Annotated in this window: 85 protein-coding genes, 1 tRNA gene and 1 pseudogene (1 of these 87 only partly in view); 34 read left to right on the forward strand and 53 right to left on the reverse strand. The window is 71.1% G+C overall.

Translation table 11 applies throughout. The features are described 5' to 3' along the window. Window positions 1–347, forward strand: the end of a protein-coding gene (locus ABZU74_RS06060) for an acetyl-CoA C-acetyltransferase (protein ID WP_355418987.1). Its footprint begins 916 nt before the window's first position; the window shows 347 of its 1,263 coding nt (coding positions 917–1,263); the start codon falls outside the window, past its left edge; its stop codon occupies window positions 345–347. A 12-nt stretch (window positions 348–359) separates the two neighbouring features. Here ABZU74_RS06060 and ABZU74_RS06065 read toward each other — a convergent pair whose 3' ends face one another. The 4 genes from ABZU74_RS06065 to ABZU74_RS06080 all read right to left on the reverse strand — a co-directional run bounded on the left by ABZU74_RS06065 (window position 360) and on the right by ABZU74_RS06080 (window position 2,624). Further along, window positions 360–680 carry a hypothetical protein gene (locus ABZU74_RS06065; protein WP_355418989.1) on the reverse strand — a complete coding sequence of 107 codons (321 nt, stop codon included), beginning with the start codon at window positions 678–680 and terminating at the stop codon, window positions 360–362. Between the two features lie 46 nt (window positions 681–726). Next, window positions 727–1,485 carry a Bax inhibitor-1/YccA family protein gene (locus ABZU74_RS06070; RefSeq protein WP_355418991.1) on the reverse strand — a complete coding sequence of 253 codons (759 nt, stop codon included), beginning with the start codon at window positions 1,483–1,485 and terminating at the stop codon, window positions 727–729. Window positions 1,486–1,621: 136 nt separating this feature from the next. Then, the gene (locus ABZU74_RS06075; RefSeq protein ID WP_355418993.1) at window positions 1,622–2,437 is read right to left on the reverse strand and encodes a Bax inhibitor-1/YccA family protein; all 816 of its coding nucleotides are present in this window, start codon (window positions 2,435–2,437) and stop codon (window positions 1,622–1,624) included. Between the two features lie 106 nt (window positions 2,438–2,543). Further along, a tRNA-Leu gene (locus tag ABZU74_RS06080) sits at window positions 2,544–2,624 on the reverse strand. A gap of 101 nt (window positions 2,625–2,725) precedes the next feature. Here ABZU74_RS06080 and ABZU74_RS06085 point away from each other — a divergent pair. After that, window positions 2,726–4,585, forward strand: coding sequence for a hypothetical protein (locus tag ABZU74_RS06085; protein WP_355418995.1), 1,860 nt, complete (start codon window positions 2,726–2,728; stop codon window positions 4,583–4,585). Between the two features lie 75 nt (window positions 4,586–4,660). Here ABZU74_RS06085 and ABZU74_RS06090 read toward each other — a convergent pair whose 3' ends face one another. From ABZU74_RS06090 to ABZU74_RS06105, 4 genes are all read right to left on the reverse strand, one after another. Then, window positions 4,661–5,992, reverse strand: a complete 1,332-nt coding sequence (locus ABZU74_RS06090) for an NAD(P)/FAD-dependent oxidoreductase (RefSeq protein WP_355418997.1) — start codon at window positions 5,990–5,992, stop codon at window positions 4,661–4,663. Between the two features lie 102 nt (window positions 5,993–6,094). Beyond that, window positions 6,095–6,655 (reverse strand): hypothetical protein, encoded by a 561-nt coding sequence (locus ABZU74_RS06095; RefSeq protein WP_355418999.1) that lies wholly within the window; start codon window positions 6,653–6,655, stop codon window positions 6,095–6,097. Window positions 6,656–6,671: 16 nt separating this feature from the next. After that, window positions 6,672–8,114 carry a DUF58 domain-containing protein gene (locus ABZU74_RS06100; protein ID WP_355419001.1) on the reverse strand — a complete coding sequence of 481 codons (1,443 nt, stop codon included), beginning with the start codon at window positions 8,112–8,114 and terminating at the stop codon, window positions 6,672–6,674. Next, window positions 8,114–9,121, reverse strand: coding sequence for a MoxR family ATPase (locus ABZU74_RS06105; RefSeq protein WP_355419003.1), 1,008 nt, complete (start codon window positions 9,119–9,121; stop codon window positions 8,114–8,116). The genes ABZU74_RS06100 and ABZU74_RS06105 overlap by 1 nt, the downstream gene beginning before the upstream one ends. A 101-nt stretch (window positions 9,122–9,222) precedes the next feature. On the opposite strand from ABZU74_RS06105, the gene ABZU74_RS06110 reads away from it, so the two are divergent. Next, window positions 9,223–10,335, forward strand: coding sequence for an RNA-guided endonuclease TnpB family protein (locus ABZU74_RS06110; protein ID WP_355419005.1), 1,113 nt, complete (start codon window positions 9,223–9,225; stop codon window positions 10,333–10,335). A gap of 119 nt (window positions 10,336–10,454) precedes the next feature. Here the strand turns inward: ABZU74_RS06110 and ABZU74_RS06115 are convergent, their stop codons facing one another. The 12 genes from ABZU74_RS06115 to eno form a co-directional block, all read right to left on the reverse strand. Further along, window positions 10,455–11,042, reverse strand: a complete 588-nt coding sequence (locus ABZU74_RS06115) for a hypothetical protein (protein ID WP_355419007.1) — start codon at window positions 11,040–11,042, stop codon at window positions 10,455–10,457. Next, window positions 11,039–11,824: a DUF4129 domain-containing protein gene (locus ABZU74_RS06120; RefSeq protein WP_355419009.1), complete on the reverse strand. Its 786-nt coding sequence runs from the start codon at window positions 11,822–11,824 to the stop codon at window positions 11,039–11,041. The genes ABZU74_RS06115 and ABZU74_RS06120 overlap by 4 nt, the downstream gene beginning before the upstream one ends. A 22-nt stretch (window positions 11,825–11,846) precedes the next feature. Then, the gene (locus ABZU74_RS06125) at window positions 11,847–12,560 is read right to left on the reverse strand and encodes a uracil-DNA glycosylase (protein ID WP_355419151.1); all 714 of its coding nucleotides are present in this window, start codon (window positions 12,558–12,560) and stop codon (window positions 11,847–11,849) included. Window positions 12,561–12,579: 19 nt separating this feature from the next. Next, a complete protein-coding gene (locus ABZU74_RS06130; protein ID WP_112671006.1) occupies window positions 12,580–13,266 on the reverse strand; it encodes a dienelactone hydrolase family protein in 687 nt (228 codons plus the stop codon). Between the two features lie 198 nt (window positions 13,267–13,464). Beyond that, window positions 13,465–14,001, reverse strand: a complete 537-nt coding sequence (locus ABZU74_RS06135; protein WP_355419011.1) for a hypothetical protein — start codon at window positions 13,999–14,001, stop codon at window positions 13,465–13,467. A gap of 130 nt (window positions 14,002–14,131) precedes the next feature. Further along, on the reverse strand, window positions 14,132–15,160 hold the full coding sequence (locus ABZU74_RS06140; protein ID WP_355419013.1) for a hypothetical protein: 1,029 nt from the start codon (window positions 15,158–15,160) through the stop codon (window positions 14,132–14,134). Continuing rightward, on the reverse strand, window positions 15,157–15,489 hold the full coding sequence (locus ABZU74_RS06145) for a PadR family transcriptional regulator (RefSeq protein ID WP_109820301.1): 333 nt from the start codon (window positions 15,487–15,489) through the stop codon (window positions 15,157–15,159). The genes ABZU74_RS06140 and ABZU74_RS06145 overlap by 4 nt, the downstream gene beginning before the upstream one ends. Before the next feature lie 177 nt (window positions 15,490–15,666). After that, window positions 15,667–16,608 (reverse strand): Ppx/GppA phosphatase family protein, encoded by a 942-nt coding sequence (locus ABZU74_RS06150; protein WP_355419153.1) that lies wholly within the window; start codon window positions 16,606–16,608, stop codon window positions 15,667–15,669. A gap of 51 nt (window positions 16,609–16,659) precedes the next feature. Beyond that, on the reverse strand, window positions 16,660–17,196 hold the full coding sequence (locus ABZU74_RS06155; protein WP_355419015.1) for an amino-acid N-acetyltransferase: 537 nt from the start codon (window positions 17,194–17,196) through the stop codon (window positions 16,660–16,662). Further along, the gene (locus ABZU74_RS06160) at window positions 17,193–17,750 is read right to left on the reverse strand and encodes a DUF501 domain-containing protein (protein WP_238660960.1); all 558 of its coding nucleotides are present in this window, start codon (window positions 17,748–17,750) and stop codon (window positions 17,193–17,195) included. Before ABZU74_RS06160 ends, ABZU74_RS06155 begins: the two co-directional genes overlap by 4 nt. Window positions 17,751–17,778: 28 nt before the next feature. Then, complete coding sequence (locus tag ABZU74_RS06165) at window positions 17,779–18,417, reverse strand: septum formation initiator family protein (RefSeq protein ID WP_355419018.1); 639 nt, start codon at window positions 18,415–18,417, stop codon at window positions 17,779–17,781. Window positions 18,418–18,449: 32 nt separating this feature from the next. Beyond that, a complete protein-coding gene (gene eno, locus ABZU74_RS06170; RefSeq protein ID WP_030328795.1) occupies window positions 18,450–19,733 on the reverse strand; it encodes a phosphopyruvate hydratase in 1,284 nt (427 codons plus the stop codon). 213 nt (window positions 19,734–19,946) lie between these two features. Here eno and ABZU74_RS06175 point away from each other — a divergent pair, with 213 nt between their 5' ends. Next, window positions 19,947–20,639: a hypothetical protein gene (locus ABZU74_RS06175; protein WP_355419020.1), complete on the forward strand. Its 693-nt coding sequence runs from the start codon at window positions 19,947–19,949 to the stop codon at window positions 20,637–20,639. Next, entirely contained in the window at window positions 20,636–21,595 is a 960-nt protein-coding gene (nudC, locus tag ABZU74_RS06180) for an NAD(+) diphosphatase (protein WP_355419022.1), read from the forward strand. The genes ABZU74_RS06175 and nudC overlap by 4 nt, the downstream gene beginning before the upstream one ends. A 21-nt stretch (window positions 21,596–21,616) precedes the next feature. Here nudC and ABZU74_RS06185 read toward each other — a convergent pair whose 3' ends face one another. The 4 genes from ABZU74_RS06185 to mfd all read right to left on the reverse strand — a co-directional run bounded on the left by ABZU74_RS06185 (window position 21,617) and on the right by mfd (window position 28,834). Beyond that, window positions 21,617–23,236: a DUF885 domain-containing protein gene (locus ABZU74_RS06185; RefSeq protein WP_355419024.1), complete on the reverse strand. Its 1,620-nt coding sequence runs from the start codon at window positions 23,234–23,236 to the stop codon at window positions 21,617–21,619. A 109-nt stretch (window positions 23,237–23,345) separates the two neighbouring features. Continuing rightward, window positions 23,346–24,332, reverse strand: coding sequence for a nucleoside triphosphate pyrophosphohydrolase (locus ABZU74_RS06190; RefSeq protein WP_355419026.1), 987 nt, complete (start codon window positions 24,330–24,332; stop codon window positions 23,346–23,348). Between the two features lie 2 nt (window positions 24,333–24,334). After that, a complete protein-coding gene (locus tag ABZU74_RS06195; protein WP_355419028.1) occupies window positions 24,335–25,141 on the reverse strand; it encodes a hypothetical protein in 807 nt (268 codons plus the stop codon). Between the two features lie 63 nt (window positions 25,142–25,204). Continuing rightward, window positions 25,205–28,834 carry a transcription-repair coupling factor gene (gene mfd, locus ABZU74_RS06200; protein ID WP_355419030.1) on the reverse strand — a complete coding sequence of 1,210 codons (3,630 nt, stop codon included), beginning with the start codon at window positions 28,832–28,834 and terminating at the stop codon, window positions 25,205–25,207. Between the two features lie 565 nt (window positions 28,835–29,399). Here mfd and ppc point away from each other — a divergent pair. Then, window positions 29,400–32,186 carry a phosphoenolpyruvate carboxylase gene (gene ppc, locus ABZU74_RS06205; RefSeq protein ID WP_355419032.1) on the forward strand — a complete coding sequence of 929 codons (2,787 nt, stop codon included), beginning with the start codon at window positions 29,400–29,402 and terminating at the stop codon, window positions 32,184–32,186. A gap of 68 nt (window positions 32,187–32,254) precedes the next feature. On the opposite strand, the gene ABZU74_RS06210 is transcribed toward ppc, so the two are convergent. Beyond that, entirely contained in the window at window positions 32,255–33,100 is an 846-nt protein-coding gene (locus ABZU74_RS06210; protein WP_355419034.1) for a hypothetical protein, read from the reverse strand. A 54-nt stretch (window positions 33,101–33,154) separates the two neighbouring features. On the opposite strand from ABZU74_RS06210, the gene ABZU74_RS06215 reads away from it, so the two are divergent. Both ABZU74_RS06215 and ABZU74_RS06220 read left to right on the forward strand, forming a co-directional pair. Beyond that, window positions 33,155–34,330: a DNA recombination protein RmuC gene (locus ABZU74_RS06215; RefSeq protein WP_355419036.1), complete on the forward strand. Its 1,176-nt coding sequence runs from the start codon at window positions 33,155–33,157 to the stop codon at window positions 34,328–34,330. 136 nt (window positions 34,331–34,466) lie between these two features. Beyond that, a complete protein-coding gene (locus tag ABZU74_RS06220) occupies window positions 34,467–37,763 on the forward strand; it encodes a S8 family serine peptidase (RefSeq protein WP_355419038.1) in 3,297 nt (1,098 codons plus the stop codon). A 71-nt stretch (window positions 37,764–37,834) separates the two neighbouring features. Here ABZU74_RS06220 and ABZU74_RS06225 read toward each other — a convergent pair whose 3' ends face one another. Continuing rightward, on the reverse strand, window positions 37,835–38,269 hold the full coding sequence (locus tag ABZU74_RS06225; protein ID WP_355419040.1) for a hypothetical protein: 435 nt from the start codon (window positions 38,267–38,269) through the stop codon (window positions 37,835–37,837). A 40-nt stretch (window positions 38,270–38,309) separates the two neighbouring features. Next, the gene (locus ABZU74_RS06230; protein ID WP_355419042.1) at window positions 38,310–39,296 is read right to left on the reverse strand and encodes a 4-hydroxy-3-methylbut-2-enyl diphosphate reductase; all 987 of its coding nucleotides are present in this window, start codon (window positions 39,294–39,296) and stop codon (window positions 38,310–38,312) included. Window positions 39,297–39,451: 155 nt separating this feature from the next. Between ABZU74_RS06230 and xseA the strand changes: the two genes are divergently transcribed. Continuing rightward, window positions 39,452–40,699, forward strand: coding sequence for an exodeoxyribonuclease VII large subunit (xseA, locus tag ABZU74_RS06235; RefSeq protein WP_355419044.1), 1,248 nt, complete (start codon window positions 39,452–39,454; stop codon window positions 40,697–40,699). A 48-nt stretch (window positions 40,700–40,747) separates the two neighbouring features. Beyond that, window positions 40,748–40,969: an exodeoxyribonuclease VII small subunit gene (locus ABZU74_RS06240; protein WP_355419046.1), complete on the forward strand. Its 222-nt coding sequence runs from the start codon at window positions 40,748–40,750 to the stop codon at window positions 40,967–40,969. Between the two features lie 39 nt (window positions 40,970–41,008). Here ABZU74_RS06240 and ABZU74_RS06245 read toward each other — a convergent pair whose 3' ends face one another. After that, window positions 41,009–41,854 carry a hypothetical protein gene (locus tag ABZU74_RS06245; protein WP_355419048.1) on the reverse strand — a complete coding sequence of 282 codons (846 nt, stop codon included), beginning with the start codon at window positions 41,852–41,854 and terminating at the stop codon, window positions 41,009–41,011. A 207-nt stretch (window positions 41,855–42,061) separates the two neighbouring features. After that, a complete protein-coding gene (locus ABZU74_RS06250; protein ID WP_355419050.1) occupies window positions 42,062–42,739 on the reverse strand; it encodes a DUF4245 domain-containing protein in 678 nt (225 codons plus the stop codon). Between the two features lie 159 nt (window positions 42,740–42,898). On the opposite strand from ABZU74_RS06250, the gene glpX reads away from it, so the two are divergent. Both glpX and ABZU74_RS06260 read left to right on the forward strand, forming a co-directional pair. Beyond that, entirely contained in the window at window positions 42,899–43,930 is a 1,032-nt protein-coding gene (glpX, locus tag ABZU74_RS06255) for a class II fructose-bisphosphatase (protein ID WP_355419052.1), read from the forward strand. A gap of 2 nt (window positions 43,931–43,932) precedes the next feature. Next, window positions 43,933–44,898: a DMT family transporter gene (locus ABZU74_RS06260; RefSeq protein ID WP_355419155.1), complete on the forward strand. Its 966-nt coding sequence runs from the start codon at window positions 43,933–43,935 to the stop codon at window positions 44,896–44,898. 181 nt (window positions 44,899–45,079) lie between these two features. Here the strand turns inward: ABZU74_RS06260 and ABZU74_RS06265 are convergent, their stop codons facing one another. From ABZU74_RS06265 to ABZU74_RS06290, 6 genes are all read right to left on the reverse strand, one after another. Further along, complete coding sequence (locus ABZU74_RS06265) at window positions 45,080–46,048, reverse strand: NAD(P)/FAD-dependent oxidoreductase (RefSeq protein WP_355419157.1); 969 nt, start codon at window positions 46,046–46,048, stop codon at window positions 45,080–45,082. 106 nt (window positions 46,049–46,154) lie between these two features. Then, window positions 46,155–46,811, reverse strand: a complete 657-nt coding sequence (locus ABZU74_RS06270) for a rhomboid family intramembrane serine protease (protein ID WP_355419054.1) — start codon at window positions 46,809–46,811, stop codon at window positions 46,155–46,157. A gap of 114 nt (window positions 46,812–46,925) precedes the next feature. Then, window positions 46,926–47,603 carry a lytic transglycosylase domain-containing protein gene (locus ABZU74_RS06275; protein WP_355419056.1) on the reverse strand — a complete coding sequence of 226 codons (678 nt, stop codon included), beginning with the start codon at window positions 47,601–47,603 and terminating at the stop codon, window positions 46,926–46,928. 278 nt (window positions 47,604–47,881) lie between these two features. Beyond that, on the reverse strand, window positions 47,882–49,297 hold the full coding sequence (locus tag ABZU74_RS06280; protein ID WP_355419058.1) for a PhoH family protein: 1,416 nt from the start codon (window positions 49,295–49,297) through the stop codon (window positions 47,882–47,884). Window positions 49,298–49,709: 412 nt separating this feature from the next. Then, entirely contained in the window at window positions 49,710–50,045 is a 336-nt protein-coding gene (locus tag ABZU74_RS06285; protein WP_355419060.1) for a hypothetical protein, read from the reverse strand. Window positions 50,046–50,076: 31 nt separating this feature from the next. Then, window positions 50,077–50,421 carry a hypothetical protein gene (locus ABZU74_RS06290; protein WP_145786311.1) on the reverse strand — a complete coding sequence of 115 codons (345 nt, stop codon included), beginning with the start codon at window positions 50,419–50,421 and terminating at the stop codon, window positions 50,077–50,079. Between the two features lie 264 nt (window positions 50,422–50,685). Here ABZU74_RS06290 and ABZU74_RS06295 point away from each other — a divergent pair, with 264 nt between their 5' ends. From ABZU74_RS06295 to otsB, 3 genes are all read left to right on the forward strand, one after another. Beyond that, window positions 50,686–51,129, forward strand: a complete 444-nt coding sequence (locus ABZU74_RS06295) for an XRE family transcriptional regulator (protein ID WP_355419062.1) — start codon at window positions 50,686–50,688, stop codon at window positions 51,127–51,129. A 162-nt stretch (window positions 51,130–51,291) separates the two neighbouring features. Further along, window positions 51,292–51,645, forward strand: coding sequence for a hypothetical protein (locus ABZU74_RS06300; protein WP_030486710.1), 354 nt, complete (start codon window positions 51,292–51,294; stop codon window positions 51,643–51,645). A gap of 67 nt (window positions 51,646–51,712) precedes the next feature. Then, on the forward strand, window positions 51,713–52,537 hold the full coding sequence (otsB, locus tag ABZU74_RS06305; RefSeq protein WP_355419064.1) for a trehalose-phosphatase: 825 nt from the start codon (window positions 51,713–51,715) through the stop codon (window positions 52,535–52,537). Window positions 52,538–52,578: 41 nt separating this feature from the next. On the opposite strand, the gene ABZU74_RS06310 is transcribed toward otsB, so the two are convergent. From ABZU74_RS06310 to ABZU74_RS06325, 4 genes are all read right to left on the reverse strand, one after another. Continuing rightward, window positions 52,579–53,349: an isoprenyl transferase gene (locus tag ABZU74_RS06310; RefSeq protein WP_355419066.1), complete on the reverse strand. Its 771-nt coding sequence runs from the start codon at window positions 53,347–53,349 to the stop codon at window positions 52,579–52,581. A gap of 31 nt (window positions 53,350–53,380) precedes the next feature. Next, the gene (locus ABZU74_RS06315; RefSeq protein ID WP_355419068.1) at window positions 53,381–54,523 is read right to left on the reverse strand and encodes a geranylgeranyl reductase family protein; all 1,143 of its coding nucleotides are present in this window, start codon (window positions 54,521–54,523) and stop codon (window positions 53,381–53,383) included. A 342-nt stretch (window positions 54,524–54,865) separates the two neighbouring features. After that, on the reverse strand, window positions 54,866–55,735 hold the full coding sequence (locus tag ABZU74_RS06320) for a hypothetical protein (RefSeq protein WP_355419070.1): 870 nt from the start codon (window positions 55,733–55,735) through the stop codon (window positions 54,866–54,868). 37 nt (window positions 55,736–55,772) lie between these two features. After that, window positions 55,773–57,617 (reverse strand): phosphoenolpyruvate carboxykinase (GTP), encoded by a 1,845-nt coding sequence (locus ABZU74_RS06325; protein WP_355419072.1) that lies wholly within the window; start codon window positions 57,615–57,617, stop codon window positions 55,773–55,775. Window positions 57,618–58,045: 428 nt separating this feature from the next. On the opposite strand from ABZU74_RS06325, the gene ABZU74_RS06330 reads away from it, so the two are divergent. The 3 genes from ABZU74_RS06330 (at window position 58,046) to ABZU74_RS06340 (ending at window position 60,033) form a co-directional block, all read left to right on the forward strand. Further along, window positions 58,046–58,594 carry a GtrA family protein gene (locus ABZU74_RS06330; protein WP_355419074.1) on the forward strand — a complete coding sequence of 183 codons (549 nt, stop codon included), beginning with the start codon at window positions 58,046–58,048 and terminating at the stop codon, window positions 58,592–58,594. Window positions 58,595–58,657: 63 nt separating this feature from the next. After that, window positions 58,658–59,365: a GtrA family protein gene (locus ABZU74_RS06335; RefSeq protein WP_355419159.1), complete on the forward strand. Its 708-nt coding sequence runs from the start codon at window positions 58,658–58,660 to the stop codon at window positions 59,363–59,365. After that, window positions 59,362–60,033 (forward strand): MaoC/PaaZ C-terminal domain-containing protein, encoded by a 672-nt coding sequence (locus ABZU74_RS06340; RefSeq protein WP_355419076.1) that lies wholly within the window; start codon window positions 59,362–59,364, stop codon window positions 60,031–60,033. Before ABZU74_RS06335 ends, ABZU74_RS06340 begins: the two co-directional genes overlap by 4 nt. Window positions 60,034–60,077: 44 nt before the next feature. Here ABZU74_RS06340 and ABZU74_RS06345 read toward each other — a convergent pair whose 3' ends face one another. Together ABZU74_RS06345 and ABZU74_RS06350 are read right to left on the reverse strand one after the other, a co-directional pair. Continuing rightward, the gene (locus ABZU74_RS06345; RefSeq protein ID WP_355419078.1) at window positions 60,078–60,650 is read right to left on the reverse strand and encodes a PH domain-containing protein; all 573 of its coding nucleotides are present in this window, start codon (window positions 60,648–60,650) and stop codon (window positions 60,078–60,080) included. Window positions 60,651–60,836: 186 nt separating this feature from the next. Continuing rightward, entirely contained in the window at window positions 60,837–61,712 is an 876-nt protein-coding gene (locus tag ABZU74_RS06350) for a biotin--[acetyl-CoA-carboxylase] ligase (RefSeq protein WP_355419080.1), read from the reverse strand. An 84-nt stretch (window positions 61,713–61,796) separates the two neighbouring features. On the opposite strand from ABZU74_RS06350, the gene ABZU74_RS06355 reads away from it, so the two are divergent. Continuing rightward, window positions 61,797–63,380: an acyl-CoA carboxylase subunit beta gene (locus ABZU74_RS06355; RefSeq protein ID WP_355419082.1), complete on the forward strand. Its 1,584-nt coding sequence runs from the start codon at window positions 61,797–61,799 to the stop codon at window positions 63,378–63,380. A 101-nt stretch (window positions 63,381–63,481) separates the two neighbouring features. Here ABZU74_RS06355 and ABZU74_RS06360 read toward each other — a convergent pair whose 3' ends face one another. The 4 genes from ABZU74_RS06360 to ABZU74_RS06375 all read right to left on the reverse strand — a co-directional run bounded on the left by ABZU74_RS06360 (window position 63,482) and on the right by ABZU74_RS06375 (window position 66,703). After that, window positions 63,482–64,339: a hypothetical protein gene (locus tag ABZU74_RS06360; RefSeq protein WP_355419084.1), complete on the reverse strand. Its 858-nt coding sequence runs from the start codon at window positions 64,337–64,339 to the stop codon at window positions 63,482–63,484. Further along, window positions 64,332–64,832 carry a SigE family RNA polymerase sigma factor gene (locus tag ABZU74_RS06365; protein ID WP_355419086.1) on the reverse strand — a complete coding sequence of 167 codons (501 nt, stop codon included), beginning with the start codon at window positions 64,830–64,832 and terminating at the stop codon, window positions 64,332–64,334. Before ABZU74_RS06365 ends, ABZU74_RS06360 begins: the two co-directional genes overlap by 8 nt. Window positions 64,833–64,894: 62 nt before the next feature. Then, window positions 64,895–65,878 (reverse strand): 2-dehydropantoate 2-reductase N-terminal domain-containing protein, encoded by a 984-nt coding sequence (locus ABZU74_RS06370; RefSeq protein WP_355419088.1) that lies wholly within the window; start codon window positions 65,876–65,878, stop codon window positions 64,895–64,897. Between the two features lie 87 nt (window positions 65,879–65,965). Further along, window positions 65,966–66,703 (reverse strand): M50 family metallopeptidase, encoded by a 738-nt coding sequence (locus ABZU74_RS06375; RefSeq protein ID WP_355419090.1) that lies wholly within the window; start codon window positions 66,701–66,703, stop codon window positions 65,966–65,968. Window positions 66,704–66,804: 101 nt separating this feature from the next. On the opposite strand from ABZU74_RS06375, the pseudogene ABZU74_RS06380 reads away from it, so the two are divergent. Further along, window positions 66,805–66,978, forward strand: a pseudogene (locus ABZU74_RS06380) (Uma2 family endonuclease); the annotation flags it as partial. Window positions 66,979–67,143: 165 nt separating this feature from the next. Next, window positions 67,144–67,896: a GH25 family lysozyme gene (locus ABZU74_RS06385; protein WP_355419092.1), complete on the forward strand. Its 753-nt coding sequence runs from the start codon at window positions 67,144–67,146 to the stop codon at window positions 67,894–67,896. An 82-nt stretch (window positions 67,897–67,978) separates the two neighbouring features. Here the strand turns inward: ABZU74_RS06385 and ABZU74_RS06390 are convergent, their stop codons facing one another. Together ABZU74_RS06390 and ABZU74_RS06395 are read right to left on the reverse strand one after the other, a co-directional pair. After that, window positions 67,979–68,206, reverse strand: a complete 228-nt coding sequence (locus tag ABZU74_RS06390) for a hypothetical protein (protein ID WP_355419094.1) — start codon at window positions 68,204–68,206, stop codon at window positions 67,979–67,981. A 65-nt stretch (window positions 68,207–68,271) separates the two neighbouring features. Then, complete coding sequence (locus ABZU74_RS06395; protein ID WP_355419096.1) at window positions 68,272–70,269, reverse strand: protein kinase; 1,998 nt, start codon at window positions 70,267–70,269, stop codon at window positions 68,272–68,274. Window positions 70,270–70,359: 90 nt separating this feature from the next. Between ABZU74_RS06395 and ABZU74_RS06400 the strand changes: the two genes are divergently transcribed. The 5 genes from ABZU74_RS06400 to ABZU74_RS06420 all read left to right on the forward strand — a co-directional run bounded on the left by ABZU74_RS06400 (window position 70,360) and on the right by ABZU74_RS06420 (window position 75,368). Then, window positions 70,360–70,554 (forward strand): acyl-CoA carboxylase epsilon subunit, encoded by a 195-nt coding sequence (locus ABZU74_RS06400; RefSeq protein WP_355419098.1) that lies wholly within the window; start codon window positions 70,360–70,362, stop codon window positions 70,552–70,554. A gap of 92 nt (window positions 70,555–70,646) precedes the next feature. Continuing rightward, the gene (locus ABZU74_RS06405) at window positions 70,647–71,105 is read left to right on the forward strand and encodes a hypothetical protein (RefSeq protein ID WP_355419100.1); all 459 of its coding nucleotides are present in this window, start codon (window positions 70,647–70,649) and stop codon (window positions 71,103–71,105) included. Between the two features lie 1,414 nt (window positions 71,106–72,519). Continuing rightward, window positions 72,520–73,653 carry a S8 family serine peptidase gene (locus ABZU74_RS06410; RefSeq protein WP_355419102.1) on the forward strand — a complete coding sequence of 378 codons (1,134 nt, stop codon included), beginning with the start codon at window positions 72,520–72,522 and terminating at the stop codon, window positions 73,651–73,653. Window positions 73,654–74,049: 396 nt separating this feature from the next. After that, window positions 74,050–74,718 carry a Maf family protein gene (locus tag ABZU74_RS06415; RefSeq protein ID WP_355419104.1) on the forward strand — a complete coding sequence of 223 codons (669 nt, stop codon included), beginning with the start codon at window positions 74,050–74,052 and terminating at the stop codon, window positions 74,716–74,718. After that, a complete protein-coding gene (locus ABZU74_RS06420) occupies window positions 74,715–75,368 on the forward strand; it encodes an O-methyltransferase (protein WP_355419105.1) in 654 nt (217 codons plus the stop codon). The genes ABZU74_RS06415 and ABZU74_RS06420 overlap by 4 nt, the downstream gene beginning before the upstream one ends. A gap of 138 nt (window positions 75,369–75,506) precedes the next feature. Here the strand turns inward: ABZU74_RS06420 and ABZU74_RS06425 are convergent, their stop codons facing one another. From ABZU74_RS06425 to ABZU74_RS06435, 3 genes are all read right to left on the reverse strand, one after another. Further along, window positions 75,507–76,262 carry an ABC transporter permease gene (locus tag ABZU74_RS06425; RefSeq protein ID WP_238657389.1) on the reverse strand — a complete coding sequence of 252 codons (756 nt, stop codon included), beginning with the start codon at window positions 76,260–76,262 and terminating at the stop codon, window positions 75,507–75,509. A gap of 18 nt (window positions 76,263–76,280) precedes the next feature. Next, entirely contained in the window at window positions 76,281–77,240 is a 960-nt protein-coding gene (locus ABZU74_RS06430; protein WP_355419107.1) for an ATP-binding cassette domain-containing protein, read from the reverse strand. Between the two features lie 121 nt (window positions 77,241–77,361). Next, complete coding sequence (locus tag ABZU74_RS06435; protein ID WP_355419161.1) at window positions 77,362–77,973, reverse strand: PadR family transcriptional regulator; 612 nt, start codon at window positions 77,971–77,973, stop codon at window positions 77,362–77,364. A gap of 150 nt (window positions 77,974–78,123) precedes the next feature. Between ABZU74_RS06435 and ABZU74_RS06440 the strand changes: the two genes are divergently transcribed. After that, a complete protein-coding gene (locus ABZU74_RS06440) occupies window positions 78,124–79,878 on the forward strand; it encodes a biotin carboxylase N-terminal domain-containing protein (RefSeq protein WP_355419109.1) in 1,755 nt (584 codons plus the stop codon). Window positions 79,879–79,894: 16 nt separating this feature from the next. On the opposite strand, the gene ABZU74_RS06445 is transcribed toward ABZU74_RS06440, so the two are convergent. Then, window positions 79,895–80,788, reverse strand: a complete 894-nt coding sequence (locus ABZU74_RS06445) for a LysR family transcriptional regulator ArgP (RefSeq protein ID WP_355419111.1) — start codon at window positions 80,786–80,788, stop codon at window positions 79,895–79,897. Between the two features lie 70 nt (window positions 80,789–80,858). Here ABZU74_RS06445 and ABZU74_RS06450 point away from each other — a divergent pair, with 70 nt between their 5' ends. Further along, the gene (locus tag ABZU74_RS06450) at window positions 80,859–81,455 is read left to right on the forward strand and encodes a LysE/ArgO family amino acid transporter (RefSeq protein WP_355419113.1); all 597 of its coding nucleotides are present in this window, start codon (window positions 80,859–80,861) and stop codon (window positions 81,453–81,455) included. A 157-nt stretch (window positions 81,456–81,612) separates the two neighbouring features. Further along, window positions 81,613–83,052: a GuaB1 family IMP dehydrogenase-related protein gene (locus ABZU74_RS06455; RefSeq protein ID WP_355419115.1), complete on the forward strand. Its 1,440-nt coding sequence runs from the start codon at window positions 81,613–81,615 to the stop codon at window positions 83,050–83,052. Between the two features lie 75 nt (window positions 83,053–83,127). Here ABZU74_RS06455 and ABZU74_RS06460 read toward each other — a convergent pair whose 3' ends face one another. Next, entirely contained in the window at window positions 83,128–83,730 is a 603-nt protein-coding gene (locus ABZU74_RS06460) for a TetR/AcrR family transcriptional regulator (protein ID WP_355419117.1), read from the reverse strand. An 84-nt stretch (window positions 83,731–83,814) separates the two neighbouring features. On the opposite strand from ABZU74_RS06460, the gene ABZU74_RS06465 reads away from it, so the two are divergent. From ABZU74_RS06465 to ABZU74_RS06480, 4 genes are all read left to right on the forward strand, one after another. Then, window positions 83,815–84,261, forward strand: coding sequence for a DoxX family membrane protein (locus tag ABZU74_RS06465; protein WP_355419119.1), 447 nt, complete (start codon window positions 83,815–83,817; stop codon window positions 84,259–84,261). A 25-nt stretch (window positions 84,262–84,286) separates the two neighbouring features. Then, complete coding sequence (locus tag ABZU74_RS06470) at window positions 84,287–84,769, forward strand: MarR family transcriptional regulator (protein ID WP_091394443.1); 483 nt, start codon at window positions 84,287–84,289, stop codon at window positions 84,767–84,769. Next, window positions 84,763–86,496: an ABC transporter ATP-binding protein gene (locus tag ABZU74_RS06475; RefSeq protein ID WP_355419121.1), complete on the forward strand. Its 1,734-nt coding sequence runs from the start codon at window positions 84,763–84,765 to the stop codon at window positions 86,494–86,496. Before ABZU74_RS06470 ends, ABZU74_RS06475 begins: the two co-directional genes overlap by 7 nt. 152 nt (window positions 86,497–86,648) lie before the next feature. Next, a complete protein-coding gene (locus ABZU74_RS06480) occupies window positions 86,649–88,574 on the forward strand; it encodes an ABC transporter ATP-binding protein (RefSeq protein WP_355419163.1) in 1,926 nt (641 codons plus the stop codon). A gap of 39 nt (window positions 88,575–88,613) precedes the next feature. Here the strand turns inward: ABZU74_RS06480 and thrS are convergent, their stop codons facing one another. Further along, window positions 88,614–89,831 carry a threonine--tRNA ligase gene (gene thrS, locus ABZU74_RS06485; protein ID WP_355419123.1) on the reverse strand — a complete coding sequence of 406 codons (1,218 nt, stop codon included), beginning with the start codon at window positions 89,829–89,831 and terminating at the stop codon, window positions 88,614–88,616. Between the two features lie 508 nt (window positions 89,832–90,339). On the opposite strand from thrS, the gene ABZU74_RS06490 reads away from it, so the two are divergent. Further along, a complete protein-coding gene (locus ABZU74_RS06490; RefSeq protein ID WP_355419125.1) occupies window positions 90,340–90,960 on the forward strand; it encodes a DedA family protein in 621 nt (206 codons plus the stop codon). Window positions 90,961–91,107 lie beyond the last annotated feature (147 nt).

The raw sequence follows: 91,107 nt of genomic DNA on the forward strand, positions 1-91,107 counted from the left end.
GTGTGACGGCCCTGTCTCCGGAGATCATGGGCCTCGGGCCGGTCGAGGCGTCCCGGCAGGCGCTGCGCCGAGCCGGCATGACAATCGACGACGTCGACCTCGTCGAGATCAACGAGGCGTTCGCCGCACAGGTCATCCCCTCCTACCGCCAGCTGGGCATCCCGGAGGAGAAGTTGAACGTGATGGGCGGGGCCATCGCCGTCGGCCACCCGTTCGGCATGACCGGCGCCCGGATCACCGGCACCCTGCTCAACGCACTCGAGTGGCACGACAAGACCATCGGTCTGGAGACCATGTGCGTGGGCGGTGGCCAGGGCATGGCCATGGTGCTCGAACGGCTCAACTGAGCCGAGCTGCCCTCAGAGCGCGCTACGGGTCGCCGTCACCTCGGCGGCGGCCCGGGCCAGCGCCTCGGCCCCCGGGTCGGCGGCCAGCAGGTCCGCCGTGACCACCCGCAGCTGGTCGGGGAGGGCCAGGTCGTTGTCGAGCCGGGGCACCACCCGGCGAGGCTCCCCCTCGGCGTCGGCGGCCAGGTTGGCCACCTCCTGCACCAGACGGTGCACCAGGTCGGCGCGGGACACGTTGCCGGCGGTCGCGACCGCCGCCCACCGGGGCTGCTGCCAGTGCGCGATCTGACGGACCAGCAACTGCACGGCCTTGTCCAACTCCGCTGCGCTCATCGCCGCCGAGTCTACGGCCGACACCGACCGGGTCGGGTCGGGCCGGTCAGCGGCGCAGGTAACTGAGCAGCCGCAGCAGTTGCCAGTAGAGGAAGACCAGCCCGGTGAGCAGGCCGAACGCGCTCAGCCAGGCGTACCGACGGGCTCGACCGTCGCGCACCGAGCGCTCGACGAGGTCGAAGTCGAGGATGAAACTGAACGCCCCGGCGATGATGGCCACCACCGAGAAGGCGTACGGCAGCCAGCCGACCTCGCCGCTGACGCTGTAGGTCGCCAGGCCCGGTCGCCCGGTGATCAGGTACGACACGAGGTTGACCACGCTGAGCACGGCGATGCCGAGCAGGGTGCCGATCACCAGGCGGGCCAGCCGGGGCGTCGCCCGGATCACCCGGGCCCGGTAGAGCGCCGCCATGCCGAGGAAGACGCCGAAGGTGCCCGCCACCGCCTGCACCACGATGCCCGGGTAGACCTGCTCGAAGGTGCGGCTCGCCACCCCCAGCAGCAGGCCCTGGAGGATGGCGTAGCCGACGATCGGCACCGGGTTGGTGATCGCTCGCAACGAGATGACCAGGACCAGCGCGATCGAGGCGAGGGCGCTGCCGGCCAGCGCGGCGCCCAGCCACACGGCGTCGGGGATCACGGCCCAGGACACCGCGGCGGCCGCGCCGGTCACGAGCAGCAACCCGACGGTACGGACCACCACGTCGTCGACGGTCATCGGCTCGACGTCACGGGCGCCGAGCACCCGGGCCTCCACCCGGCCGGCCTCGTCCAGCCGGTTGAGCACCGGGTTGTTGCTGCGCACCGCCGCCTCCTTCGCCCGCGTACCCCTCGCAGTCACTCTGCCCCGGGCGGGCCGGCGGCGGCGGGCAAACGGCGCGGACGACGGCGCCCGCCCCCACCGGAGTGGGGACGGGCGCCGGTCGGCAGTGCGGACGAGGTCAGTCGTCGCCCTGGAAGTAGCTCAGCAGGCGCAGGATCTCGATGTAGAGCCAGACCAGGCTGACCAGGATGCCGAACGCGGCCGTCCAGGAGTAGCGCTGCGGCAGGCCCATTCGGACGCCGTCCTCGATCTCCTTGAAGCTGAGCACGAAGCTCAGCGAGGCGACCACGATGCAGACCAGGCTGAAGCCGATGGCCAGTGGGCTGCCGTCACGCAGGCCGGTGTTGACGCCGAACAGCGCCAGCACCAGGTTGATCATCATGACCGCGAACAGGCCGACCATTACCGCGATCATGCCCTTGACGAAGGCCGGGGTGGCCCGGATGACCTTCGCCCTGTAGAGCATCGCCATCAGGAAGAAGATGCCGAAGCTGGCCGCGGCGGCCTGGAGCACGATGCCGTCGTAAGCCGTCTCGAACGCCTTGCTGACCATGCCGACGAAAACGCCCTCGACGACCGCGTACGCGATCACGAGCGCCGGGTTGGCCATCCGGGAGAACGAGATGATCAAGCCGAGGACCAGGCCGACCACCGCCGCGCCGATCCAGGCGGTACCGACCAACGCGTCGGGCACGAGCACCCAGGCGGCCGCGGCGGTGATGCCGAGGATGCCGAGCAGAGCGACAGTCTTGACGACAACGTCGTCGACGGTCATCGGCGCCACGGTCGGCGGCGCGGCCGGGTAACCGACCTGGGACGGGTACTGCTGGGGAATGCCGGGCTGTCCGTACGGCCCGGCCGGGGCGTACCCGGCGGAGCGCTCCCGCTCGGCCGCTTGGCCGAGCCGGGCGAGCACCGGGTTCGAGGTCTTCACTGTCTGGCCTCCCTCAGGGGGTCGTTTGCACGTGAACGTGCCCTCCAAGAGTAAACGGCGCAGCCTAGTCCTGGAGATCACGAATGAGAATGGGTGAGCCGACCGGTGCCCGGGGCGGGGGTCGAACCCGCACGCCTTTCGGCAGCCGCTTTTAAGGCGGCCGTGTCTGCCTTTCCACCACCCGGGCGAGTGGCACCGGCGCGCCGACACGCCTGGTGCAGTGTCACCGTAGCCGGTCTGCGGCGACCCGGCGTACCCCGCCGGCCTGGTCACATTAGGGTCGATGCCGTGAGCAGCGCAGCCCCCACGGCCCCCGACGCCGCCCCTGAGCAGGCATTCCGCCTCGCCGATCAGGTCAACCGCCGACCCCGGGCCACCCGGCTGCTGGCCGCCGTCCGCCGCCACCGGGCGGATCTGCTGGCCGCGTTGATCTTCGGGGTGCTGGCCGGTTGGCTCACCCACGGGCTGTGGCCCGACCCGGGAGCCCGCACCCTGGCGCTCAATCCGGAGGACCAGACCCTCTACGAGTGGTTCCTGGCGGTGGACGCCCGCGCGCTGCTCGGCGACTTCGACCTGCTCACCGACCGGCTCAACGCTCCCGACGGCGTCAACCTGATGGCCAACACCACGGTGATCGCACTCGGCGTTCTCTTCGCGCCGGTGACCCTGCTGCTGGGCGCGCCGGTCACCTTCGCGCTGCTCGCCGCCGCCAACCTCGCCGGCACCGCCCTCGCCTGGTACCTGCTGTTCCACCGGACACTGCGCGCCCGGCGGGTGGCCGCCGCGCTCGGCGGCGGACTGTGCGGATTCGGGCCGGGCATGGTCTCGCAGACCAACAGCCACCTGCACATGACCGCCCAGTGGCTGGTGCCGGTGATCGTATGGCTGGTGGTCCGGCTGCTGCGGGCGGCTGACCCGGGGCCCGGGGCGCCCGACAAGACCGGCCGTACCCGAGCCACCGGCCCGGACCGTCGGCGGCTGTTCACCTCGGCGGCGGGGCTGGCCGGCGCGGTCACCGCGCAGGTCTTCATCGGCGAGGAGGTGCTCTTTCTCGCCGCGATCACGCTGCTGGTAATGGCGATCAGCTACGCCGTGGCGGACCGCGACCTGGCCCGCAGGGCGCTCCCCGGGTTCGCCGGCGGGCTGGCGATCGCCGCCGGGCTCGCCCTGCTGGTGCTCGGCTATCCGCTGTGGTTCCAGTTCGCCGGGCCGCAGGGCGTCGCGGACGGGATGTTCACCCCGGCCTACTTCTCCGCCGACCTGAGCAGTTGGTGGATGCTCTCCCCACTGTCGGTGGCCGGCAGCGACGAATCCGCCCGGCTGACCACCGGCCCCGCCGAGTACAACACGTTCCTCGGCTGGCCACTGCTGCTGGTCGCCGCCGTCTGCGCGGTCTGGGCCGGCCGACGCCGCCTGGTCTTCGCCTGCGTCGTGGCGGGTCTGGTGATGGGGGCCCTCTCACTCGGCCCGGAGGTGGTGCTCGGCGGCACCCGGACGGCGATCCCCGGCCCGTACGCCCTGATCGGTGGGCTGCCGGTGGTGGACGGCGCGTTGCCGATGCGGTTCGCGCTGACGTTGCTGCCGATCGTCGCGACGCTGCTGGTGCTCGCGGTCGACCGGGCCCTGCGCAGCTCCGGTCGGGCGCGGCGGCTGGTGCCACTGGCCGTCGGCGTGGCGCTGCTGCCGATCTTCCCGACCCCCCTGCCGACCGCCGGGCGACCGGCAGTGCCGGAATTCGTCACCGGCGGCCACTGGCGGCAGTGCGTACCCCCGGGCGGGGTGCTGGTCCCGGTGCCGCTGCCCACCCCGAAGGAGCCCTGGCCGATGCGCTGGGCGACCGCCGCCGACGCCGGTTTCGGGCTGCCGGAAGGCTTCTTCATCGGCCCCTACGGCAGGGGCGGCACCGCGGCGATGGGCACCTTCAAGCAGCCCACCTCCGCACTACTGGCGGATGTCGCCCGCCGCGGCGACCAACCGGCCATCGGCGACGAGCAGCGCCGCCAGGCCGCCCGCGACGCGGAATTCTGGGGCGCGTCGTGCGTGGCGCTCACCGACGACGCCCCCCACGCCGAGACCCTGCGCGCCACACTGGAACAGCTCTACGGCCCACCCACCCGGATCGCCGACGCCTGGACCTGGCGGGTCTGACCAGTACAGCGGATACGACAAGGGCCCCTTCCTGCCGGGAACGGTGGGAAGGGGCCCTCGTCGTGCAGTTGGCGGTCAGACGCGGGGCGCGCCGATCGGCTGGGAGGCCTCGACGAACTCCTCGCGCGGGTCGTGCAGCTGGCCCAGGGCGACCACCTCACGCTTGAGGAAGAACGCCAACGACCAGTCCACCACCACGCGGACCTTGCGGTTGAACGACGGGATCCGGCTCATGTGGTACGTCCGGTGCATCACCCACGCCGGCCAACCGGTCATCTTGATCCCGTACACCTGGGCCACGCCCTTGTGCAGGCCAAGACTCGCCACGCTGCCCACGTGCTTGTGCTTGTAGTTCACCGGCTCGCGACCCCGGATCACGGCCGCGATGTTGTCGGCCATCCGGGCGGCCTGGCGCACCGCGTGCTGAGCGCTCGGCGAGCAGAAGTTGCCCGGCTCCTTGGTCAGGTCCGGCACGGCGGCGCAGTCGCCGGCGCTCCAGGCACCCTCGACCACCTGGTCACCGTCGACCACCTGGAGGGTGGGCAGGCAGGTGATCCGCCGACGGTCATCACGCGGGAAGTCGGTCGAGTCCAGCATCGGCGACGGCTTCACACCGGCCGTCCAGACGATCGTGTCGGAGCGGAAGCTGTCACCGTCGGAGAGCTTGACCACCCCGTCGACGCAGGACTCGAGCCGGGTGTCCAGCCGGATGTCCATGTTCCGCTTCAGCAGCTGCTGCACGGTGTAGGCACCCATGTCCCGGTCGACCTCGGGCAGCACCCGCTGGGTGGCCTCGACCAGCACCCAACGGACCTCGTCCTGCTTGAGCTCCGGGTAGTAGCGCAGGGCGTCGCGAGCCATGTCCTCCATCTCGGCGAGCGCCTCGATGCCGGCGTACCCACCGCCGACGAAGGTGAAGGTCAGCGCCGAACGGCGGACGTCCGGATCCGGCGTGGCGGCCGCCACGTCGAGCCGATCCAGCACGTGGTTGCGCAGGTAGATCGCCTCGCCGATGGTCTTGAACCCGATGCCCTGCTCGTGCAGGCCGGGGATCGGCAGGGTGCGGGAGACCGAACCCGGGGCCACGATCACGTGGTCGTAGGTGATCTCCCGGGCCGGGCCGCTGATCGGCTGCACGGTGGCCACCTTGCGGTCGTGCTCGATGCGCGTGACCGTGCCGGCCACCATCTTGCACCGGCGCAACTCCCGCCGCAGCGGCACCACGGAGTGCCGCGGGGAGATGTTGCCCGCCGCCGCCTCGGGCAGGAACGGCTGATAGGTCATGTGGGGTTGGGGGTCCACCACCATGACCTCAGCCTCACGGGAGCTGAGCTTCTTCGACAGGCGCAGGGCGGCGTACAGACCGACGTGCCCGGCACCAACCACAAGGATCCGCTTCGGATTCACGTTGTCTATCTTTCCCCGGCCGGCTCAGGTAATGCCGCTCGCGGCCCCCATCTGTGACGGAGCACAACCCATGTGACCTGCGTAACCCTCAGGTCACAGCGGTCACCGGCGCCGCAGGAGCCAGCCCAGCAACGCTGCCGTGCCCACCGCCACCAGCAGCCCCAGCACTGTGACCCACTGGTGCCCGGCGCCCCCACCCGTCCCCGCCGCCTGCAACAACAACACGCCGAGTACGGCGGCACCCAACAACACGGCGGCCGACCGCACCAACCAACGGCTGATCAACTCGGGGTCCACCACCGCGTCGTACGGCAACAGCGCGGCCAGCGCGCAGAGGGTGTGACCCAGATAGAGCAGGGCCGCGACGGCGAGCAGCCGCCAGAGGGCCACCGGACGGCCGTACCCGTCGGTGGCGAGCAGCCAGCCGCCGACAGTGACCAACGCCGTGAAGGTCGCCCAGATCCGACGCGGTCCGAACGCGGGCAACAGGGCGGCGACGGCCAGGAAGAGGATCGGCCGGCCGGAAAGCACCTCGGCGGGAAAGGCCAGGGCGAACCCGGCGAGCACGATGACGAAGATCGCGGCCCGGACCAGCAGCGGGGCCACACTGACGCGCGCTACGGCGTACCGCGCCGCCCGGACCCGCTCGGTGACGGCGTTCATCCGTGCCTGCTTCCGTTCACCGGCCACCCACCCGTGGGGCCGTCGCCAACCGGGCCACGTCCCGCAGCACCTGGTCCAGGCTGCCGGCGCCGGCCCAGCGCACCACAGGCACGCCGTGCTCCCGGAGCTGCCCGATCATGATCTCCCGATCCAGGCGCCACAGCCGGTACGCCACCTCGGCCCAACCCCGGTCCTTCGGCGACGCCAGGTCGGTCGGCAACGTGTCGACAGCCACCACGAACCGCCCGCCCCGGGCCAACCGGGCGAGCATCTGCGCCGACCGCTCGTCCAGCAACGGGGTGAGCACCACCACCAACGCGTCCGAGGAGAGCAACTGCGGGCCGAAGACCTGGTCGTACGGCTCGTGCGCGGACGCGTGGACCCGGACGTCGAGCAGCCACTCCAGGACGGTCAGGTACTGCCGCCGCCCGGCGGCCGGCCGGAGCCGGCGGGCTGCCGGCCCGTACTCCAGCAGCGAGACCCGATCACCTCGGTGCAGGTAGTGCTCCGCGATCGCGGCGGTGGCCCGGACTGTGGTGTCCAGCACCGAGGCGGCGCCGCCCACCCCACCGGAGCGACCCGCCTCGGCGAGCACGTCGAGCAGCACCACCACCTCCGCGTCCCGGTCGGAGAGCGTGGCCGCCACGTGCAGCTGCCGGGCCCGCAACGAGACCCGCCAGTCGATCCGGCGCAACCGGTCGCCGGGGGCGAAGACCCGTACGCCGGCCAACTCGCCGCCCTCACCGGGTCGGCGGGAGTGGTGCGCCCCGACCAGACCGGCGGCCCGGGGCATCGCCTCCACCGCCTCGAACGGCTCGGTACGCGGGTACACCCGCACCCGGACCGGTTCGGTGATCACCGCCCGGGAGACCAGCAGACCACCAGCCGTGGCGACCCGCGCGCCGGCGGGGCCGATCGGGTGCCGGCCCCAGCGCACTGCCTTGCCGGCCAGGTCCAGGTCCACAGCGGCACCCGTCGGCACCGAGGTCACGAACGGCCGGTCCGCTGCGGAACGGCGCCCGCCGTTGCCCGGAGCCGTCGCACCGGTCGCCGGCAGGGCGCTCGGCTCCCCGCCGTCGACGGCTCCGTCGCGGACGAAGCCGGCCCGGTCGATCCGCAGCCACGGCGACACGCGGGAACGCATCACCACCAGGTCGTAGTCGACAGTGTCCGGGTTGCCGACGCTCACCGCCGCCGCCACGTCGCCGCCCTCGACCAGCGGCCCGCCGTCCCCCTGGGTGATCCACACCTGCGGCAGCGCCGTGGGCCGTCGACGCAGCGCGTACGCGGTGCCCAGCGCGAACGGGGCGGCGAGCACGATCAGGTCCACCCGACCCAGCAGCACGCCGGCCACCAGCAGCAGACCGGCGAGCAGCACCGCACGGCCGAGCGCCGGGGTGGGCGCCCAGCCGGCAGCCGGTTCCGCTTCGGTGGCCCTCGGCACGGTCGGTCCGGTCATCAGTGCCGGGGCCCGCCGGCGGCGTAGCTGGGCAGCGCGCCACTGGCCGGGGCGGGCGTCGACTCCAGCACCTCGCCCACCACGAACGCCGGATCGACCCGGCGCAACCACATCTCCGGGCGCAGGGTGATCCGGTGCGCCAGGGCGGGCGCCGCCACCGACTTGACGTCCTCCGGCACCACGTAGTCCCGGCCGCCGAACACCGCGCGGACCCGGGCCAGCAGCAACAGCGCCAGCGAACCGCGAGGTGACGCACCGACCAGCACCGACGGGTGCTCCCGGGTGGCCGCGGTGAGCGACACGATGTAGCGGCCGATGGAGTCCTCCACCACCACGTCCTCCAGGGCGGCCTGCATGGCCCGCAGCGTCGCCGCGTCGACCACCGCCTTGATGTCCGCCTCCTCCCGGCGACGGCTCATCCGACGGCGCAGCACCTCCCACTCCTCCTCGTGCTGGGGGTAGCCGAACGACACCCGCAGCAGGAACCGGTCCAGCTGCGCCTCGGGCAGCGGGTAGGTGCCCTCGTACTCGATGGGGTTGGCGGTGGCCAGCACGTGGAACGGCTCGTCCAGCTTGTAGGTGACACCCTCCACCGACACCTGCTTCTCCTGCATCGCCTCCAGGAGCGCGGACTGGGTCTTCGGCGGCGTCCGGTTGATCTCGTCGGCGAGGAGCAGGTTCGTGAAGACCGGGCCGGCCCGGAAGGTGAAGTCGCCGTTGCGCTGGTCGTAGAGGAACGAGCCGGTGACGTCGGCGGGGAGCAGGTCGGGGGTGAACTGCAAGCGACGGAAGTCCAACCCGAGCGCCTGGGCGAACGAGCGGGCGGTAAGCGTCTTACCGAGCCCTGGCAGGTCCTCCAGGAGCACGTGTCCGCCCGCGAGGATGCCGGCGAGGACCAGCTCCAACGCGTCCCGTTTGCCGACCACGACGGTGCCGACCGCGTCCAGGACCGCCCGAGCCAGCTGCCCGACCTCGGCGGGGGCAATGCTTCGGTCCACGTCGTTCATCAGGATCGCGGCGTGGAAAGCGGACCTTTCAGGGCCAAAATTCCACGGCGCTCCCTCCCCTCGATGCTCGTCTTAACTGATGAACCGATAGAATGTGAGGAATGGGTGAGGTGGTGAAGCGGGCCTACAAGTACCGCTTTTATCCGACCCCCGAACAGGCCGAACAGCTCAACCGCACGTTCGGCTGCGTGCGTAAGGTGTACAACCTCGCCCTCGACGCGCGCACCCGCGCGTGGGCCGTTGGCCAACAGCGCAGCACCTACGTGCAATCGTCGGCATGGCTCACCGAGTGGAAACGCACCAGCGAACTGGCTTATCTCAACGAGGTGAGCTCCGTGCCCTTGCAGCAGACGCTGCGGCACCTGCAAGCCGCGTTCGCAGCCTTCTGGGGGAAGCGCTCGCGCTACCCGCGCTTCAAGTCCAAGCGAAGGTCCCGGGCATCGGCGGAATACACCCGCTCGGCGTTCTGCTGGCGCCACGGGCAACTCACCCTCGCCAAGATGGACGCACCGCTGACCATCGTGTGGTCGCGACCCCTGCCCGAAGGTGCCGAACCATCGACGGTCACCGTGTCGCGAGACGCCACTGGCCGCTGGTTCGTTTCCATACTGGTCAACGACCCAACCGTCGAGCCCTTGCCCCCGCTGCCCTTGGTGGTGGGGGCAGACGCAGGCATCACTAGTCTGCTCACCCTCTCCACCGGGGAGAAAATCACCAACCCGCGCCACGAGCGGGCTGAGCGGCGCAAGTTGGCCAAGGCGCAACGGAACCTGTCGCGTAAGGCCAAGGACTCCGCCAACCGGACCAAAGCCCGCCTTGCGGTGGCCCGGATCTATGCCCGCATCGCCGACCGGCGTCGTGACCATTTGCACAAGCTGTCGACTCGACTCGTCCGCGAGAATCAAACGGTCGTGATCGAAGACCTCAGCGTCCGCACCATGATGCGTAACCACAGCCTCGCCCGCGCGATTACGGACGCGGCGTGGACGCAACTGCGCAACATGATCGAGTACAAGGCGGCCTGGTACGGACGGACCGTGATCGCCGTCGACCGCTGGTGCCCGAGTACGAAGACCTGTTCGGCGTGCGGGCGGATCAACACCGCCATGGCTCTCGGCGTTCGCGCCTGGACGTGCCCTGGGTGCGATGCCGTACACGACCGGGATATCAATGCCGCTAGAAACATCCTCGCCGCCGGGCTGGCGGAGAGGTAAACCGCCTGTGGAGGGGCGATAAGACCCAACCCGCGTCAGCGGTGAAGGCACGGCCCGATGAAACAGGAACCCCCTCGGGTGACCAAGGGAATCCCTGCCCTTCAGGGCGGTGGAGGATGTCAACAGATGCTCTCCAGTTCGGCGACGATCACCGCGAGTTCGCGCGGCGACGGGGTGCGGCGAGGCGGGGTCTCCAGGAACGTCCACAGGCGGTCACCCAGCAGGACACGGGCGCGGGCGGGATCCGACTCACGGGTGACGCCGTGTTTCAGCCGCATCCGCTCGTCGGCCAGCTCACCGATCCGGGGCAGGACCGTGCCGCTGAACCGTTCGGGACGGGTCGAGGACCAGTCCAGGGGCCATTCCCACCGGTTGATCGCGCTCCCCAGCGCGTCCCGGGCAGCCCAGTTGTAGCTGCCGTCCTCCTCGCCCGTGCCGACCCGACCACCGCCGGGCGGGGGTGGCGGCGGCGCGAGCAGGGCGGTGACCCGGCGCACCGCCAGCACGGCGAGCACCCCGGCGATCAGTACCGGCAGCGAGACCTGGAGGCCCACCGCGCGCAGGCCGACGAGCAGGACCGCGACCAGCGCGGCGGCCCACCCGAGTAGACGCAGCACCGGACGCCACCGGGAGTCGCGCGCCTCCGGACCGACCGGCGCCGCCTCCTCCTCGAACGCGAGCAGATCGTCGATGCTGGTGCTGCTCATGAGGCCACCGCCGTGGTGAGCTCTCCGCGCAGCCGGCCAAGCGCGGCGCGGGCCTGGTCCCGGGTGCCTTCACCGACCGGGTGGGTGGCGTACCGGGCCTCCCGGTAGACGTGCGCGAACTCGGCCAGCACGTCGGTGCTGGCGATGGCCGGCACGCCCGCCGCCGGGTCACCCTGCAACAGCCGGCTGACCAGGTCGGTGGGGGTGTCCCCGGCGAGTCTCGGCACACCTGCCGCGGCGGCGGTCTCCTCCAGACGCACCCAACAGGCGATCACCGCCACCCGGGGGTCGGTGTCCCGGTCGTCGAGCTCCACCAGGCCGGCGTCGAGGGCGGCCACCACCTCACGGGCGGTGCCCTCGGCCGTACGACGGGCCCGCTGCGCCGGTAGTGCCCGGGTGGTGCGGCGCAGCGCGCCCCGGATGAGGATCCAGCTGAGGTAGCCGAGCGCGGCGAGGATGGCCAGCCCGAGCAGGACCACCGCCACCGTGCCGACCCACTGCGGGATGTGCGCCTGGGTGGCCTCGCCTGCGTCGCGTGGCTCGATCGGGATGGACGGTGACGGCTCGACGGTCGGGTACTCGGGAACCCACGGAATGTTGTCCGCCGCCGGCGGGATCCGACTGGCCCCGATCGACGAGTGGGCGGACGCCAGCGCGGCACCGGCGAGCAGGGCGGCGACCGCGCCGACCGGCCACCACCGGCGGAGCAGGCCGAGCACCGGAGGCAGCACGCCCGGCTCGGCGGATGGTACCGGCGTGGGCGGGCGTGTTCCGTCTGTCATCGCCACCACCCCACGCGTCGTCTCAGTCCACTCCGGCCAGCTGTTTAGCCTGGCCGAAGACGTCGTCCAACATCCCTGGTGTCAACCGCCCGGTGAAGGTGTTCTGCTGGCTGACGTGGTAGCAGCCGAGCAAGTCCGGAGCGTTCGTGCCGGACCAGTGTGCCCCATGACCGAACGCCGGTCGCGGGCTGGGCGGGCGCTGCCCGTACACCGCCCGGAGCACCGGCCACCACGCTGCCCAGGCGAACGCGCCCAGCGCGACCACGACCCGCAGCGTGGGCTGGATCAGCGCGACCTCGCGGTGCAGCCAGGGTGCGCAGGTGTCCCGTTCCGCCGGGGTCGGTTTGTTGTCCGGAGGCGCACACCGGACGGCCGAGAAGATCCGCAGGTCTCGCAGGGTCAGCCCGTCGTCGGCGGCGACGCTTGTCGGCTGGTTGGCCAGCCCGGCCCGGTGCAGCGCGGCGAACAGCACGTCACCCGACCGGTCACCGGTGAAGATCCGGCCGGTGCGGTTGCCGCCGTGTGCGGCGGGCGCCAGCCCGAGGATGGCGATCCGCGCGTCACCGGTGCCGAACCCCGGCACCGGCCGACCCCAGTATTCCTGGTCGCGGAAGGCGGCCCGGCGGGTGCGGGCGACCTCCTCCCGCCACTGGACCAGCCGGGGGCAGGCGAAACAGTCGCTCACCGCGGCGTCGAGGTCGGCCAGGTCGGTCGCCCGCGCTGCGCGGGCGACCACCTGTTCGGGGGTACGCGTCTCAGCCAAGCTTCGCCCGGAAGAGTTCCAGGGTGCGAGCCCAGGCGCTGGCGGCGGCGCGCTGGTCGAACGCCTCCGGTCGGTCGTCGTTGAAGAAGGCGTGCGAGGTGCCCGGGTAGTCGTAGAGGTGGCAGTCGCCGCCGGCCTCCTCGATGGCCCGACGGGCGGTCTGTACGCCCTCGTCGGCCGAGGTGCCGTCCTCTTCGGAGCAGTGGATGACGGCTGCCTTACCGGCGTAGTCGGCCCAGTCGGGGCGCATCGACTCCCAGGGCAGCACCGGGTAGAAACCGGCGGTGGCGACGATCCGCTCGGAGATGGTGGCTGACCAGAGGGCCAGGCTGCCACCGGCGCAGAAGCCCACGGCGCCGACCTTACCGGTGACCTCGGGCCGCCCGGCGAGATAGTCGGCCGCACCGGCGATGTCCTTCGCCGCCTCGTCCATCCGCATCGCCAGCAGGAGCCGCTGCGCCTCGTCCGGCTCGCTTGTCGTCTCACCGTGGTAGAAGTCCGGGGCGAGGGCCACGAAACCGGCCTCGGCGAACCGGTCCGCCACCGACCGGATGTGCGGGACCAGGCCCCACCATTCCTGGATGACGATGACGGCGGGGCTGGCCGTGCCGCTGGCGGGTATCGCGAGATACCCCTCGCTCGTGCCCCCGTTGCTGCGGTAGCTCACCATTTCGCCCATAGCCGTCCTCCTAGCGGTCAGTCATCGTTGGCTGGTCGCCCAGTGGTCCTACGTGCCGGTAGCCTGCCACGCCACGGGGCCGTCGGGAAGACGCCGGAACAGTGGCATTCACCTCCTGTTCGCCCCCCGATGACTCCGGGTACGCCGACGGCGGCGGGATCTGCTCCCGCCGCCGTCGACGCCGATCTACCGCTGTGGTCAGACCTTCTTGGTCAGGCAGAGCACATAGCCCGTCTTGCCCGGCTCGATGCTGGAGAAGACGTACCCCTCCTCGCCCTCCGTGAAGAACTGGGTGCAGGTGGTGTCGGCCTTGGCCTGAGCCTCGCTCTGGCCGTTCACCCGACCGACCACGTTGTACGCCGCGTCGGTGGAGGTGCACTCGACGACCTTGGCGCCGTCGACCTCCTCCTGCTCGGTGCCGGTGACCTCGGGCAGCTCGGCGATGCAGTCGCCGGTCTTGGCGTCCGCGGTCTCGTCCTTGTTGAAGTAGTTGCCGATGGCCGAGGCGACGCCGAACTTCAGGCCGGCGATGACGACGACGGCGAGAATCGCACCGACGATGCCGAGGGCCTTCTTCGCACCGGAATTCTCCGCCTTCGGCTCGGCCGGCTGCGGCGTCTCGGCGGCCGGCTGCGGCGTCTCGGCCGGCTGCGGCGCTGCCGCTTGCGGCGTCTCGACGGCCGGCTCAGGGGTTGCGGCGTCGGGCGCGGGGGGCGGTGCGACCTGCTCTGACACGGGGGTTCCTTCCGAGGGGTTGATGAGCAGACGACACCGTAACGATCATTGATTTCCGGTGCCGTCCCGCTCGCCTCGTCCGTTCAGCTATTTCCCAGCTTCAGTTGCATGATCCAGTTCACACAGTGGTTCAGCGCGTCGGGGTGGGGGTTGGCGTTTCGCTCGGCGTGGCGGTCGGACCCGCCGAGGGTTCGCCAGGCGTTCCACCCGGCGTCGGCGTGCCGGTCGGCTCCGACGTCGGCGTGCCGGTCGGCTCGGACGTCGGCGTGCTGATCGCGGGCGGTGCCGACGGTGGGGACACGCCCGGCCCTCGGGGCCCGAAGGGCGCCCGGCCCACGCAGTACGGGTACGGCCGCAGCAGCGGGTTGCCGTACTCGTCAACGCGGCCTTCGCAGTCCGGGTAGCCGAGCCGGATCGGGTTGCCGTCCTGGTCGAAGAGCCGGGCGTTCTCCACCAGCCGGCCCTCGCTGTCGTAGACGAAGACGTCCCGGACCTGGTCGTACGGACCGTTGATCGAGGTCGGATCGATGCCGTAGTCGCCGTAACGCATCCGGTCCTCCGCCTGAAGCAGAGCGGCGAACGCGAAGACCACCAGCACCACGCTGCCGATCTGCACTGCCGAGCGGGGCCAGCGGGTCAACCGCCCGGAGCGGCGGCCGACCCAGATGGAGGCGAGCACGAAGCCGATCAACATGATCATGCCGGCGAGCAACTCACCACCGAACCTCGGCAGCAGCCCGAAGCTGCCGCCAGTGCTGATCACCGTGACCAGCATCGCCGCCAGGTAGCCCCGGAGCACCCACCAGCCGGGGCGCAGCAACTGGAGGAAGTCGCTGGCCGTCGCGTACCCCAGGGGTGGACCGAGCCGGGTGTCGAGCGCGCGCAGCCGGACGCGGGCCCGGGCCATCGCGGTCGCCACCCGCTGGTCGAGGTTGCGCCCGCTGCCCGGTGCGGCGCCGGCCGCGGCGCGCAGCTCGGCGGCGTACGTCTCGGGCTCGCCCAACCGCTCGACGAGGGTGCCCTCGGCCTCGGCCGCGACCTCGGTGAGGTGGTCGGCGAGATCCTCGGTCAGCTCGTCGCGTTGTCCGGCCGGCAGGTCGGCCAGAGCGGCCCGGACCCGCGCCACGTAGTCGGTGATCTCCTGCTCCGTGACGGTCATGCCGCCAACCCCCGATCGTCGAGCAGACTGTCCATGGTGGTGGCGAACGAGCGCCAGAGCTTGCCGGAGCGGGTCAGCTGGTCGCGCCCCGCCGCGTTGAGTGAGTAGTACTTGCGGTGCGGCCCGGATTCGCTCGGCACGACGTAGGTGGTGAGCAGGCCGGCGGCGAAGAGGCGGCGCAGCGTCCCGTAGACCGAGGCGTCGCCGACCTCCTCAAGGCCGGCCTCACGAAGCCTGCGCAGGATGTCGTAGCCGTAACCGTCCTCCTCTCGGAGCACGGCCAGGACGGCCAGGTCGAGCACGCCCTTCAGTAACTGTGTGGTGTCCACGCATTGCACACTAGTGCGTAATGCGCAGTAGCGTCAACGAATCCGCCCCGACACGCCGGGCCGGGCCGCCCCGTCGGGCGAGGCGTTGATCGACTCGGTTTTCAGGAAGTCGGGGCATCCGAGGCGCCCGGACACCGCGACTTCAATGAAGGCGAGTTGATCTAGCCCGCTGGCCCGCTAGCGCGTGGCTGGCTGGAGGCTCCAGGCGATGCCGTCGAGGATGTCGTGCTCCGAGGCGACCACCGACGGCATCCCGGCCCGCTCCATGATCACGCGAAGCACCAGAGCGCCCGCGCCGATCACGTCGGCCCGGCCCGGGTGCATCACCGGGTTCGCCAACCGCTGCGCACGGGTCTGACCCAGCAGCTCCGCTGTCACCCGGGCGACCTCCTCGTACGACACCCGGGCGTGGTGGATGCGCTCCGGGTCGTACTCCCGCAGGCCCTGAGCGAGGGCGACCACTGTGGTGACCGACCCGGCGAGGCCGACCAGGGTGGCCGCCTCGCGACCGGGCACCACGGCGAGCGCCCGGTCCACCACCGCCGCGATGTCGGCCTGCGCCGCCGCGACCTGCGCTGGCGTCGGTGGGTCGCCGGGCAGGTGCCGCTCGGTCATCCGGACGCAGCCGATGTCCACCGAGATCGCCGTGCGCACGCCCTCAGCCCGGTCACCGACCACGAACTCGGTGGAACCCCCGCCGATGTCGACGACCAGGAACGGCTCCTTCGCGTCGCTGGGCAGCCCGCGCACCGCGCCGGTGAACGACAGCCGGGCCTCCTCGTCGCCGCTGACCACCTCGGGCGCGACACCGAGGGTGGCCTGCACCATCTCGGTGAAGTCGGCAGCGTTGGCGGCGTCGCGGGAGGCCGAGGTGGCACACATCCGCACCCGCTGGGCACCCAGCTTCTCGATGTCGGCGGCGTACGACGCCAACGCCACCCGGGTCCGTTCGATCGCCTCCGGCGCCAGTCGGCCGGTGCTGTCCACTCCCTGCCCCAGCCGGACAATCTCCATCCGCCGGGTCAGGTCGACCAGCGGCGCCTGCGGCCCGGCCGAGGCGTCGGGCACGTCGGCGACCAGCAGTCGGATCGAGTTGGTCCCGCAGTCGATGGCCGCCACACGCGTCGTCACGGCAGCAACCTTACGGCAGCCCGCCCAGCCAGATCCGAGTCACAGGCGCAGCAGCATCCGGGTGTTGCCCAGCGTGTTCGGCTTGACCCGCTCCAGGTCCAGGAACTCCGCGACACCCTCGTCGTACGAGCGCAGCAGCTGCTCGTAGACCGGCTGCGGCACCGGAGCGCCGTCGATCTCGCGGAAGCCGAACGAGCCGAAGAACCGGGTCTCGAAGGTGAGCACGAAGATCCGCGCCACGCCCAACTCCCGGGCCGCGTCGATCAGCTCGCCGACCAGCCGGTGACCGATCCGCCGGCCCCGGCAGGACGGGTCCACGGCCACAGTGCGGATCTCGGCCAGGTCCTCCCACATGACGTGCAGCGCGCCGCAGCCCACCACGACGTCGTCCTCGGCCCGGACCGCGACCCGGAACTCCTGCACGTCCTCGAAGAGGGTGACGGTGGCCTTGCTCAGCAGCCGCCGGTCGTCGGTGTAGGTGTCGACGAGTCGCCGAATGCCCCGCACATCCCCGGTGCGGGCCCGCCGGACGAGGATCTGACTCTCGGGTGCCTCCGACCCGGTCTGCGCGCTCATTCGCCCGCCGGCACATCCACGCACGGCCCCGCCGACCACCAGGGCTCGACCAGCTCCAACGTCTCGTCGCCGAACGGGTTGACACCGGGGCCGGCACCCAGCGCGTGACCCAGGTGCACGTGCAGACACTTGACCCGGCCCGGCATCCCGCCGGCCGAGATGCCGGCGATCTCCGGCACCTCGCCGATCGCCTCCCGGCGGGTGAGGTAGTCCTCGTGCGCCGCACGGTAGTGGGCGGCCAACTCCGGATCCGTCGTCAGCCGGTCCGCCATCTCCTTCATCAGCCCCGCCGACTCCAGCCGGCTGCACGCCGCGGTGGCCCGGGGGCAGGTCAGGTAGTAGAGCGTCGGGAACGGGGTGCCGTCGGCGAGGCGGGGGGTCGTCTCCACCACGTCCGGCAAACCGCACGGGCAACGGTGGGCAACCGCCCGGGTGCCGCGGGGCGTGCGGCCGAGCTGCGCGGCCACCGCGGCCAGGTCGGCCTCGGTGGCCGGCTCACGCTGCGGCAGGGGTACGGAATCCGCCGCCGGCTCCGACGGTGGTACGACAGTCACGGTCTCTCCTGGTGCGCTGATCGGTGGGTCACTTGCCCGGCTGCTGGCTGTCGGCTGCCCGCACGCTCGACCAGAGCGTGTCGTACCAGGTCGATGGCCCCGCCGGGGCGGCCGAACCGGCCGACTTCCCGGCGTCCCGGGCGGCGCCCTCCGGGTCGTGCAGCACCACCATCATCTTCTCGCCCGGCCGGCCCATGAAGAACCGCTCCCGAGCCTGCGTCTCGATGAACGCGTCGTCCTGCCACTTCGCGGCTTGCTCGGCGAGCTTGGCGATCTCCTGCTCCTGCACCGCCTGGGCAGCCTCCATCCGCTCGATGTTGGCCTGCTGGTCCAGGTAGACCCGGACCGGGTAGGTGTAGGCCAGCGCGAGCGCGATCAGGACCGCGAACAGCACTGTGGCCCGACCGGTGAAGCGACGGGGGTTGGGTGCGGCGAGTCGCTTCACGGCACCACCGGCGGCGGTACGCCGAGCGGCGGCCGGGCGATTCACGGAGCGCACGCCTTCGACGCCCCGGGCAGCACCCGGCGCGCGACCGGCGGCGCGCGGCTCGGCGCGTACTCCGGCTTCCCGGACCGATCCCCGGGTGGCGCGCCCGCCGCCCGGCCGACCGGACTGACCCGGCCGACGGGCGGGACGCTGACCACCCGGTGTGCGGCGCTGCTGCATCGTCACACCCCTCCCCCGAGGCTTCGTGCGTCTCAGGCCGAACGGTAGCGCGGGAACGCGCCAGCGCCGGCGTAGCGCGCCGCGTCGGCCAGCTCCTCCTCGATCCGGAGCAGCTGGTTGTACTTGGCGACCCGGTCCGAACGGGCCGGCGCGCCGGTCTTGATCTGGCCGCAGCCGGTGGCCACCGCCAGGTCGGCGATCGTGGTGTCCTCGGTCTCGCCGGAGCGGTGGCTCATCATGCACTTGAAGCCGGCCCGGTGGGCCAGGTCCACCGCGTCCAGGGTCTCGGTCAGCGAACCGATCTGGTTGACCTTGACGAGAACCGCGTTCGCCGCCTTCTCCGCGATGCCACGGGCGATGCGCTGCGGGTTGGTCACGAACAGGTCGTCACCGACGATCTGCACCCGGTCGCCGATCGAGGCGGTCAGCGTCTGCCAACCACTCCAGTCGTCCTCGGCCAGCGGGTCCTCGATCGACACGATCGGGTACTCGTCGGCCAGCTTCGTGTAGTAGGTGCTCATCTCCTCGGCGGACTTCGCGGCACCCTCGAACGTGTAGGTGCCGTTGTCGAAGAACTCCGTGGCCGCCACGTCGAGCGCGAACACGATGTCGGTGCCGAGCCGGTAGCCGGCCTTCTCGACCGCCTCGGCGATCAGGTCCAGGGCCGCCGCGTTGGTCGGCAGGTTCGGCGCGAAGCCACCCTCGTCGCCGAGCCCGGTGGAGAGGCCCTTCTTCTTCAGCACCGACTTCAGCGCGTGGTAGACCTCCGCGCCCGAGCGCAGCGCCTCACGGAACGTGGGCGCGCCGATCGGCGCGATCATGAATTCCTGAATGTCGACGTTCGAGTCGGCGTGCGCGCCACCGTTGAGGATGTTCATCATCGGCACGGGCAGGAGGTGCGCGTTCGGGCCGCCCAGGTAGCGGAAGAGGCTCAGCTCGGCGCTGCCGGCAGCGGCCTTCGCCACCGCCAGGGAGACCCCCAGGATGGCGTTCGCGCCCAGCTCCGACTTGCTGTCGGTGCCGTCGATGTCGAGCATCTTCTGGTCGATCAGCCGCTGCTCGCTGGCCTCGTACCCGATGATCTGGTCGACGATCTTGTCTTCGACGTTGGAGACCGCCTTCTCCACGCCCTTGCCCTGGTAGCGGTCGGCGTCACCGTCGCGCAGCTCGATCGCCTCGAAGGCGCCGGTGGAGGCGCCGGACGGCACGGCGGCGCGGGCTACCGTGCCGTCGTCCAGACCGACCTCGACCTCGACCGTCGGGTTGCCCCGCGAGTCGAGAATCTCCCGGGCGACGATTCCCTCGATGGTTGCCACTAAGTCGCTCCTCGTTGTTGTGATCCGGTCCGTGGGTGGGCCGCGACGGTGCGGCTGAGGCAGGTGTTGAACGCAGCGTATCGGGCGGCGCGAACGGGCATGGCGTCGCCCGCGCACCCGGGCCGCCCCGCGCTGACGGACATTCCCGGATTTCCGGGCGTCAACCGGCAACGGGTTTGCGCTGCGCGGACCAGATCCACCAGGCTTGTCGCCATGCCCGCCGCCTCGACCACCCTCCGCATGCTCGCCGTGTCGGTCATCGCGTCGCTCACGGTCACCGGCTGTCAGACATTCGAGGACGCCGGAGTCGCCATGGGCCGCTCGGAACTCGTCAACGACCTCGCCGCCCGGCTCGATCGGGCACTGGAGTTGACCTACTCGGCCGACTACCAGCTGCCCGGCGGCCAGAGCGCCGCGATCGTGCAGGCACAGGACCCGGCGCGATCCACGTACACCTACCCGGGCGGGCAACTCACCGTCACCCCGGAGGCCATCACCCGTTGCACGACGACCGGCGCCCGCCCGCAGTGCACGCTGATCGCCCCGCCCACCCCTGGCAGCAAGCCCACCGTGACGCTGTTCGGCGAGGCCAATCGGCAGGGCCTCGTCACGCCGCCGGTGGTGGTCGGGCTGCTCACCACCGCCGCGCTCGACCCGCAGGCGGTCATCAAGCAGAGTGACACCACAGTCGCCGGGCACCACGCCGCCTGCGTGGCGGTGGAGAGCTCGTCCGGCGACTTCACCGCCTGTGTGACCACCGAGGGCGTGCTCGGCAGCTTCACCGGGCCGGTCGACGGCAAGCCGGTGGAGCTGGCCCTGCGCGACTACTCCCCGACCGTCGACGAGGGCGCGTTCGACCCGCCCGCCGGCGCCGGCGTCGTCGACCGCCGCCCCGGCGGCTCGTGACCGACCCGGCCGAGCCCATGTCCGTCGCGCCGCCCGACCCGTCCAAAGCGCCGACCGACACGTCCGGAGCGCCGCCGGGCGGGTTGACGGCCGCCGCGCTGCCCGGCGGGTTCACGCCCTCCGCGCCGCCCGGCGGGTTCCTGCCGGGAGCCGACCGGAGCCGGCCTCCGGCGCCCGGTGACCTGGCCCTGCCGGTGACCGGCGCGAAGCTGCTGACCGGCGTCGACGGCCACCCCCTCCGCGTCGCCGACCTGCCCGCCGACACCGACTGGGTGCCGCTGGGCACGCTCGACGGTGTGCCCGCGTGGGGCACCGACCTGACCACCGCCGACGGCCTTCCCGGGCGGGCGCGCGGCTGGGCGTCGCTCGCCGCCGAGGTGCCGGAGCCACACGCCACGCTCGCCGGCCGGGCGTTGGCGGTGCTGACGTGGCGGCGTACCCACAGGTGGTGCGGCGCCTGCCGAGCGGAGCTGACCGACCAGCCCGGCGAGACCGCCCGCCGATGCCCCAGCTGCGGCCTGTACGTGCCGATGCAGCTCTCCGCCGCCGTACTGGTGGCGATCACCCGGCCCGGCCCGCCCGGGCACGCTGACGAGCTGCTGCTGGTCCGGCACGCCACCGGGCCGACCGACCTGTGGGCGCTGGTGGCCGGCTTCGTCGAGGCCGGCGAGACGCTCGAGGCGGCGGTGCACCGGGAGGTCGGCGAGGAGGTCGGGCTGTCCGTCGACCGGCTGACCTATCTCGGCAGCCAACCGTGGGCGATCTCCGGACCGGGCGTGCTGCTCGCCGGCTTCACCGCCCGTGCCGCCGACCCGCGGGCCGAGCCTGTTGTCGACGGACGGGAGCTGACCAAGGCTCAGTGGTTCGGCCTGAATGCGCTGCCGGCGCAACTGCCGCCCGCGTACTCCATCTCGCGCTGGCTCATCGACGCGACGGTGACCGCCGCGCGGCGCTGAACCCGCGCGGCCCGGCGTTTCTCAGAGACCGAGCAGGGTGCGCAGGTGGCGCGGGGGCGGGCAGTCGTGGGCGAGCATCGCGTCGTGCCAGTCGCGGATCGACACCCCGTCCGGGCGGGCGGCGGCGATGTCGGCCATCTCGCTGTACCCGACGAAGTAGGTGGAGAGCTGGGTGGAGGTGAGTTGCGCGCGCCGCCACTTGCCGGCCGCCTCACCCTCCTCCTGGAAGCCGCGCCCGGTCATCAACGCCATCGCCTCGGCCTCGGGCAGGTCCTCGGCGTGCACCAACTGGTCGAGCAGCGCGTTGATGGTCATCCGCAGTTGCATCTTGAGCTGCTGCAACCGCACCGGCAGACCGCCGAAGCCGAGCCCCGTCATCACCTCCTCCGCGTAGACCGCCCAGCCCTCGATGAACGGGCCGGACTCGGCCAGCGCACGGACCCTTGTGCCACCGACGTAGCGGCGGGCGTGGGCGAGCTGGAGGAAGTGCCCCGGCATCGCCTCGTGCACGGTCAGGTTGCGGATCATGTGGTCGTTGTATTCGCGGTAGAACGACTCGACCCGCTGCGCCGGCCAGTCCGACGGGGTGGGCGCGATGCAGTAGAAGGTCGGCACGACGGCGGTCTCCAGCGGGCCGGGCGCGTCGCAGTACGCCACCGCGACCCCCCGTGCGAACTCCGGCATCTCCTGGATCACGCACCGGTCGTCGACCAGGGTGACCAGGTCGTGGGCGCGGACGAGGTCGGTCGCCTCGTCCAGGGTCACCCCGGCCAGCTCGACGATCGTCGCGTCGTTCGGGTGCTCGGCGGCGAGCAGGTCCAGCGCCCGACGTACTGACGCGTCGTCGGCCGGACCGCCGACCAGCTCGACGGCCGCCTCGCGGATCTCCGCGGTGACCCGGTCCAGGTTGGCCCACGCGCGACGCTGGATCTCGGCGGCGCCCAGCTCGGTGTCGAGGGTGTGCCAGAGCCGGGCCTCCCAGCGACGCCGACCGAGTCGCGGGTCACGACCGGGGCCGGCATCGTCGGCCAGGCCGGCGCGCAGCCAGGCGACGAACTCGTCCAGCGCGGCGATCGCGGCGGTGGCCGCCGGCTCGACCCGGTCGAGGTGGCTCGGTGCCTGGGCGAGCAGCGCCGGCAGCTCGTCGCGGATCAGGGCGGCCGTGCCGGTGAACTGCCCGACCGCCGTCTCCGCGTGGATCCGCGGCATGTCGCGCAGCGTCGCGCGGGCGGTGGCGAGGGCGTCCGGTACGGCGGCGAGCCGGCCGGCGAGGCTTGTCAACCGGACGTCCGCGGGCGCGAACGGGCGGGCGACGAGGGCGTGCAGCAGCGGGCCGGGGTTGTGCGTCAACGGGTCCCATTCGTGGGCCCGGATCTCGGTCAGCTCGAACAGCTCCCGATCCACGAATGAGGTGAGCAGCGCGTGGTCGACCTGCTCGTCGACGTCGAGCGAGTCCGGGTCCAGTTCGGACAGCGCGTTTGCCGCGTCGGAGAGCATCGCCCGGTCGGCGGACAGCGCGTCGGCGGACAGGTCCGGCAGCCGATCGTCGAACCGGTGATCCCCGGCAGCTGTGGCAACCCCCGGCCGCGACTCCAACAGCGCTTCGACAACCCGCTCAGCCAGCACCCCAAACGCTTCCACCCGCCCCACCCTACCGACCGCCCCACCCCGGCACGGTCACGTCCGTCCGTTCCGTCGATCATGAAGTTGTTGCCATCCGCCCCGGCGTGTCAGGGCGACAACTTCATGATCAGCGCGGGTCTGCGGGTGGGGGTTCGGCGGCGCGGATGGATTGGGCGTGCGACAGGGTGGTGCGGCGGAGGGCCGCTTCGGGGTCGAGGCCCGCCTCGCGGGCCGCGGCAACCGCTGCCAGCAGACTCGCGCCCAGTTTCGCTTCGGCGTCCGGCTGGGCGTCGGGCGGTGGAGGTGGGACCTCGATGCCCCGACGGGCGGCGCGGTCCAGGATCTGCGCCGCCAGGGCCAGCGCGGGCTGGCTCAGGGCCACCCCGTCCAGCACCGAACTCCGGGCCTTCTCAGCGCGCTTGATCCGCTCCCAGTTCTCGGTGATCTCCTCCAGGGTGCCCACCTCGGCGCCGGCGAAGACGTGCGGATTGCGGCGGATCATCTTGTCCACCAGGCCACCGGCCACGTCGTCGATGGTCCACCGCTCATCCTCGGGCAACTCCTCGGCGAGCCGTGCGTGCAGCACCACCTGCAACAACACGTCGCCCAACTCCTCGCGCAGCGCGTCTGTGTCGTCGGCGCTGATCGCGTCGTACGCCTCGTAGCTCTCCTCCAGCAGATAACCGGCGAGGCTGCGGTGCGTCTGCGCCCGCTTCCACGGGTCGCCACCCGGAGAGGCCAGTCGATCCAGCACGGCCACCGCGTCGAGCAGCCGGGCACCAGGCGGATCCCACGAGCCGTACATCAGCTCCATCTCGGCCAACCCCGGCTGCCGGGCCAGCCGCAGACCCAACTCCCGGGCCAGCGCCTCGTCACCCGCCGGACCGGCCAACCACACCACGGTGCCGTGCGTCGCCACCGCGTCCAGCAACTGCTGCGTCGCCGGCCCGTCCACCACTGTGACCTCGGCGCCCGCCTGGCGCACGGCAGTGACCAACTCGCTGTCCGCGCCGGTCAGCACCGGGTGCTGGCGTACGACATCCCAGGCGGCGGAGGTCAACAGGCCGGCCGGCAACCGGGGTGAGGTGACCAGGAGGACGATCCGAGCGGTCATGCTCAGCTGGCCGTGCCCTGATCCGGTGCGGGAGCCTCGGCACTCGGCGCGTCGCTCGACGGCAGCGGCTCCGGGGTGGAGATGTCGGTGACCGGGCCGGCCTCGTTGATGAACGGCAGTGAGTAGAAGACCACCGACTGGCCGGTGCTCACCACCGACGGCACGCCCACCGCCCGGTAGCGCGGGTTGATCGAGACGTCGAGCCGGCTCGCCTCGTCCTCCAGCGCGGTGCTGAGGGCGGTGGCGCTACGGACGAACCCGCCGTCGCCGAACGCCTGACGGACGTCGGCCACGGACATGCCGCCCTTGATCGCCCCGGTCTTCGCCAGCGCGTCGTAGACGGCCATCAGCGAATCGTCGCTCAGCTCAGCCGGCGGGAGCTGCTGGTTGAGCACCTGGAGCAGGTCGATCCACTCACCCCAGAGCTTGGCGTACTCGGTGGTCGCCGGCACCCGCAGATTCTGCTCAAGCTGCTGCGGGGTGACCTCGTCGGGCACCTGAATGTTCTTCGCCGCGGCCACCCGCTTGCCGAGATCCAGGCTGATCAGCAGGTTGACCACGTCCTGACGGGTCACCGCGGCGCGCAACTGCTCCGCCGACGGCGTCGCCCCCGCCTTACCGGCCTCCTGCCGGACCGCGTCGCCGTACTTCGCCTGCACGTCGTCGTAGATCGCGTCGATCCGGTCCACCGAGTAGGTGGTGTCACCGACATAGGCGGCGACGTTCGGTGCGGACTTGCCGCAGGCAGCGAGGGAGAGGACACCCAGGGCCGCGACGCTGGCGGCGGCGATCACACGGCGAGCACGCATACCCGTCACTCTCTCATGCCCTCTCCCCGGCTGTGACGGCCCCCACCGCACCGCGGCCCCACCTCAACCCGCGGCGGCGGCGAGTGGAGCGGGGGCACCGAGCACATCGGAGAGCAGTTGCGCGCACCACTGGAGCAGCGCCTGGTCACGCAGCGGCTCGCCACCGATCCGACGGGTTGTCGGTCGCGGCACGCTGACCTGGTCGGTGGCCTGCTTGTAGACGGCGTCCGGGTGGTAGCGCTTGAGCCGCAACTGCTTCGAGTCCGGTAGCGGCAGCGGGCCGAACCGGACGTGCTTGCCCTGCACCGACACGTCGGTCAGGCCGTAGCGGCGGGCCAGCAGGCGGAACCGGGCCACCTCCACCAGGTTCTGCACCGGGGCCGGCGGCTCGCCGTACCGGTCGGTCATCTCGGCGATCACCTCGCCCAGCCGCTCCTCGTCGCGCGCCTCGGCGAGCTTGCGGTACATCTCCAGGCGCAGCCGCTCCACGCTCACGTAGTCGTGCGGCAGGTGCGCGTCGACCGGCAGGTCGATCTTGACGTCGGTCTCCTCCTCCGGCCGTTCACCCTTGAACGCGGAGACCGCCTCGCCGACCATCCGCACGTACAGGTCGAAGCCGACGCCCTCGATGTGCCCGGACTGCTCGCCACCGAGCAGGTTGCCGGCGCCCCGGATCTCTAGGTCCTTCATCGCCACGTACATGCCCGCGCCCAACTCGGTGTGCTGGGCGATGGTCGCCAACCGCTCGTGGGCGTGCTCGGTGAGCGGCTTCTCCGGCGGGTAAAGGAAGTAGGCGTACGCCCGCTCCCGGCCCCGGCCGACCCGGCCCCGGATCTGGTGCAGCTGGGCCAGGCCGAGCAGGTCGGCCCGCTCCACGATCAGCGTGTTGGCGTTCGGGATGTCGATGCCCGACTCGACGATCGTGGTGCAGACCAGGACGTCGAACTCCTTCTCCCAGAAACCGACCATGACCTTCTCCAGGGCGTCCTCGCCCATCTGGCCGTGCGCCACCGCCACCCGCGCCTCGGGCACCAGCTCGCGCAGCCGCCGTGCCGCCCGGTCGATCGACTCGACCCGGTTGTGCAGGTAGAAGACCTGCCCGTCGCGGAGCAGCTCACGGTGGATGGACGCGGCCACCTGCCGGTCGTCCTGCGCGCCGACGAAGGTGAGCACCGGGTGCCGCTCCTCCGGCGGGGTGGCGATGGTGGACATCTCCCGGATGCCGGTGATCGCCATCTCCAGGGTGCGCGGGATCGGCGTGGCCGACATGCTCAGCACGTCGACCGACGCGCGCAGCGTCTTCAGGTGCTCCTTGTGCTCGACACCGAAGCGCTGCTCCTCGTCGACGATCACCAGGCCCAGCTGCTTGAAGCGGGTCGCCGTCTGCAACAGCCGGTGCGTGCCGATGACGATGTCGACGGTGCCGTCGGCGACCATCTCCAGCGTCCGCTCGGTCTCCTTCGCCGTCTGGAACCGGGACAGCTGCCGGATCTGCACCGGGAACTGGCTCATCCGCTCGGCGAACGTGTTGTAGTGCTGCTGCACCAGCAGAGTGGTCGGCACCAGCACCGCCACCTGCTTACCGTCCTGCACGGCCTTGAACGCCGCCCGGACCGCGATCTCGGTCTTGCCGTAGCCGACGTCGCCGCAGATCAGCCGGTCCATCGGGACGGTCTGCTCCATGTCCCGCTTGACCTCGTCGATCGCGGCGAGCTGGTCCGGCGTCTCCTGCCACGGGAAGGCGTCCTCCAGCTCGCGCTGCCACGGGGTGTCCGGGCCGAACGAGTGCCCCTTGGACGCCTTACGGGCGGCGTAGAGCTGGATGAGCTGCGCGGCGATCTCGCGGACCGCCTTGCGGGCCCGGGCCTTGGACTTCTGCCAGTCCGAGCCGCCCATCTTGTGCAGGGTGGGCTGCTCACCGCCCACGTAGCGGGAGAGCTGGTCGAGCTGGTCGGTCGGGACGAACAGCCGGTCGCCGGGCTGACCCCGCTTGCTGGCCGCGTACTCGATGACGAGGTATTCCCGGCTGGCGCCGTTGACTGTGCGCTGCACCAGCTCGACGTAACGACCGATGCCGTGCTGCTCGTGCACCACGTGGTCGCCGGCCTTCAACTCCAGCGGGTCGATCGTGTTGCGCCGCCGGCTCGGCATCTTGCGCATGTCCCGCGTCGAGGTGCCCCGACCACCTGTCACGTCATTGCCGGTGAGCAGCACGAAGCGGGACGCTTCATCGACGAACCCGCTGCTCAGCGCGCCGCAGGTGACCACCAGCTCGCCCGGGACGGGCGCGGTCGGCACCTCCTCGGTCAACCGGGCACCCAGGCCGGCGTCGCGCAGCACCTCCACCGCCCGCTGGGCGGGGCCGTGCCCCTCGAAGACCAGCGCGATCGACCAGCCGTCGCCGGCCCAGCGCTTGAGGTCCTCGACCACCCGCGAGGTCTCGCCGTGATAGAGCGGCGCCGGCTGGGCGGACAGGGTCACCGCGATGGCGTCGTCCGGAGTGACAGCGGCCTGCTCCGGCGCGTCTTCCCAGGGCTGCCGCGTCTCGGCGGTCTCCCCTTCGACAAGGCCGAACGGGGACAGCGTCCACCACGGCTGGCCGAGCTTGCCCGCAGCGGCGCGTACCTCGCCGAGGGTGCGGAAGGCGGCGGCGCCGACGTCCACCGGGGCCTGACCGCCGACCGCGGCGGCGGCCCAGCTGGCCTGCAAAAACTCTTCCGAGGTACGCACCAGGTCGTGCGCCCGGGTGCGGATCCGCTCCGGGTCACAGAGCAGCACGTGGGTGCCGGCCGGCATGGCGTCCAGCAGCAGCTCCAGCGAGTCGGGGCCGACCAGCACCGGGGCCAGCGACTCCATCCCCTCCACCGGGATGCCCTCGGCCAGCTTGTCGAGGATCTCGGCCAGCTCGGGGTGCTGCTCGGCGAGCGCGGCGGCCCGGTCGCGGACCGACGGGGTGAGCAGCAACTCCCGACAGGGCGGTGCCCAGAGCAGCGGAACCTGCTCGATGGTCCGCTGGTCGGCGACGGCGAAGGTGCGGATCTCCTCCACCTCGTCGCCCCAGAACTCGACCCGGGACGGGTGCTCGTCGGTGGGCGGGAAGACGTCCAGGATGCCGCCGCGCACCGCGAACTCGCCGCGCTTGGTGACCAGGTCGACCCGGGCGTACGCCATGTCGATCAGCCGGCGGGCGACCTCCTCCAGGTCCGCCTCCTCGCCGGCGGCGAGCTGCACCGGCTCCAGATCGCCGAGCCCCTTGAGCTGCGGTTGGAGCAGGGAACGGACCGGGGCCACCACCACTCGCAGTGGCCCGGTGCCGCCGTGCGCGTCGGTCGACTCCGGGTGCGCCAGCCGGCGCAGCACGGCCAGCCGCCGGCCGACCGTGTCGGAGCGTGGGGACAGCCGCTCGTGCGGCAGCGTCTCCCAGGAGGGGAAGACCACTACCTGCTCGGCTGGCAGCAGTCCGCCGAGCGCGGCGGCCAGGTCGTCGGCCTCCCGGGTGGTGGCGGTCACCGCCAGCACCGGTCGCCCGGCCCCGTCGTTGTCGGCGGCGACCGCCGCGACGGCGAACGGACGCAACGCGGCCGGAGCGGTGATGTCGAGGCCGTCGACCTGGGCGGCACCGGAGCGCGCCAGGTCACGCGCCCGGGCCAGCCCGGGGTCGGCCAGGGCGGCGGAAAACAGACCGGTGAGCAAGGCAATCCTTCCAGGGGAGTCGACGCACACGACGGCGGCCCCTCGTCCAGTCGGACGGGGGGTGCACGACACTCAGCCTATCTCCGTCGACCCGCCAGCTCCGGCTTCCGCCCGCCGAGACGCCAACGGATACGCCGACACCCGTCCCGCTCTCCTGACGCAACCGTTCCTGCCGTCCAGGGTTTGGCTCGAAACCAATGATCCACTCGGCTTCAAGGAAATTGGGGCGTCCTCGGCGCGTCGACACCGCGTTTTCCTTGAAGTCGAGTGGATCTTCCGCCGCGCGACCGGCTGGCCCGCCCTCGCCCTCGCGATCTGGGCGGTGCTCGGAGGGCTCGGGTTGGTCAGCGCGAGCCTGGTCCGCGGTCGCCGGGCCGCCGCCTCCAGCCCCGGAACGGCACACTCCGGCCCCGCGCCGGACCACGACGGTGGTTGAGATCACCCCGAAAAACACCCTCCGGGAAGCAGTGGATCACCAGGGGGCCCTCCAGACATCCCCGGCGCGCGGATACCATCCAGTAAGTCGGACAGCGCTGTCCTTCGTACCCACGTAAGGGAGCGCATCGTGACCGACCAGCACGACCACGACGGCCCGGACGCCGCACTTCGCGCCGACATCCGCCGACTCGGCACCCTGCTCGGCCAGACCCTGGCCCGCCAGGAAGGCCGCCCGCTGCTCGACCTCGTCGAGGAGATCCGGGCCCAGGTCCGCTCCGACGCCCCGGCGGCCGCCCAGCGCCTCGGCGGGCTCGACGTGACCACCGGCACCAAGCTGGCCCGCGCCTTCTCCACCTACTTCCACCTGGCCAACATCACCGAGCAGGTGCACCGTGCGCGGGATCTGCGCCGCCGCCGCGCCGTGCAGGGCGGCTGGCTGGACCAGGCCGCCAAGATGATCGCCGAGCGCGGGGTGCCGGCCGAGGAGATCGCCAACGCGGCTCGCCGGCTGGCGGTGCGACCGGTCTTCACCGCGCACCCGACCGAGGCGGCCCGTCGCTCGATCCTGTCCAAGCTGCGGGCGATCGCCGACGAACTGGACACCGAGACCGCCAACGCGATCCTCTACGGCGCCAGCGACGAGGGCCCGGCCAACCGCCGGCTGGCCGAGTTGCTGGACCTGATGTGGCAGACCGACGAGCTGCGGCTGGACCGGCCGGACCCGACCGACGAGGCCCGCAACGCGATCTACTACCTGCGCGACCTGTACGCCGAGGCCGCCCCGCAGGTGCTCGACGACCTGGCCGACACGTTGCGCACGCTCGGCGTGGAGACCTCACCGACGGCCCGGCCGTTGAGCTTCGGCACCTGGATCGGCGGCGACCGGGACGGCAACCCGTTCGTCACCCCGGCCGTCACCCGCGAGGTGCTGACCATCCAGCACGAGCACGGCATCGCGGCCACCGAGAAGGCGATGGACCACCTGATCAACGAGGTCTCGGTGTCCCGCCGCCTGCGCGGGGTGTCGCTGGACCTCTCCGCCAGCCTCGCCGCCGACCTGGACGCGCTGCCAGAGGTGGCGCAGCGCTTCCGCCGGGTCAACGCCGAGGAGCCGTACCGGCTCAAGGCGCGCTGCGTGAAGGCGAAGCTCGCCAACACCCGGCTGAGGTTGCGCCAGGGCACCGCGCACGTGCCCGGGCGGGACTACCGGGGCTCCGCCGAGTTGATCGCCGACCTGGACCTGCTGCGCGCCTCGCTGGCCCGCAACTCCGGGCAGCTCACCGCGGTCGGCCGGCTGGCCTCCACCATCCGTACGGTCTCCGCGTTCGGCCTGCACCTGGCCACCATGGACGTCCGGGAGCACGCCGAGGCGCACCACGCGGTGCTCGCGCAGCTCTACGAGGCCGTCGGCGAGGTCTCCGACTACCCGGCGCTGACCCGGCTGGAACGCACCAAGCTGCTCGCCGACGAGCTGACCGGCCGCCGCCCCCTGTCGACAGTGGACACCTCGCTGTCCGAGCCGGCCCGCAAGACGTTCGACGTGTTCGGGACCATCCGGGAGGCACAGGACCGGTTCGGCGCCGAGGTGATCGAGTCGTACATCATCTCGATGACCCTGGGTGTCGACGACGTGCTGGCCGCCGTGGTGCTGGCCCGCGAGGCCGGCCTGGTGGACGTGCACAGCGGGCGGGCCCGGATCGGCTTCGTGCCGCTGCTGGAGACCCCGGCCGAGCTGAACGCCGGCGGCGAGCTCCTCGACGAGCTGCTGTCGCTGCCCGCGTACCGGGCGCTGGTGACGGCCCGGGGTGACGTGCAGGAGGTCATGCTCGGCTACTCCGACTCGAACAAGGAGGCCGGGATCACCACCAGCCAGTGGTCGATCCACCGGGCGCAGCGCGCGCTGCGGGACGTGGCCGCCCGGCACGGCGTGCACCTGCGGCTGTTCCACGGCCGGGGCGGCACGGTCGGGCGCGGCGGCGGGCCGACGCACGAGGCGATCCTGGCGCAGCCGTACGGCACCATGGACGGCGCGATCAAGGTGACCGAGCAGGGCGAGGTGATCTCCGACAAGTACACCCTGCCCTCACTGGCCCGGGAAAACCTTGAGCTGACCCTCGCCGCGGTGCTCCAGGCGACCCTGTTGCACACCGCACCCCGGCAGCCGGCCGAGATGTTGGAGCGCTGGGACGCGACGATGGACGTGGTCTCCGAGTCGGCGTTCCGGTCCTACCGGTCGCTCGTCGAGGACCCGGACCTGCCGGCGTACTTCTGGGCGTCCACCCCCACCGAGCTGCTCGGTGCGCTGAACATCGGCTCCCGGCCGGCGAAGCGCCCGAACACCGGCGCCGGGCTGTCCGGCCTGCGGGCCATCCCGTGGGTGTTCGGTTGGACGCAGACCCGGCAGATCGTTCCGGGCTGGTTCGGCGTCGGCTCCGGGCTGGCCGCCGCACGCGAGGCCGGGCTGGCGGACGTGCTGGCCGAGATGCACCGCAACTGGCACTTCTTCCGCACGTTCCTGTCGAACGTCGAGATGATGCTCACCAAGACCGACCTGAGCATCGCCCGCCGGTACGTCGAGACGCTGGTGCCGAAGAAGCTGCACCCGATCTTCGAGCAGATCGAGCAGGAGTACGAGCTGACCAAGCGGGAGGTGCTGGCGGTCACCGCCTCGCCGGCCCTGCTGGAAAACTCGCCGGTGCTCCAGCGCACCCTGGCCGTCCGCGACACCTACCTGGAGCCGCTGCACCACCTCCAGGTGGCGCTGCTGCGGCAGTATCGGGAGTCGGGCGCCGCCGGGCGGGCGATCGCCACCGCCCCGGGCGGCCGACGGGCACCGAGCGACGGCACCGCCCTGGAACGCGCGCTGCTCACCACCGTGAACGGCATCGCCGCCGGGATGCGCAACACCGGCTGATCAGCAGGTACGACAACGGGCTCCGGTCTTCGCGACCGGGGCCCGTTGTCGTAGGTCTGGAACGGTGCTCAGAAGTCACCGCCGCCGAAATCCCCGCCCCCGAAGTCACCGCCGCCGAAACCGCCACCGCCGAAGTCGCCGCCGCCGAAGTCCCCACCGGCGTAGTCTCCGCCGCCGAAGTCCCCACCCTGGTCGCCGCCGCCGAAGTCGCCGCCGTCCCCACCCTGGTCGCCGCCGCCGTCCCCACCCTGGTCGACACCGTCACCGAAGCCCTCCTGGTAGCCGGCGTCGTAGCCGTACCCGGGGTCGGCGAAGGCGGGCGAGAAGAGCGCGTCCGCGATCAGGATGCCGCCGAGCACCCCGGCGCCGGCGCCCAACGCCGTCTTCCACCAGGGCGTCGAATACCAGCCGGCGGGCACCGGTCGACCCTGATAACGCCCACCGGGGTAGTAGTAGGGCGTTTCCCGGCCGGGTTGCGGCCCGGCTCGGAAGGTCTGCCCCTGCACATCGACCTCGCGCTCCTTGGTGAGCTGCCCCACACCCCGGGCCGCAGCCAGGGTGGGCAGCTCGGGGCCCGGGTCGATGCCCAGCGCCGTGCGCGCCGCCCGGATGTACACCAGACCCTCCAGCGCGGTCTCCCGGGCCAGCCCGAACTGGTGCGGCGTGGACGCCTGCTCCAGCTGGGAGCCTGCCGCGTTGTACCGCTCACCGGCGTCGGCCAACGCCTGGCGTACCGCCGGCTCGTCGCCGTGCAGGTTCATCAACTGGCCGCCGAGACGCTCGTACCACCGCTGCGCCTCCGCGCGGGCGTCGCCGAGCTCGGTGCGCCGACGGGCACCGGCCTGGGCACGGATGAGCGCCGCGGCGCCCAACGCGCCGACCAGTACAACGGCGAGGCAGAGCACAAGTTCCATGCCATCGAACGTACCCCCGGGTGTCACGTCGTATCCGTCTGGCAAGCTCCGGTGATGGACGTCTCGACGCTGCTCCTGGTGATCGTGTGCCTCGGTGCCGGCGGGGCGGTGGGCTGGCTCGCGGCCCGGTCCCGGTCGGCGGCCGACATCGCCCGGCTGGATGCCACCCTGGCCGCCACCCGGGAGGGCGAGGGCCGGCTGGAGCAGTCCATGCGGGCGTTGAGCTACGAGGCCACCGCGCAGTCCCAGGAGGCGGTGGCCCGGGCGGTCGCGCCGCTGCACGACACCCTGCGCCGCTACGAGCAGCGGGTGGCCGAGCTGGAGCACGACCGCGTCGACGCGTACGCCGAGCTGCGTGAGCAGGTCCGCTCGATGAACGCGGTCTCCGGTGAGCTGCGCACCGAGACCAAGCAGTTGGTGGCGGCGCTGCGGGCACCGCAGGTGCGGGGCCGGTGGGGCGAGCACCAGCTGCGCCGCATCGTCGAGGCGGCCGGCATGCTGGAGCACTGCGACTTCGCCGAGCAGGTCACCGCCGCCACCGACCAGCAGGTCGTCCGACCGGATCTGGTGGTCCGACTGCACGGCGGTCGCTCGGTGGTGGTGGACGCCAAGGCCCCGTTCGACGCGTACCTGACCGCCATGGAGGCCCGCGACGAGCGCGGTCGGGACACTCACCTCGACGCGCACGCGCGGCACCTGCGGGGGCACGTCGACGCGCTGGCCGCCAAGTCGTACTGGTCGGCGTTCGACAACTCGCCCGAGTTCGTGGTGCTGTTCGTCCCCGCCGACCCGTTCCTCGACGTCGCGCTCCAGCGTGACCCGACGCTGCTGGAGCACGCCTTCACCCGCAACGTGGTGCTCGCCACGCCGGCCACGCTTGTCGCCCTGCTCCGCACTGTCGCCTACTCGTGGCGGCAGGAGGCACTGGCCCGCAACGCGCTCGCGGTGCACACCCTCGCCCGGGAGCTGTACGGCCGGCTCTCCACACTGGGCGACCACGTGGGCAAGCTCGGGTCCTCGCTGGCCGGCGCGGTGACCGCCTACAACCGGGCGGTCGGCTCGTTGGAGGCCCGGGTGCTGGTCAGCGCCCGCAAGCTCGCCGAGCTGGGTGTCTCGGACGACGAGTTGGCCACCCCGGCCCAGGTCGAGTTGACGCCCCGGCAGCCGCAGGCACCCGAGCTGGCCGATCCGGCCGACGGCGAGGTCTCGACCCGCCAGCCATCTATGTGACAGTGCGTATGCCTGCATATCACGAAGTGGTCACAAGGAACTGGCCACTAGTGACAGTGTTCGCCGACACCCCGAAAGATTCTGCTCACCCGAGCGCCCTTCTCTGAGGGCCCTGTTCTCTGGAGGAAAAGAGAACGTGAGCAGACTCCCGAACCTGAGCCGGCGAACCTCAGCCGCGCTCTTCGCATCGGTCCTGGCGGCCAGCGCCGTGACCGCCGTGGGTGGTGCCGCCACAGCGGCCGCCGCTCCCACCACCACAGCGGACACCTCCCCGGCCACCGCCGCCGAAACGCTGGGCGCGCACGACGCCAAACTGCTCAGCGAAGCCCGCGCCAAGAAGGCCCCGACCGTCACCCTGATCGTCGCCACCGAGAAGGGTGAGGCAGGTGACGTCGCCGACAGCCTCACCAAGCTCGGCGGCACCGTCAGCCAGCGACAGGACCGGGTCGGCTTCGTGCTGGCCACGGTCCCGACCGACCGGGTCCTCAAGGCGGCGCGACTGCCCGGTGTCTCCGCCGTCGACCTGGACGAGGTCATCCAACTGCCGGACCCGGCCCCGGAGCGCACCGCCACCGGCACCGCCGGCGCACGGCAGGCCACCGTCGCGGCGCCGGGAGAGACCACCCCGGCCGACAACCCCTACATGCCGACGAACGAGACCGGCGCGGTGGCGTTCACCGCGTCCCACCCGGAGTGGGACGGCCGGGGCGTCACGATCGGCATCATGGACTCCGGCGTGGACCTTGCCCACCCGGCGTTGCAGCAAACCACCACCGGCGAGCGCAAGATCGTCGACTGGGTCACCGCGACCGACCCGCTGGAGGACGGCACGTGGCGGCGGATGCAGGCCGAGGTCGCCGGCCCGTCGTTCACCATCGCCGGCGGCACCTGGACCGCACCGGCCGGCACGTACCGGTTCAACCTGTTCAACGAGTCCGTCACCGCCGCGAGCGACGCCCGGGGTGACGTCAACCGCGACGGCGACACGACCGACACCTGGGGGGTGCTCTACGACCCGGCCACGAACAACATCCGGGTGGACGCCAACCAGAACCTCAACTTCACCGACGACCCGATCATGCGGCCGTACAAGGAGAAGTACGACATCGGCTACTTCGGCACCGACAACTTGGCGACGCCGGTGGCCGAGCGGCAGCCCTTCGTCGTCGAGTTCCGCAAGAACGTGAACACCACGCCGATCGGGCTGCCCGGCACCTACGACTACGTCAACATCGGCATCGTGGAGAGCACCCACGGCACCCACGTCGCCGGCATCACCGCCGCCAACGACATGCTCGGCAACGGGGCCTTCGACGGTGCCGCGCCCGGCGCCAAGCTGGTCTCTGCCCGCGCCTGCTCCTGGGGTGGCGGCTGCACCGCTGCGGCCCTCACCACCGGCATGGTCGATCTGGTGGCCAACCGTGGCGTCGACATCGTCAACATGTCGATCGGTGGCCTTCCGGGTCTGAACGACGGCAACAACGCGCGGACGAACCTCTACAACGAACTGATCGAGACGTACGGCGTGCAGTTGGTCATCTCGGCCGGCAACTCCGGCCCGGGTCTCAACACCGTCGGCGACCCGTCGGTGGCCAGCAACGTGATCAGCGTTGCCGCCAACATCAGCAAGGACACCTGGCTGGCCAACTACGGCTCGGTCGTCAAGAAGAAGAACGCCCTGTTCAACTTCTCCTCCCGTGGCCCGCGTGAGGACGGCGGCTTCAAGCCGAACATCGCCGCCCCCGGCTCGGCCATCTCCACCGCACCGACCTGGCAGCTCGGCGCCCCGGTCCCCGAGGCCGGATACGCGCTGCCCCCGGGCTACGCGATGCTCAACGGCACCTCGATGGCGTCTCCGCAGACCGCCGGCGCCGGCGCGTTGCTGCTGTCGGCCGCCAAGGCCACCGACCGGGGCGTCAGCCCGGCGGCGCTGCGGCGGGCACTGTTCAGCTCCGCCAAGCCGATCGCTGACGTGCCGACGTACGCGCAGGGCTACGGCATGGTCAACGTGCCGGGCGCCTGGCAGCTGCTGCGCCAGGGCGTCGAAACCCGGTCGTACGTCTCCGACGCACCGGTCTGCAGCCCCCTGGCGGACCAGCTGACCATCTGGAACGGTGTGAAGTTCGTGCCGAACCCGGGTCGGGGCACCGGCGTCTACAACCGCTGCACCTCGTCCGAGGGCGGCCACAAGGTCGGCCAGAGCAAGACCTACCCGGTCAAGCTGACCCGCACCAGCGGGCCGGCCGGCACCATCAAGCACGACGTCACGCTCCAGGGCAACGACGGCACCTTCAAGGCACCGAAGAGCGTCGCGTTGCCGCTCAACAAGGCCGTCACCATCAGCGTCACCGCCAAGCCAGCCACCGAGGGCGCGCACGGCGCGATCGTGCGGATCGACGATCCGGCCACCAACGTGGTCGACTTCGAGGTGTCCACGGTGGTGGTGGCCTCGAACGACGTGAAGAAGCCCACCTTCTCGTACGCCAACGAGGGCTCGGTCGACCGGAACGGCTTCACGTCGTACTTCGTCACGGTGCCGGAGGGCGCCAAGGCGCTCCAGGTGAACCTCTCCGGGATCGCCACCGGTTCGCAGACCCGCTTCATCGCGATCAACCCGTTGGGTGTGCCGGTGGAGGCCACCACGAGCACCGTCTGCTACACCAACTTCTCCGACGTCAACGTCTGCAAGCCGCAGGAGCGTGACTACCAGAACCCGCTTCCCGGGGTCTGGGAGATCGAGGTGGAGTCGCGGCGTACGTCCCCCGCGCTGAACAACCCGTTCAAGCTCCAGGCGCGGGTGCAGGGCCTGACGGTCGAGCCGGCGCTGGTCGAGCTGCCCAGTGTCGATGCCGGCGAGCCAACCCCGGTGAGCTGGAAGGTCACCAACGTCTTCGGCCCGGTCTCGGTCAGCGGCCGCAGCGGCGCGCTGACTGGTGTGCGGACCGAGCGTCCGACCATTACCGAGGGCGGTCCCAACCAGGAGTGGACCGTCGAGATCCCGGCGGGTACGTCGACGTTCACCGCCCGGATCGGCAACCCCGCGAACGCGGGCGCCGACCTGGACCTGTTCGTCTACCGGGGTACCACCGAGGTCGGCCGGTCGGCCGACGGTGACTCGGAGGAGGCGGTCACGCTGACCGACCCGCCGGCCGGCACCTACCGCGTCGTGGTGGAGCCGTACGGGGTCGACGGTCCGGGGACCAGCACCGCCTACGACTACTACGACGCGTTCGCGTCCGCGTCGCTGGGCACGATCACCGCTCCGGCCGTCGCGGTGCCGCTGATGCACGGCGAGTCGGCCACCATCACCGGCACGGTGACTGCGGTGGCCGTTCCGGCCGACGGGCGTCAGCTCTCCGGTGAACTGGCGATCGTCACCACCGAGGGTGCGATCGTGGGTCGCGGCAACGTGTCGATCGGGGCTGTGAACTGATCCGCTCGTGACACCGGCGGGAGCCCGTCCCCACGTTCGGGGGCGGGCTCCCGCGTGTCAGGGGTGGGTGGTCAGGACCGGCGGGCGTTCTCGACCACGAACGGGGTGCCCTGCTGGCAGGTGGTCATCATGCCGGGCTCCACTCGACCGGTGACCTCGACCCGCGCGCCCGGCGTCAGCACGTCACGTGGGCCACCGAGCAGCAGGTAATCGTCGAGCAGTACGCAGCCGGGCTCCACACCGCCCTGCACGGTGCCGCTCAGGGTGGTGGCCCCGACGCCCGGCGGCGTGCTCGGGCCGCCCGGCTTCGGAGTCTTCACCCCAGGGGGCACGGTGGGGGTGACGGTCGCCGGCGGGGCGGTCGGGTCGGGCGTGGGCTGGCTGGTCACCGGCTGCGCTCCCGTCGGTGTCGGGCTGGGTGTGCCGTCCCCGGCACCCTGGCTGCCGCAGGCGCTCAGCGCCACGCAGACGACCAGCGCGGGGACGGCGAGCCGAAGAGTCCTCATGCCGGATCTGACGTACGCCGGCCGCGGTTCGTTCCCGTGCTCAGCCGCGCGCCGCAGCGGCCTTCATGTCCCGCTTCAGCTCCTGCGGCAGCGAGAACGTGAGCCGCTCGTTTGCGGTGGTGATCTCCTCGACGTCGGCGAAGCCGCGGGCGGCGAGGTGGACCAGCACCTCCTGGACCAGGTCGTCCGGGACGCTCGCGCCCGAGGTCAGGCCGACCGTGGTGGCCCCCTCCAGCCAGGCGTCGTCGATCTCGTGCGCGAAGTCGACCAGGTGGCCGGCGCGGGCGCCGGCGTCCAGGGCGACCTCGACCAGGCGGACCGAGTTGGAGGAGTTCGTGGAGCCGACCACGATCACCACGTCACACTCGGCTGCGATCTCCTTGACCACGTGCTGCCGGTTGGAAGTGGCGTAGCAGATGTCGTCGCTGGGCGGGGACTGCAACAGCGGCAGCCGCTGCTTGAGCCGGGCCACCGTCTCCAGCGTCTCGTCGACGGAGAGCGTGGTCTGGGAGAGCCAGACCACCTTCTCCGGATCCCGTACGGTGATCTTGTCGGCGTCGTCCGGGCCGCCCACCAGCTGGATGTGCGCGGGGGCCTCTCCGGCGGTGCCGATGACCTCTTCGTGCCCCTCGTGGCCGATGAGCAGGATGTCGTAGTCCTCGGCCGCGAAGCGCCGCGCCTCGTGGTGCACCTTGGTGACCAGCGGGCAGGTCGCGTCGATCGCCTTCAGCGAACGCGCCTTGGCCTGCTCGTAGACCTCCGGCGCCACGCCGTGTGCGGAGAAGATGACGGTGGCGCCCTCCGGGACCTCCTCGTTCTCCTCCACGAAGATCGCGCCCTGGGCCTCCAGGGTCTGCACCACGTGCTTGTTGTGCACGATCTGCTTGCGCACGTAGATCGGGGCGCCGTAGAGCTTCAGCGCCTCCTCCACGGTCTGCACCGCGCGGTCGACACCCGCGCAGTAGCCGCGGGGCTTGGCCAGGAGCACGCGCTTGCCGGTCCGGTGAGTCGCCTGAGCCTCAGTCACCACCCCATCGTACGTGCCACCCCCGAAACCCGCCCCAGCCCGCAACTCCACCCCTGTCCCGCGTTGATCATGAAGTTATTGCCCCGACACGCCGGCACGGAGGGCAATAACTTCATGATCGACGGGCCAGGTGGGGTGGGTCGTAGGGTGGGCGGGTGAGCGAGGGTGGGGCGCGGGTGGGGAGCAGTGGGGCCAGCAGCGGGGCCAGCAGCGCTGAGGAGCCTTGGCCGGTACGGGTGGTCAGCCAGAAGGTGGGGGCGTGGATCGCCAAACTGGGCTGGGTGTGGGTGGACGGGCAGGTGGCCCAGATCAGCCGTCGCCCCGGAGCCAGCACCGTCTTCCTCACCCTGCGCGACCCGTCGGCCGACCTGAGCCTGACCGTCACCACCAACCGGGACGTCCTGGACGCCGGCGCGCCGGAGCTGCGCGAGGGCGCCCGCGTGGTGCTGCACGCCAAGCCCGAGTTCTACGCCGCCCGGGGCACGTTGAGCCTGCGGGCCGACGAGATCCGCCAGGTAGGGCTGGGGGAGCTGCTGGCCCGGCTGGAGAAGCTCAAGAAGCTGCTCGCCGCCGAAGGGCTCTTCGATCGCGCCCGCAAGCGTCGACTGCCGTTCCTGCCCGGCCGGATCGGGCTCATCACCGGTCGCGCGTCGGCGGCGGAACGGGACGTCCTGACGAATGCCCGACGGCGCTGGCCGGCGGTGGAGTTCCGGACGGTCAACGTGGCCGTGCAGGGCCCGTCCGCAGTGCCGCAGATCGTCGACGCGCTCAAGGTGCTGGACGCCGACCCGAGCATCGAGGTGATCATCATCGCCCGGGGTGGCGGCGGCATCGAGGACCTGCTGCCCTTCTCCGACGAGGCGCTCTGCCGGGCGGTGTTCGGCTGCCGTACGCCGGTGGTCAGCGCGATCGGCCACGAGACCGACGCGCCACTGATCGACTACGTGGCCGACGTCCGCGCCTCCACACCGACCGACGCGGCCAAACGGGTCGTCCCCGACCTCACCGAGGAGGTACGCCTCATCGGGCAGGCCCGGCACCGCCTGGAACGGGCGGTGCGCAACCTGGTCGACCGGGAGACGCACCGGCTCGACGGGCTGCGTTCCCGGCCGGTGCTGGCCCGACCCCAGGTGATGGTGGAGCATCGGGCGACCGAGCTGACCGCGTTGCGGCAGCGGGCCGGCCGATGCCTGGAGCATCGGCTCGCCGCCGCCGAGGATGACCTGCGGCACACCCTCGCGCGGCTGCGCGCCCTCTCCCCCGCCGCCACCCTCGACCGGGGGTACGCGATCGTGCAGCGTGCGGACGGCCACGTGGTCCGGGCGGCGGCGGAGGTTGGCAAGGGCGACCCGTTGCGGGTACGACTGGCCGACGGCGAGTTGGCCGCCACTGTCGATGGCTGAGTGGCGGCGGCGCGGCGCGACGGGGAGTGGTGTGCTGAGATGAACGCGATGACTGACGACACGAAGGCCGGGCCGGACGAACGGCTCAGTTACGAGCAGGCCCGTGCCGAGCTGGCCTCGGTGGTGGAGCGGCTGGAGGCCGGCGGCACGTCCCTGGAGGAGTCGCTGGCGCTCTGGGAGCGTGGTGAGGCGCTGGCGGTGATCTGTCAACGCTGGCTCGATGGCGCTCGGGCACGGATCGACGCCGCCCGGCAGGATTCCGCTTCCTGACCACGGGTGGGACGGCCGGAGCCGCCCCACCCGGTCACGTCAGTTGAACAGGCTGTACAGCTCGGCCGGCGCCTCGACGACCTGGTCCGCCGGCGGCTTCTGCGCGGCGGTGGCGGCACCGTAGTCGGAGTACGTCATCCGAATCTCCTGGGCGGCGGTCTGCCCGGCGGCCGGCAGCTGCAACACCAGCTCGCTGAGCCGGCCCTGCGGGTCCACCTTCGCGGTGAACGGGACGGTCTTCGCCTGGGTGCCCAGCGCAGCGATCGTGGCGGCATTCAACGAGCCCGCCTCGGCGGCCTTGGTGACGTCGATCGTGCCGGCGTACGCGCCGGTGCCGGTGCTGCGGACCTCGGTGATGCCCTGGGTGAGCACCGCGCTGCCGGCCGGGTCGACCTTCTCGAAGTCGAAGCCGAGGTTGCGGTTGCCCTTGATCCGGTTCTGGTCGAGGTGCTGGTACTTGCCGAGGTTGAGCTGCTTGATGGCGGGCAGGCTGTCGGCGGTGGGGCCGGACAACTCCAGCTTGACCCAGCTGTCCGGCTTGAAGTGGACCACGTCGAGCTTCATCGCCAGGTCGGCCGAGGGGCCGCCGATCGAGATCTTCATGGCGGCACTCTGGCTCGGCTGGTGCACCAGCCCTTCGGCCGTCGAACCGGCGCCGGCCAGCGTGAACCGGAAGTTTCCGTTGCTGATCTCCTTGGTGGAGTCGAGCAGGGCCTGCTTGGCGTCACCCGCCACCGGGGCACCGGACGGGCTCGCCGTGCCGGACGCGCTCACCGTCGGGGACGGCGTCGATCCGGCGGTGCCGGTTCCGCTGGCGCAGGCGGCCAGTGCGGGCGTGATCAGAGCGGCGGCTACCAGGCCGGCGCCGAGTCGTCGAACAGTCATACGTTTCTCCCAAGGGGGTCACCCGACGACCTGGGCGGCGCCGGAAACCGGGCGACGCAGCAGCACCGTCGGCTGCGTCGCGCGACCCGGGCCGAGCAGCGCGCCCGGATCACTCCCTCCTTGTTCCCTGTCGACGCGTTGAACAATCACCCTTCGGGCTGGTTGCCCAGATTTGACGTCAGCGGGGCCTTCGATCACCGGGTCCGGTCAGCGCAGCGAGCCGGCCAGTTCGCGGAGTTCGTTGTCGCCGGCGTCGCCGACGACGATCACCGTGCGGGTCGGCTCCAGCAGGACAAGCGCCTGTTGGTTTCCCCGGGCCGTGTAGAGCTGCCAGGTGTGCCCGGCCAGCTCGGTGGGGCCCTGCGGCTGGCCCTGACTGGTCAGCTCGGCGGGGAGCAGACGGTCCGCCGGGACGCTGCTCTGCAGCAGTTGGACGCCCCGCCCCTCCGGGGTGAGGTAGCCGAGTCGCAGGTTCGCACCGTCCTCGACGGTCTGGTAGCGGGCGCTGACCGTCTTCCAGTCGGCGCCGAGCCCCTGCGGCTGGCTCACCGGAAAGACGTTCGCCGAGCGGGCCTGCTCGATGGCGGGTGCCGGATCGACGGTGGTGGCCTGGTCGCCGCCGAGAAATCCCCGGTAGAACGCCAGCAGCAGCGCGATCGGGACGAGCAGCACCAGCAGCGAGATCGCCATGTCCTTCGGCGACCGCTCGGACTTGCCGGACGCCGCCGGCGACCGCTCGGACCTGCCGGACACCGCTGGCGGCGGTGGGGTCGGATCGGTCGCGGCGGGCTCGCCGCCGCGGCCGGCGGGGACGTCGGCCGGCGGCTGACCGTCGGGCGGCGTGCGGTCGGCGGGTACGCGGTCGGCTGGCTGTGCGGGTTCCACGCCACTATCTTCGCAGCCGCCCGACCGGCGGTATCCGGGCCATCACCGCCCCGCGCCGACGCCCGGTCGGCCATCGTGTGAGGATCAGCGACAAAGCCGGCAGTGGGGGCCTCCCTGCCGCCGGTCGTCCCCGCACCGTCGCGAGGAGGAGTAGCCGTCATGACGAACACCAGGACGCGGATCCCGCAGGATCTCGACCGAAACCTTGCCCTCGACCTGGTCCGGGTCACCGAGGCCGCGGCGATGGCCGCCGGCCGGTGGGTCGGTCGGGGCGACAAGGAGGGCGGCGACGGGGCCGCGGTCGACGCGATGCGCAAGCTGATCAACTCGATCCAGATGCGCGGTGTGGTGGTGATCGGCGAGGGCGAGAAGGACAACGCCCCGATGCTCTTCAACGGCGAACACGTCGGCGACGGCACCGGCCCGGAGGTGGACGTCGCCGTCGACCCGGTGGACGGCACCACCCTGATGAGCAAGGGCATGCCGAACGCCGTGGCGGTGCTCGCCGTCTCCGAGCGCGGTGCGATGTTCGACCCCAGCGCCGTGTTCTACATGGAGAAGCTCGCCGTCGGCCCGGTGTACGCCGATGTGATCGACATCAACGCCGGTGTGGCGGAGAACCTGCGCCGGATCGCCAAGGTCAAGGGCACCGACGTCTCCGAGGTGACGGTCTGCGTGCTGGACCGCAGCCGCCACGACGACCTGGTCGCGCAGATCCGCCGGACCGGGGCGGGCATCCGGTTCATCTCCGACGGCGACATCGCGGGCTCCATCGCGGCGGCCCGGGGCGAGTCGGACGTCGACGTGCTGATGGGCATCGGTGGCACCCCGGAGGGCATCATCTCCGCCTGCGCGCTGAAGTGCATGGGCGGAGCGATGCAGGCCAAGCTCTGGCCGCGCGACGAGCAGGAGCGGGAGAAGGCGATCGCCGCCGGGCACGACCTGGACCGGGTGCTCGGCACCGATGATCTTGTCACTGGCGACAACTGCTTCTTCGTGGCGACCGGGGTCACCTCCGGCGACCTGCTGCGCGGGGTGCGCTACCGGGCCGGCGGCGCGTACACCCAGTCGATCGTGATGCGCTCCAAGAGCGGCACCATCCGGGTGATCGACTCGTACCACCGGCTGGAGAAGCTGGCGCTCTACTCCGCGGTCGACTTCGACGGTCGTCCGCTGGCCGAACAGGAGTGACAATCACCGACACGGCGACCCCGCAGACCCTGTCGGCCGCCCGCCGGATCACCGGCGTCGCGCTGGCCTCGGCCTCCGGGGTCGCGGTGGCGGTGCAGTCGCGGATCAACGGCGAGCTGGGCGTACGCCTCGACGACGGGTTCGCTGCCGCGGTGGTCTCGTTCGGCATCGGCCTGCTGGTGCTGCTGATGCTGGTGCCCGCCACCCCCGGTGGTCGGCGGGGGCTGGTCGCGACGCGGCAGGCCCTGCGGACGGGCGCGCTGCGGCCGTGGCAGTGCCTCGGCGGCATGTGCGGCGCGTTCCTGGTCGCCACCCAGGGTCTCACCATCGGCACGTTGGGCGTGGCGGTCTTCACCGTGGCGGTGGTGGCCGGTCAGACCGGGAGCAGCCTCCTGGTGGACCGGGCCGGGATCGGGCCGACCGGCCGGCAGCCGGTCACCCGGCAGCGGCTGGCCGGCGCGGTGCTCACCGTGCTGGCGGTCGGCCTGGCGGTCGGCGACCGACTTGGCGACCCGGGTGCGCTGGCCCTGGCCCTGCTGCCGCTGTTCGCCGGTGTGGGCATCGCCTGGCAGCAGGCCGTCAACGGTCGGGTCCGGGCGGCGGCCGACAGCGCGTTGACCGCCACGCTGGTCAACTTCGCCGTCGGCACTGTCACCCTGCTCGTCGCGTTCGCGATCGACATCGCGGTACGCGGCTGGCCCGGCGGCCACCCGCCGACCGAGCCGTGGCTCTACCTGGGTGGCCCGATCGGCATCGTGTTCATCGCGATCGCCGCCGCGATCGTGCGCTTCACCGGTGTGCTGCTGCTCGGCCTGGCCACCATCGCCGGGCAGATCGTGGGCGCCGTCCTGCTGGACCTGATCCTTCCCACGGCGGCCTCGCACCCCGGTGTGAACACCCTGCTCGGGGCGGCGCTGACAATGGTGGCCGTCCTGATCGCCGCGCTGGCGCCGCCCGCCCGCCGCTGACCACCCGCCCGCCGACGCTCACTGCGGCGGCGGGTAGGGCGGATCAGGCACCGCCGTCCGCGGCGGCAGCTGGGGCGGGTAGGCCGGATAGGGCCCGTACGGCGGGCGGGGCGGATACCGGCGTTCGAACCCCCGGCCGTCTCGATCCGGACTCAGGTCGGTTGGGGTCCGATACCGATGGTCAACCGGCGTCGGAGGAGTGCCCGGGGAAGAGGTGTGCGCTCGGGTCGATGGCCACTGCCGCGTTGTTCACCGCCGTGGCCGCCTCACCGAAGCCGGTGGCGATCAGCCGGACCTTGCCCGGGTATTCGGTGATGTCGCCCGCCGCGAAGACCCGGGGCAGGTTGGTGGCCATCGCGCTGTCCACCACGATGTGCCGGCGGTCCAGTCGCAACCCCCACTCGGCGAGGGGGCCCAGGTCGGCGGTGAAGCCGAGGGCGGCCACCACGACGTCCACCGGCAACGTCTCGGTCGCGCCGCCGCGCACCGTCACCTCGGCACCGGTCACCGCGCTGTCGCCGAGCAGCCTGGTGACCTCGGCGTTGACCACGACCCGCACCGGCAGGGAGAGCACCCGGGCGACGGTCGAGGCGTGCGCACGGAACTTCTCCCGTCGGTGCACGAGGGTCACCGACCGGGCCAGCGGTTGCAGGGCCAGCGCCCAGTCGAAGGCGGAGTCGCCGCCACCGACGATCAGCACGTCCCGATCGGTCAACTCGGTCGGCTCGGTCACGAAGTAGACGATCCCCGAGCCGGGGGCGCCGTCGGCGCACGGCAACGGCCGCGGGCTGAAGCTGCCGAGACCGCCGGTGACCACGACCGCGCCGCAGGCGAGCTGCTCACCACCGGCCAGGCCGAGCACCGGATTGCCGTCGGCGTACGAGAGCTTCTCCGCCCGGGTGCCGAACAGGTACTGCGGACCGAACGGGGCCGCCTGGGCCACCAGGTTGGCCACCAGGTCACGGCCCTTGACCGCGGGGAAGCCAGCGACGTCGAGGATCAGCTTCTCCGGGTACATGGCGGTGACCTGGCCGCCCGGCTCGGGCAACGCGTCGATCACCGCCACCGACAGCCCTCGGAACCCGGCGTAGTACGCGGCGAAGAGGCCGGCCGGACCGGCCCCGATCACGGCGACATCGACCTCGCGCATGGCGTACCGTCGCTTTCCGCTCACGGATCAACGCGTGCTGATCTCGACCGTAGGCGGGCGGCGACGGTGCGGCAAGCACGTCCCAGAGGCGCGCCGGAGAATCGCCTCAGGGCAGGCTGAGCGGGGAACCCGAGTAGTCCGGGCCGTCCACTGTCGGTCGCCGCCGACGGAACAGGATCGCCGCCACCACCCCGCCGAGCAGGCCGAACAGGTGCCCCTGCCAGGAGATCCGCTCGTCGGTGGGGAGGATGCCGACCAGCTGCCAGCCGTAGAGCAGACCGACCAGGAGGAAGACCGCGAAATTCCACCAGCTGCGCTCGACGATGCCCCGGGTGAGCAGGATGCCCAGGTAGCCGAAGATGACGCCGCTGGCGCCGACCACCACCGAGTTGGGTGAACCGGTGAACCACACGCCGAGCCCGCTGACCAGGATGATGACCAGCGTCGACCAGAGGAACCGGCGGGCGCCGGCGGCGAGGACGAAGGTGCCCAGCAGGATCAGCGGAATGCTGTTGCTGTAGAGGTGGTCGAAGCCGTGGTGCAGGAACGGGGAGAAGAAGACCCCGTCCAGCCCGTCGATGCGTTGCGGGATGATGCCGGCGGTGGCGTCCAGGCCGAACGCCAGCCCCTGGTCGACGGCCTCGATGAGGAAGAGGAACGGGACCACCGCACACATGGCGACGAACGCCCGGCCGAGCGAGGCGTAGAACGCCTCGGTGCCGAACCGGTACGGGTCGCCGCCGCTTGACGGGTGCAGGGTCACTCCACAACTGCTATCAGCAAAAGCGGCCGACCGCCACTCACGTCCCGTCCGAGCAGACCGGGGTACGCGCGACGGCGGGGCGGGTGGGCGACCACCCGCCCCGCGTCGAGAGCGTCAGTAGTGCCCGTTGTTCTGGAAGTAGGTCCAGGCACCGCAGGGCGTCTTGTACTTGCCCTTGATGTAGCCCAGCCCCCACTTGATCTGGGTGGCCGGGTTGGTCCGCCAGTCGGACGCGACGGAGCCCATCTTGCTGCCCGGCAGCGACTGCGGGATGCCGTACGCACCGGACGAGGAGTTGCTGGCCTTGTGGTTCCAGCCGCTCTCCTTGGTCCAGAGCTTCTCCAGGCAGGGGAACTCGGAGATGCCGAAACCCGCGTCGATCATCAGTGCGCAGCCGGTCTTGCGGTTACCGCTGTACTCCGCGCAGGACGCCGGAATCGGCCCGTCGTACGGCTTGGCTACCGCGTTGGCGGCGGCGCGCTCGCGCTTGCGGGAAGCCGCGGCGGCTTCGGCCCTGCGGGCCCGCTCGGCGGCTTCCTTGGCGGCCTGCTTCGCCCGCAGCTTGGCCTGGTACTCGGCGGCCCGCTGCTTGGAGAACTGCACCTGGTGGGCGGCCTGCCGCTCGCGCTGGTAGGCGAAGTCAGCCCGGTCGACCTCGCGGCTGACCTGCTCGGTCAGACCCTGTTGCTGGGTTTCCCGGTCTTCGCCCAGGTAGAAGCCACCGGCAACGCCCACGGAGAGCAGCGCGACAGCAGCCGTACGGGCGCCCAACCGGCTCCACAGCCGACTCACGAAGTGGTCCCTTCGTCGGGAGCAAGGACGTGGCGCGGCGCAGGCCACAGGTGAGCCGTCAGCCGTGCCACGAGCGCCCCGACCGGTTGCCGGTCGCGCCGCCGCACCTACGGTCGCCGATGTCGTCCGTCTCGGGACGAACGATCACCAACGATCCCCGTGGTGCGTGGACGCTCGTGGGACACGATTGCGCACAGTGAGGCTGATGGGAAACCAACCAGGCTGTTTGTGATCTGCGCCACACCGAAAATGTGGACGAATGCCCACATAAGCACCCGTCAGATCGGGATGTCCTCCAAGAGGTCCGTCACCATCGCAGCGATCGGCGAACGCTCCGAACGGCTGAGGGTGACGTGCGCGAAGAGCGGATGACCTTTGAGCGCTTCGATGACGGCCGTCACCCCGTCGTGCCGGCCGACCCGCAGATTGTCCCGCTGGGCCACGTCGTGGGTGAGCACCACCCGGGAGCCCTGCCCGATCCGGGACAGCACTGTCAACAGCACCCCGCGCTCCAACGACTGGGCCTCGTCCACGATCACATAGGCGTCATGCAGGCTGCGCCCCCGGATGTGGGTCAGCGGCAGCACCTCCAGGATGCCCCGCGAGGTGACCTCCTCCAGCACGTTCTCGTGCACCACCGCGCCGAGCGTGTCGAAGACCGCCTGAGCCCACGGCGACATCTTCTCCGACTCCGAGCCCGGCAGGTAGCCCAACTCCTGGCCACCGACGGCGTACAGCGGGCGGAACACGATCACCTTCTTGTGCCGGCGGCGCTCCATCACCGCCTCCAGCCCGGCGCAGAGCGCCAGCGCCGACTTGCCGGTGCCGGCCCGGCCACCCAGCGAGACGATCCCGATCGACTCGTCCAGCAGCAGGTCGAGAGCGATCCGCTGCTCGGCGGAGCGGCCGTGCAACCCGAACGCCTCCCGGTCGCCCCGAACCAGACGCGCCGACTTGTCCGGCAGCACCCGACCGAGCGCGGAACCACGCGCCGAGTGCAGCACCAGACCTGTGTGGCAGGGCAGCCCGGCCGCCTCGTCGAGATCGAGCGTCTCGCCCGCGTACAGCTGGCCGATCTGCTCCTCGCTCAACTGCATCTCCGACATGCCGGTCCAGGTCGGATCACTGGCCTGGCCGTGGCGGTACTCGTCGGCGCGCAGACCCACCGAGGCCGCCTTGACCCGCAGCGGCATGTCCTTGCTGACCAGAGTCACCTCCCGCCCCTCGGCGGCGAGGTTGAGCGCGACGGAGAGGATCCGGGCGTCGTTGCTCTCGGTGCGGAAACCGGGCGGCAGGACACCGTCGTCGGTGTGGTTGAGCTCCACCCGCAGGGTGCCGCCGACGTCGTTGGCGGGCACCGGACGGTCGAGTCGACCGTGCCGGACCCGCAGGTCGTCGAGCATCCGCAGCGACTGCCGGGCGAACCAGCCCAGCTCCGGATGGTGCCGCTTGCCTTCCAGCTCGGTGATGACCACCAGAGGTAGCACCACCTCGTGCTCCGCGAACCGGTGGAAAGCCGCCGGATCGGAGAGCAGCACCGATGTGTCCAGGACGAAGGCCTGGCCGGCTGGTCGTGGCTCCTTGGGGTCGGCCGGCGCGGCGGCCGCCGAACGGCGGCTCCTGGTGGCGCGGCGGGTCGTGGCAGTCGCGGCCGGGGTCTGGTCGGCACCGGCGGTGGTACGGCGAGTCGTCACAGGCCTGCTCCGACGGATGGGCACCCGCCACCCGTGTTCCGCCTCCTCCGGTGCCCGGGGACACGGGGTCGGATGCGGAACCCCATGCGCGAGGTCGCAGATCCGGGCGGACCGGCTGGCTCGGGAGAACCCCGTGCCATGCCTAGACGCTAGCCCCGCCGGACCTTCCCGGCTAGAGGCCGAACGTGGATCTCCCAGGACGCGCTTGTGAACAGCGCTTCGCCGACGCCCGCACCAGCCGAAAGGCGTCGTCGCGAAGACGGCGGAACCGGCCGGGATGCATGCCCCCTGCGCGCACCCCGGCCGGTGGGGCCACCGTCACCGGTCTGACGTGACCCCGACGGTGCGTGTCCGCCGCGGACGACGCACCGCGTTCGTGGGGCGGTCGGCGAGGTGACCCCGCCGACCGACCTCAACCGGTACGTCGGACGAGCGTGCCGGTCGGGTGCCGCCCGGTGATCGGGGCGGCCGGCGCGCTGAACGACGAGCCGGTGTACGTGGTGCCGGGGCGTTCGACCACACCGGTGGAGCGGACCACCCCCGCGGGCGAGACCGACAGCGCCGAGGCGATCGCCGCCTGGGCGTCCCGACGACGCCGGTTCCAGGCGCCCCGGTCGCCGTCGAAGTAGCCCTGTCGGTAACCGAAGCGGTAGCCGATGCGGTAGCTGAGCTGACCGTGCAACCGCCCGGCCGCATAGCTGGTGGCACCGAGCACCAGGACGAGGAACACGGCGAGAAACGGGCTCATCGGGCAGCTCCGGCCCAGCCGGGACGCCAGGTCATCGCTCCTCCGGCTCGATCGTGGTGGGGTCGGCGACGAGCAGCCGGTCCAGGTCGTCGGTGCTGACCTCCTCGACCAGCTCGACGCTGATCCGGCAGCCGTCCAGCACGACTTCGGCCACCGAGGACCGGCGGATCTCGCCGCCGGCGTCGTAGACCCGGACGCTCAGCTCCGGGCAGCCGAGATGGGTACGCCAGGCGTTCCACTCGGTGCGATCGCCGACGCTCAGCGACAGGTAGCGGCAACCTCGGGCGAGGTAGAGGCGCCAGGGGGCGGTCAGCCCCGCGGCGACCCCCTCGGCGATCAGCCCGAAGGCCTGGGCGCGGGTGGCGAGCTCGGTCACCACGACCCCCTGGCACCGGGGGCGTGACGCATGTGAGCACCAATCGTCTCATGCACGTGACACACCGTAGATTGTCCCATGGGCGTGACAGTATCAGCTTTTCGTCCGCTTACGTTTGCCACTACGTTCATCTATTCTGCCCGCGTGACACCCCTCAACAGTGGCACTGACTCGTTTACCGGAAATCCGAACAGTTCGTCACGTCTGCGTGACAGTGGCGAGCCGGGTCACGCACCCGCAACTTACTGGCCGTACCGTCACGGAGTGACCGAGACGGCCAATGCGCGGAAGATCGCCTTCGCCACCTTCGTCCGGCGGGCCCTGGACGAGGCACGGGCAACCCGAGCCTGGAGCGGCACCGAGGTGTCCCGGCGCACCGGCGTCTCCCGGCAGACCATCAACCGTTGGGTCCGAGGCGACTGGGCCAGCGACCCGGAGGCCGAGCGGGTGGTCGCCTTCTGCGAGGGTCTGGGGTTGAACCCGGCCGCCGCCTTCGCCGCGCTCGGCTGGGACCGCACCGCGGCCGGCCCCCGCACCGGCCAAACCGCCCCTCCGATGGACCCGGACGTGGAGGCGCTGCTGCGCCGTCTGGTCGATCCGCAGGTATCGGATGCGGAGAAGTTCCACATCCGCGAAACCATCAGATACCTCGCATACCGCCCAACGCTCCCGGTCGATGTCCGAAAAAGGAGCAATCAGGCAGGCTAGTTCCTCAGATAGCGAAAGAACGCCTGGTCAGGTTCATTCGTTTGCCTCCGGGGCTGGAACGGGCACGCTAGCGTCCCTATTCGTACTGCTTGGGCTCGTCATCGGCGGGGGGACGGGACAAGGCCGAACCCAGCCCTGCGGGACAGAAGGAGGGGTCTGTCCATGACCCTGAAGTGGTTGGCAGTCGTGGTCGCAACGGTGTCGGTGACATTGTGGGCGACCGGCAACACAGTGACCCTCGCGGTCGACGGCGGGCAGCTACCGCTGTTCGTCAACCTCTTTGCGCTCATCACCGCCGGCACCGCGGTCGTCCTGGCCGTCGTCGCCGAGCTGCACGAGCGCCTGAACAACCGAATCAGCGCGCTCACCGAGTTCCTGGTGGCACGGCTCAACGAGATCGAGAACCACACCGGCGATCGCAACACCGGGTTCGTGGAGGGCTACCTGTTGAGCCACGGCCAGGAGGCGGCGGTGGTGCCGTTCGGCCGGCGCGGACGAGGAGCCGCCGAACGTTGACCGCGTACCGCTCAACGGGTCAGCTCGGCCAGGAATGAGCCTGGATCGCCGGGGTACGCTGACGCGCGTGCCGCCGTTGAATCTGGGCAATCAGCAGCCGAGAACCCCGTTGAACGCCGACCAGGCCTGGCGGATAACCGCCAGCCGGGCGGCCGAGACCGTGCTCTTCTTCGACTTCGACGGCACGCTCGCGCCCGTCGACGACGATCCGACCGCGGTACGCCCGGCGCCCAAGGCGTTGGCCGCGATCGAGGCGCTCGCCCCGATCGTGCAGCGGGTCGCGATCGTGTCCGCCCGACCCGTCGAGTTCCTTCGGGATCAGCTCGGCGGGCTCGCCGGCGTGGACCTCTACGGCCTCTACGGGCTGGAACACAGCCACTCCGGCGGAGAAACCGTCACCGAACCGGCCGCGCTGCCCTGGGTGCCGACAATGGCCGAACTGGCCGACCTGGCTCGGGCGGAGCTGCCACCGGGCACGCTTGTGGAATACAAGCGGCTCTCGGTCGCGCTGCACTGGCGCACCGCACCGCAACTCGGCCCGACCGTGCAGCAGTGGGGGCAGACGCAGGCCGACCGTCTCGGGTTGCGGTCGCAGGCCGGGCGGATGGTGCTGGAGCTCAAGCCGCCGGTCGACCGGGACAAAGGCATGGTGATCGGCGAGGCGATCAAGGGCGCCACCGGCGCCTGGTACTTCGGCGACGACGTCTCCGACATCAAGGCCTTCGCCGCGCTGCGCGCCCGCGCCGCCGCCGACCCGGATTTCCTCGGCGTCTGCGTGGCGGTGGCCAACCCGGAGACCGGACTCGAGGTGGCAAACGCCGCCGACCTGACGATCGAGTCGCCGGCCGCCCTGGGTGACTTCCTCACCCGGGCGCTGACCCACCTGCCCTGAACTGACCTGCCCGGGCGGCGACCGAGAGCGTCGCCGCCGGGTCAGGCGCCGTAGCGGCGTTGCCTGGTGGCGTACGAGCGCAGGGCCCGCAGGAAGTCGATGTGCCGGAAATCCGGCCAGTTGAGCTCGCAGAAGTAGAACTCCGAGTGCGCGGACTGCCAGAGCATGAAACCGGACAGCCGCTGCTCACCGCTGGTGCGGATGACCAGGTCCGGGTCGGGCTGGCCCCGGGTGTAGAGGTGCTCGGCGATGTGCTCGACGTCCAGCACCTCGGCCAGCTCCTCGAGCGTGCCGCCGGTGGCCGCGTGCTCCAGCAGCAGCGAGCGGACCGCGTCGGTGATCTCCCGGCGACCGCCGTAGCCCACCGCGATGTTGACCTCCGCGCCACCGGTGCGCTCGCGGGTGCGCTCCTCGGCGCCCTTGAGCGCCGCCGCGGTCTGCGCCGGCAGCAGGTCGAGCGCCCCGACGATGCGCAGCCGCCAGGGGTTGCCCTCCTCGGCCAGTTCCACCACCAGGTCCTCAATGATCTTGAGGAGGGGGTCCAGCTCACTGGCCGGACGGCGCAGATTGTCGGTGGCCAGCAGATAGAGGGTGACGTGCCCGACGCCGGCCTGGTCACACCAGCCGAGCACATGCTTGATCTTCGCCGCGCCAACCCGGTGCCCGTCGTTCGGGTCGACGAAGCCCATTTCCTTCGCCCATCGGCGGTTGCCGTCGCACATCACCCCGACGTGTCGGGGCACCGGCTTACCCGCGAGCTTCGCCGTGAGCCGGCGCTCGTACACGGAGTAGATAAGGTTCCGCAGCGTCATCACCTAGCAGCGTAGCGACCCTTCGACCAGATCACTGCCTCGGAGCCCCATCCCCGCCGCCCAGACCGATGCCGATCATCGCCAGCGTACGGGCGGTGAGGCGTCCGTCACCCAACCCCAGCTCGACCACGTCGTAGAACACCCGGTCGTCCCGACGGGCCGCCCGGACCGCCGCGTCCACCACCCGGCGCCGCCGGGCCAACCACGCCGCCACCGAGCTGTGCCGCAGGTGGGTGCCGAGGCGGCGGCGCAAACCGTGGGCGTAGCGGCCAGCCGCACCCTCGGGCGACCGGGCCGCCGCCGACCCGGCGAGCGCGCCGGAGAGCAACGCGTAGAAGATCCCCTCCCCGGTGAACGGATTGATCAGCGACAGCGCGTCCCCGGCCAGCAGCGTGCGCCCCCGCCCCGGCGACGGCCGGTGGGTGGAGAGCGGCAGGTGATGGGCGCGCAGCGCGGTCACTGTCGCCAGGTCGGTGCCGGGCAGCAGCGCGGCCAGCCGGTCCAGCAGGTACGCGCGGCTCAACGGCTCACCGCGCAGCACCTCCCCGTACCCGACGTTGGCTCGCCCGTCGCCGATCGGAAACGACCAGGCGTACGCCGGCCAGCGCGCCTTAGAGGTGACGATGAGCTGCTCGGACGGGCCGGGCAGAGCCGGGGCGTACCCCCGGATGGCCAGCGCGAGGTGCCGGTCGGGGTTCTGCGGGTGGCCGAGCGCCCGACGTACCACGGAGCCGGCGCCGTCCGCGCCGATCACCACCCGGCCGGCCACCTGCCCGTCGAGCACCACCCGGTCGGCGCGCGGCTCGAGCCGGCGCACGGTGTGCCGACGCAGCTGCGCGCCAGCGGCCACGGCGGCCGCCACCAGCCGCGCGTCGAAGACCTCCCGGGGCACCGTGTACGCGGGTCGGGGCAGCGCCCGAGCCACAGCGCCGCCGCCCGGCGCGATCATGCGCAACGCCGGCAGTGGCGCGTAGCCCGCCACCGCCTCGGTCACCCCCAGCTCGGCGAGCACGTCCACCGAGTGCGCGGCGATCCCGTCACCGCACGCCTTGTCCCGGGGAAAGTCGGCCCGGTCCAGCAGCAGCACGCTGGCACCCGCCCGGCGCGCCGTCAGCGCGGCAGCCGCCCCGGCCGGCCCGGCCCCCACCACCACCACGTCGAACTCGTCACCCACCGCGCGCCTCCCTCCAGTCCGACGCGGCGCGGCCGCTCCCGCCGGGCGACCCGGTCGGCCTTGCGGCCGGCCGCCCCGACGATCTCCGCAGCTGCCCCGACGCCGACCGCTGTGACCGACGCCACCCGCCATCCTGCACCCTGCCCGCCGGCGGAGACCGCTCCCGCACTCGGCCGGCCGGTCTCGCCCACCTCCTCCTTTGCTCTGCACCCGCGGACGCGACGGTTACTGTCCGCGACTGTCGCCTATCGGGGTGCAGAGCAAAGGAGGCGATGGGCAGGGTCGGGGCGTGGTCGGCCGCCGGGTCGGCCCCCAGCGGCGTCGGTGCGGGCCCCTCCGTGGTCAGGGTTGGGGTTCGGGTCGGGCGGCGTCGGAGGTGCGGGCGGCGCGGCGCAGGCCGTACAGGGTCAGCCCTGCCGCCGCGACCAGGGGGGCGCCGTCGCGGACCAGGCCGTCCACTCCGAGCAGCCACCAGCACAGCGGCAGATCCACGGCGAGTACGGCCACCGTGACGACGACCAGCAGGCCACGTGCCCAGTCCTTGCCCCGCATCAGAAACGCGGTGCAGAACAGCACCGCGTAGCTGGCCGTGATGCCCGCGCCGAACCAGAACAGCACCGCCGGAACCGCGGTCAGCCGACCATCCAGGATGGAACCCCCAGCCGCCAGGGCCGGCACCAGCATCAGCGGGCTGTAGGTGAAGGCCGCCACCCGGCTGGTCAACAACCAGGCGCTGGCCTGCGGTCGACGTGGAGGGGTTTCCCGCCAGGAGATGCCGTCCCGGTCGATGACGAGGCGGGGACGGTGCCGGACCAGGTGCCCGGCCAACGCCGACGAGCGGTAGAGCAGCCAGACCACGGCCACACAGAGCGCGGTGAGGATCGCGAAGCCGAGCAGGCCGGGCAGCGGCGGCACCCCCTGCCGAGGCACGATGAGCCGGCCGACCGCGAAGATCGTGGTGACCGCGAGGATCAGCCCGAACGGGCGGGCCAGCGTACGACCCCGTCGCACGTGCGCGATCAACAGCAGGAAGCCGAACGAGCGCAGCATGGCCCAGCCGGTCCGTACGGCCAGGCCGAAACCCTGCTCCGGGGCGTACCACCAATTGAGCAGCTCGACCACGACGGTGGCCGCCGCCGTTGTCGCCAGCAGGGTGGTGAGCACCCGGACGGCGGACGGCCGCCGGACCTGGGTCTCGGCGGCCGTCCTCATGGGATCCGACATTGCCCGCGCGGGGCGATTTTCACACCTAGCGCTGCGGCTGCGCGGCGTCGAGGCGCGCGCGCAGCGCGTCCAACTCGGCCCAGAGCACGCCGGGCAGCTTGTCACCGAACTTCTCGAACCACTCGGTGATCATCGGCAGCTCGTTGCGCCACTCGTCCGGGTCGACCTTCAGCGCGATCCGGACGTCCTCCGGGGTCATGTCCAGGCCCTCGACGTCCAGCGCGTCCGGCGCGGGGACCATGCCGACCGGCGTCTCCACCGCGTCGGCCGTGCCCTCGATCCGCTCGACGACCCACTTGAGCACCCGGGAGTTCTCCCCGAAGCCCGGCCAGAGGAACGAACCCTCCGGGTCCTTGCGGAACCAGTTGACGTAGTAGATCTTCGGCAGCTTCGCCTCGTCGCCGTCGGCGCCCTTGCCCATCTCGATCCAGTGCCGGAAGTAGTCCCCGGCGTGGTACCCGATGAACGGCAGCATCGCCATCGGGTCCCGCCGGACGACGCCGACGGCACCGGACGCGGCGGCGGTGGTCTCCGAGGAGAGCGTGGCACCCATGTAGACGCCGTGCACCCAGTCGCGGGCCTCGGTCACCAGCGGGACGGTGTCCTTGCGGCGTCCGCCGAAGAGGATCGCGTCGATCGGCACGCCGTTCGGGTCGAAGTACTCGTCGGCGAGGATCGGGCACTGGGTGATCGGGGTGCAGAACCGGCTGTTCGCGTGGGAGGACAGGCTGTCGCTCTCCGGCGTCCAGTCGTTGCCCTTCCAGTCGATCAGGTGCGCCGGCGGCTCACCCATGCCCTCCCACCAGATGTCGCCGTCGTCGGTGAGGCCGACGTTGGTGAAGATGGAGTTGCCCCGGTCCAGGGTGCGCATGGCGTTGGCGTTGGTCTTCCAGTCGGTGCCGGGCGCGACGCCGAACAGGCCGTACTCGGGGTTGACCGCGTAGAGGCGGCCGTCCGGACCGAACCGCATCCAGGCGATGTCGTCGCCGATGGTCTCGACCTTCCAGCCGGGAATCGTCGGCTCCACCATGGCGAGGTTGGTCTTGCCGCAGGCAGACGGGAACGCGCCGGCGATGTGGTAGACCCGGCCCTCCGGCGAGGTGATCTTGAGGATCAGCATGTGCTCGGCGAGCCAGCCCTCGTCCCGGCCCATCACACTGGCGATCCGCAGCGAGTAGCACTTCTTGCCCAGCAGCGAGTTGCCGCCGTAACCCGAGCCGTACGACCAGATCTCCCGGCTCTCCGGGAAGTGCGAGATGTACTTGGTGTCGTTGCACGGCCAGGCGACATCCTGCTGGCCGGGCGCGAGCGGGGCGCCGATCGAGTGCAGCGCGTGCACGAAGTCCGCGTCGTCACCCATGGCCTCGAGGACCCGGGTGCCCATTCGCGTCATGATCCGCATCGAGGCGACCACGTACGGGCTGTCGGTGATCTCGACACCGAACATCGGGGACTCGGCCTCGACCGGGCCCATGACGAAGGGAATGACGAACATGGTGCGACCGCGCATGGAGCCCCGGTACAGCTCCGTCATCGTCCGCTTCATCTCGGCCGGCGCCATCCAGTTGTTGGTGGGGCCGGCGTCCGCCTCGTCGACGGAACAGATGTAGGTGCGCTCCTCGACCCGGGCGACGTCCGTCGGGTCGGTGCGCGCGTAGAACGAGTTGGGCTTCTTCTCCGGGTTGAGCCGGATCAGGGTGCCGGCCTCGACCAGCTCGTCCGTGAGGCGGCGCCACTCCTCGTCGGACCCGTCCACCCAGACGACACGGTCGGGGGTGGTCAGTTCCGCGACCTCACGGACCCAGGCGAGCAGTTTCGGATGGGACGTCGGGGCCTGATCGATACCCCGCACAACAGCCGGAGCAACCATGACACATCTCCTTGTGGTCGACGCTGACCGATCTATGGGATGCACGAGACTCGGCGGCGCGATGCGTCGCCTTCGTGGAAACCTGGGATTGGCCTCAGCGTAAACCGGGCAGCCTTCCGAGTCAGTGGGACAGGTTGTGAAGAACTGCACAAGCTACGGCCTCGCTGCGGCATCACGAGCTGATACCCGCTTTCCCGCGCAGTTTCACGCAAATCTTGTTGTGCACCCCGGCGGACGCTTGTTGCGGTCGGGCCGTGGACCTGCCCCGCCGACCGATGCGTGGATTCCCGTTCCGCGGCGGCTCAGTCCTCCCAATTGGCTACGCTCTGTGCAGTCGTTACACACACGGCGCTGGGCCCCTGCGGGAGACCACGCCCCGCTTGCCGTTGCTACCCCTCTGACTGGCCGGCAGCCGGTAGGCTCCCTCCGTGGCCGCCACGATGACCGGGGAACAACCGGGTCCCCGGCAGACCCGACGGGGTCTCGTCGGCAGTCTCCTTGACCGCTTCGGTCACCTGCTCCGCGAGATGAGCAAGTTCGCCACAGTGGGTGGCTTCGCCTTCCTCGTCGACTTCGCGCTCTTCAACTACCTGACGAGCAAGCACGGCGTCGAAGAGTTGACGGCGAAGACGATCTCCACCGTGATCGCGGCCTCCGTGGCCTTCGTGGGCAACCGGTTCTGGACCTGGCGACACCGCCAACGTAACAACGCGGCCCGCGAGTACGCGCTCTTCTTCTTCTTCAACGCTGTCGGCCTCGGCATCACTGTGGCCTGCCTCGCGCTCAGCCGCTACGGGCTCGGGGCCATCTGGCCGGCCGTGTTCCAGACCCGCCTGGCGGACAATCTCGCCAGCTACATCGTCGGCACCGGGTTCGCCACGCTGTTTCGATTCTGGTCGTACCGGCGGTTCGTCTTCGTCGAAGCGGGAACCCCGACCCTTCCGCAGGTGAATCCCGACCGTGACCACGAGGCGTGACCTGCCGCCCATCTCGTTCGGCCGGTGATCGCCGGCCGCACCGACTGCCCTAAGGTGTTTCGCATGCGTCTTGTCCGCCTGCTGCCTGAGCGCTGGCAGAAGTTCATCCACGAGGCGCTCAAGTTCGGCATCGTCGGCGGCATCAACACCGTCATCAATTACGCGGTGTTCAATGCCCTTGCACTGACCGTTTTCGTCAATGGTCAGCTGAAGGCGACCGTGATCGCGACCATCGTCGCCACCATCACGTCGTACCTCATGAATCGGCACTGGACGTACCGCGATCGCCCGAAGTCGGCACTTCGTCGGGAATACCTCCTTTTCTTCCTTTTCAACGGTGCTGGCCTGCTGATTGAGCTGGGCGCCGTGGCGGCGGCCAAGTACGGCCTCGGCGTGCACGGCCTGCTCGGGCTGAACCTGGCCAAGACCGTCGGCGTCCTGCTGGCCACGCTGTTCCGGTTCTGGTCATATCGAACCTTCGTCTTCCAACCCGTCGCACCGGCCGAGGCCGAGGCCGCGAAGCCCGACTCCACCTGGCACGGCATTCCCCGCGACGAGTGGGACACGATGGCGGAGATGGACCCGGTCGCCGAGTTGGCGGAATCCGTGTCCGAGCTGGAGGAGTCGGAGTCCGCGCAACGCGTCGACTCCGCACCCGGCGCACCCACTCAGGGGCGACCCACCCGGCTGAGCGTCAGTCCGGCCGTCGACCTGGACGCGGAACTCGCCGCGGAGCTGCACGTCAGCACCCGCCGCGCGCCCCGCCGGTGACGGCGCCCGACGCCCGCTCCGGCACGGGGCGACCGGCCGAGCTGTTCTTCGAGGATCTCGTGCCGGGGCTCACCGTCGACCTGGGCGTGGTCACGGTCGACGCCGACGAGATGGTCGCCTTCGCCCGCCGCTTCGACCCGCAGTGGTACCACGTCGACCCCGACCTGGCCGCGGCGAGCCGACACGGCGGTCTGATCGCCAGCGGTTTCTACACCGTCAGCCTGTTCATGCGCGCGTACGTCGACCACCTGCTGTCCCGGGCAGCCGCGGACGCGTCCCCCGGCCTGGAGGAACTGCGCTGGCTCGCCCCCGTACGGGCCGGCGACCGACTCGCGGTCCGGGTCGACGTGATGGGCGCCCGGCCGTCGACCGCCCGCCCCGGGCTCGGCACCGTCAGCCTCACCGGCACCATGCTGCGCCTCGGCCCGGACGACAGGCCCGAGCAGGAGGTGCTGCGGACCCGCTTCCGTGGCTGGTTCGCCGTGCGTCCGGTCGAGGCCGACCCCGCCGAAGCCGAAGCCACCGAAGCCGAAGCTGCCGAAGCCGCCCCGCCCGACGCTGACCGGCCCGACAGCGGCCCGACCGCAGCGGACCCGTCGACCGCCGGGCCGTCCGACGACGAACCGACGGAGAGCAACGGCTCAGCCGAGGCTCAAAGACACGACTGACCCGCCCCTGACCCAGCGGCAGGGACGGGTCTCAACGACCCGGATCAGGTCGTGGTGTCGCGCAGCGGCTTGCCGTCCTGCATGTCGGCGAGCATGTCGCGCATCTCGCCGTCGCCCAGCGAGTGCTTGTCGTGCTGTGCCTCGACCAACTCGTACAGGGTGGTCTGCACCTTTCCGACGTCCGGCACGTCGACGAGCACCGACTGGCCGCGCTCACCGGCCGACTCGATGGTGAGCGTCCCGCAGCCGAGCAGGCGCTCGACGAAACGCTGGTTCATCGAGTGGTCGTTGACCCGGGCCAGCGGAAGGTCCCGCCGGTCGCGGGAGAACACACCGTGCTGGAGCAGGACTCGCTCGTTCGTGAACAGGTAGTGGGTGGTGCGCCAGACCAGGAACGGCCACAGACCGAGCCAGAGCACCGCCACCAGGGCGATCGCCCCGATCACCGCCAGCGCGATCGAACCGCCGCCACTCTCGGGCAACAGGAGCACGCCGACCACCACCGCGGCGATGGCCAGCACCAGCACCGCGATCGGCCGGATCAACGCCTTCCAGTGCGGGTGCAGGTGCAGCACGACGTGCTCGTCCTCGGTGAGCACGTCTTCAGGAAACGCCACGGGAACCTCCAACGCGATTTTCTGGACGCGCAGACGGTAAACCCCCCAACCCCCACCACAACATCCGCCACGCGGCCCCCACCCCGTTCTCCGCGATCTTGCACTTCCGGTCGCCGTTGCGCGGCTTTCACCCGATCTACCGGGACAGAGACTGCAAGATCGCGGGGTGGGGTGGGGTGGGGTGGGTTAGCGGAGGTGGAGGACGTCGCCGGCGGCCAGGGTTCGGGTGCCGGTGGGGGTGGTGACGATGAGCTGGCCGTCGGGGTCCACCCCGGTGGCGGTGCCGGTCAGGGACTCGCCGGTGGGGAGCAGGACGCGTACCTCGCGGCCGATCGTCGCGCAGGCCGCCAGGTAGGCGTCGCGCAGGCCGCTGGCCACCGCGTCGCCGCCCGCCGAGCGCCACCTGTCGTACCAGTCGGCGAGCGCCCGCAGCAGCGCCCGCAGCAGCGGGTCCCGATCGGTGGCCACCGCGCCGGCCAACTGCAGCGAGGTGGCCGGCAGCCCGGTCGGATTCACCGGCAGCTCGTCGGCGCGCAGCGTCACGTTGAGCCCGATTCCCAGCACGATGGCCGGCGGTTGGTCCGGTGCACGTCCGGGCACCGCCTCGGCCAGCACCCCCGCGCACTTCGCGTCGTCGATCAGCAGGTCGTTCGGCCACTTGAGGGTGGCCTCCAGCTCGGCCAGCCGGGCCACCGCCTCGACCAGCGCCACGCCGGCCAGCAACGGCAGCCACCCGTACCCCGTGGGGGTCGCCGGCAGCCAACCCCGGTCCGGCGCGGCCTCGCCGGGCCGCAGCAGCACACTCGTCGCGATGCCGGCCCGCGCCGGCGACTGCCAGACCCGACCGCGCCGGCCCCGCCCTGCGGTCTGCCGTTCGGCGACCACGACCAGGCCCTCGGGCTCGTCGGCTCGGGCGGCCTCGGCCACGTCGGCGTTCGTGGAGCCGGTCTCGGCACGCAGCTCCAGCCGGGCCCACGGCCCGTTCGGCGCGATCAACGCGCGGCGCAGCCGGGCCGCCGACAGCGGCGGCCGGTCCAGATCGGTGTACGGGGAGCCGGGCATTCCGCCAGCCTACGGCGGTGCTCCGGTCGACACTGAGGCGTACTGCACAGCGGCACCCACCTGAACCATCGTTATATTCCCTGGGTGACTACCGAGACCGGGACCAACATCCACAGCACCGCGGGCAAGCTGGCGGACCTGGAGCGCCGGGTCGACGAGGCGGTGCACGCCGGGTCGGCCCGCGCGGTGGAGAAGCAGCACGCGCGTGGCAAGAAGACCGCCCGCGAGCGGATCGAGATGCTGCTCGACGAGGGTTCCTTCGTCGAACTCGACGAGCTGGCCCGGCACCGGTCCACGGCCTTCGGGCTGGAGAAGAACCGCCCGTACGGCGACGGCGTGGTCACCGGCTACGGCACTGTCGACGGCCGGCAGGTGTGCGTGTTCGCGCAGGACTTCACTGTCTTCGGCGGCTCGCTCGGCGAGGTCTTCGGCGAGAAGATCGTCAAGGTGATGGACCTGGCCATGAAGATCGGCTGCCCGGTGGTCGGCATCAACGACTCCGGCGGCGCGCGCATCCAGGAGGGCGTCGTCTCGCTCGGCCTCTACGGCGAGATCTTCTTCCGCAACGTGCGGGCCTCCGGCGTCATCCCGCAGATCTCGCTGGTGATGGGGCCATGCGCCGGCGGCGCGGTCTACTCCCCGGCGGTCACCGACTTCACAGTGATGGTCGACCAGACCTCACACATGTTCATCACCGGCCCGGACGTGATCAAGACGGTGACCGGCGAGGACGTCGGCATGGAGGAGCTGGGCGGCGCGCGTACGCACAACTCGCGCAGCGGCAACGCGCACTACCTCGCCAGCGACGAGGAGGACGCGGTCGACTACGTCAAGGCGCTGCTGTCGTACCTGCCGTCGAACAACCTCGACGAGCCGGTGGTGGTGGAGGCCCCCGCTTCGCTTGAGGTCAATGACGAGGACCGCGAGCTGGACACCCTGATCCCGGACTCGGCCAACCAGCCGTACGACATCCACACGGTGATCGAGCACGTCCTCGACGACGGGGAGTTCCTGGAGGTCCAGCCGCTCTACGCGCAGAACATCGTGGTCGGCTACGGCCGGGTCGAGGGTCGACCCGTCGGCGTGGTCGCCAACCAGCCGATGCACTTCGCCGGCACCCTGGACATCGCCGCCTCGGAGAAGGCCGCCCGGTTCGTCCGCACCTGCGACGCGTTCAACATCCCGGTGCTGACCTTCGTGGACGTGCCCGGGTTCCTGCCCGGCACCGGTCAGGAGTGGGACGGCATCATCCGCCGGGGCGCCAAGCTCATCTACGCGTACGCCGAGGCGACCGTCCCCAAGGTCACCGTGATCACCCGCAAGGCGTACGGCGGGGCGTACGACGTGATGGGTTCCAAGCACCTCGGCGCGGACCTGAACTTCGCCTGGCCGACCGCGCAGATCGCGGTGATGGGCGCGCAGGGCGCGGTGAACATCCTCTACCGCTCCGAGCTGGCCGGCGCCGAGGACCCGGCGGCGGTCCGGGCCGAGAAGATCGCCGAGTACGAGGACACCCTGGCCAACCCGTACGTGGCCGCCGAGCGCGGGTACATCGACTCGGTGATCCCGCCGCACGAGACGCGCACCCAGATCGTCAGGGCGCTGCGCGTCCTGCGTACCAAGCGGGAGACCCTGCCGCCCAAGAAGCACGGCAACATCCCGCTCTGATCCTCGGCTCACGCCCGCTTGTCCGCGCAACGTAGGGGAAGGTGCTGCCTCCGGGCGACGGTAGGCAGCAGCAACCCTGATGTTGTGCGGATCAACAGCGGTCAGCAGGGCGGGTTGGCGGCGGCGCACATCCGACGGGCGGCGACGTCCGCCAGCCGACGCAGTTCCGGCTCGGTGCCGGTCTGCCCCAGACTGAGCACCGTGATCAGGTCACCCACCCGGACCACGGCGGTGCTGGTCGGCTTGGGCGCCGCAGCGATCGGTCGACCCGTTCTCTGATCGACGGGCTGCGAACCGGTGTGCTGCAGCAGTGCGGCCCCGTCGCCGGCGAAATCCCGCTGGGTCACCGTCCAGCGGTGCAGGGCCGACCCGGTACCCGTTGCGCCCCCGACCTTGTACTCGCCGACGCTGTTCCACTCGGCGCACGGGGCGACCAGGTCGTCCATCCTGGCGAGGAGTTGGGTGGCCGCCTCTGGCACCAGCCGGTAAAGGTCCTGCGTGAGGAGAGCCTCGCCGGCGCCGTAGGTGCCCGGCCGGTCCTCCTTCAGCAGGGTCTGCGAGCGGGACAGGATCGAGATCTGCCTGCCTTCCGGGTACCCCTGGCTCGCGCGGCAGGAGTCAAGCATCGGATCCAGCCGGACCGGCTCGCCCAGCCCCGACTGGCTGAGCCACACCACATTGGCCGACTGCTGCAGGTCGGTCACCTGCAACAGGGCGTCGGTGGTGATCTCATGGCGGGTCGGCGAGGCGGAGGCGACCGGCAGGGCCGGCGGCGAAGATGTCCTCGGCGCGGCGACCGCCGCGGCGGAAACCCCGGCGAGGGCCAGCACGACTGTGGCCACCACGATCCTGCGCTGGCTGCGGCGACGGGCCCGGGTGCGGATCTCCTCCGGGCCGAGCCAGCGCACGTCCTGCAGTTCGCGCTGAATCTGTTCGACGAGGGTCGGGTCGTCACGCATCGGTGGCCTCCTCCAGGTCAGAGACGGCGAGCAGGCCGGCGAGCGCAGCGCGCCCCCGGGAGAGACGGGCCTTGACCGTGCCCACCGGGGCCGCGGTCTCCCGGGCGACCTCGGCGACCGGCATGCCCATCAGGTAGTAGAGGGCGATGGCGACGCGTTGCTCCTCGGGCAGTCGGCGCAGGGCGGCGACCACCGCGACGGTGTCGGTGCCCGGCCCGGGAACGGTCTCGGTGGCCCCGTGCCGCAGGTACGCGCGAGCACGGCTGCGTAGGCTGCGCCACCGGCTGACGGCGATCCGGCTCGCCACCACCCGCACCCACGCCTCCGGGTCGTCGTACTCGCTGACCGTCGACCAACGCTGCCACGCCCGGACGTACGCCTCCTGCACGGCGTCCTGCGCCTCGCCCCGATCGCCGGTGAGGGCGTAGACGAACCCGAGGAGTCGTTGCCGACTCCCCCGGTAGAACTCGTCGAACCCGTCGACGTCCGGCACCCGCTACCTCCCCGTGTCGGTCGCTGGGAACACGCACCGGGCCCGGTCGTCGGTTGCCCCGGTCAGGCGATCATCTTCTTCAGCTCGATGAGCGGGAACGCGCCAGCCCCGATCCGCTCCCGGACCGCCCGGCGTACGGCCCGCTGCACGGCGACGTTGACCGGCGTCGGTACGCCGTGCAGCCGGCCGAGCAGCGCGATCTCCCCGTTGAGGTGGTCGACCTCGGTCGAGCCGGTGCCCCGGGCCAGGCTCTGCCAGGTGGAGCCACCGGAGCGGGCCTCCCCGTCGACCGGGCGCTGCCCGACCAGGTCGCCACGTTCGGCCTTCTCCTCCTCCGACGAGGTGTGCGCGATGCCGGCGGCGGCGAGCGCGGCGACGCCCTCGGCGCGTACCCGCTCGACCAGCGCGTCCGGGATGTCCCGGCCGAGCAGCGCCTGAAGGCCGTTACCGAGGTTGCTGAGCAGCTTGCCGTACTTCCAGCGCAGCACGTCGGTGCGGACCGGGGCGACGAAGCCGGCGGCGGTCAGGTCGGCGGCGATCGCCCGGTCGGTGTCGTCGGCACCCCCGGGGTACCGCCCGATGTGGAGCATCCCGGGGTGCGGGTGACCGTTGGCGACCACCACGCCCGGGTCCAGGTGGGTGGCCGGCAGCCAGACGCAGACCGGGTGCACGTCGGCGAAGAGCCGCAGCGCGGCCCGCTCGTTGGCCACCCCGTTCTGCGCCGTCACCAGCGGCAGACGTTCGCCAGCCGTGCCGCCGCCGACCACCGGCGCGTCCACCCAGGCGGCCAACGCGCCGTCGGTGTCCTGCGACTTCACGGTGAGGATCAGCGCGGTGTCCGCCGGCAGCGGCTGGTCACCGGGCCGGTCCACCGCCGCGAGCCGGGCGGTGAGGGCACCGTCGGGCTGCCGCAGGGTCAGACCCCGCGCGCGGATCGCGTCCAGGTGGGGACCGCGGGCCACCACTGTCACGTCCCGGTCGGCCTGGGCCAGCCGTACGCCGATGGTTCCGCCGACCGCGCCCGCCCCGATGATCACGTATCGCATTGCCTCATTCTGCCCGCCCGCGCGCCTTCCGCCCGCCGGTCAGTCCCCCGCCCGTGCGCCTCCGTCCTTTGGCCCGCGGTCAGCTGGTCAGGCCCCGGCGTCGGTGAGGAACGGGCCGGCGAGCAGGAGCGCCCCGGCGATCAGCGCCGCCACGTTGACCAGGGCGAAGACACTCACCCAGAAGAACGCCGGAAACGGGGTCAGCCCGGCGAGCTGGTCGGCGTCGGAGGCGGGCATCCGGCCCCGCGAGCGCAGCCGTTGCAGCTCGACCACCGGCCGCACCCCGCCGAGCAGCAGGAACCACACCCCGGCGTACGCGAAGGCGGCCTGGACCTGCGGCGTCGCGTACCACGAGACGGCGAACACCAGCGCTCCGGTGACCAGCAGCGACACCACGCCGAAGACGTTGCGGATCATGACGAGCATGGCCAGCAGCAGCGCCACCGCCACCCAGAGCAGCAGGGTGATCCGGTTGCCGCCGAGCAGCCAGGCGCCGGCCAGCCCGACCAGCGGCGGCGCGATGTATCCGGCGAGCAGCGTGAGGATCATGCCCGGCCCGGTGGGGCGGCCGGCGGAGAGCGTCAGCCCGGACGTGTCCGAGTGCAGCCGGATGCCGCGCAGCTTGCGGCCGGTGAGCAGGGCGACGAGGGCGTGCCCACCCTCGTGCGCGATGGTGATGGCGTTACGGGCGATCCGCCACGGCAGCCGGGTGGAGACCACCACCAGCGCGACGGCCCCGGTGATCAGCACCAGCAATGCTGGCGGGTCCGGCTGCGCGCCGAACAGCGTGTCCCACTTCTCGCCCAGCCCGTCGATCGACATCATGGGGCGCGAGCCTACCGGCGGCGTTCCGTGTCGCTCCCGAGGCACCGGCTCGTATCCTGTGAAACTGATCGGGTGGCGAGTGAAGCGGGAGGTGGACGCAGGTGAGCGCAGCCCCCCTGGAGCCGCACGTCGGCCTGTGGACCGAGGCCGACTACTTCGCCCTGGGCGAGACGCCTGACCGGATCGAGCTGCTCGACGGGAGCCTGCTGGTGAGCCCTGCACCGAGCCGACGGCACCAGCGGGTGTCGCGCCGGCTGGCGAACAGCATCGAGGCAGCATTCCGCTGGCAGCTCGACCCGGCCACGCTGCGCTGACCCGTTCCACTCTCGTCACCGGGACGACCGACAGCCGTCAATGAAGCTTTTTTCAGTCGCCCTTGCGATCTAGGGCACTTACCTCCAAAGATGGGTGTCGATAGAGCGACGTCCTTGGAGGAACTCATGGCCCGTACCTCATCATCGCTGCGCCGCGCACTCGCGGCCGGCCTCACCGTCCTCGCCACCGCGGCGGCGGCCCTGGTCGCGACCGCCGGACCGGCGGCCGCCGCCACCACGGCAGGCATCGACGTGTCCCGCTACCAGGGCACCATCAACTGGACCAGCGTCCGCAACGCGGGCATCGAGTTCGCCTTCATCAAGGCGACCGAGGGCACCAGCTACAAGGACCCGAACTTCAACGCCAACTACGTCAACGCGTACAACGCAGGGGTGATCCGCGGGGCGTACCACTTCGCCCGTCCGAACATCTCGGCCGGCTCCACGCAGGCCAACTACCTGGCCTCCAACGGCGGCGCGTGGTCGGCGGACAGCCGCACCCTGCCGGCCGCGCTGGACATCGAGGGCAACCCGTACAGCGGCGGCTACTGCTACGGGCTCAGCACCACCGGGATGCGCAACTGGGTGCAGGACTTTCTGAACACCTACCGCTCCCGCACCGGCCGGTACGCGGTCATCTACACCACCACGAGCTGGTGGAACCAGTGCACCGGCAGCTGGACCGGCCCGTGGGCGAACCACCCGCTCTGGCTGGCCCGCTGGTCGAGCACCCCGGGCGCCCTGCCGGCCGGCGCGTCGGTGTGGAGCTTCTGGCAGTACACCAGCACCGGCGCGGTCTCCGGGATCAGCGGCAACGTGGACCGCAACTACTGGAACGGTGACCGGAGCCGCCTGATCGCGTTGGCCAACAACACCTGACCGGGCCGTTGGCGGCAGCGGGATCGACGGTCACCATCAGGTCGACAATCGGTCCGGCTGCCGCCACACCACCGGGTACGGGTCAGGCCCGTCGCCGGCTCATTGCCGGCACCACAGCATCCTCACGAGCCAGCGCGCCCCTGCGGGTCAACCGCCAGGCAGCCACGCCAAAGCCGGCAACGATCACGACGCCGAGCAGTGCGACGAGCACCGAAACCCCCGCGCTGACCAGCAGCAGGATCGCGTCGCCGAGCGCCACGAGCATCCACAGTGCCAGCCGGGGCCGAGCGTCCCTCCGTCGGTAACCCATGTCGTGCCTCCTTCCGTCGTCAAAGGTCAAGTACCCCGGACGACGGAAGGTCATGCGAATGAGTTTCAGTCCTGACGGTCGGGCACGAAACCCTTGGCGATCCGGTCGAAGTTCGGCAGGTTGGCCTGCCAGTCCTTCTCCGCGATCTCCCACCGCAGGGCGTAACCGCGGTTGCGGGCCGTCACGAACCCGCGGTTACGGACGTGGATCCGCTGCCCGTCCCGGGTCTCCAGCCACTCCCAGTCCGCACAGGTCTTCCAAAAGTCGCAGCGCACGATGTCTAGGTACTGATAGTTCTTGACTTCGTCCTTGCGGCCGCCCTCGATGCTCTTCCAGTCGGCGTATGCGTCCTTCTTCGGCGTGGGAGTCCACTGGACGAGCAGCTCCCCCGGCCCGTTGGACTCGTCGAAGACGACAGTGTTCCGACCAGCGTCGCGGCGCACCCAACCGTCGGGGATCGGCAGGGCGAAGCCGGCCGGATCCTTGTGCAGTTTCCAGCCCGCCGGCAGCGCGTTCGGGTCCACCGAGGGGGTGGCCGAGGCCGACGGGGTGGGCGCACCGGTGGTGGGCGGCGGTGGCGCCGCAGCGGAGGTCGGCGCGGCCCCCGAAGTCGCCGCAGCACCGGTCGGGTCGGCCTGCGGGGTCCTGTCGTCGTCAGTGGTCAGCATCGGCACGACCACCACGAGGCCGATCAGCAGCAGGGCGACCAGCGCCCCGATCAGCAGGTTGCGTCGGGTGTTGTTCGGCTTCGTGCCATCCGAGGGCGGCACCACCGCGCGGCCCGCCGGACTCACCGGCGGCATCAGCGACGTCGGCGTGGTCGGCTTGCGCTGCTCCGGAGCCACCGGCGGACCGTCGACAACCGTCGGCTCGTCGTCGACGTCAGTCGTACCGTCGCCGCTCGTGTCAGGCACGGCAGCGACCTTCGCGGTCGGGTCGGCCTCGGTCGGGTCGGCCTCGGACGGCCGATCGATCGTGGCGGTCGGCTCGGCCGGTGCCGCTACCGTCGGGTCGGCCGGCACCACAGCGGTCGGGTCGGCGACCGCACCGGAGGAAACCACGGCCGTCGGCGTGGCATCAGCGGCAGCGGTCGCGGCAGCAGCAGCGGCAGCCGGTGGCGGCGACACCGGCTGGTCCACGCTCTCAGCGGGTCGCGGCGCCGGCACGTGCGGCGGGCGCGGCTCGCGCGGACCGTTCGGCCCAGGCCGACGTACGCCATCGAGCAGTGAGATTCCGCGCGACCGCTTGCCCCCGGCGCGGCGCAGCAACCGCTCCGCCACCTCGGCGGTGATCCGCTCGTTCGGGTCCTTGCGCAGCAGCCCGTTGAGCACGGCCTTGAGCGGGCCGGCGTTCTTCGGCGGCGGAATCGGCTCGGTGGCCAACGCGGCCAGGGTGCCGATCGCCGACGGCCGGGCGTACGGCGACTTACCCTCGACAGCCGCGTAGAGCGTCGCGCCCAGCGACCACAGGTCGGCCTCCGGCCCGGCGGTGCCGTCCCGAGCCCGCTCCGGCGAGATGTACGCCGGTGAGCCAAGCACCATGCCGGTGCGGGTCACATTGGGGTCGCCCGGAATCGTGGCGAGACCGAAATCGGTCAGCACCACCCGGCCGTCGTCGCCGAGCAGCACGTTGCCGGGCTTCACGTCGCGGTGCATGACGCCCGCCTTGTGCGCGGCGCTGAGCGCACCCAACACACCCAGGCCGATCTCCACCGTGCGGGCCACCGACACCGGGCCGTCCTCGGCGAGAGTATCCTGCAACGACTTCGACGCGACGTACTCCATGACGATCCACGGATCGCCGTCGGTGCGCAGCACGTCGAAGATGCGGACGACGTTGGCGTGGTTGAGCCGGGCGATGGCCCGCGCCTCCCGCAACGAGCGCTCGCGCATCTCGCGGCGCTCCTCATCGGTGAGACCAGGCGGCGGCACCAACTCCTTGATGGCGACGTCCCGGTGCAGCACCTCGTCGCGCGCCTTCCACACTCGGCCCATGCCGCCCTGGCCGAGCGGCGACAGGAGCCGGTATCGGTCAGCGACGAGTTGGGGAAGCGCGTTCGACATCGGTGAGACGGTACCCGGACCCGCTGACGCTCACACCGCCGGCACGCCACTCTGCGGTCCCCGTAACTTCCGGCCGCGTACCCTGGCGGCATGTCTGCCGAAGAGCCGCTGTTCCGGGTCGTCCGCGGCGTGCCCACCGCAGAGGAGTTGGCCGCTCTGGTGGGGGCGATCATCATCCGGAGCCGCCCGGCCGTCGCCCCCGCCCCGGCGACCCCATCCGCCTGGGCGCGCAGCAGTCGACCGGGCAACTCCCGTGGCTGGCGGGCCGCCGGCCTGCCCCGCTGACTCGAGACCCACCACGTACGGGGGCTGTCAGGGTGGCGTTGAGCCGTTAACCTCACTCAGGGAAACGGTGCCGTTACGGGTAGGGAGGGTCCATGATCCCCGAAGAGGACCGGCCAGCACCCTGGCTACGCGGTTACGGCGGCATCGAAGCCGACATCAGCCAGCTCAGAGAGTTCGCCGACCGGCTCGCCGCAGAGGTCGAGAGCAACTACGCGCCGCACCTGTCGTACATCGCCGAAGACATGTCCGCAGAGCTGCCCAACCCCTGCGACGCCTTCATCGAGCTGGTCACCTTCCTGCACGCCCACCACGAGACGCAGCAGGCCACCGCCGACATGGTGTACGCCGTCCGAGGCGCCACCGGCCACCTCGCCGCCGCCGCCGACCAGGTCGCCACCCACTACGCCGACAGTGACGCCTTCACCGCGGCCCGAGTGGTCGACGTGCAACGAGCCCTCGCCAACCCTTTGAACATGCTGCCCGGCGGCCCAACGTCGATGCTGACCGACCCGACCGGTCCCGACGCCGAAGGTCCGGTGGTGCTGCCGTGATCGAACGGGGCAGCGGCCGCACCTCCGGCCTCACCGACTGGCACCTCATGGACGTCAACAGCATGTGGGCCTGCCTCCAGGACCACGACACCGCCAACCACTGGAAACAGGTCGCCGGCTGGCGCAAGGTCTGCGACCTGGCGCAAACCCACCTCGGCCGCCTCCAGGAGTACCGACGCGGACTCGCCGAGGCATGGCCGCCCGAAACCAGCGCCGCCTCCCGCACGTACCTCGCCGAACTCGACGAACTCATCGACAAGGTCCAGCGCACCCACGACGCCGCCACCGCGAACTACACCGCACTCTCCGCCGCAACCCAGGCCATCGGCACCACCCGCGCCGCACTCCGCAAGATCTACGAGGAGTACGCGACCAAGTTCCAACAAAAGCAGGCGTACGAGTCAATGGTCGCCGACCCGAAAGCGGTGATGGGCAACCGGGCCACCGAGCCGCCTGTTGCTGATGACGAATTGGAACGGCTGAACGTACAGGCACGATCCATGATGTTCAGCCTGAGCGGCGAACTCCAACAAGCCCAAGCAACCCTCCAAAAACCACCCCCGCCACCTCGTCGACCCGGCCATCAGCCAAATGATCCGGACGTTTACGATTCGACTGCACCGAGTCCGGTGATTCCACCGATCGTCACAGTACCGATAGCGCGGACAGTTCCGCCATCGCGAACCCCGACGGCGGGTCCTGTGGGCCCCCCGCCTAACTTGAGTCCTCCAACCCTAGGGCCCGTACTGGGTGGTGCAGGTACGGCCTTAACGCCGAGCACGCCAAACCCAATTCCAGCCGGCTTGGCAAGCCCTTCACCGGCGCCCCCCAGCACTCCCATAAGCCCCCCGCCCGGCATTGCCATGCGACCTATTGGCGGGCCGACTCCCCACTCGCCGCCGGGGGCAATTGGCAAGCCACAGACTGGCACCGAAAGCCCTGCCCATCGCTCGACACCACCGGTTTCCAGTAGAGCCATGCCACCGGCAGGCATCATCGGAGGTCCACCGACAGTCGGTTTGGGCCAGCCGGGCATAGGAGCTAATTCACCCCGCCGAGTCAACCCGATTGGCGGCGTGATTGGTGGTGGGGGCGCGGGCACGGCACCTAGTGGAGGAGCTGGTTCTCGACCCGGCGCAGGGCGCAGCTTCCCGGCGGCACAGAGCATCCCACCGATCGGCGGTGGTCCAAGCCTGACGAGTCCCGCTTATATGCAACCAAACCCTGCGCGGCCAAGCGTCCGCAGGCAGGCCGACAGCAGCTCGCCCCACTGGGATCCCGATAACCCCTGGGAGACCGAAAAGGGGGTGACTCCGATAGTCCGGCCACCCGACGACGAAGGTCCCATTGATCCGGGCCCGGCTATCGGCTTCGCGCGATAATGCTATTCATCAATCGAGCCACACTAGTCACGATGCTCCTGCCAATCGCAGCCCTGGGGCCGACCACGTCGGACCAACCGTTCCTAATACGCAGCGCATCTCGGCTCGACCAAGCCGAGCGCATCCGAGACGACCAGTGGCACCTTCGCTTCCTGAACGTCTCTCGAGCACAGACTATTAGCCAGGGCGAGGGAGTCATCGTCGCAGTTCCGGACACTGGCGTCGATCCCCATCCGGACCTCAGGAAGAATTTGCTCAAGGGCACAGATACCGTAGCGGGCGGCCTGGGAAATGGCCAGCAAGACCCGAACAGTCATGGCACAAGCATGGCAGGGTTGATTGCGGCGCACGGCAGGGGTGCAAGTTTAGGCGCGCTCGGCATTGCGCCTAAATCCAAAATCCTCCCGATAAAGGCGGCCAGTGCGGACAATTTCGGCGAAGCCGATGATCTCGCCGCAGCCGTTGAATACGCGACAGCCAACAGCGCTCAAATCATTAGCATCTCAAGCGGAGGTGCCTCGACACCACGCCTCGTCCGTGCAATCAAATCCGCCGTGGCAGCGAACATCATAATTGTGGCATCAATAGGTAATTTACCCCACAGTGCAACTGCATATCCAGCCAGCGAAGAGGGTGTCATCGCGGTTGGGGGCGTCGATCGCGCTGGCCAACACGCTGCCATCTCGGTCACCGGGCCGAAGATCGATGTGGTCGCTCCTGCGGTCGACATCTATAGCACCAGCTACGGCGGAAAGTATTCGAAGGGGACTGGTACGTCGAGCGCTACGGCGATCGTGGCGGGTGCGGCTGCCTTGATCAGGTCCAAGTACCCATTTCTGCCGGCCCGGGAGGTGGCGCACCGGCTCACGGCTACCGCCGTCGACAAAGGCCCGCCTGGGCGTGACGACGAGTACGGGTATGGAGTGATCGATCTTGTGGCGGCGCTGACGGCAGACGTACCGCCGCTGGGGTTTGAATCGGTGAGCGCTCCGGCCGGTGCTGGCCCGACCACGGCGGCTGCCGCTCAGCCGGGTGATGAGAGCGACGGCGCGACCGCGCGCGGCCTGGCCACCCTCGGGGTGATCGTGGCTGCCGGGGTGGGGTGGGCGGTGATGGCGCGACGACGTCGGCGTGGTGATGATCCGCCGCCCAGAATCAGTCGCTGATCGATCAACGAAGCGTGATCCACTCGCGTTCCAGGAAATCGCGGTGTCCAGAGCGACGGGATGCCGCGTTTTCCTGAAGGGCGAGTGGATCAAGCGCGTCAACCCCGACCAAGACGCCAAGCCCGACCAAGACGCCAAGCCCGACCAAGACGCCAGCCCCGACCAAGACGCCAGCCCCGACCGAGACGCCAAGCCCGACCAAGACGCCACCCCCGACCGAGACGCCAAGCCCGACCAAGACGCCAACCCCGACCAAGGCGCCCGGCCCGACCAGGACACCAGGCCAGGACGCCCGACCAGGACACCAGGCCAGGCCGATCTGCCCCAGCGGCTTGGCGGCCGAGGGCTGGGCGGGGTGCCGGACTTGGTGAGGGGCTGGGCGGTAACGTCGGGCTCGTGTCTGAGACCTTGCCTCTTCGCCTCGTGCTCGCTTCGGCGAGCCCTGCCCGTCGAAAGTTGCTCCAGGCTGCTGGCATCGAGCCGGAGGTGCTGGTCAGTGGGGTTGATGAGTCCCTGGTGGTGGCCGAGCGGGCCGAGGAGTTGTGTCTGGAGTTGGCTCGCTTGAAGGCGCAGGCGGTGTTGACCCGGCTGAACCCGGCCGCCGACCAGCGGACGTTGGTGATTGGCTGCGACTCGGTGCTCGCCTTCGACGGGGAGATCCTCGGTAAGCCGGCGGATGCGGCTGACGCGACCCGGCGGTGGCAGCGGATGCGGGGGCGCAGCGGCGTTCTGCACAGCGGGCACTGCCTGGTTGACGTTGACGCGGGGCGGCGCGCGGAGGCGGTCGCGTCGACCATTGTCCACTTCGCTGACATCAGCGATGACGAGATCGCCGCGTACGTGGCCACTGGTGAGCCGTTGGCGGTGGCCGGCGCCTTCACGATCGACGGGCTGGGTGGGCCGTTCGTGGAGCGGATCGAGGGTGACCCGGGGACGGTGGTCGGGTTGTCGATGCCGCTGCTGCGTCGGCTCCTCGCCGAGTTGGATCTGCGGGTCACCGACCTGTGGACGGCTGTCGCGCCGGGCGGCCAATCTGTCGAGCCGCTCGGTAGCGTCCGGTCATGACCACCAAGTCGATCCCGCTCACCAACGAGCTGCACGCCTATCTGGTCGCACACGGCTCCCCGCCGGACGAGATCATCCGTGACCTGGCCGAGGAGACCCGGTCGGTGCTGCCGGAGCACGCCACCATGCAGGTGGCTCCGGAGCAGGCCGCGTTCCTGACGTTCCTCACCCGGCTGCTCGGTGTGCGGCAGGCCGTCGAGGTCGGCACGTTCACCGGGCTCTCGTCGCTGGCGATCGCCCGCGGGTTGCCCGGGGGCGGGCGGCTTACCTGCTTTGACATCTCCGAGGAGTTCACCGGCATCGCCCGGCGTTACTGGGCGCGGGCCGGCGTGCACGACCTGATCGACCTGCGCATCGGCCCGGCCGCGGACGGGCTGCGGGAGTTGCCGCACGAGCGGCACCTGGACTTCGCGTTCATCGACGCGGACAAGACCGGCTACCCGATCTACTGGGCGGAGCTGGTGCCCCGGATGCGTCCGGGTGGGGTGATCGCCGTCGACAACGTGTTGCGGGGCGGGCGGGTGATCGCACCGCAGGACGAAGGTGACCGGGCCATCGCCGCGTTCAACGACGAGGTCCTCGCCGACGTGCGGGTGGACCCGGTGATGCTGCCGATCGCCGACGGCGTGACCCTCGCCCGGGTCCGCTGACAGTCGGCGAGCCGCCGGGCGCCCGCACCCGCTGAGCACCGGCAACCAGCGAACGCCGGCAGTCGCCGAACACGAAAATCGGGGTGTCCCCCAGCAAGGGACACCCCGATTTTCAGGAACTCGTGCGCAGGGGAAGAGTCAGCGGACGCTGCGGGCGAACTGGCGGGCTGCCCAGTAGACGCCTAGCGCGGCGAGGACCGCTGTGATGCTGAGGCCCTGCCAGACCTTGTCGCTGCCCAGGTCACCGGCGAACAGTGCGCGGGTGCCGTCGACCGCCCAGGAGAACGGGTTCCAGTTGGCGATGCCCTGCAACCAGCCGGGCGCGAAGGTCAGCGGCAGCAGGATGCCGGAGAGCAGCAGCACCGGCTGGGCCACAGTGTTCATCAGCGGGGCCAGCGCGTCCTCGCTCTTGACCTTGAGGGCGACGCCGTAGGAGACGGCCGAGGTCATGAGGGCGATCAGGGCGAGCATCAGGTACGCCAGCAGCAGGTCCCCGATGAACACCCGCAGGTCGAACAGGAGCGCCAGCAGGGTGATGATGACCGCCTGCACCATCAGCGAGACCACGTCGCGCAGGGAGCGGCCGAGCAGCAGGGCGAGCCGGCTGATCGGGGTGACCCGGGAGCGTTCGATGACGCCGGCTCGCAGCTCGGCGATCAGGCCGAAGCCCTGGAACAGCCCACCGAAGATGGCCAGCAGCACCAGCAGACCCGGTACGAAGATCTTGTAGGCGGCGGCCTGTGTGGGCGCGTTCAGTGCGGGCTTGAGCAGCGGGGCGAAGAGCAGCAGGTACATGACCGGCTGGAACACGCCGACGAAGACCCAGACCGGGTTGCGCAGCAGGAGTTGGGTCTGGCGCTGGAAGATCAGCCACGTGTCACGGGCGAATTTCATGAGAGTCGTCTCCGGTGGTCAGGACTCGCGCAGCGAGCGGCCGGTCTTGGTGAGGAAGACGTCGTCCAGGCTGGGCCGGTGCAGCTCGATCGAGCGCAGTTCCAGCCCGGCGTGGTCGAGTCGGCGCAGCACCTGCGGAATGGCGGTGGCGCCCTCGTCGACGTAGAGGCGTAGGCCGCCCTCGTCGGCAGTCTCCAGCTTGTTGACGTACGGCTCGCCGTCGAGCGTCTGGGCGGCCTGTGGGGTGGCGGCCAGGTCGAGACCGACAAGCACCACGTCGCCGGAGATCTCCCGCTTGAGCTCGGCTGGCGTGCCCTCGGCCACCACCTCGCCGTTGTCCATGATCGCGATCCGATCGCAGAGCGCGTCGGCCTCGTCCAGGTAGTGCGTGGTGATGAAGACGGTCATCCCGTCGGCGCGCAGCCGCCGGATCTCGTCCCACATGTGGGCGCGGCTCTGCGGGTCGAGGCCGGTGGTCGGCTCGTCCAGGAAGACGATCTTCGGCTCGTGGATGATGCCGAGGGCGATCTCCACCCGGCGACGCTGGCCGCCGGAGTAGGTCTTGCACTTGCGGTCGGCGTACTCGGTGAGCTGGAAGGCGTCCAGGGCGCGGGCGGCGCGCCCCTGCGCGTCGGCCTTGCTGATGCCGTACATCCGGGCGTGCAGCACCAGCTCTTCGCGGGCGGTGGACTCGTCCCAGGTGCTGCCGCCCTGCGGGACGTAACCGATGCGGCGGCGCACTTCGGCCGGATCCTTACGCAGGTCGGCGCCCGCGATGGTGGCCTCGCCGCCGTCCGGCTCGATCAGCGTGGCGAGCATCCGCAGCGTGGTGGTCTTGCCGGCGCCGTTCGGGCCGAGGAAGCCGAAGATCTCGCCCTTGGCAACGTCAAGGTCGACGCCCCGCACGGCGTCCACCGTCTTCGTCTCTCGACCCGCGCGGGAGCGGAACGACTTCCGCAGCCCCCTGGTCTCGATCATTTCTGCTCCTGGTCGTTCGGGCCGGCCGGGCCGGCCGTCGAGTGGGACGACGCCGGACGGCGCACTCCCCCGCTGTGCCGCCAGCAGGCTAACGCGATATAGCTTTTTTAGTCAACGTTGATTATTTCGCATCGGGGGCGGGCGGCTCCACGCCGTCCCTCCACCCCGACCAACCCTGCGCTTCATCCAGCTCAGCAGGCAGGTACGACACTCCGGAATCGATGCGCTCGGCGATCCGCTCGCACCAGCTCATCTCCGCCTCCGCCCGCGCCGACCACAGCTCGAACATCCAGCCCACGTGCGCCGGCTTGCGGTTGCGCACCCAGTCCGACTCCAGCGAGGCGCGCATCGACTCGATGCCGGCCCGCAGCAGATTGGCCCGGTTGCGCAGGGCGGCGGCCGCCTCGTCCCGCGGCATGGCCGGCAGGAAGGAGAAGGCAGCCACGAAGGGGTCGGCGGGCTCGCTGATGGTCCACCAGGAGTTGCGCAGCAGCGTCTCGAACTCGTCCTCGCCCTTGACTGTCACCTCGTACGTGGTGCGCGCCGGACGGGCACCCACCTGCTCGGTCGCGACGGCGCGAAGCAGCCCTTCCTCGGTGAGCTTGCGCAGGGCGTGATAGATCGATCCGGGCTGCACGTTCGCCCACTTGTCGGCGCTCCAGCTCAGCAGCTCGCGGCGCACGTCGTAGCCGTGCACGGGCTGCATCCACCGCACCAGACCGAGAATCATCATCCGAGTCGAAGACACCCGATAAGCGTAATAGCCAAGTTTGACTAAACCGTGGTGGGTCCAGTGCGGCATCCCACACTGAGCGATCGTTAGGGCCGCAGTGGGCGGCCGATACACTCCCCGTCAGTAACCTGCCCGGGAGGAGCCACGAAGGTGCGCAAGGTACTCATCGCCAACCGCGGCGAGATCGCCGTCCGGGTGATCCGCGCGTGCCGCGACGCCGGCCTCGCCAGCGTCGCCGTGTACGCGGACTCCGACCGCGACGCCCTGCACGCCACCCTCGCCGACGAGGCGTACGCCCTCGGCGGGGACAGCGCGACCGAGACCTACCTGCGCATCGACAAGCTTCTCGACGTCGCCGCCCGGGCCGGCGCCGACGCCGTACACCCGGGTTATGGCTTCCTCAGCGAAAACGCCGACTTCGCCCAGGCCGTCACGGACGCCGGGCTGACCTGGATCGGCCCCACTCCGCAGGCGATCCGCGACCTGGGCGACAAGGTCACTGCCCGGCACATCGCCCAGCGGGCCGGCGCGCCGCTGGTCCCCGGCACTCCGGACCCGGTGGCCAACCCGGACGAGGTGATGGCGTTCGCCGTCGACCACGGCCTGCCGGTCGCCATCAAGGCCGCCTTCGGTGGCGGTGGGCGCGGCCTCAAGGTCGCCCGCACGATGGAGGAGATCCCCCAGCTGTTCGAGTCGGCCACCCGGGAGGCGGTCGCGGCGTTCGGCCGGGGCGAGTGCTTCGTCGAGCGGTACCTGGACCAGCCGCGGCACGTCGAGGCTCAGGTCCTCGCCGACCAGCACGGCAATGTGATCGTCGTCGGCACCCGGGACTGCTCGTTGCAGCGACGCCACCAGAAGCTCGTCGAGGAGGCGCCCGCGCCGTTCCTCACCGACGCCCAGCGCGCGCAGATCCACGACAGCGCCAAGGCGATCTGCCGCGAAGCCGGTTACCACGGCGCCGGCACCGTGGAATACCTGGTCGGCATGGACGGCACCATCTCCTTCCTGGAGGTCAACACCCGGCTTCAGGTCGAGCACCCGGTCACCGAGGAGACCGCCGGCATCGACCTGGTCCGGGAGCAGTTCCGGATCGCGGACGGCGAGAAGCTGCGGATCACCGAGGACCCGACGCCGCGCGGGCACGCGATCGAGTTCCGGATCAACGGCGAGGACCCGGGCCGCAACTTCCTGCCCGCCCCGGGCACCGTCACCGCGCTGCGCCTGCCCAGCGGGCCGGGGGTTCGGGTCGACACCGGCATCTCGGCCGGCGACGTGATCGGCGGCAACTTCGACTCACTGCTCGCCAAGGTGATCATCACGGGTGAGACGCGGACCGAGGCGCTGGAGCGCGCCCGCCGCGCGCTGGACGAGATGGTCCTCGACGGCATGGCCACCGCCCTGCCGTTCCACCGACTCGTGGTGCGGGACGAGGCGTTCACCGCCGAACCGTTCACCGTGCACACCCGGTGGATCGAGACGGAGTTCCACAACACCGTGCCGCCGTTCACCGCCGCCGCCGGCACCGCCGAGGCGCCGGCCGAACGCGACACCGTCGTGGTCGAGGTGGGCGGCAAGCGCCTCGAGGTGAGCCTCCCCGCCGGCTTCGGCGGGAGTACGACCACCGCGGCACCCGCCTCCCGCAAGCCGACCCGGCGCGGGGGTGGCGGTGCCAAGGCCGGCGCCCCGGCCGGCGGCGACGCGCTCACCTCGCCGATGCAGGGCACCATCGTCAAGATCGCTGTGGCGGACGGCGACACAGTGGCCGAGGGTGACCTGGTCGTGGTGTTGGAGGCGATGAAGATGGAGCAGCCGCTGCACGCCCACAAGGCAGGCACGGTCAGCGGTCTCAGCGCCGAGGTCGGCGCCGTGATCACCGCCGGCGCTCCCATCTGCACCATCGCCTGAGCCGCCCGGCCGGCAGTCAGCGCAGAACCTCGGTGGCGACGGCTCGGACGGCGGCGGTCAGGGCGTTCAGCACCTCCGACTCCAGCCGCCAGTGCTGCCAGTACAGCGGGACGTCGAGGTGTCGGCCGGGCGCGAGGTCGACACAGCGACCGGCGGTCAGGTCGGCCTGGGCGATCTGTTTCGGCACCAGACTCCAGCCCAACCCGAGCCGGATCGCCTCGCTGAGCGCCGGCACCGACGGAACGTAGTGCACCGGCGGGTCGAGCGGTCGACCGGCCACCGCCCGGATGAACCGGTGTTGCACCCGGTCCTTCCGGTCGAAGACGAGAAGCGGGGCGCTCGCCAGCGCGGCGGCGGTTAATCCTCCGGCGAAGTGGGACGCCGCGAATTCCGGGGTGACCAACGCGCGGTAGCGCATGGCCCCGAGCCGCAGCACCCGGCAGCCCTGCACGGCCTCCCGCTGGGCGGTGACCGCCGCCGTCACCGAACCGTCGCGGAGCAGCTCGGCGGTGTGGTCCTGATCGTCCTGCCGCAGGTCGAACGAGAGCCCGGCCCGCTGCGGCAGGCGGGCCAGCGCGGCGGGGAACCAGGTGGCCAGCGAGTCCGCGTTGACCACCACGGCCACCCGGATCCGGCCACCGCCGGCCAACGGGCCGCGAGCGTCGGCCAGCGCCTCCCGTTCGAGCAGCGTGAGCTGGCCGGCCAGGCGCAGCAGCGGGCGGCCGGCGTCGGTTGCCACGCACGGTCGGGCGCGGCGGACCAGCACCTGGCCGACGTTCTCCTCCAGCGCCTTGATCCGTTGGCTCACCGCCGACGGCGTGACGTGCAGCAACCGGGCCGCCGCGTCGAAACTGCCCTCCGCCACCACCGCCGCGAGGGTGCGCAGCTGCGCCGAGTCGAGACCTTCCATTAGCTGAGCTTAAGTTGCGTCAGAATCTTTAGTTGGACTGGTGAGTGTCGGCAGCCCTAGCGTCGAGTCCGTGCTCACCTCCGCCGTCGCCGGCTTCTCGATCTCCATCGCGCTCATCGTCGCCATCGGCGCCCAGAACGCCTTCGTCCTGCGCCAAGGCCTGCGCCGCGAGCACGTCATACCCGTGGTGCTGACCTGCGCCGCGTCGGACGCGCTGCTGATCATGGCGGGGGTGGCCGGGGTCGGTTCCCTGGTGACCGCCCGACCGGGCCTCCTCACCGCGATCCGCTGGGGCGGCGCGGCCTTCCTGCTTTGCTACGCCGGGCTCGCCGCCCGCCGCGCCCTGCGGCCCGGCGCCCTCCTGCCCACCGACCGGCCGCCGGCCACGTTGGGTGCGACCCTGCTCGCCTGTGCCGCCTTCACCTACCTGAACCCCCACGTCTACCTGGACACCGTGCTCCTGCTCGGCGGGGTGGCCCAACAACATCCGTACCGGTGGGTGTTCGGGGCCGGTGCAGCCCTGGCCAGTGTGGTCTGGTTCACCGCGCTCGGCGTCGGCGCGCAGCGTCTCGCGCCGCTGCTCGCCCGCGCCGGGGCCTGGCGGGTGCTGGACGCGATCATCGCCGTGGTGATGGCCGGGCTGGCCGTGGCACTCCTGCTAGGCTGACCGGCTCGCACCCGGCCGGGCCCGCCGTGGCGCTCCTGGGCTGACCGGTTCGCCCGGCGAGCACCGACGACGCCACCGGGACCAGGACCGACGGCGGCGCGAGTGTTTTCCGCGACCACCGGCGGTGGAATGGACCGCGAGCGGGAATGATTGCCGGGTGCGGTTCCTTCACGGCGCGGTCCCCGCGCACGACCTGACCTATACCGACGTCTTCATGGCGCCGGCCCGCTCCGATCTGGCCTCCCGGCTCGACGTCGACCTCTCCACCGGCGACGGCACCGGCACCACCATCCCGTTGGTGGTGTCGAACATGACCGCGGTCGCCGGACGGCGGATGGCGGAGACGGTCGCCCGCCGGGGTGCCATCGCGGTGATTCCGCAGGACATTCCGATCGAGGTGGTGGCGAATGTCGTCGCCTGGGTCAAGCAGCGCCACCTGGTCTACGACACGCCGATCACGCTCGGCCCGACCGAGACCGTGGGCGATGCCATCCACCTGCTGCCCAAGCGCTCGCACGGTGCGGTGATCGTGGTCGACGACGCCGGCCGGCCGATGGGTGTGGTCACCGAGGCGGACACCACTGGCGTGGACCGGTTCGCTCAGCTGCGGCACGTGATGTCCACCGAGCTGCACACCGTCCCGGCGGACGCGGATCCGCGTACCGGTTTCGACAGGCTCTCGGCGGGCCGTCGCCGACTCGCCCCGGTGGTGGACGCCGAGGGCCGGCTGGTCGGGGTGCTGACCCGGCAGGGCGCGTTGCGGGCCACCCTCTACACGCCGGCCGTGGACGACCGGGGCCGGCTCCGGATCGCGGCGGCCGTCGGGATCAACGGTGACGTGACCGGCAAGGCCGCTGCCCTGCTGGAGGCGGGGGTGGACACGTTGGTGGTGGACACCGCGCACGGCCACCAGGCACGGATGATCTCCGCGCTTCAGGCGGTCCGCGAGCTGGACCCGGGCGTACCGGTGGCGGCCGGCAACGTGGTCACCGCCGAGGGCGTCCGCGACCTGGTGGAGGCGGGGGCGGACATCATCAAGGTCGGCGTCGGCCCCGGCGCGATGTGCACCACCCGGATGATGACCGGCGTGGGTCGACCGCAGTTCTCCGCCGTACTCGACTGCGCGGCCGCCGCCCGCCAACTGGGCCGGCACGTGTGGGCCGACGGTGGAGTGCGGCACCCTCGGGACGTGGCGCTCGCGCTCGCCGCCGGCGCGTCGAACGTGATGGTCGGTTCCTGGTTCGCCGGCACCTACGAGTCCCCCGGTGACCTCTACACCGATGCGGACGGTCGGCGGTACAAGGAGAGCTTCGGGATGGCCTCGGCTCGGGCGGTCAGCGCCCGGACCGCCGACGACAGCCCGTACGACCGGGCCCGCAAGGCGGTGTTCGAGGAGGGCATCTCCTCGGCCCGGATGCACCTGGACCCGGCCCGCCCCGGCGTCGAGGACCTGATCGACGAGATCATCGCGGGGGTACGCAGCGCCTTCACGTACGCCGGCGCACGGAACCTGACCCAGTTCCACGAGCGGGCGATCGTCGGCGTGCAGAGCGCCGCCGGCTTCACCGAAGGAATGCCCCTCCCCACCAGCTGGTAACTCCGTGTCCCGACGCGTCGATCATGGAGTTGTGGTGCCTCACAGAAGGGGCACCGGTGGACGAACCGCCCACCATTACTCCATGATCGACGCCATGAGGGGTGGGGAGGCTCGGGGTCGGGTGGCCAGCCGGCGTAGGACGGCGCGGGCTGCCTCGCGGGGATTGTCACCCACCCGGTCGGGCAGTGCGCCGGCCAGCCAGAGGGTGGCGAAGCCGTGTGCGATCGACCAGGCCGCGAGCGCGTCCCGGTCGGTGTCGGCGGGCGCGCCGCCGGTGGGTAGCGCCGCCACCCCGGAGCGGAGTGCCGCGCCGGCCCGGCCCCGGGCGGCGATCACCTCGGCGTCGTCGGCCCGGTAGAGCTCCGGCCGGAACATCACTTCGAAGTACGCCCGGTGCGTGACGGCGAAGTCGACGTACGCGACGCCGGCCTCCAACAGGTCGTCATCCGCCTCGGTCAACGTCTGGGCCAGCAGGTCGAAGCCCTGGGCGGCGAGCGCGGCGAGCAGGCCCGCCTTGTCGCCGAAGTGGTGTGCGGGCGCGGCGTGCGAGACACCGGCCCGGCGGGCCAGGTCGCGCAGGCTCAGCGCGGCAGGCCCGACCTCCTCGATGGCCTCCAGCGCTGCGGTCAGCAGGGTGCGACGCAGGTCGCCGTGGTGGTAGGCGCGCGTGTCGGTCATGCGCAAATCCTATCTTGCCATTGACAAGATGCGCCTCTGCCGCGCAATCTTGCCACTGACAAGTTTCCCCCGAGGAGGATTCCGATGGCACCCCTGATCGCCCTGATCGTCGGCACCGCGCTGGCCCGACTCACCGGCCTGGCCGGCATCTCCGCACTGGACGGCTGGAGTCCCGCGCTGCGCGTCGGGCTGGCCGTGATGTTCACGCTGACCGCCGTCGCACACTTCGCCGGCCAGCGCCGCGCTGACCTGATCGCGATGGTCCCGCCCCGACTGCCCCGGCCGGACCTGCTGGTCACCGCCACCGGCGTGCTGGAACTGGTCGGCGCGGTCGGCCTCCTGGTGCCGGCGACCGCCCGGGTCGCGGCGGCCGGGCTCGGCCTGCTCATGCTCGCCATGTTCCCGGCCAACGTCTCGGCCGCCCGCCGGAAGCTGACCCTCGCCGGACGTCCGGTGACCCCGTTGGCACAGCGAACGATTCTGCAGATCGTGTTCGTGGCCACCGCTGCGGCAATTTCGTTTGGCCCCTGACTATCAGGGCGCTAACCTATCCGTCGTGGAACTCGTGACCCTCCAGGACGTGCCGCTCGGGCGGCTACTGGTGGTGGCCGGGCACCTCGTCGGGCAGCGGTGGAACCGTTACCTCGCCGAGGAGCACGGCCTCACCCAGGCCGGCATGATCACCCTGATGACGCTCGCCCGACACGGCGAGCTGCCCCACCGGGCGGTCGCCGAGAAGGGGTTCGTCCGGCCGGCGACCCTGACCGGCATCGTCGACACGCTCGAGCGCGACGGTCTGGTCGAGCGGCAGCGCGACGACAACGACCGACGCAGCATCCGACTCGCCATCACCCCCGCCGGGCGGGAACGGGTGGCCGCGCTCGGCGCACTCATGCACTCCGGACGGCCCCTCACCTCGGTCGACGCCGACCCGGCGAAGGCCCAGGTGATCCGGGAGTTCCTGCTTGAGGTCATCGGCAGCGGAGACGACCCGCGGATGACCGGACGCCCTACCGAAACGAAGGACCCGGCGTGCTGATCCGACTCCTGCGCGGCCAACTGCGCAGCTATCAGAGACCGTTGCTGGCGGTGGTGCTGCTCCAGTTCGTGGGCACCATGGCCTCGCTCTATCTGCCCAGCCTCAACGCGGACATCATCGACCAGGGTGTGGCCCGGGGCGACACCGACTACATCGTGCGCACCGGCGGCTGGATGCTGCTGGTCAGCCTGATCCAGATCGTCTGTTCGATCGCCGCCGTCTACCTGGGCGCCCGGGTCGCGATGGGCTTCGGCCGCGACGTACGCGCCGAACTGTTCGGGCACGTCAACCGCTTCTCGGCCCGCGAGGTGGCCCGGTTCGGGGCGCCGTCGCTGATCACCCGCAACACCAACGACGTGCAGCAGGTGCAGATGCTCGTGCTGATGAGCTGCACGATGCTGGTCGCCGCACCGATCATGAGCGTCGGCGGCGTGTTCATGGCACTGCGCGAGGACGTCGGGCTCTCCTGGCTGATGCTGGTCAGCGTGCCGGTGCTGGCCATCGCGCTCGGCGCGATCATCCGTCGGATGGTGCCCGGCTTCCGGTTGATGCAGACCCGCATCGACACTGTCAACCGGGTGCTGCGCGAGCAGATCACCGGCATCCGGGTGGTCCGCGCGTTCGTCCGCGAGCCGTACGAGACGGACCGCTTCGGCGTCGCCAACGCCGACCTGACCGCGACCGCGCTGCGTACCGGTCGGTTGCTGGCGTTGATCTTCCCGGTGGTCATGCTGGTGCTGAACGTCTCCAGCGTGGCGGTGCTCTGGTTCGGCGCCCAGCGGGTGGACGCCGGCGCGATCCAGGTCGGCGCGCTCACCGCGTTCCTGCAGTACCTGATGCAGATCCTGATGGCGGTCATGATGGCCACCTTCATGCTGATGATGGTGCCGAGGGCGGCGGTCTGCGCCGAGCGGATCGTCGAGGTGCTGGACACCGACTCCTCGGTGGTCCCGGCCAGCGCGCCGGTCACCGAGTTGCCCACCCGAGCCGAGTTGGAGCTGCGCGGGGTGCGCTTCCAGTACCCGGGCGCGGTGGAGCCGGTGCTGCGCGACATCTCCTTCCGGGCGACCCCGGGCACCACCACGGCGATCATCGGCAGCACCGGCGCGGGCAAGACGACGCTGCTGTCGCTGATTCCCCGCCTGGTCGACGTCACCGCCGGCGCGGTGCTGGTCGACGGGGTGGACGTGCGGGAGTTGGCGCCGGACGAGCTGTGGCGACGCATCGGCCTGGTGCCGCAACGGCCGTACCTGTTCACCGGGACGGTCGCCAGCAACCTGCGCTACGGCAACCCAGACGCCACCGACGAGGAGCTGTGGACGGCGCTGGAGATCGCCCAGGCCCGGGACTTCGTGGCCCAGATGCCAGGCGGGCTGGACGCCCCGATCGCGCAGGGCGGCACCACCGTCTCCGGTGGGCAGCGGCAGCGCCTGGCCATCGCCCGGGCCCTGGTCCGGCAGCCGGAGATCTATCTCTTCGACGACTCGTTCTCCGCGCTCGACCTGGGCACCGACGCGCGGCTGCGAGCGGCACTGCGGCCCGTCACCGAGCAGTCCGCGGTGGTGATCGTGGCCCAGCGGGTCTCCACGATCATCGACGCCGACCAGATCATCGTTCTTGAAAACGGAGGGGTCGTCGGAGTGGGACGACATGCGGAGCTGTTGGACACCTGCCCGACGTACGCCGAGATCGTGGCCTCGCAGCAGACCACGGAGGTGGCGGCATGAGCGAGCGTGACGAGCCGCGCACCGCGGCCGTACCCAGTCAGAAGCCGGCCGGCGACGCGCAACAGTCGGGCGGCGACGCGCAACCGGCCGGCGGCGACGCGCGGACGCCGAAGCGGCTGCCGCCCGGGCGTCAGGGCGGCGGCCCGGCGTGGATGGGCGCCGGGATGCCCGCCGAGAAGTCGATGAACTTCGGGCCGTCGGCCCGACGGCTGCTCGGCCGGCTGCGCTCGCACCGGCTGCACCTGGCCGCGATCATCACGCTGGCGGTGTTGAGCGTCGGGTTCAGCGTGGCCGGGCCGAAGATCCTCGGCCACGCCACCGACCTGATCTTCAGCGGGGTAATCGGTCGGCAACTACCCGCCGGCACCACCGCCGAGCAGGCCGTCGCGGCGGCCCGGGCCAGCGGCAACGACAGCTTCGCCGACATGCTGGCCCGGATGGACGTGGTGCCCGGGGTGGGCATCGACTTCAGCGCCCTGGGTCGGGTGCTGCTGCTGGCGCTCGGGCTCTACCTGGCGGCGAGCCTGCTGTCCTGGTGGCAGGGCTGGCTGCTCAACGGCGTGGTCCAGCGCACCGTGCTGCGGCTGCGCGCCGAGGTGGAGGAGAAGCTCAACCGGCTGCCGCTGCCCTACTTCGACAGGCAGCCGCGCGGTGAGCTGCTCAGCCGGGTCACCAACGACATCGACAACATCTCCACCAGCCTGCAGCAGACCCTCAGCCAACTACTCACCTCGCTGCTGACAGTCGTCGGCGTGCTGGCCGTGATGTTCTGGATCTCGCCGGTGCTGGCGCTGGTGGCCCTGGTCGCGGTGCCGCTGTCGGTACTGGTCACCCAGCGCATCGCCAAGCGCTCACAGAAACAGTTCATCGCGCAGTGGACGCACACCGGCGAGCTCAACGGCCAGATCGAGGAGGCGTACACCGGTCATGAGCTGGTGAAGGTCTTCGGCCGGCAGCGGGAGGTCGAGGCCGCCTTCCACGCGAAGAACGAGGAGTTGTTCCGGGCCAGCTTCGGGGCGCAGTTCATCTCCGGGATCATCATGCCGTCGATGATGTTCATCGGAAACCTGAGCTACGTGGCGATCGCCGTGGTCGGCGGGCTGCGGGTCGCCTCCGGCACGATGAGCCTCGGCGACGTGCAGGCGTTCATCCAGTACTCCCGCCAGTTCACCCAGCCGCTCACCCAACTCGCCTCGATGGCCAACCTGCTCCAGTCCGGGGTGGCCTCGGCCGAGCGGGTCTTCGCGGTGCTCGACGCGGACGAGCAGACCCCCGACCCGGTCGCGCCGGCCCGGGTCACCGACCCGCACGGTCGGGTCGAGTTCGAGCACGTCTCGTTCCGCTACGAGCCGGACAAGCCGCTGATCGACGACCTGTCGCTGGTCGCCGAACCCGGGCACACGGTGGCCATCGTCGGCCCGACCGGGGCCGGCAAGACCACGCTGGTCAACCTGGTGATGCGGTTCTACGAGCTGGACGCCGGCCGGATCACCCTGGACGGGGTGGACATCACCACGATGCGCCGCGACGACCTGCGCGGCCGGATCGGCATGGTGCTGCAGGACACCTGGCTGTTCGGCGGCACCATCCGGGACAACATCGCCTACGGGCGGCCGGACGCGACCGAGGAGGAAATCCTCGCCGCGGCCCAGGCCACCTTCGTGGACCGGTTCGTGCGCAGCCTCCCGGACGGCTATGACACGGTCATCGACGAAGAGGGCAGCAACGTCAGCGCCGGTGAGAAGCAGCTGATCACCATCGCGCGCGCGTTCCTCGCCGAGCCGTCGCTGCTGATCCTCGACGAGGCCACCAGTTCGGTGGACACCCGCACCGAGGTGCTGCTGCAACGGGCGATGGCCGCGCTGCGCTCGGACCGGACCAGCTTCGTCATCGCGCACCGGCTCTCCACCATCCGCGACGCCGACCTGATCCTCATGATGGAGGACGGTCGGATCGTCGAGCAGGGCACCCACGAGCAGTTGCTCGCCGCGCAGGGCGCGTACCACCGGCTCTACCGCTCCCAGTTCACCGGCGCTGTGGTCGACGAGGAACCGGCCGCCCAACCGGCGTCGGTCTGAGGCCGGGCGGCCGTGCGCGCGAGACGATCGGTGGGCGGGTCAGTCCGACGGCAGCAGGTCGGTCGCGCGGGCGGAGACCTGCCCGCCGATCAGGGCGAGCGCGGCGTCGGCGGGCATCGGGGCCAGGGCGCGGCCACCGCGCAGGCGCAGCGCGAGGTGTCCGGCGACCACCTCCCGGGCACCCAACACCCCGAGGTACGGGACGCGGCGGCGGGCCGCGTCCCGGATCCGGGCGCCCAGCGAGCCGGCGGCGTCCACCTCGACCCGCAGACCGGCGTCACCCGCCCGTCGGGCCAGGTCGGCCGCCGCGTCGACCTGGCCGTCGTCGACCGGCAGCAGCACCATCTGGACGGGCGCGTACCAGGCCGGGAACGCCCCCTCGTGCACCTCGATGAGGTACGCGAACAGCCGCTCCATGCTGCCGACCAGGCTGCGGTGCACCATGACCGGGCGACGTCGGCTGCCGTCCGAGTCGGTGTACGACAGGTCGAACCGTTCCGGCTTGTCGAAGTCCACCTGGATGGTGGAGATGGTCGACTCCCGGCCGGCGGCGTCGACGATCTGAATATCGATCTTCGGGCCGTAGAAGGCGGCCTCCCCCGGCGCCTCGACGTACTCCACCCCGGCCAGCGCCTCCCGGAGCAGCTCCTCGGCGCGGGCCCACTGGGCGTCGTCGCCGACGTACTTCTCGCCCGGCCCGCGCAGCGACAGCCGGAACCCGGCCGGCCGGACGCCGAGCGCGGCGTGCGCTTCGCGGATCAGCCGGAGGATCTCGACGACCTCCGCGCCGACCTGCTCGGGGGCGCAGAAGGTGTGCGCGTCGTTGAGCGAGATGGCGCGGACCCGGGACAGCCCGCCGAGCACGCCCGAGCGCTCCGAGCGGTACATCCCGCCCAGCTCGGCGATCCGCAACGGCAGCTCCCGGTAGGAACGGCCCCGCGCCCCGAAGACCAACGCGTGGTGCGGGCAGAGCGCCGGCCGGAGCACGAACTCGTCGTCGGCGCTCAGCCGCATCGGCGGGAACATGTCGTCGGCGAAGTAGCCGAGATGGCCGGAGAGTTCGAAGAGTTCCCGCTTACCCAGCGGCGGCGAGTAGACGTGCTGGTGGCCGGAGCGGCGCTCCAACTCTCTGACGTACTCCTCGACGGCGTGCCGGGCAGCGGCGCCGGCCGGCAGCCAGATCGGCAGGCCGGCACCGGCCAGCGGGTCGGAGACGAAGAGGTCCAGCTCGCGGCCGAGCCTACGGTGGTCGATCATGTCGGGCTCCTGGATCGGGTACGACCCGGAGGCGACCTGGGCTCCGAACGGCGCGCTGCCCTCCGGGGCGGATCGCCCCGGGGCCTGGTCGACGGTGGTTACGTCAGAGCGGCGCGCCGGGGACACCCGGCGTCGTGGTCATCATTACCGCGCTGCGCATACGGCGACCGTACCCGCGCGACGATCAGGGTCGCACCCGATTTCGCGGCGGAGGGGTGGGCCGCCGGCGCGGGACCCGCCGGCGGCCCTGGCGGCCGAATCGTCAGGAACGGGGGACCCGACGGGCGTGGCCGCGCCGACAACGGTACGCCGACGAACGCGGTTGTGCCGCCCGCCTGGAACGGGTGGAACAGCCCCGGAACCCGTCACCCCGCAACGACCGGCCTCGTTGTAGCTGGGTGGCCCAGTCGTGTCGACGGTCACGACGGGCCGGGGCCGTCCACCGTGACGCCGGACACGACGTCAGGCTCTAGACACCCAATCGGCCGCATCCGGCGAGGTGGCAGGCGTGCCCGAACTTCTGACTGACGTCGCGTCGCCGACGTGGGCGTACCTGGTGCTGCTCGCTCTGCTGATCGCGGACGCCTTCGTGCCGGTGATCCCCACCCAGATCGTCATGATCACCAGTGGTGCGCTCACCGTCTACGGCGGGCTCAGCCTGCCGGTCACCATCGCCGTCGGCGCGCTCGGCGTCTTCGCCGGCGACCTGGCCTGCTACCTGCTCGGGCGCAGCGCGCCGGACCGGCGGCCACCGAAGCACGCCGAGCTGAGCCGTGCCCGCCGGGTGGCCAGCCGGGTGACCCAGGGGCTGCGACAACCCGGGCCGTTGGTCATCCTGCTCTGCCGGTTCGTGCCCGGCGGTCGGATGGCGGCCTGCTTCTCGGCCGGGCGGAGCCGCTATCCGTACCGGCTGTTCGTGCTCTACGAGTCCGTCGCCGCGCTGGGTTGGGCCACCTACGGCGCGCTGGTCGGGCACCTGGGCGGCACCGCACTGACCGAGTCGGCCTGGCGGCTGGCCATCATCGCCACCGCCGCGGCAGCCGGCTTCGCCGCGGCCGGATGGGCGATGACACTGGTGAGCGCCCGCCACGCCCGTGCCGCCGCCGCGGTCGACGTCTCCATCGACTGACCGCGCACCACCGACTCAGGAAGCAAAGACCTTGGACAGTTTCCGTCAGCTGGGCGGGCTCAACCGGTGGTTGCAACACCCCCTTTTGGTGGTTGTCGTTGGGGTGGTTATGGCGTCGAGGTTGAGTGCGTTGGAGCGGGAGCAGAT

Origin of the sequence: Micromonospora sp. NPDC005171 (assembly GCF_040608575.1) — a bacterium.
Taxonomy (GTDB): Bacteria; Actinomycetota; Actinomycetes; order Mycobacteriales; family Micromonosporaceae; genus Micromonospora.

Coding starts and splice junctions, on each gene's coding strand:
- ABZU74_RS06065 (WP_355418989.1), bottom strand. CDS start 680: ATGAGCGCAGCGGAGTTGGACAAGGCCGTGCAGTTGCTGGTCCGTCAG.
- ABZU74_RS06095 (WP_355418999.1), bottom strand. CDS start 6,655: ATGAACGCCGTCACCGAGCGGGTCCGGGCGGCGCGGTACGCCGTAGCG.
- ABZU74_RS06100 (WP_355419001.1), bottom strand. CDS start 8,114: ATGACCGGACCGACCGTGCCGAGGGCCACCGAAGCGGAACCGGCTGCC.
- ABZU74_RS06105 (WP_355419003.1), bottom strand. CDS start 9,121: ATGAACGACGTGGACCGAAGCATTGCCCCCGCCGAGGTCGGGCAGCTG.
- ABZU74_RS06110 (WP_355419005.1), top strand. CDS start 9,223: ATGGGTGAGGTGGTGAAGCGGGCCTACAAGTACCGCTTTTATCCGACC.
- ABZU74_RS06115 (WP_355419007.1), bottom strand. CDS start 11,042: ATGAGCAGCACCAGCATCGACGATCTGCTCGCGTTCGAGGAGGAGGCG.
- ABZU74_RS06120 (WP_355419009.1), bottom strand. CDS start 11,824: ATGACAGACGGAACACGCCCGCCCACGCCGGTACCATCCGCCGAGCCG.
- ABZU74_RS06130 (WP_112671006.1), bottom strand. CDS start 13,266: ATGGGCGAAATGGTGAGCTACCGCAGCAACGGGGGCACGAGCGAGGGG.
- ABZU74_RS06140 (WP_355419013.1), bottom strand. CDS start 15,160: ATGACCGTCACGGAGCAGGAGATCACCGACTACGTGGCGCGGGTCCGG.
- ABZU74_RS06155 (WP_355419015.1), bottom strand. CDS start 17,196: ATGAGCGCGCAGACCGGGTCGGAGGCACCCGAGAGTCAGATCCTCGTC.
- ABZU74_RS06165 (WP_355419018.1), bottom strand. CDS start 18,417: ATGCAGCAGCGCCGCACACCGGGTGGTCAGCGTCCCGCCCGTCGGCCG.
- ABZU74_RS06175 (WP_355419020.1), top strand. CDS start 19,947: ATGCCCGCCGCCTCGACCACCCTCCGCATGCTCGCCGTGTCGGTCATC.
- ABZU74_RS06190 (WP_355419026.1), bottom strand. CDS start 24,332: ATGACCGCTCGGATCGTCCTCCTGGTCACCTCACCCCGGTTGCCGGCC.
- ABZU74_RS06195 (WP_355419028.1), bottom strand. CDS start 25,141: ATGCGTGCTCGCCGTGTGATCGCCGCCGCCAGCGTCGCGGCCCTGGGT.
- ABZU74_RS06210 (WP_355419034.1), bottom strand. CDS start 33,100: ATGGAACTTGTGCTCTGCCTCGCCGTTGTACTGGTCGGCGCGTTGGGC.
- ABZU74_RS06215 (WP_355419036.1), top strand. CDS start 33,155: ATGGACGTCTCGACGCTGCTCCTGGTGATCGTGTGCCTCGGTGCCGGC.
- ABZU74_RS06225 (WP_355419040.1), bottom strand. CDS start 38,269: ATGAGGACTCTTCGGCTCGCCGTCCCCGCGCTGGTCGTCTGCGTGGCG.
- ABZU74_RS06240 (WP_355419046.1), top strand. CDS start 40,748: ATGACTGACGACACGAAGGCCGGGCCGGACGAACGGCTCAGTTACGAG.
- ABZU74_RS06245 (WP_355419048.1), bottom strand. CDS start 41,854: ATGACTGTTCGACGACTCGGCGCCGGCCTGGTAGCCGCCGCTCTGATC.
- glpX (WP_355419052.1), top strand. CDS start 42,899: ATGACGAACACCAGGACGCGGATCCCGCAGGATCTCGACCGAAACCTT.
- ABZU74_RS06265 (WP_355419157.1), bottom strand. CDS start 46,048: ATGCGCGAGGTCGATGTCGCCGTGATCGGGGCCGGTCCGGCCGGCCTC.
- ABZU74_RS06285 (WP_355419060.1), bottom strand. CDS start 50,045: ATGAGCCCGTTTCTCGCCGTGTTCCTCGTCCTGGTGCTCGGTGCCACC.
- ABZU74_RS06300 (WP_030486710.1), top strand. CDS start 51,292: ATGACCCTGAAGTGGTTGGCAGTCGTGGTCGCAACGGTGTCGGTGACA.
- ABZU74_RS06310 (WP_355419066.1), bottom strand. CDS start 53,349: ATGACGCTGCGGAACCTTATCTACTCCGTGTACGAGCGCCGGCTCACG.
- ABZU74_RS06320 (WP_355419070.1), bottom strand. CDS start 55,735: ATGAGGACGGCCGCCGAGACCCAGGTCCGGCGGCCGTCCGCCGTCCGG.
- ABZU74_RS06325 (WP_355419072.1), bottom strand. CDS start 57,617: ATGGTTGCTCCGGCTGTTGTGCGGGGTATCGATCAGGCCCCGACGTCC.
- ABZU74_RS06335 (WP_355419159.1), top strand. CDS start 58,658: ATGCGTCTTGTCCGCCTGCTGCCTGAGCGCTGGCAGAAGTTCATCCAC.
- ABZU74_RS06350 (WP_355419080.1), bottom strand. CDS start 61,712: ATGCCCGGCTCCCCGTACACCGATCTGGACCGGCCGCCGCTGTCGGCG.
- ABZU74_RS06360 (WP_355419084.1), bottom strand. CDS start 64,339: ATGCGTGACGACCCGACCCTCGTCGAACAGATTCAGCGCGAACTGCAG.
- ABZU74_RS06370 (WP_355419088.1), bottom strand. CDS start 65,878: ATGCGATACGTGATCATCGGGGCGGGCGCGGTCGGCGGAACCATCGGC.
- ABZU74_RS06375 (WP_355419090.1), bottom strand. CDS start 66,703: ATGATGTCGATCGACGGGCTGGGCGAGAAGTGGGACACGCTGTTCGGC.
- ABZU74_RS06385 (WP_355419092.1), top strand. CDS start 67,144: ATGGCCCGTACCTCATCATCGCTGCGCCGCGCACTCGCGGCCGGCCTC.
- ABZU74_RS06390 (WP_355419094.1), bottom strand. CDS start 68,206: ATGGGTTACCGACGGAGGGACGCTCGGCCCCGGCTGGCACTGTGGATG.
- ABZU74_RS06395 (WP_355419096.1), bottom strand. CDS start 70,269: ATGTCGAACGCGCTTCCCCAACTCGTCGCTGACCGATACCGGCTCCTG.
- ABZU74_RS06400 (WP_355419098.1), top strand. CDS start 70,360: ATGTCTGCCGAAGAGCCGCTGTTCCGGGTCGTCCGCGGCGTGCCCACC.
- ABZU74_RS06405 (WP_355419100.1), top strand. CDS start 70,647: ATGATCCCCGAAGAGGACCGGCCAGCACCCTGGCTACGCGGTTACGGC.
- ABZU74_RS06410 (WP_355419102.1), top strand. CDS start 72,520: ATGCTCCTGCCAATCGCAGCCCTGGGGCCGACCACGTCGGACCAACCG.
- ABZU74_RS06420 (WP_355419105.1), top strand. CDS start 74,715: ATGACCACCAAGTCGATCCCGCTCACCAACGAGCTGCACGCCTATCTG.
- ABZU74_RS06425 (WP_238657389.1), bottom strand. CDS start 76,262: ATGAAATTCGCCCGTGACACGTGGCTGATCTTCCAGCGCCAGACCCAA.
- ABZU74_RS06430 (WP_355419107.1), bottom strand. CDS start 77,240: ATGATCGAGACCAGGGGGCTGCGGAAGTCGTTCCGCTCCCGCGCGGGT.
- ABZU74_RS06435 (WP_355419161.1), bottom strand. CDS start 77,973: ATGATGATTCTCGGTCTGGTGCGGTGGATGCAGCCCGTGCACGGCTAC.
- ABZU74_RS06445 (WP_355419111.1), bottom strand. CDS start 80,788: ATGGAAGGTCTCGACTCGGCGCAGCTGCGCACCCTCGCGGCGGTGGTG.
- ABZU74_RS06460 (WP_355419117.1), bottom strand. CDS start 83,730: ATGACCGACACGCGCGCCTACCACCACGGCGACCTGCGTCGCACCCTG.
- ABZU74_RS06465 (WP_355419119.1), top strand. CDS start 83,815: ATGGCACCCCTGATCGCCCTGATCGTCGGCACCGCGCTGGCCCGACTC.
- ABZU74_RS06480 (WP_355419163.1), top strand. CDS start 86,649: ATGGGCGCCGGGATGCCCGCCGAGAAGTCGATGAACTTCGGGCCGTCG.
- thrS (WP_355419123.1), bottom strand. CDS start 89,831: ATGATCGACCACCGTAGGCTCGGCCGCGAGCTGGACCTCTTCGTCTCC.